This window comes from Kerstersia gyiorum, assembly GCF_004216755.1.
Classification (GTDB): Bacteria; Pseudomonadota; Gammaproteobacteria; order Burkholderiales; family Burkholderiaceae_B; genus Kerstersia; species Kerstersia gyiorum.
Genome location: NZ_SGWZ01000001.1, coordinates 344,059 through 456,105, shown reverse-complemented (window position 1 = coordinate 456,105; position 112,047 = coordinate 344,059). Strand labels below are relative to the sequence as shown.

Sequence of the window (112,047 nt, the reverse complement as noted above, 5' to 3'; positions counted from 1 at the left end):
GAGCGCTACACCACCAAGCGCGCCGCCCACAACGGCATGGAGTCCGTGAAGAAAAATGCGCCCGATGATGGGCGCTACCGCCGGCTTGTGGCCAAAAACGACGCCCCCTACTTCACGCTGGCGGCGGCCAATGGCGAAGTCATCGGCCAAAGCCAGCTCTACAACAGTACGGCGGCGCGCGACAACGGCATCGAATCCGTGAAAAAACACGCCCCCACCGCCGACATCCGCGACGAAACGGATTCCCTGCAAACCTGAACCCAGTGCAGTACCAGGTTCAGGACGCGGCTGCCTGACGGCGGCCGCGATCCATATCCAGGGGCTTCAGGCAGGCCAGCCCGACCACGAACAGCAATGCAGTGGCCAGAATGGCCAGGCGCTGGTTGCCGCCACTGGCCCAGACGATCAGCCCGTACATCATCGGGCCGATGATGCTTGCCAGCCGTACCGCCAGCGTCCACAGACCAAAAAACTCCGCCATGCGCGCCGGCGGCGCCAGCAGCGCAGCCATCGCCCTGCCGGCCGACTGGCTGCTGCCCATGCTCAGCCCGGCCAGCGTGGCTGCCACCCAGAACAGCGGCTTGCCAGTGGCAGCGGCAGCCAGCACGCAGGTCAGCACCCAGCCGCACAGCGTCACCGCCAGGGCCCGCTTGTGCCCCATCCAGTCCTGCGCGTGACCAAAGACCACCGCCCCCAGCGCGGCCGCCAGATTCAAGGCAAAAATCATGATCATGGTTTCCTGCGGCTGAAAACCGATGGCCTGCTCGGCATAGATCGCCGCCAGGGTAATGGCAACGGCAACACCTCCTTGGTAGGCCACGGTGGCCGCCAGCAGCCAGCGGAAATCGCAGTACTCGCGCACGGCCTGCCAGCTGTGGCGCACGCCTGTCAGAAAACCGGGTGCGGCCCCCGACGGGCTGACGCTCGCCTGCGTCCCGGCCCTGCCCGTGGGCCGTTCGCGCAGCAGCAGGAATGTCCCCAGCGACGCCGCCCCGAACATGGCCGCCGTAATCAGCATGGTCACGGGCACGAAATGCGCTGCCGGCAAATCCTGTGACTGCGCCCACAACACATAGGCCAGGCACAGGCCCAGCGTCAGCATGCCGCCCAGATAGCCCAGTGCCCAGCCCCAGCCACTGACTCGCCCCATGGCCTCGGGCCGGGCCAGCTCCGGCAGGAACGCCGCCACCAGCGATTCCCCATAGCAATAGGCAATATTGGAACCCGCCACCAACAGCATCGCCAGCAAAACGCCCTGCCAGCCACTTGCCCCCGGCGTCCAGGCCAATGCCGCCGTGAACCCCACGCAGGCCAGCGTACTCACGGCCAGCATGCGCTTTTTCGTACCGTGCCGGTCGGCCCTGGCCCCCAGGCGCGGGGCCGTCACCATGACCCAGGCCGCCGACAGGCTGAGCGCGGACGTCCAGGCCAGCGTCGCCCAGGCGGCGCCTCCAGCAATGCCGCTGACGAAGTACGCCGCATAGACCGCCGTCAGTACGACGGTTGTATAGCCCGAATTGGCAAAGTCATAGAGCGCCCAGCCCAGCACCTCGCGCCGGCGGACACCAGGTTGCAAGACATCACTTGCGAATCCATTCATGGAACACAACCTTTTGGCAGGCACGGCGTGCCCGGATAACGGAACCGGGAGCCGCCGCCACGCGGCCCAGGCCCCAAGAACGCCGGCGCCGCCGGCCAACACATGCCCTGCGGCGCAGGATACGCTGCGAACCTTACCCGCACATGCCTCAGTGCGCCAGCCCCGCGCTGCCTGCCACTACAATGCCCCCCAATTATCCCGTTTCATCATTGCGCACTATGGAAACCGTCCTCGTCACTATCACCGGCAAAGTCCAGGGTGTCTATTACCGCCACTCCACCGTCCGTGAAGCCCATCACCTCAAGCTGCGCGGCTGGGTGCAGAACATGCCGGACGGCAGCGTGCAGGCCTTGCTGCAGGGAGAGGCCGACCAGATCGACCGCATGCTGGCCTGGATGCGACGCGGGCCGCCAGCGGCCGTCGTCGCCGACGTGCAGCACGAAACCCTGGCCAGCGAAAAGCGCTATGAAGGCTTCCAGCAACTCTGAGCCCTCCGCCTACGCCGAAGGCTTCCCGCCCATCGCCGCCCCCGGTGCACGCATCCTCGTCCTCGGTTCCATGCCCGGGCAACAGTCGCTGCGGGCCCAGGCCTATTATGCGCACCCGCGCAACGCATTCTGGCCCATCATGGGGCAGTTGCTAGGCTTTGCACCAGATGCCCCTTACGCCCAGCGTGCCGCCATGCTGCAACAGCATGGCATCGCACTCTGGGATGTCCTGCAAAGCTGTGTGCGCCCCGGCAGCCTGGACGCCGATATCGACCGGCGCAGCCTGGTATGCAACAACTTCCCTGCATTCCTGGCAACCTACCCGGACATCACCCGCATCTGCTGCAATGGCGCAGCAGCGCATGAGCTGTTCCGCCGCCACGCCCTGCCGGCCCTCGGCCCGGAACACCCATACGAACTGCTGCGCCTGCCTTCCACCAGCCCAGCCCATGCCGGCATGACACAGGCAGCAAAATTGGACGCCTGGCGCGCTGCCCTGGCCTGATCGCAGACCGGCCATACACCGGCTGCACACCGGCCTGCCCCGGGCACACCATTAAAACGATCTGATTCCCATTTCTAAAAAGGGTATGCTTGCACGGCAAGGCCTTATTCCGGCCCCACCGGCCCCGGGCCGCCCGCCCTATTCCGGCGCGCCGCGCCCGCCGCCGCAGGCACTTTCATCATTTCATCCATCCTCCAACCTTGGAAAGCCCCATGACATTCCAATCCAGCAAGAAGCCGTCCCCTGCATTCGCCCCCCGTACTGCCAGCCTGCTGGCCGCCGCCGCCCTGAGCCTGGGCGCCCTGGCCCCCACACTGGCAACCGCCGATACCCCCGCCACTGCCGTTGCCGCCCCCGCCGTGGTGAAGCAGGTCGTGCGCAAGGCGGTTGCGCCCGCCCTCTATGAAGTGGTCTACAGCCCGCGCCAGAACGCCGTTTTCGTCGCGTCGGCCGGCGGCTTCGGCCCGGATGCGCCCGCCAGCCAGATCCTGCGCGTGGACCCGGACACCATGGAAGTCGTGGCCACCATTCCGGTCAAGGACCGGGCTTTCGGCCTGGCGCTGGACGACGCCAACGACACGCTTTACACCGGCAACACCCTGGATGGCTCCATCAACGCCATCGACATCCGCAACAACACCCTGCGCGGCACGCTGCAACTGATCGAACGCGCTCCCAAGGGCGAACGCGCCCCGCTGCACTTGCGTGAACTGCTGGTCGACGCCGACAAGCACCGCCTCTACCTGCCTGCGCTGGGCACCGAAGACAGTACGCTGTTTGTCGTCGACACGCGTGACTTCAAGCTTATCAAGGCAGTTCCCGGCCTGGGCCGTGTTTCCACCGGCGTGGCGCTCGATAGCGGCCGCGAGCGCCTGTACGTGGTGAACTTCGAAGGCAAGCTCGTCACCATCGACACCAATGCGCTGGAAATCGCCAACATTCAGCAAACCACCGTCGAACAGCCCACCAACCTGGCCTATGACGCCGCGGCACGCCGCCTGTACGTAACCGACCAGGGCCAGGAACGCATCACCGAGATGCAGAAAAAATATGCCCCCGGCTTCGAATCGCGCCATCCTGGCGGCCGCGTGGCCGTGGTGAACCCGGACACGGCTGAAGTGGTGGGTGATGCCGACGTCGGCAAGGGCGCACTGGGCATCGTCATCGACGGCCAGAACGCCTACAGCGCCAATCGCATCGCCGGCACCGTCACCGTGGTACGCCGCGCCGATAACGCCATCGTCAGCAGCTATGCCCTGCCTGCGCATCCCAACAGCCTGGCGCTCGACAGCCAGGGCAAGCGCCTGTTCGTGACGGTCAAGAACGGCCAGGACGCCCCCAAGGGTGCTGCCGAGAATCTCGCACGCATCCAGTTGCAGTAAAGCACGCTGCCCCGGCGCGCCGCCTGGCCGCCGGGGCATCCTTTTCCCACGGATTCCGCCGATAATCATCGCTTGCCGCGGTACCTGTTCCCGGCTGCCCTCAGGAATCCGCCCATGACACACCCCACCAAGGAAAACGTCGCGCCCTTGCTGACGGAACAACGCCTGGCCAGCGTGCCGCTGTTCTCGACCCTGCGCATCTACCGGCGCGAATGGCTCAAGGCCGACGCCATGGCCGGGTTGTCCGTCGCGGCCATCCAGATTCCGACGGCCATCGCCTATGCCAACCTGGCGGGCCTGCCGCCACTGGCCGGGCTATATGCCGCCATCCTGCCGCTGGTTGCCTATGCGCTGCTGGGCTCGTCGCGGCAACTGATCGTCGGGCCGGATTCGGCGACCTGCGCCATGATCGCCGCCGCGCTGGCGCCGCTGGCAGTAGCCGGCACCCAGCACTACAACGACATGTCGATGCTGCTGGCCATCATGGTTGGCCTGCTGTCCATCCTGGGTGGCATCATGCGCCTGGGGTTCATCGCCGATTTTCTTTCACGCCCCATCCTGCTTGGCTTCATGAATGGCGTGGCGCTCTCCATCATCGTCGGGCAACTGGGCAAATTGAGCGGTATATCGCTGGATGCCCGCGATCCCTTTCTGGTGATCCTGGAACTGAGCGGCCGCCTGGCGGATGCACACTGGCCCACGCTCACGCTGGGCCTGCTGGCGCTGGCACTGCTCGTCGCCTTTTCCTGGCGCCTGCCACGCCTGCCTGGCCCCCTGCTGATTATCGTGCTGCTCAGCACCGCCACCTGGCTGTTCGGGCTGGATCGTGCCGGCATCCAGGTCGTCGGCGCCGTGGAGGGCGGCCTGCCGACGCTGTCACTGCCCAGCGTCGGCCTGCGCGACGCCCAGGCCATGTTCGGCGAAGCCGTCGCCATCGCCCTGGTCAGCTTTTGCTCAGCCATGCTGCCGGCGCGCAGCTTCGCCGCGAAGAACCGCTACCGTGTCTACCCCAACCAGGACTTGATCGCGCTCGGCACAGCCAACGTCACATCAGGCCTGAGCGGCGGCTTCGTGATCAGCGGCGCCGACTCGCGCACTGCAATCAACGACATGGTCGGCGGCAAAACGTCCATGGTGAACCTTGCCACGGCCATTTTCACGGCCCTGGCCGTCGTGCTGCTGGACGGCGGCCTGGCCTGGATTCCGACGGCAGCCCTGGGCGCGGTGCTGATCATCGCCGCCCTGAAAATGGTGGACATCGCTGCCGTGCGCGCCCTGGCCAAGGTCAGCCCCTTCGAACTGCGCGTCTCGCTGCTGGCCACGCTGGGCGTGCTGACCCTGGGCGTGCTGCCCGGCATCATCCTGGCGGTGCTGCTGTCCCTGGTCAAGCAGCTGCGCCTGGTCGCGCGCCCGCGTGATGCTGTCCTGGGCGAAGTGCCCAACGGCAGCCGCCTGTTCAACGTGGCGCACTATCCGGCGGCCAGCTCTCCCATGGGCGTGCTGGTCTACCGGTTCGACGCATCTTTGCTGTTCTTCAACAGCGACTACTTCCGCGAACGCCTGCGCGTGCTGATCAGCCACAGCGCCCAGCCCCTCAGTGCCGTCGTGCTGGACGCCCAACCCATCGCGACGCTGGACATCACCGGCACTCTGATGCTGGAAGAAGTGCATGCGGAACTGGCCGACCAGGGCATCGTCTTCTGCATTGCCGGCGCCCACGGCCAGTTCCGCGAATTGCTGGAACGCAGTGGGCTGGCGGAAAAAATCGGCGCCAGGCACCTGTTTGCCACATCGCTGGAAGCGGTGAACAGCCTGCGCGCGGAATTCAATGCACGGGCGCAGGCATCGCCCGCACCGGACAGTCTCTGAAACCAATACGGGATGCACCAGGCATCCCGTATTTGAAGAACACCGACCCGGCAATCGCAGCGTCTTCGCCACTCGTCCCGCCAAACCTCGCCACGAGCGGCGAGGCCGGCGCATTGCCAGGGGTCACTCAGGCCGATGACGGGCTGGCATCATTCCACCGTCACGCTCTTGGCCAGGTTGCGCGGCTTGTCCACGTCCGTGCCGCGCGAGCACGCGACGTGGTAGGCCAGCAGCTGCAAGGGAATGGTATGCAGGATGGGCGACAGGCGGCCATAGTGCTCCGGCATGCGGATCACGTGCACGCCTTCCGTGCTGCTGATGTTGGTATCGGCATCGGCAAACACATACAGCTCACCGCCGCGTGCACGCACTTCCTGCATATTGGACTTCAGCTTTTCCAGCAGTTCGTCATTTGGCGCCACCACCACGACCGGCATGGCATCGGTCACCAGGGCCAGCGGGCCATGCTTGAGTTCACCGGCGGGATAGGCCTCTGCGTGGATATAGCTGATTTCCTTGAGCTTCAACGCGCCTTCCAGCGCGATCGGGTAGTGCGAACCCCGGCCCAGGAACAGGGCATTTTCCTTGCTGGCGAATTGCTCCGACCAGGCAATGATCTGCGGCTCCAGCGCCAGCACGGCGCCGATGGCGGCCGGCAGGTGGCGCAATTGGCGGATGTAGTCAGCTTCCTGCTCTGCGGAGAGGCGGCCGCGCACCTGGGCCAGCGCCAGGGTCAGCAGGAAGAGCGCCGTCAGCTGGGTCGTGAACGCCTTGGTGGAGGCCACGCCAATTTCCACGCCGGCACGCGTGATGAACGACAGGGCGCACTCGCGCACCATGGCGCTGGTGGATACGTTGCAGATCGTCAGCGTGTGCTTCATACCCAGCGAACGGGCATGCTTGAGCGCGGCCAGCGTATCGGCCGTCTCACCGGACTGCGACACCGTCACCACCAGGGTACGCGGGTTGGGCACGCTTTCGCGGTAACGGTATTCGCTGGCGATCTCGACGCTGACAGGAATACCCGCCATGGCTTCGATCCAGTACTTGGCCGTCAGGCCGGCGTAGGAGCTGGTGCCGCAGGCCAGAATCAGGACTGAGTCGATTTCCTTGAAGATCTGATAGGCGCCATCGCCGAACTGTTCCGGCGTGATGCTTTCGATATCCTGCAGGGTATCGCTGACGGCGCGCGACTGCTCGAAGATTTCCTTCTGCATGAAGTGGCGATACGGGCCAAGCTCGGCCTCGCCGGTATGCACATGGACAATCTGCGCTTCGCGATCGACACGCTTGCCTTCGGCATCGACGATCCACACGCCCTGCAGTTGCAGGTCGATCACGTCGCCATCTTCCAGATAGATGATGCGGTTCGTGGTACCGGCCAGCGCCAGTGCGTCGGAGGCCAGGAAATTCTCGCCTTCGCCCAGGCCGACGACCAGCGGCGAACCCTGGCGGGCGCCCACGATGCGGTGCGGCTCGTCGCGCGAGAACACGGCGATGGCATAGGCGCCTTCCAGGCGACGCACTGCTTGCTGAACGGCTTCGAACAGGTCGCCCTGGTACAGGTGGTTGACCAGGTGCGCGATGACTTCCGTATCGGTCTGACTTTCGAACACATAGCCCGCAGCGCTCAACTCTTCACGCAGCTGGTCATGGTTTTCAATGATGCCGTTGTGCACCAGCGCAATGCGCGGCTCTTCCTGGCCCTTGGAAGAAAAATGGGGATGGGCGTTCTGCGTCAGCGGCGCGCCGTGGGTGGCCCAACGGGTGTGGGCAATACCGGTGAAGCCATGCAGGTGGTCCTGGCGGACCTGCTCGGCCAGTTCCGACACGCGCTTGGTCGTGCGCGAGCGCTGCAGGCGGCCATCGAGATGCACGGCAATGCCGCAGGAATCATAGCCGCGATATTCCAGCCGTCGCAGGCCTTCAATCAGCACAGGGGTGATGTCACGTTGCGCAACGGCGCCAACAATACCGCACATAGGAAACTTCCTCCGCTGAGCAGATGGCACCGCGTCACCATGACACGCAGCCCTGCCCTATCTCTGTCCACAGCATTCTGCGACAAACTGGAAGAAATTTGATCCCTATTTTTTGTTAAATTTGAAATTAAATTTCCTTACTTATATGTAATGAAATATACGATCATAAAATAACAAAAAAGGAATTTTATGAGCAAATCCGTCGATACTGAGGTCGTGAAAGACCTGGATGAGCTGGACCGCCGCATCCTCAACGCCTTGCAACTGGACAGCAGCCAGACCAACCAGGAACTGGCCACGCGCGTCCATGCCTCGCCGGCGACCTGCCTGAGGCGGGTGCGCCGCCTGCAGGAAGACGGCTACATCACGCGCCAAATGGCCTTGCTGGACCCGGCGCGGCTGGGCCAGGACCTGATCGCGATCGTGGAAATATCGCTGGATATCCAGACCAGCGAAAAAATGACGGAATTCGAGGCGCTGGTCCAGCACGAGCCTGCCGTGCAGCAGTGCTACCGGGTCGCTCCCGGGCCGGATTTCATCCTGCAGCTATTGCTGAGCGATATGCCGGCCTACCATGCGCTGGCACATCGCCTGTTCTCGCAACAGCAGAACATCCGCAACGTCCGGACCTTCTTCTGCACTCACCGTGCGAAGTTCGATCCCGTCATCCCGCTGTGATTACTTCTGGCCGGCGGGCGCGTGTTCGGCCGCCCGCACCAGTGACCAGATGATGACCATCATGAAAAACAGCACCATCACGCCGCTGTTGTGGCTGAGGAAGGTCTGGGACAGGCCGAAATCCATATACGACACGCACAGCACCGCCCCGGCGGCGGCATACGGCTGACGCTGCACCACCCCCTCTCCGAGCATGCGCATGAACATGCGCAACGGCACCAGATAAAGCAGCAGCAGGGAAATCAGCCCGAGCACGCCACGCTTGACGGTGATATCTATGTATTCGTTGTGCAGGTGGGTGAATTCGCTGATGATGGGGTCCACCTTGCCCTGCGCGATCAGCTGGTCGCGGTATTCGATATACCCCTTGCTGCCACGGCCCAGCAGCGGCTGCTCCTGTATCGCATAGACACCCGCCTTCCACATCTCGAAACGCCCGCCCAGCGAGGAATCCGGGTTGTTGTCCTGGACATAGAGATACACATCCTCGAACGCTGAATTCACGCGCTCCTTCACCCCCGTCGCCGGGATGAAATACAGGCAGGATCCCAAGGCCACCACGCCACCCAGCAGGCCCCACAGCTGGCTGGGGCGCAGGCCTTTGCCATAGGCGCGTACCAGCACCAGCAGGATGAACGGCACCCCTATCCAACCGCCACGCGAACCGGAAAAAATCGACCCCATGAAACCGAACGCGACTCCCAGCGCCAGCAGCACGCCCCACCACCAGCGCCGATGCTGCAACTGGCTCCAACCCGCCAGGCCAGTCAGGGAAAGCATGCCCAGCAGCATGGAAATATTGCCGAACTGGATGGTGCTGGTAAAACCTTCGGCCCGCTCCAGGCCCAGCACCAGCTTCTGCCAGCCAGCCCACAGGCCAACGACGATCGCGCCTACCGCCACGCCACCCCAGAAAGCCTTGCCGCTAGGCGGGTAGCGCAGCAGCCAGAACAGCGCGGGAATCGCCAACAGAATGCGCACGGGCTTGTCCAGGCTCGAGCTGGGCTGGCCATCACGCCAGATTTCGAAGACCCACACCGCGAAATAGAACAGGAAAACGGCAATCAGCCATTTGTCCCGGCGTTCCAGTTTGGGCAGGAAGCCAGGCACGCACAAGGCCCCCAGCCCCGCCAAGCTCAACAGCAGGGACACCGAGTAGCCTGACGGCACCACCAGCGATATCGCCCCCGTCAGGAATACAACAATGGAAGAAAACAGAACGGTGTAAAAAGCCCGATTAGGCATCATCAAATCAAACCCATGAGAACGAGATCGCTGCTCGCCGGCCCGATATGCTCCCGCATCAGGCGCCGGGCGGCAAGCCTTTTTTCCAGGCCTTGAAACGGTTGAACACCGGCGCAATCAGCGGATGGCTATGATATCGGAAGCGCTTGCGCAGCCAGCCGGACGGCCGGTTGCTGATGGCGAAACGATAGATATGCAGCGGATCTCCGTGCGGGAGATTACGGCCGAAGGCATGTGTGGTGTAAAGGTGATCAAAGCCGCATTCCCGGGCCACTTCGACATAATCTGCGTCGAAATAGCCTTGCGGCCAGCACAGGTGTGAGGTCGCGCCACCTAGGTAGCGGTCCATGTCGGCACGCGACAACAGCAAGTCCTCGTGCAGGCGCTGGCGCCGTTCTTGGGGCGTCAGGCCCTTTTTGTCCCAGCGGGTGTGGGTGTGGGTATGACTGTGGATCTCGAACGTCCCTGCCGCCACCATGGCCTGCAATTCGCTCCAGCGCGCAATGACGGCATCGCTCTGCCCGGCCTCGATCATGGCTTCGCAGGTATGGTGATCCGGCGTTTCAGGCAAGCTTCCCGCCATGCCCAGGCAAGGACGCACCGGGCCGTCGTGGGTCCAGCCCGTCACCTGGAACAGCACTGCGCGCATGCCATGGCGCTGCAGGATAGGGTGCGCATACACCCAGTTGTCCAGGTAGCCGTCGTCGAAGGTGATCAGCACCGAGCGTTCCGGCACCGGCTGTCCGGCCAGAAATCCGCTGAACTGCGCGGCGCTCAGCGAGGTCCAGCCTTCCCGCGCCAGCCAGGCAAGCTGGTCCTCGAACACGTCCGGCGCCACCGTAATCATCCCCGGCGACGGGGAAACGTGATGGTGCATCAGCACAGGTACAAACTTAGCAGATGTCATAGCCCAGCTCGCTCAACCATTTCGCATAATATTGTTCGATCAATTCCGCCTGGCCCGGCAAGGCAAAACGCTTTTCGCTGCGTATCCAGTTCCAGCCAGCCTGGCCCATGGCCTCACGGCGAGCGCCGTCGGCCACCAGCGTTTCCAGCGCGGACGTCAGCGCTGCCTGATCACCCAGCCGGCATAGCAGAGCATTGTGGTCGCGCACCGCCATTTCAGGCACGCCCCCCACTTCGGTCGCCACGATGGGCAAGCCCGCCGCCGCGGCTTCCAGCAATGCGGTACCGCTGGCTTCCATATGCGTGGCCAGCGCGAAAATATCGAAGCCAAACATCAGTTCGGCGGCATCGGAACGATAACCGAGAAACTGCACGCGATCAGCAACGCCCAGCTCGGCCGCCTGCACCCGCAAGGCACGCTCGACGGCTTCACCGTCGCCGATGATGACCAGCCTCAGCCGTGCATAACGCCCGAACAATGGCGCCATGGCCGCCAGCAGGTCGCGGTGCCCCTTGGCCGGCCGCAGGATGGCCACGCAGCCGACTACCACATCCCCTGGCGCCACGCCCAGCGCCTCGCGGGCGCTGCTGCGCGCCTGGGCGCGGCACAGCGCCAGGTCGGCATCCGCTTCCCAGCGTTCCTCCGGGAACGTCACCGTGGGCGATGCAATGCCGATGCGGTGGCGGGGAATGCCGCGGCGCACCATGTAATCGCGCACAAACTCGCTGACCGTCAGCAGGCGATGCGGCAGCCAGGTGTAGCTCAGCCGCGAATTAATGGGATTCATCAGGTGGCGGGTACGCACCACCAGAGGCACGCCCGCCAGCCGCGCACCCGCAGCGGCGATCAGCGTATCTCGGCGGCTGGTAGTGTGCACGATGTCATAACGCTCGGCCCGCGCCAGCCGGCGCACGGCATGGATACCGCGCAGCCAGCGCCAGAATCCGCCCATTTTCAAGGTATGCACGGAAAAGCCCGCGCTCCGTGCCCACTGCTCCAGCGGTGTGCCGGGCTGGCACAACAGGGACATTTCATGCCCGCGCGCGCGCATCGCCAGCATATGACGGTATGTATAGATTTCCTGTCCGCCCATATGCCTGGCGGAATCGGTATGAAGGATTCGGTATTTTTTCACGGCCCAAAGATGTTGCTGCCCGCGAGCATCTGCCGCCAGCACCTTCGCTGGCTCGGGTCATTGAATTTGATTGTGATCGAGATGACGGCCTGTGCCTTGCACCGGCGCGGCCTAGTCAGACACGCCCCACCCGATCTTATATCCGGCCCGGGGCGGCTCATGCCAAGCTGCCCGATCCAGCAGGCGTTATCATATCGCGGGCCTGGTGATGTCACTCAAAAAAATAAAAGAAATTTCTGAAGCAGCATTTCAACAACAGACCTAGACGGTTGCTGGCACAGGCGCTATCTACCCGAATCAATATAATCAGCGGTTTACATCCGCGTCCCCAACGACATGCGTATCCTGCAGATCAACACTGAAAAAAGCTGGCGCGGCGGCGAGCGCCAGACGCTGCTGAGCATGCAGGCCTTCCGGGCCGCCGGTCACGACGTGGAGCTGCTGGCCCGCGAAGCCGCGCCCCTACTGGAACAAGCACGCAGTGCAGGCTTCACCTGCCACGGCCTGCAGCGCAGCAGCGCGATCGGCACCTTCCTTGCCCGGCATGGCCGCCGCTATGACATCATCCATTGCCAGACTGCCGGTTCACTGACCTGGGCGGTCCTTACCAAATGGATATATCGCCGCCCACTGGTGTTTTCTCGCCGCACCACGATGCCAGTGGAACGCCGCGAGGCCATGACCCGCTTCAAGTGGCTGCGTGCCGACGCCATCGCAACCGTCAGCGGCAGCGCCGCGCTCGAGCCCCGGCGCCTGGGCGCCAGCCCCGTTGTCATCCACAGCGCCGTCGTGCCGCCCCCTGCGGAAAATGCCGCCGTTGCCGACCGGCTGGCGCGTTTTCGCGCCGACTATGCCACGCCGGGCCGGCGGCTCATCGGCACGGCCGCCTCGCTGACCTGGGAAAAAGACCCGGAAACCCTGGTGCGCGCGCTCGCCGCACTCAAGAAAAAACGCCAGGATTTCCTGTTCCTGCATATGGGTACGGGCGGGCCGCTGGCTGCCGCCACCCATGAGTTGGTCATCTCGCTGGGGCTGGGTGACCACTACCGGCATATCGGCTTTCTCGAAAACGTCGAGGATATCTATCCAGCGCTGGACCTGTTCGTCCTGACGTCGGTGCAGGAAGGGCTGAGCACAGCAGTGCTGGACGCCTTCCTGCGCCATGTGCCGGTGGTATCCACCGATGCTGGTGGACAAGCGGAAGGCCTGGCCGACGGGCGCGGCATGCTCTGCCCCGCGCGCGACCCGCAAGCCCTGGCCGATGCCATGGATTTTGTGCTGGATCACCCCGCAGAGCGCGCCGAAATGTGTCGCCGCGCCTATGCCTACGTCACGACTGAACACAGCGTGGAGACGATGGCGCAAAATTACCTGGACCTGTATCAGTCCCTTCTGGACCGCCACTCATGATGCCCAACCCTTCCGCCCCTGTCCGCGCCCGGCTTTCCGTCATTCTCATCACCAAGAACGAAAGCCAGCATATCGGCGCCTGCCTGGCATCCGTCAGCTTCGCCGACGAAATCATCGTGGTGGATTCCGGCAGTACCGACGACACCCGCGAGATCGCTGCCCGCCATGGCGCCCAGGTGCATGAAACCAGTGATTGGCCAGGCTTCGGCCCGCAGAAGAACCGGGCGCTGGACCTGGCGACAGGCGACTGGGTCTTTTCCATAGACGCCGACGAGCGCGTCACGCCCGACATGGCGCAGGAAATCCAGGCGCTGATCCAGTCACAGCCGGCACAAGACGCCTATATGGTCGCGCGCCTGTCCTATTTCTGCGGCCAGGCGATCCGCCACAGCGGCTGGTGGCCCGACCATGTGCTGCGCCTGTTCCGGCGCGGCAGCGCCCGCTTCACCGATGCCAAGGTACACGAAAAGCTGGTCTGCACCACGACATCCACCGGCGTGCTGCGCCAGCACCTGATCCATTATCCGTATGACAGCCTGGAAGCCCTGCTCAACAAGGTCAACCGCTATTCCAGCGATGCGGCTGGCATGATGTACGCTCGCGGCAAGCGCACCACAACACTGGGTGCGCTGGGCCACGGCTTCTGGACTTTCGTCCGCTCGTACATCATCCGGCGCGGGTTTCTCGATGGCCGCGCCGGCCTGATCATTGCCGTTGCCGGGGGCACGGGCAGCTTTTTCCGTTATTCCAAGCTGTTGATGCTGCAACAGCGTAGCCACACACCAGACGACGCCAGCAAACACTGAGGACACCAGCCAAGGGGGTCGAGCCGCCCCTGGCGGCAATCGGTTGCGGCCGGCAACGCCAGGCCAACTGACCGTTCAGGCCTTCCAGCGGTTGTACAGCCGGCCCAGGAAATCCGGCATGGCCAGCCGCAAACGCAGCCCGAACAACAGGCCGCCGCGGTTGCGTACCGAAACGCGCCAGATTGACGCCGTGCCGCTGCCTGCGGTGTTGTAGCCATGGCTCTTGGTGGTGTAGAACACCGAGAACCCTGCCTGACGCGCAACGTCCAGATAATCATCGTCGAAATAGCCCTGCGGCCAGCAAAGCTGCTCCGTCGCGCCGCCCATGTGCGCCTCGAAATACGCGCGCTGGGCGCGCAGGTCCTGCGCCAGGCCAGTGCGTTTTTCTTCCACGCTGCAACAGACCTTATCCCAGCGCGTATGAGTATGCGTGTGGGCATGGAATTCGAAAGTTCCGGCACGGCGCATCTCATCGACTTCGCTTTGCCGCACGATCACGCGATCGGCTTCTCCGCCGGCGATCAGGCGTTTGCACTCTGCGTGCGACCAGCTCTCGAAACTTGCCAGGCGGTCACACCGGATCGCCTCAATGTCCGCGCAGGGGCGAGCCGGCCCTTGCCCGATCCAGTCCGTCACGACAAACATGATGGCGCTAAAGCCGTACTCCTTCAGTACCGGATGCGCATACTGCCAGTTGTCCAGGTAACCATCGTCGAACGTCAGGACCACGGAGCGCCTGGGCACCGGCCGGCCTTCCTCCAGGAAACCACGCAACTGCTCCGCTGTCAGCGTCTGCCAGCCGTGTTTGCGCAGCCAGCGCATCTGGCTGGCGAACAAACGCGGACTGGTGGACAGACCCTGGGTCACCGGTGACACATGGTGGTACATCAACACAGGAACTGCTTGGGAAAAACTCACACCACTACCCTCGTTTGCCGCCCGATCAGATGGCCGGCGCTTTACTGGCTTTACTGTCTACTTGTTCTGCTTGGTCGGACGCTGCCAGCCCGTCACCGTCTTCTGCGGTGCGCGCGACAGGGTCAGGCTGTCCGGCTCGGCGTCGCGCGTCAGGGTCGTGCCTGCGCCCAGCGTCGCACCGCGTCCCACGCGTACCGGCGCAACCAGCTGCGTGTCGGAACCGATGAATGCCCCGTCCTCGATGATGGTCTTGAACTTGTTCGCCCCGTCATAATTGCAGGTAATCGTGCCGGCCCCGACATTCACGTCGGCACCGATCTCGGCGTCGCCGATGTACGACAAGTGGTTGACCTTGCTGCGCGGCCCGACGACACTTTTCTTGATTTCGACAAAATTGCCGACCTTGGCGCCCTGCTCCAGCCGGGTGCCAGGACGCAGGCGCGCATACGGGCCGACATGGGCCGCAGCACCGATCTGCGAATCTTCGATATAGGTATAGGCATCCACATCAGCACCCGCGCCCACGGTAACGTTGCGCAGCACGCAATGCGGGCCGACATGCACGCCATCGGCCAGTTCGACCTCGCCTTCGAAGACGCAACCGACGTCAATGAACACATCGCGGCCGCAACGCAGGCTGCCACGGACATCCAGCCGTGCCGGATCGGCCAGCGTCACGCCGGCTTCCAGCAGGCGGCGCGCCTGCTCACCTTGCCAGACCCGCTCAAGCTGGGCCTGCTGCACGCGGCTGTTGACGCCCAGCGTCTCCCAGCCCGCTGCCGGATGCGCAGCACTGACAGGCACGCCATCAGCCACGGCAAAACCGATGATATCCGTCAGGTAGAACTCGCCCTGGGCATTGTCATTGCGCAGGCGACCCAACCAGTCCTTGAGCTGCGCCGTCGGCGCCGCCAAGATACCGGTGTTGACTTCACGAATGGCGCGTTCTTCCTCGGAGGCATCCTTGTGCTCAACGATACGCTGGACCTGGCCCTCGGCATTGCGCACGATGCGGCCGTAGCCAGTGGGGTCATCCAGAAATTCCGTCAGCACAGCCACACCTTTGCCACGTGCCTGCAATAGGCGTTGCAGGGTTTCGGGCTGGACCAGCGGCACGTCGCCATACAGAACCAGCGTCGTGTCATCAGCTGCCCCATCCAGCAACTCCGGCACAGCCTGCTGCACGGCGTGGCCCGTGCCATGCTGGGGCTGCTGCAAGGCAAAACGCAGACCGGCGCGTTGCTCGAACGCGGCCTTCACCTGATCGGCGCCATGGCCGACCACCACCACCACACGGTCCGGCGCCAAGGCCGCCGCGCTTTGCAGTACGTGATCCAGCATGGGTTTGCCCGCCAGCGTGTGGAGCACCTTGGGAAGATTCGACTGCATGCGCTTGCCCAGACCGGCAGCGAGAATGACGATATTCAGCATGGAAATGGAGTGCGAAAAATGAAAAGGAGCATCGGGGCCGACGCCAGGCCAGTTGGCGCAGCCCCCGATGCCGATGAGTGTGTTTCAGGACTTGCGGGAACGCTGGGCAGGCGCGCTGGTCTGCTTGGCGGGCGCCGCGCGTTTACTGGCCGGCCGTGCGGCCCGTTTCTGCGGTGCAGCCGCAGGCGGCGCGGCAGAGGCAGCCGGTGCCGCCACCGCTTTCACGCTTTCAGCCGCAGCCTGTACTGGCGCCGCCGCAGCCGATGCCGCAGCGGCGAATCCCTGGAACTGCTGTTGCAGCAGTGACCACCAGGCTTGCGCAGCCTGGGCTGCCGGATCCTCGCTGGCTGCCTCGGCATTATCCTGCGCGGCCTGGCCTGCTTGCGGTTTCGGCGGCACATCAGGGCTGGCAGGCCGGGCCGAAGCATCCGCTCCCGGCACCGCTCCACCCAGGAAACTCTGCAAGGTGCTGATGGTGGCGCGCTGGACCTCCATTCCCTGAATCGTGCTGCGCAACAGCGACAGGTTCAGGTTGAGCCAGTTTTCCACCGTACGCAATTCATCAATACGGCGGGCCAGTTCCTGTGCATCCAGTGTCGGCGACAACGGCAAACCCTGGGCCAATTGGCCTGCGCCCGACAATCCACCCCATACCTGGCGCATCAATGCCATGCCCGATAGCATAGGATTGTCCGCAGGTAAATCACCCATTCCCGGGAAAAAAGAGGACGGCGTTGCAGCGGTCATAGCACGGCTCCCTATCGAGGTTTCACTATGAGCGGGATATTAACAGTTCGCCTTTGACGCAACATTAAGGACAGACTCATATTGCGTCTTGTCGCACCATGTTGCAAGCGGAAAAGACCCGTCTCCCTGCGCCTGTCCAAGAGCGCCCGATACCCCCCCCTGATATAACGCCCGATACCCCTCGCAGCCAGCTGGCGGTTTCCCTTGGCCCGGCTACACGGCATTACAATGCGCCCATGCCCATTATCCTGCCTTCCCTCGCCCGTCTTCAAGACTATGCGCAGCGCCTGCACGCAGGCATCACCCAGCCGCCGCCCGCAGGTGCCAAGCCATTGCATATCGCCGGCCAGCGCTGCGGCTGGATCGTGCCGGCAGCCATGGCCGCACTGCAGCCCAAGGGGCTGGCACACGCCGCAGGCGACACCTGGCACATTGGCAGGGAACTGGCGCCCCACAGCGCTGCCCTGGCCGAGGTATGCGATGCCGTCGCCGTGACGCTGCGGGATGCCGGTTGCCTGCACGGATGGCGCAACGAAGCGCTCGATATCTACAGTCTGGCGCCGGAGAGCCCCCCGCTGGGCCGCATCGAACGTACCGCAACGCGCCCCCTGGGCTTGCGTACCCTGGCGGTGCACCTCAATGGCTGGACGCCCGACGGACGCCTGTGGCTGGCGCGGCGCTCGCTGACCAAAAACACTGATCCGGGCATGTGGGACACCCTTGTGGGCGGGCTGGCCAGCAGCGGCGAAAGCCTGGACCTCGCGCTCGTACGCGAAAGCGCCGAGGAAGCCGGCCTCACGCCCGAAGACCTCGCGGCGCGCACCCCACTGCGCACCGTGGTGCAAATCCACCACCACCTGCCCGAAGGCTTCCAGGTCGAGGACATCCTGATCAGCCGCTGTGTGCTGGCAGAACATGTGCAACCCCGCAACCAGGATGGCGAGGTCATGGAAATCCGCGCGTTACCGCCCCTGGAAATCATGGATATGCTGGAAGACGGCATGTTCACCCAGGAAGCAGCCATCGTGCTGGTGGACGACATGCTGCAACTGGCCCGGGAAGCCTGACGCCGCTCAGTCACGGCAATAGCGGGACTGTGCCGGCGACAGACATCGCGCCATCAGGAGCACGCAAAAAATGACGCCGGCTCCAGACCGGCGTCATTCATCTATCGTTTTTCACCCATCCTGCAACCCTCAGCACCTGGGCCGACGGCACCGATGCTCAAGCCGACAGCGCCTTGCGCAGCTTTTTCATCGCAGCGGCTTCAATCTGGCGGATGCGCTCGGCAGACACGCCGAATTCCTGCGCCAGTTCGTGCAGAGTGGCACCGCCATCGTCCTGCAGCCAACGTGCCTCGACAATCCGGCGCGAACGTTCATCCAGCCCGTCCAGGGCCTGGCGCAGGCCTTCGCCCTGCAGCATTTCATGGGCACGGCGCTCCAGTACCTGGCCAGGTTCGGCGTCACCGTCATCCGACAGATAGGCAATCGGCGCGAACGTGTCTTCGTCGTCGTCCTGCGCTTCCAGCGCCACGTCACGGCCAGCCAGGCGAACTTCCATTTCGCTGACATCCTGTTCACGGACATTCAGTGTGCTGGCGATTTCCGACACCTGGTCGGGCGACAGGGTCTGGCCGTCCGGACGCATGCTGCGCAGATTGAAAAACAGCTTGCGCTGCGCCTTGGTCGTGGCGACCTTCACCAGGCGCCAGTTGCGGATGATGAATTCGTGAATCTCGGCCTTGATCCAGTGCACGGCGAAGGACACCAGGCGCACGCCACGCTCGGGATCGAAGCGCTTCACGGCCTTCATCAGGCCCACGTTGCCTTCCTGGATCAGATCAGCCTGCGGCAGGCCATAGCCCATATACTGGCGCGATACCGAAACCACCAGGCGCAAGTGCGACAGCACCAGGTCGCGCGCAGCGTCCAGGTCGCCGTTGTCGCGCAAGCGGCGTGCCAGGTCGGTTTCCTGTTCAGGGGACAGGACGGGCAGGCGGTTCACCGCGCCGATATAGGCATCAAGCGTGCCCAGCGCGCCAGGATTGGCAACAGCCAACGCCAGGGCCTGCGACGTCGCGGCCGCTGCACTTGCAGAAGATTGGGTCAGACTCGTGTTCATTGGGGTCGCTCCTACCGTGCTGCTGGCCACCGGCACCGGCGGCACCGTCTTGCCACAGATTGCGACAGCATGATTCAGAATTTGCGTATTGATGTTAGCACTCTCCATTAGTGAGTGCCAGTTAGAGGCGGCTGACGCACGAAAGTTCCAGCTTCCTTGGTTTATCATACGGGCGCACGCTGTTATTTCCATGACAACGCCGCCCTCCGCCCAGAACAGTCCTAGCGCACGCCTCCATGGCCCGACTTCCCCGCCTGTATGCTCCCGATACGCCTCAGCTGGCCCAGGCCGAGCTGACCAATCCGCTACAGGAAAACGGCGGCGGCCTGGATGCAGCAATGTTCGATACCGTACAGCAATGGGTAGCCGAAGCATCGCAGCAGCACCGGGTCACCCTGCACGGCTGGTGCCTGTTGCCCGACCGCCTGATCTGCCTATGCACCCCCGCCCAGGCAGACAGCCTGGCACGCATGATGCAGGCCCTGGGACGCAAGCTGGCCAGCCGCCAGATGGCGGGCGCCGTCTTCAACGGCCGCTACCGTTGCGCACTGGTGCAGCCCGGCCAATGGATCCTGCCCGTCCTGGCCTGGATGGAAAGCCGGCCCGTCGCCGCCAGGCTGGCCCCGGATGCAGAAGCCTGGCCCTGGTCCTCGGCACGCGCCCATACCGGCTCGCTGATCCCCGCCCCTGCCTGGCTGCACAACCATCCCGACTACTGGCGTTGCGGCAACACGCCTTTCGACCGCCAGGCCGCCTACCGCCAGCTGTTGCATGACGGTTTGAGCCGCGAGCAGGAACAACGCATCGCCACGGCCCTGCAAGGCCAGTGGGCACTGGGCGATGCCGCATTCCTGGAACGCCTGGCCGGCACCGCCAGCCGCCGCGTGCAGCCCGGCAAGCGCGGCCGGCCGCGCAAAACCGCCGCAGCCAGCAGCCGCTGAACCGGGCCTACCGGGGCCTGCACGGCCGCCGCCACGGCCTGGGCACAGGCCCGCCCCACCGCGCAGCAACAAAAAAAATCGCACACCATACCCGCCGCACAGCGCCGGGACACGTTGCGAAGCTACGACGCCCCGAAAAAAAGCAAGGCGCGCCGGCATGCACCATTTTCTGCCATAGCCGCATCAAATTAGTGCATTTGCGCAGGCATCAATACTCACTCTTATTTAGACGCACCACTTTGGTGCATCCGTGCGCCATCACGATAAAATATCTTTGTCCCTAATTTTATCCCCTAGGGAAACCGCATTTAAAATGCAAATCCGTCCCCAATTATTTTTATTGTATGTAGCGGACATCACAAGGTATTTTGTAAATACCGGGGGAAATCTCAAGCAGCCCGGACACTTTTAATGGAATGCCGCCATGACCCACAGCCCTCGCGAGTTCTGTAGCCCCTCGGCGTCCGTAGTCGATGCCACCCGCATCGGCCTGCCGGCGCCCCAGGGCCTATACCGCCCCGATCTTGAACATGACGCCTGTGGCGTCGGTTTCGTTGCCCACATCAAGGGCCGCAAAAGCCACGCCGTCATCCAGCAGGGCCTGAAAATCCTGGAAAACCTGGATCACCGGGGCGCAACGGGCGCGGACAAGCAGATGGGCGACGGCGCCGGCATTCTGATCCAGATTCCCGATGCCTTGTACCGGGCCGACATGGCCCACCACGGTATCATCCTGCCTCCGCCGGGCGAATATGGCGTGGTGATGGTCTTCCTGCCCAAGGAAACTGCCTCGCGCCTGGCCTGCGAACAGGAGCTGGAACGCTCCGTGCGCGCAGAAGGCCAGGTCGTGCTTGGCTGGCGCGATGTGCCAGTCGACCACGAACTGCTGGCATCCCCCACCGTCCGCGCCCACGAACCCGTCATCCGCCAGCTGTTTGTGGGCCGGGGTGACGACGTGATGGTGCCGGACGCGCTGGAACGCAAGCTGTACGTCATCCGCAAGACGGCCAGCCATGCCATCCAGAACATGCATCTGGCCCATGGCAAGGAATATTTCGTGCCGTCGGCCTCAGTGCGCACCATCGTCTACAAGGGCCTGCTGCTGGCCGACCAGGTCGGTTCCTACTACCTGGACCTGGCCGACACGCGTGCCGTGTCCGCGCTCGCGCTGGTGCACCAGCGCTTCTCAACCAACACCTTCCCCGCCTGGCCGCTGGCCCACCCGTATCGCATGATCGCCCACAACGGCGAAATCAACACGGTCAAGGGCAACTTCAACTGGCTGCGTGCACGCGAAGGCGCCATGCAGTCCGCTGTTCTGGGCGACGACCTGCGCAAGCTGTACCCCATCGTCTACGAAGGCCAGTCCGATACCGCCACCTTCGACAACTGCCTGGAATTGCTGGTCATGTCCGGCTATTCGCTGGCCCACGCCATGATGATCATGATCCCGGAAGCCTGGGAACAGCATGCGCACATGGATGAAAGCCTGCGCGCGTTCTACGAATACCACGCCGCGCTGATGGAACCCTGGGATGGCCCGGCCGCCATGGTCTTCACCGATGGACGCCAGATCGGCGCCATGCTGGACCGCAACGGCCTGCGCCCGGCGCGCTACCTGATCACCGACGACGATCTGGTCATCCTGGCCTCCGAAGCGGGCACGCTGTCGGTGCCGGAAAACCGTGTCATCAAGAAGTGGCGCCTGCAGCCGGGCAAAATGTTCCTGATCGACCTGGAACGCGGCCGCATCATCGACGACGCCGACATCAAGACACAAATCGCCAATTCACATCCCTACCGCCAGTGGATCGAACGCCTGCGCGTCAAGCTCGAATCCCTGCCGCGCCCGCAGGTGGCGCAGGAACGCCCTGGCAGCGAGGAAACCTCGTTGCTGGACCGCCAGCAGGCCTTCGGCTGGACCCAGGAAGATCTCAAGTTCATCGTCGGCCCCATGGCCGCCAAGGGCGAGGAAGCCATCGGCTCCATGGGCAATGACTCGCCGCTGGCAGTGCTGTCGCAACGGCCCAAGTCGTTCTACAACTATTTCCGCCAGCTGTTCGCGCAGGTCACCAACCCGCCCATCGACCCCATCCGCGAACAGATGGTCATGTCACTGGTGTCCTTCATCGGACCCAAGCCCAACCTGCTGGACATCAACAACGTCAACCCGCCGCAGCGCCTGGAAATCTCCCAGCCCGTGCTGGATGCCAACGCCATGCGAGTGATCCGCGACATCGGCAACCTGACGCGCAATAAATTCCGCAGTTTCGAGATCGACATCACCTACCCGGTAGCCTGGGGCCGCGAAGGTATCGAAGCACGCGTGGCTGCGCTATGCGCACGCGCCGTCGATGCCGTCCAGAGCGGCTACAACATCCTCATCCTGAGCGACCGCAAGGTAGACGCCCAGCATGTTGCCATCCCGGCGCTGCTGGCCACCTCCGCCATCCACCAGCACTTGATCCGCACCGGCCTGCGCACCCGCACCGGTCTGGTGGTGGAAACCGGCAGCGCCCGCGAAAACCACCATTTCGCACTGCTGGGCGGCTATGGCGCCGAAGCCGTGCACCCGTTCCTGACGCTGCAAACCCTGGCAGCCACCGCCGAACAGCCCGAAAAAGCCGTTGCCAACTACATCAAGGCGGTCGGCAAGGGGCTGAGCAAGACCATGTCGAAGATGGGCATCTCGACCTACATGTCCTACTGCGGCGCCCAGATTTTCGAGTGCATCGGCCTGAGCAGCACCGTGACCGACAAGTACTTCACCGGCACGTTCAGCGCGGTCGAGGGCATGGGCATTTTTGAAATTGCCGAGGAAGCCCTGCGCCAGCATCAGGCGGCCTTCAGCGCCGACCCCGTCCTGGCAGACAACCTGGATGCCGGCGGCGAGTATGCCTTCCGCATCCGTGGCGAAGAGCATATGTGGACCCCGGACGCCATCGCTCGCCTGCAGCACTCCACGCGCTCCAACAACTACCGCACCTACAAGGAATACGCGCAGATCATCAACGACCAGACCCGGCGCCAGATGACGCTGCGCGGCCTGTTCTCGTTCAAGGTCGATCCTGCGCACGCCATTGCGCTGGAAGAAGTCGAACCGGCCAGCGAAATCGTCAAGCGCTTCGCGACCGGCGCGATGTCGCTGGGCTCCATCTCGACCGAAGCCCATGCCGTGCTGGCTGCGGCGATGAACCGCATCGGCGGCAAATCCAATACCGGCGAAGGCGGCGAAGATGCGCTGCGCTACCGCAATGAAATGCGCACCGGCGACAGCGGCATCCGGGAAGGCGATACGCTGGCCTCGGTGCTGGGCGCCGAACGCATCGCCGCGGACGTCCCGCTGCAGGCCGGCGACTCGCTGCGCTCGCGCATCAAACAGGTCGCTTCCGGCCGCTTTGGCGTGTCTGCGGAATACCTGGTCAGCGCCGACCAGATCCAGATCAAGATGGCCCAGGGCGCCAAGCCTGGCGAAGGCGGCCAGCTGCCGGGCGACAAGGTGTCGGACTACATCGCGCAACTGCGTTTCTCGGTGCCCGGCGTGGGCCTGATTTCCCCGCCCCCGCACCACGACATCTATTCCATCGAAGACCTGGCCCAGCTCATCCACGACCTGAAGAACGCCAACCCGCGCGCGTCGATTTCAGTCAAACTGGTGGCCGAAAGCGGCGTGGGCACCATCGCCGCCGGCGTGGCCAAGGCCAAGGCCGACCACATCGTCATTGCCGGCCACGATGGCGGCACCGGCGCATCGCCCCTGTCATCCATCAAGCACGCCGGCTCGCCCTGGGAACTGGGCCTGTCCGAAGCGCAGCAGACGCTGGTGCTCAACCAGTTGCGCGGCCGCGTCCGGGTGCAGGCCGACGGCCAGATGAAAACCGGCCGCGACGTCGTCATCGGCGCCCTGCTGGGTGCGGACGAATTCGGCTTCGCCACCGCGCCGCTGGTGGTCGAGGGCTGCATCATGATGCGCAAATGCCACCTGAATACCTGCCCGGTCGGCGTTGCCACCCAAGACCCGGTCCTGCGCGCCAAGTTCCAGGGCCGCCCCGAACACGTGGTGAACTACTTCTTCTTCATCGCCGAAGAAGTGCGTGAACTCATGGCCCAGCTGGGCGTGCGCCGTTTCGAGGACTTGATAGGACGCACCGACCTGCTCGATATGCGCGCCGCGCTGGATCACTGGAAGGCCCATGGACTGGATTTCGGCCGCATCTTCCACCAGCCTGCGATGGCCGGCGCGCGCCGTCACGTCGAAGAACAGGACCACGGCCTGGAAGGTGCGCTCGACCTGCAGCTCATCGAACGCAGCCGCGCCGCACTGGAACATGGCACGCCCGTGTCCTTCATGACGCCGGTACGCAACCGCAACCGCACCATCGGCGCCATGCTGTCGGGCGAGGTCGCGCGCCGCTACGGTCACGACGGCCTGCCGGACGACACCATCCGCATCCAGTGCAATGGCACCGCCGGCCAGAGCTTCGCTGCTTTCCTGGCACACGGCATCACGCTGGACCTGGTTGGCGAAGCCAATGACTACGTTGGCAAGGGTCTATCCGGCGGCCGCATCATCGTGCGCAGCCCCAACGACTTCAATGGCATGGGCACCGAACACATCATCGCCGGCAACACCGTCCTGTATGGCGCGCTGGCAGGCGAAGCCTACTTCAATGGCGTCGCGGGCGAACGCTTCGCGGTACGCAACTCGGGCGCCGTCACTGTCGTCGAGGGCGTGGGCAACCACGGCTGCGAATACATGACCGGCGGCACCGTGGTCGTCCTGGGGCAGACCGGTCGCAACTTCGCGGCCGGCATGTCCGGCGGCGTAGCCTATGTCTGGGACCCCGAGCAGCAACTGCGCCAGAACTGCAACACCGCCATGGTCGAACTCGAACCCGTGCTGCCCACCCTGGAGCAGGAAGCCATGGGCGGACCCGAAACCTGGGTCTGCATCACCCGCAACGGCGAACGCATGACCGACGACAAACTGCTGCGCCAGCTCATCAGCGCCCATGTCCAGCACACCGGCAGCCAGCGCGGCCGCGACATCCTGGCAGACTGGGACAACGCACTGGGCAAATTCGTCAAAGTCATGCCTATCGAATACCGCCGCGCCCTGCAGACGATGTACCAGGCAGAACCGGCCGAGCCACAGCTGGCCTGAGCCCCGGCGACAAAGGAATCATCATGGGAAAGACCACTGGTTTTCTTGAATACCCCCGCCTCCAGGAGACGATGCAGCCGGCAACCAAGCGCATCCGCCACTGGAAGGAATTCGTCCTGTTCCTCAATGAAGAACAGTCCCGCCAGCAGGCGGCACGCTGCATGGACTGCGGCGTCCCCTTCTGCAACAACGGCTGCCCGGTCAACAACATCATTCCCGACTGGAACGACCTGGTCTACAACGGCAAATGGCGCCAGGCGCTCAGCGTGCTGCATTCGACCAACAACTTCCCGGAAGTGACCGGCCGCATCTGCCCCGCTCCCTGCGAAGCCGCCTGTACGTTGAATATCAATAACGACGCCGTCGGCATCAAGTCCATCGAGCACGCCATCATCGACCGTGGCTGGGAAGAAGGCTGGATTGCCCCGCAAACGCCGCAGCGGCGCACCGGCAAGCACATTGCCGTGGTCGGCTCCGGCCCGGCCGGCCTGGCGTGCGCGCAGCAACTGGCGCGCGCCGGCCATGCTGTGACCGTCTTCGAAAAAAGCGACCGCATCGGCGGGCTGATGCGCTACGGCATCCCCGACTTCAAGCTGGAAAAACACCTGATCGACCGTCGCATCGCACAGATGGAGGCCGAGGGCGTCTCCTTCCGCCCCTCCACCTATGTCGGTTCGCCCGACGCCCCCGCCGCGCAAGGCCTGACGGTACGAACACCCGCCTCCCTGCGCGAGGAATATGATGCCGTCATCATGGCGGGAGGCTCGGAAACCCCGCGCGACCTGCCCATTCCCGGACGCGAACTCGACGGCGTCATGTTCGCGATGGACTTCCTGCGCCAGCAGAACAAGGCCGTCGCTGGCGACCGCCAGCTGGACCAGGTGCTCGCCAGCAACAAACACGTCATCGTCATCGGCGGCGGCGATACCGGTTCGGACTGCGTCGGCACAAGCATCCGCCAGGGCGCGGCCAGCGTCACGCAGATCGAACTGCTGCCGCAACCGCCCGAACACGAAAACAAGGCCCTGACCTGGCCCTACTGGCCCGCCAAGCTGCGCACCTCCACCTCGCACCAGGAAGGTTGCGAACGCGATTGGGCAATCCTGAGCCAATCGTTCGAAGGCGACGAAAACGGCCATGTTCGCAAGCTCATCGCCGTCCGTACCGAATGGACACCCGATCCCATTACCGGCCAGCAGCGCATGCGTGAAATTCCGGACTCGCGCATGGAGCTCCCGGCCGACCTGGTTCTCCTGGCCATGGGCTTCGTCGCGCCAGTGGCGTCGGTGCTGGACGCCTTTGGCGTCGACAGCGACAACCGTGGCAATGCACGCGCCAATACCGAGGACTACCATACCAGCGTCGAAGGCGTCTTCGCTGCCGGCGACATCCGCCGCGGGCAATCCCTGATCGTCTGGGCCATCCGCGAAGGCCGCCAGTGCGCCCGTTCGGTGGACGCCTGGCTGATGGGTAGCAGCCAGTTGCCGCGCTGATCAGCAGCCGTTGCGGCCGGCGTCGGCCGCAACGGCTGTTTTTTTCAATACAGGAATAACTATTATTCTCTCTATCATTTGTTGGCGCTAGAATAGCAGCCTACTGTTGTCTGACACCCCGCCAGGACAGCAGAAGCGCTGGGCACTCCCAGTCTGACCATCGTCGTATCCGCGCCACCCAGGCCCGTGGCGCCCGCGCCGGAACTGCCATGCCCGCCTCCCCGACGCCACCCAACGACCTGAATACCCTGTATATCGAACACCATGGCTGGCTGCGTTCCTGGCTGCGACGACGCCTGGCGTCGCAGGAAGATGCCGCTGATCTGGCGCAGGATACGTTTATCCGCATTCTCTTGCGGCCCCCGGTGCTGGCATGCCTGCGCCAGCCACGCGCCTACCTGGCATCCATTGCACGCGGCCTGGTCATCGACCACTGGCGCCGCCAATCGTTGGAGCAGGCCGTCCTTGAGGCGCTCGCCAGCCTGCCCACGGAATATCTGCCCTCAGAGCAGGAACGCCTGGCAGCCATCGAAACCCTGCAGGAAATAGACCGGCTGCTTTATGACCTATCCCCGGCCATAAGACAGACCTTCGTGCTGTCGCAGCTCGAAGGCCTGGGTTATGACGAAATCGCTAGGCGCCTGGGTATCAGCACTCGCACCGTCAAGCGCCATATGGTCCGTGCCTTTGAAATCTGTCTGGCCCAACTCCTGGCAGAAGGCTGATACAAGCATGGCAACCCGCCCAATAAACACTGATGGCGCGACCCGACCTGATGCCCAGGTTATTCGTGAAGCCGCCCAGTGGATGGCTAGACTCAAGGCACAACCCGCTTCCCCTGACGATATCGAAGCCTGTGCACGCTGGCGCCGGGCGGACCCAAGCCATGAGTACGCCTGGCGCAAGGCAGAATTCCTGTTCGACAAGCTGGGGATGTTGTCGCCTGAGCTGAGTGTCCCGGTACTGACCCGCGACCACGCCATCAAGCGCCGTACCACCATCAAGATCCTCAGCATGGCTGCGCTCGCTGCACCTGCCGTCTGGCTGACACGGGAATCCTTCCTGTGGCAACGCTGGCAAGCCGACTATTCAACCGGAACAGGCCAGCAACGCATCGTGCACCTGGATGACGGCAGTACGGTACTGCTCAATACCGGCACCAGCCTGAATGTGCAGTTTGACCGGACCGAGCGGCGCTTGCGCCTGCTGGCAGGCGAAATCATGGTCACGACGAACTCCCGCCCTTCAGACAGCAGGCCATTCATCGTGGAAACATATCAGGGCACCATGCAGGCGCTGGGAACACGTTTCATGGTGCGAGCTCAGGACAACACCCTGCTGACCGTCCTGGAGCACAGTGTCGCGGTCAAGCCGGCAGATCTCCTCGATATACCGGCCCGCATCATCGAAGCCGGGCAGAAGGTTCGCTTCGGCCGCGACCAGATCTCTCCGGTGCAAGCAGTCACCCCGCAGGACAGTGGATGGACCGAGGGCGTGCTCTACGCAAACGATATGCCGCTGGGCGAATTTCTCGAAGACTTGGCGCGCTACCGTCCAGGCGTCGTACGCTATTCCCCCGCCGCCGGGGCGCTGCGCATCTCCGGTGCCTTCCAGTTACCGGACACCCGCCACATCCTCGACATCATCGCGGGCACCCTACCCATCCAGATCAGATATCGCTCGCAATACTGGGTGCAGGTCGATCTGCGCTGATGTCACTTACAAAAAGATACAAATAACCTGCTAGCCAACTGGCACTTCTGTACCGGCTGTTTCGGCCTGAATAGCGATACCTATTCGCACTTTCATTTCCGAGACAGAAACAATGGCGCATCCTTTCTCACGTCGGCCGTTCAAGGCTGGCAGCCAGCCATCCGCGCGCGGATCCTCCCGGTCCATCCCCGTTTCGGTGTGCTGCCTTGCCCTGCTTCTGGGTCTGGGCGACGGCATGCTGGCCCAACCAGCGCAAGCGCAAGACAGCATGCGCCCCGGCGCCAATGTGCCAGGCAGGATCTACGACATTCCCGCAGGCAGCCTGGGAGAAGTCCTGAGCACCTTTGCAGGCCAATCCGGCATCAATATTTCTTTCCATCCTGAACAGACGGCCGGTCTGCAGGGAGCTGCCATGCGTGGCAGCTATACCGTGGAACAAGGCCTGGCGTTCCTGCTACGCGATACACCGCTGGAAGCAGTGCGCCAGGGCAAGGATGTCTATCACCTGCAACTGCGCCCCCGGCTGGATACCAGCGCGTCTGTCACTGCCTTGGATGCCGTGCAGGTCTATGGCCAGGAAAACGCCAAAGACCTCGCCTACCTCGCGCCGCAATCTGTCAATGTTCTGACCCGAGACGAAATCGAACAATTCCGGGGCACTTCGGTCGGCGATATTTTCCAGGGGATTCCTGGCGTACTGATCGGTGAAAACCGTAACTCTGGCGGGTTGGACGTCAATATCCGCGGCATGCAGGGACAAGGCCGAGTACCGGTGCTTGTTGATGGTGCCAGGCAGGAAACCACCGTATATCGTGGTTACTCCGGCGTAGCATCACGCAGTTATATCGACCCAGACCTGATCGGCGGCATCACCATCGAAAAAGGCCCCAGTATGACCGCCCAAGGTACGGGCGCCGTGGGCGGCCTGGTCATTGCACGGACACTCAGCGCCAGCGACATCGTGAAGGATGGCCAGACCTTCGGCGTGCGCATGCGCGGCAGCGTCATCGGCAACAACAGCGGCTCTCCCGTCGCACCCGGCACCACATCAGGTTACTACCCGGGACGGGAATACCGCATCAATTGCAAGCCAGGCAGCGAAGCACAGTGCTCGGCAGGCTACGATCCTGCCAGCATGGTCGGCCCCTCCGGCGACACCACCCTGGAACGGCCAGCCACGCTGGAGCCCAAAAGCTGGGCGAGCAGTCTGGCCATGGGATTGCAACTGGGCAAAGTCGAACTCGTCGCCGCCTATGCAACCCGCCGCCAGGGCAATTATTACGCTGGCAAACACGGTCCGGCCCCAGTCGTGGACATGTCGAATACCGCGCCGGGCCTGTTCGATCTATGGACCTCGGTCTATCCCGTCATGACCGGTGCCTCACGTTTTCGTGCCGGCGAACTGGTCGTCAACAGCAACTACAAAAGCCAATCATCCCTGCTCAAGGCCAAGGCCCACCTGGCGCCGGATCAAGAACTGGAACTGGGCTGGCTGCGCTACAAAAGCGAATATGGCGAGCTGATGCCCTCGCAACTGATATGGCTGGGCCATATCGCACAGACCAACAACAGTGAGGTCACGGCCAACACCTACACCAGCCGCTACAAGTGGTCCCCTGCAGACAATTCACTGCTGAACGTCAGTGCCAATCTCTGGCATACCGACACAGATACGCTGAACCGCAATTACGGTGCCATCAAACCTGACGCCGGCATGATTTCGGCATTCTCATCGGCAGCAGCGGAAAACTACCGCCGCACAGGGGCGGACCTGAGCAACACCATGCTGTTCGACTTCTGGGGCGAAGCAGAACTGCGCTATGGCGTCGCTGTACAGCGCGAAGACGTCAAGCCCACTGGCGGCGACCCGGACGCATTCAACAATGCACGGGATGCAGAGCGGAAAGAGTACAGCACATTCATCGCGCTCAAGTATCAACCCGTGCCCAGCGTGACCTTGGATGCAGGCTTGCGCTACACCCGCTATCACGCACTGGACCACAAAACCAGCAGTATCTGCGAAACCGAGACCGTCGAATCCGACACTGGCAATGGCGGCCCTGCCAGTGTCAGCAGCAGCACCACCTGCGAAACAGTCATGATAGGCAAGGTACGCCACAGCGGTTCTGCCCCCGTGGCCAGCCTGTCCTGGGAATTCGCACCCGGCTGGCAAGTGTATGGACGCTATGCCGAAGCGCTGCGCATGCCCAGCCTGTTCGAATCCAGCAGCGGTTTTTCCGTCAATACGGTCGTCGGCAGCTATCTGAAGCCGGAACACGCTCGCAACCGGGAAGTCGGCATCAGCCTGCTGCAGGACGGTGTATTCACCAACAGCGATGCGCTGCGCCTGAAGTTTTCCTACTTCCGCAACCACATGTCCGACTATCTGACTCGCACGGTCAGCAATGCCGACGAAAGCGATGGATGGCGCATGCGCAATATCGACAGTGCTCGCTTCAATGGTTTCGAAGTTTCGGGTTCCTATGACGCCGGCATGTTCTTCGCCGAATTCGGCGCCACCCGCTACAACCTGATCGAGATCTGCCACAGCGGCAGCTACCGCCGTCAACGCTGCACCGACTTCGGACTGGCCGTGAGCTACGTCAACAACATGATTCCACCGAACTGGCACGGCAGCGCCCGGCTCGGGCTGCGCCTGCTGGATCGCCGCCTGGTACTGGGCATGCGAGGCACGTTCATGGGCGAACGCAATCGTGTTCCTGAATATGACGATCAGCACGTGAACTCCATTTTTGCCAAGCCGGTGGAGTGGCACAAATACAAAATCTTCGACCTGTTCGCCTCGTACCGCATCAACGATGCCATCAGCGTCGATTTCAACATCGACAACCTGACCGACCGCTACTACCTGGATGCCATCGGCCTGGGCGCAGTACCTGCCCCGGGACGTACGGCCAGGCTCGGCATGACGCTGCAGTTCTGAACCCACTCTCAATTTTCCCTGACCTCGTCGCCATGCAGCGAGAGGGCACTGCAATGAGGACCCACTATGAAACATCAATGGCAAAAATGGCTGGCCAGCCTGGGCGCTGCCTCACTTCTGGCCGCCTGCGGCGGCGGAGGCAGCGACTCCGACAACGGCAGCAGCAATGGCAACAACACTGCCAGCCGTCCTAATGCCGTCTTGCGCGCAGCAGTGGGCAACACCCCGCTTGCTGATGGCGACACGCTTGCCGCGGGCACCAAGATCACGCTGGATGCAAGCGGCAGCAGTACACCAAGCGGCACTTTGGCCTACTCCTGGCGGCTGGCGCAACAACCTGGAGACGACGCCATCGACAATCCACAGGCGGCACGCACCCAGCTCACGCCTACCTTGCCGGGCGATTACCAGATCCGGCTCACCGTCGACAACGGCGATGCCCTAGCCTCCCAGCAATTGTCCTTGTCCGTGACCAGCGACCATCCCGTGGCGATGGTTGAAAGACGTGAACGCAATATGCGGCTCGGCCTGATACAGCTCGATGGCCGCGCCAGCTTGCCGCCATCAGGTGGCGACCCCGCCAAGCTGAAATATTTCTGGCGGCTGGTCGCTGCTCCCCCGGCCAGCAAAATAGCGGGTCTGGACGCGGAGGAAGCCATGCTCGCTCAGCCACGCTTCGATGCTGATGTGCCGGGCAAATACGAGTTCGAGCTGAACGTCTCCTACGAAGGCAAAAGCAGCCTGAAACCCGCCACGCTGGTCGTCAGCGTGCAGGAACCCCTGGCCCTGCCCTCTGCCGTCATCGAACCGCTGAACAGCGCACCCTATGTCAGAGGACAAAAAATCTCTTTCGACGCCAGCAAGAGCACAGCCGGCACGGGGGGTGGCGCGCTGCAGTACCGTTGGAGCCTTACCAAACAGGGCCTGGCGCCGCTGCCCGCCATGGAAGGTGCCAACACCGACCGCATGAGTTTCACGCCCAACGCCGTCGATACCTATACCGTCGGCCTCAGTCTGTTCGACGGCGTGCAATATCACTACGACGAATACCGACTGACGTCCGTATTGCCCGACAATGCTCCCAATACGCCACCTGTCGCCGTCTTCCTGCACAATTACAACGAAAATACTTTTGAAATTGAAAAAGGCGCGCGTACAGGGCTCTACGGCAGGTCGTCTTACGATATAGACGAAACCGGCAACATGCAATTCGAGTACGAATGGACCCTGCTCGAAGAGCCGGCACCTGGCGCCGCAAAACTCGAACTGACCGGGCGCTATTCCTATTTCACCCCCCGGAAATTCGATGGCGAAGGCGTGGAAAAGTACAAATTCCAGCTGCGTGTCAAAGACTCGGCAGGCGCCTGGTCCGAACCGGCTATCGCAACCTTCAGCGTACTCAACGGCGCCAACCATGCCCCGACAGCCGAAGCCGGGCCGGCACGCAGCGATAGCACCAGCTTCATGACCGGCACCCAGCTCGAATTACTAGGCCACGGCTCCGATACTGACAACAATCGCATCACGAAATATGAGTGGCAATTGCTGGATCGCCCTGATCACAGTCAGGCTTCGCTGAGCAGCCTGAACACGGAACGCACCAACATTCTCCTGGATCAGCCCGGCCGCTACATGTTTCAGCTTGCGGTCACTGACAGCCATGGTGCCGTCAGCATTCTGCCCAAAGTTTTTTCAATCTACGCCAAGACCCAGAACTTCGCCCCCGAAGCCCGCCCCTACCAGACCCGCGCCTACGACCGCGAGCAACCTTTGCTGATCCACAAGAACCGGGAGCAATTCAGCCTCTACAACACCACACAGGACTTCTGGAACGAATTCGCATTTGTGGCCAATGCCTATGATCCCGACGGCGACAAGCTGGGCTATCTGTGGAGCCTGACAGGCCTGCCGGCCGGCTACGGCACGCACAACGCGTCAATCACATCGTTCCAGACTTGCTATATCGGTGACAACTGGTCCATGAGTTCCTGGCGGGGAACGGAAACCGCAGCCGAATACATCGCCCGGCAAAACACAGCACGGGAATGGACCTCTTGCGCAGACCTCAGTTTCGCTCCTGCCATGACCGGTACCTATGATCTGACGCTCTGGGTAACGGACGGCGCGGAAAACACCGGGCCCTTCAACTTCAGCGTGAACGCCGCCACACGCGAGGACTATCCGAGCCTGTTGCTGGAAGACCTGCACCTCGTCCACCGCTGGAACAGTACGACCGGCAAACTTGAGCTAGTCAAAGACTGGACCTTGTCCTCCCTGTCATCGAGCCAAGTGTTCTTCCCGACCCAAGAACACTTCGCCATGTTCAAGTTCTCCTCACATTGGTATCCCTACCTTTGCAGCGCCAGGGAAAATCACAATCAGGAGCCCTTTGTCCTTGGCACTTACCAGTTAAGTGCTGGCCAGCAAGACTATACGATTGCAGATCTGACCGCCCAGGATGCTTCCGGCAACGCCACACTTGCTTTCGATGGAATCACCAACGGCGAAACCATCAAGAAGGGAGAAACAGCGACCTTCTCCGTCACCTTGAGGCTCAACGAGGACTCCACATTCTGCCAAGATAGTCAGACTGACGGTGCCCTCATCAACACAAACCCCTTCACCTGGTTCTTCCGCATCAAAGAAAAACCGGAATGGACATTCTCGTACTAAGCACCTCACCCAACCCCGGTTAGCATCCCCCGGCCCTGACCACCATCGCGGCAGACAGGCGCAGTAACATAGCGCCTCTGCTGCCTCGATGGCCCGCCAGGACCTGCCATGACTGCCTGTCACTCTGTGCTCTCCACGACTGTCTTCTTACCCTATGCTCGCCTGATCGCCGGTCTGCTGCTGCCCCTGGGGATGATCCCTATGCCAGCGCACGCCGAATTCAGCCCGCCTGCCGAAGCATTCCAGGGCATGCCGGCCAGTGATGCCATGGCAAACCTGCCCCTGGCCATCGAAATTTTTTCCATCCTGCTTTCGCGGCCTGAGAGCATTTTCAAGGCCAAGGACGCAACAGGCTGCGCGTTCGAACCCGAGGCCGCCAGGCGCGCGGTGCTGGGCCCGCAAACCGTGGCCGCGCTGGAAGAAGAAACGCGTAACCACGGCACCGAGACCGAAACCCTGGCAGGCCAGCTGATCCTGGTAGGCAGCCCCTGCCCCAAGCAGGCGTTGCTGACCGGCCTGACCGAGTACATCTGGACCGATGAAAGCCGCCTGACCATGGGCAACCTGGTCACCCTGCTGCACACGCAACAGCGCGGTACGGCCCGCTATGACGCCCAGGGCAATCCCAGCCGCATCCTGAACGTCATCGAGGCCTCTTACTCCCAACTGTTCGAACGTCAGCCCTCCGGCGAGCTGGTTTCCACGGCGCTGCCCGGCCGGCCGCAAGGCCAGGGCGCCTTCAGCATCACTTACGGCCGAGGTGCTATAGGGCAATCCGACGACGTGCAGGTCACCTTTACGCTGATCGACACCGCGCCGTCGCTGACACCTGCGATGCCGCCGTTGCGCAGCAGTGTTGCGATCACCCGCTACACCCAGGAGGGTGAAGTGCTGGAGCTGTACATGAACAACCGCTTGCACATGCGTTCGCCCATGAACAAGCAACAGCAGGTCCATGGCTGGTACGAGATGTTCGGCGACACCGGCAGCCTTGCCTCACGCCCGCTGCGGCAGTGCTACCAGAACGGCCTGCCCGCCGCAGACTCGGCCTGCGCCGGCCAATAACCGCGTGCACGCCGGTGCCGCCGCCCACGACCGCACCGGCAATGAGGTACGAAAGCAACACCTGGGGACACATTCACACAGGAAAACGTCCCCTCTCCGGAAAAACCCCGATTCCTTGCGAAACATCAAATCCCGCGCTGCGGGAAAAAGGCATGCTGGGAGTGTGGTTTTTATATCGCAATGATCAAATTCTGGAGAAGTCAGATGAGCATCCGCACCCTCAAGCCTATGGCCGCCCTGTTGCTGGGCGCCGGCCTGCTGGCATCGCCCCTGGCCCACGCCTACGAAGAAGGAGATTGGCTGTTGAAAGTCGGCGTCAGCCATGTGCACCCCAAATCGAACAACGGCGACATCCTGGATGGCGCTGCCAAACTGAACGTCGGCAACAGCACCCGCCCCAGCTTCAGCGTCACCTACATGGCCACCCGCAATATTGGCGTCGAACTGCTGGGCGCCATCCCTTTCAGCCACGACATCAATGCTGACGGCGCCGTCAACGGCTACATCGGCAAGACCAAGCACCTGCCGCCCACGCTGAGCCTGCAATGGCACTTCCTGCCGGATTCCACCGTACAGCCGTATGTCGGCGTCGGCCTGAACTACACCACCTTCTTCGACACCAAGGCGCGCGGCGATATCGCCGGCAACAAGCTGCGCCTGAGCGATTCCTGGGGTGTCGCAGCCCAGGTCGGCGTGGACGTGGCGCTCGACAAGAACTGGTTCATCAACGCCGACGTGCGCTACATCGACATCAGCTCGAATGTGAAGCTCAATGGCGAGAAGATCGGCAAGGCCAAGATCGACCCGTGGGTCGGCACCATCGCTGTCGGCTACCGCTTCTAAGGCAGTTCCGGCCCGCTGCCGCCAAACCCCTGGCGGCCGCTCCACCGGCCAGCAGGCGCCGGCGTCCACCAGGACGTCCGGCGCCTTCGTCATTCCGCCTTCGTCTTTGCACCGTTGTCATTCCTTCACGCTCGCCGCCGGCCTGCCACGCTGCCAGGCCGCTACACTGGCATCAGCGGCCGCTGCAGCACCCGCCAGGAACTGTCACGTCACCCTCACGATTGCCTCCTGTTTCTGGTAAAACACAGCAGTATCCTCAAGCGTCACTCCAACGCTTGCACTGTCAACCCGAACCCGCGTGTTCCTCTCCTGCGAGCCACTCCATCCATGTGCACACGAATCGTCTATCACGGTAATCAAGGCCAGGTTTTCACCGCCCGCTCCATGGACTGGAAGTCCGACATGCATACCAACCTGTGGGTACTGCCGCGTGGCATCGAGCGCAGCGGCAATTGCGGCCCCGACAGCCTGAGCTGGACCGCAAAGTACGGCAGTGTCGTCGCCACCGGCTATGACATTTCCACGACGGATGGCGTGAACGAGGCCGGCCTGTCGGTGAACCTGCTGTGGCTGGCTGAATCCCAGTATCCCAGCCCCGACCCCACGCACCCGCTGCTGACGATCGCCGCCTGGGCGCAATACGTGCTGGACCTGTTCGGCAACGTGGCCGAAGCCATCGACGCCCTGGCGCAGCAGCCATTCTCGCTGGTAACTTCCAATATCCCTGGCGAGGCACGCCTCACGACCCTGCACATGTCCTTGTCGGACAGCAGCGGCGACAGCGCCATCGTCGAATACATCGACGGCAAGCAGGTCATCCATCACAACCGCGACTACCAGGTCATGACCAACTCGCCGACCTACGACGAACAACTGGCGCTGAACAAATACTGGGAATCCATCGGCGGCACCATCATGTTGCCGGGCACCAACCGTGCGGCAGACCGCTTCGCCCGCGCGCAGTTCTATATCAATGCAGTAGAAAAACAGGACGACCCGGACATGGCGCTGGCCAGCGTGCTGAGCGTGATCCGCAACGCGTCCGTGCCCTTCGGCCTGAGCACGCCCGACCAGCCCAATATTTCCTCGACACGCTGGCGTACTGTGGTCGACCACAAGCGGCTGCGCTATTACTTCGAATCCGCCACCACGCCGAACGTCTTCTGGGTGGATGTCAGCAAACTGGACTTCTCGCCCACTGGCGCAGGCGTGCGCAAGCTGGAACTGGGCCTGAACCAGCGCAATATTTTCCATGGCGAGGTCAATGAAAACTTCGTGGCGGCGCCGCCCTTCCATTTCCTGGGCATTCCCGCCACGCACTAAGCCCCGCAACCAGGCCCCGGCCTGGGCGCCACGCAAAAAAAGAGCCAGGGCGCACCCTGGCTCTTTTCACGTGGGCAGGCCCGGATCAGCCGACCTGGATCTCCACCTTGCGCGGCTGGGCATGCTCCGCCTTCGGGATGCGCAGCTGCAGCACGCCGGCCTCGAACGAGGCCTGCACCTTGTCGGCATCGAGCTCACGCGACAAGGTAAAGGCGCGGCGGTAGTTCTGCGCGTTCACTTCCACGTGCGTGGCCACCGCCCCTTCGGCCAGCGCCAGCGCAATGTTGCCCTCTATCGTCAGCGTATCGCCATCCACATGCAGGTTCAGGCCTTCCTTGGTCACGCCCGGCAGGTCTGCGTACAGGGTGATGCCACCGGCATCCTCCACTACGTCCACGGCAGGCACCAGATAGTGCTTGTCATTGCGGGCAGCCGGCTCGGCAGCAGCGGGTTTGGTCACATTGGCTTCACTCATGGCATTCTCCTTTTTTCTGTCCGGCTCACTGGATGGCGATACGACGCGGCTGCGCAGCTTCCTTGCGCGGGATATGCAAGCTCAGCACGCCATCGCGATAGCTGGCCTGCACGCCTTGCGCCTCGACATCGTCAGGCAGGCTGACGACACGACGGAAACGTCCGGCAAAACGCTCATCCACATGCAATGTGGCCTGTTCCGGCACCTCGCGCGGTGCGCGCTCACCGGAGATCGTCAGCACCCCTTTTTCAATTTGCACGTCCAGGTCCTTGGCCTCGACGCCGGGGACGAACACATGAATGTCAACGGCCTTCGGACTGGTGGCGATATTCAAGCCCGGATAACCTTTGGCCCCGCCACGGATACTGTGCGAACCATCGAAGGCCTGCTGCATGGCGCGCTGCAGGCGATCCAGTTCCGCGAAAACATCGCAGGGAAACAGCGAACGGTAAGACATGGTCATTCTCCTGTCAGGTCTGCGGGCCATGGCCTGGCCGGCCTGGATGGCGCCGCTTGCCAGCGACCGGCGGGCCGTCTGGCAGACTGCATTCACACCGCGCGGCGAGGCTGGCCGGCACGGTACCGATTAGCAAGCAGCGGTGCCGCCCAAGCCGCACCACAGTGCCTCATGACCGTTATATAGGGTGGCCTTTTCTTAGTTTCAAGGGCTTGATATCAAAGACTTTGCCCCCATAAGAGGGATAACATCATGCATCCTTTCCATGAGGAAGAAATATGGAATACAGGGACTACTACGCCACCCTTGGCGTATCCCGGGACGCAAGCGCAGAAGACATCAAGAAAGCCTTTCGCAAACTGGCGCGCAAATACCATCCGGACGTTTCCAAGGAAGCGGACGCAGCGCAGCGCATGAGCGAGGTCAATGAAGCCTATACGGTGCTCTCCGATCCCGAGAAACGCAGTGCTTACGACCAGCTTGGCCGCAGCCAGGCCGACGGCTCGTTCCGTCCTCCGCCAGGCTGGGGCCAGGGCAGCCATTTCAATTTCAACCAGCAGGGCGATTTCGATGCCTCCGGCTTTTCCGATTTCTTTTCGGAACTGTTCGGGCGCATGGGCGGCGGCGCGGGCGCGTCGGGCTTTCGCCAAACCCGTCGTTCCGGGCGTGGCGAAGACATGCGTGCCCGCGTCGTGCTGGGCATAGAAGACACCTTCACCGGCGCCACCCGCCAGTTGTCGCTGCGTTCCAGTCAAGGCGAACGCACCTTCGAGGTCAAGATTCCGAAAGGCGTTCAGGCCGGCCAGGTGATCCGCCTGGCCGGGCAAGGTGAACCCGGGCCTGCCGGCCCGGGAGACCTGCTGCTGGAAGTATCGTTCCAGCCCCATCCGCGCTATCGCGTGGAAGGCAAGGACATAACCATGACGCTGCCCGTTACCCCCTGGGAAGCAGCCCTGGGCGCCGTCGTGCCCGTGCGCCTGCCCGACCGCACCATCAAGGTACGGATTCCTGCCGGCGCCCAGAACGGCCGCCAGCTGTCGGTCAAGGCGCATGGCATTCCGGGCAAGCCTCCCGGCGACCTGACCCTGGACATCCAGGTCGTGCTGCCGCCCGCGGATACGCCCACGGCCAAGGCCCTGTACGAACAGATGGCCAAGGAGCTGGCTTTCGACCCGCGCAGCGAGGCCTGATTCGGCGGCGACCGCCCCTATCTGGGGCCCTGTCACGCCCTTCTGGCCCCTTCCCGCCCCTTCCCGCCGCCGGCCCGGAGCCACCGCGCCGGCGGCGCCATTTCCATCCTCGGCAGTACAGTTGCTGGGTTGCCAGGCGGTCCGCGCCGGGCGGACGGCATTTGTTTCAAGCCGTCACAAGCATTGCGCCTGACGTGGCAGGCCGCCGCAGAAGCAGCGCCATGCCTGGGCTGCCGGGGCTTGCGGCAAATGCAACAAGCCTGCAATTCCTTCCCGCCCCGCGCCCGCCGCGCGGGCAACAGCCGGGATACAATGCGACTTTTGCCCTTCTTCCCTTTCCCCCATGCCGCACGCCGACACCTTGCCCAAGACTGCCGCGCCTGTCCTGCATTTCGATGATGCAGCGCTGGGCTACGGCGACTTCACCGTGTTGCGCGGTATTTCCATGCAGGTGATGCCCGGTCAAGTCGTCGCCATTATGGGCGGCTCGGGCTCGGGAAAAACCACCCTGCTACGCGCCGCTACCGGACAGCTGCTGGCCCAGCGCGGCACCGTCACGGTCTTCGGCCGCGACATGGGCGCAGTCAGCGACCGCGAACGCGAAACCCTGCGCAAGCGCATGGGCGTGCTGTTCCAGCAGGGCGCGCTGTTCACGGACCTGAACGTCTTCGAAAACGTCGCCTTCCCGCTGCGCGAACACACCAGCCTGAAGGAATCCGAGATCACCGAGAAAGTCCTCGACAAGCTCGACGCCGTCGGCCTGCGTACCGCCGCCCATCTGCGGGTCAACGCCATTTCCGGCGGCATGGCCAGGCGGGTGGCGCTGGCCCGGGCCATCGTCCTCGAGCCTGAACTGATTCTCTACGACGAACCTTTCGCCGGGCTGGACCCTATTTCCCTGGGCGTCACCGCACGCCTGATCCGCGACCTGGCCGACCGGCTGCGTTGCGCGTCCGTGCTGATCACCCACGATGTGCAAGAGTCCTTCGCCATTGCCGACCAGGTTTACCTCGTCGGCCAGGGCGAACTCAAGGCTTCCGGTACGCCGGAAACCCTGGCAGCCTCGGACGACCCCTATGTGTGCCAGTTCCTGACCGGCGCGCCGGATGGCCCGGTGGCCTTCCAGTACCCCAGCACGCCCGCTTTCGAGGCCTGGCTGGCGCAGCAAGGAAAACGCGCATGAATCCCTATCACACCATCGCCGGCCTGGGCGCCTGGATACGCGCGAAAATTACCGGTCTGGGCCTGTTCACCCGCTTTTTCGGCCAGGTGCTGGGCCAAAGCGGCATTGCCGTGCAGCGCCCGCGCCTGGTTGGCCAGCAAGTCCATTTCATCGGCAACCACTCCCTGCTGATCATCGCCGTCTCCGGCCTGTTTGTCGGCTTCGTACTGGGCCTGCAGGGTTTCTACACCCTGAGTATCTATGGCGCGGAAGATGCGCTGGGCCTGCTGGTTGCCCTGTCCCTGACGCGCGAACTCGGCCCGGTTGTCACCGCGCTGCTCTATGCTGGCCGCGCCGGTACGGCGCTGACGGCGGAAATCGGCCTGATGAAGGCTGGCGAACAGCTCGCCGCCATGGAAGTCATGGCCGTCAACCCGATCCGCCGGGTATTGGTGCCGCGTTTCTGGGGCGGCTTCATTTCCATGCCGGTACTGGCGACGATTTTCTCGGCGGTCGGCATCCTCGGCGGCTGGCTGGTTGGTGTCCCCATGATAGGTGTGGACAACGGCACCTATTGGTCACAGATGCAAAACGGGGTCGATATCTGGCAGGATATCGGCAACGGTTTCGTCAAAAGCGTGGTGTTCGGCATCGCCACCACCCTGATCGCGCTGTACCAGGGCTGGCAGGCAAAAGCCACCCCCGAAGGCGTGGCCCAGGCCACCACGCGCACCGTTGTAGTCAGCTCCCTGGTCGTGCTGGGCCTGGATTTCCTGCTGACCGCACTCATGTTTGGCAATTGATACGATACGGATTCCCTCATGTCGCAAGAAAAAAATGATTTCTGGGTCGGCCTGTTTGTGCTGCTGGGCATCCTGGCGCTGGCCTTCCTCGCCCTGCGTGCCGGCAACCTGAGCACGTTCTCGTTCAAGCCCACCTACGAAATCACGGCCAATTTCGACAACATCGGCGGCCTCAAACCCCGTGCGCCCGTCAAAAGCGCGGGCGTGGTGGTGGGCCGGGTGAACAGCATCCACCTGAATCCCAAGACCTACGAAGCCATCGTTTCCATGGATATGCAGGAGGGATTCCGCTTCCCGCTGGATTCCTCCGCCAAGATCCTGACGTCCGGGCTGCTGGGCGAGCAGTACATCGGCCTGGAGGCCGGTGGCGACACCGAAGAAATCCCCAACGGCGGTGAAATCATGTTCACCCAGAGCGCCGTCGTCCTGGAAACCCTGATCAGCAAATTCCTGTACAACACCGCCGACAAGCAAGGCAGCGAAAAATGAATACGCAACAACGCCCTGGCCGTCAATGGCTGCGCCCGACCTTGCTTGCCTCCAGCCTGGTGCTGACCGGCTGTGCCACTGTCACCAACCCCGATCCGCGCGACCCCTTCGAAAGCTTCAACCGCGGCGTCTACCAGTTCAATGACGCCGTCGACACTGTGGTCCTGGAACCGCTGGCGACGCTGTACACCACGATCACGCCGCGTCCGGTACGCAGCTGCATCGGCAATATCTTCAACAACATCAGCGATGTCTGGTCTGCGATCAACAGCCTGGCCCAAGGCCGTGGCCACGATTTCATCAACACGCTGGGCCGCGTAATGTTCAACACCACCGTGGGCGTGGGCGGCTGTTTCGACGTCGCCACCGCCAACGGTGCATACCGCATCCGCAATGACTTCGGCACCACCCTGGGTGTCTGGGGCCTGGGCCATGGCCCGTACATCGTGCTGCCCATCTTCGGCCCGAGCTCGCTGCGCGACGGCACCGGCATGGCTGTGCGCGGCGTGGCCAAGCTGGACATCGCCACGGCGGTTGATAACGTCCGCCTGCGCAACATCGCCTGGGGCCTGGAAGGCCTGGATACCCGCGCTTCACTGCTGGATGCCACGCGCACCGTACAGGCAACCGCGCTCGACCAGTACTCTTTCGTCCGCGACGCCTACTTCCAGAACCGCAATGCACTGCTGCGGCAGAAGCAACGCCCGTTCGGCGCCGACGATGACGAAGACCTGCCAGACTACGAAGACGATCTGCCGGATTATGACGACCCGGGCGAAGAAGCCCTGGTCGATACCACCCCTTGAACCCGCTGCAATAGGTAACCGCCATGACCATGACCGCCACCTGCCATACGGAACACGCCGCTACGCTGGGCCACCGCGCGGCGGCCCTGATCCAGCGCTTCGCACTCTCGTGCGCGCTGCTGCTGGGCGCCGCCGCCACCGCGTCGGCGGCCGATATCAACCGCCAGGCCGAACCCAATGAGTTCGTCGAGCAAGTCGCCCTGCAGGCGCTGGACGTCCTCAAGCAGGACGAAGGCGCCCTGCGCGGCGATATCTCTGCCGTGAACCGCATCGTCGACCAGTACGTACTGCCCTACGTGGACTTCCAGCGCACCACGCGCCTGGCCGCCGGCAAATACTGGCGCGAAGCCACGCCGCAGCAACGTGAAGCGCTGGCCGACGCATTCCGCGGCACGCTCATTCGTACCTACAGCGGCGCGCTCAGCCAGGTGGACAACACCACCAAGGTTGCCATGATGCCCTTCCGCGGCGACGCCACCAAGAATGATGTCGTTGTCCGTTCGCGCATCACCCCGCATCGCGGCGCCGAGCCAGTGCAGGTGGATTACCGCCTGAATCGCGCCGCAGACGGCTGGATCATCTACGACCTCAACGTCGAAGGCATCTGGCTGATCGAGAACTACCGCAACCAGTTCGCCCAGGAAATCGCCAAGAGCGGCATGGACGGCCTGATCCAGGCCCTGCAGCAGCGCAATACCTCATCGGAGTCCTGATCCTTTCCATGTCTGCCGTTCTTATCGACCACGTTTCAAAGATCTACCCGCCGCGCGAAACCTCCTGGCGCGATTGGTTCAGCAAGCGCGAAGCCCGACCGGGCTTCCCCGCGCTGAACGATGTCAGCCTGAGCATCGAACCCGGGGAATTTTTCGGCCTGCTGGGACCGAACGGCGCAGGCAAGACCACACTGATTTCCATTCTGGCCGGCTTGAGCTACGCCACCAGCGGCAAAGCCTCGATCTGCGGCTATGACGTGCGCACCCAGTACCAGGACGCACGCCGCGCCCTGGGCGTCGTGCCGCAGGAACTGGTCTATGACCCTTTTTTCACGGTGCGTGAAACCCTGCGCATCCAGTCGGGCTATTTCGGCCTGCGCAACAATGACGACTGGATCGACGAGATCCTGTTCAACCTGGGCCTGTCCGATAAGGCCGACAGCAACATGCGGGCGCTGTCCGGCGGCATGAAACGCCGCGTGCTGGTGGCCCAGGCACTGGTGCACCGGCCGCCGGTCATCATCCTCGATGAACCCACCGCCGGCGTCGACGTGGACCTGCGCCGCACGCTGTGGGAATTCATTTCGCGGCTGAACCGCGAGGGCCATACCATCCTGCTGACCACGCACTACCTGGAAGAAGCCCAGGAACTGTGCGGCCGCATCGCCATGCTGCGGCGTGGCCGCCTGATGGCCCTGGATACGACGGAAGCGCTGCTGGCCAACGCCGGCGGCGGCGACCTTGAAGACGCTTTCATGCGCATCATGCAGCTTGAAGAGCCGCTGGCTCCCCGCATCGCCATATGACCACCCCGAAAACCGTTATTCCGCAGCCCGCCGGCTCCGGGTTCCCCACCCTGTTGCGCAAGGAAGTCATGCGCTTCGTCAAGGTCGGGTTCCAGACCATCGCCGCACCAGTGCTGACCGCACTGCTGTATCTGGTCGTCTTTGCCCAGGTCCTGCAGAACCGCGTGCATGTCTACGGCGAAATCCCCTACATCACCTTCCTGGTGCCGGGGCTGATGATGATGAGCATGTTGCAGAATGCCTTCGCCAATCCGTCTTCGTCGCTGATCCAGAGCCGCATCACCGGCAACCTGGTGTTCATCCTGCTGCCGCCGATTTCGCACCGGGAAATTTTCTGGGCCTACCTCCTGGCCGCCATCGCGCGCGGCCTGCTGGTGGGCCTGTGCGTCGGCCTGGTCGCTGCAGCCATTGCCGGCCTGCAGGTGCAGCAGCCGCTCTGGGTGCTGGTGTTCGCCGTCCTGGCCTGCGGCATCATGGGCGTGCTGGGCATCATTGCCGGCCTCTGGTCAGAGAAATTCGACCAGCTGGCTGCCTTCCAGAACTTCCTGATCCTGCCCGCCACCTTCCTGTCCGGCGTGTTCTACTCCATACACTCCCTGCCGGCGTTCTGGCAGCAGGTATCGCACTGGAACCCGGTGTTCTATGCGATTGACGGCTTCCGCTACGGCTTTTTCTCGCTGTCTGATGCCTCGCCCTGGCACAGCCTGGCCGTCGTCGGCGGCGTTTTCATCGTTTTGGCGCTCTATGCGCAGTGGCTGCTCGCCCGCGGCTACAAATTGAGGTCTTGATATGTCCCTGCCCACCCCGGAACAGGTCCGGCAATACATCACTGACGGCCTGTCCTGTACGCACATCGAAGTCAGCGGCGATGGCTCGCACTTCGACGCCGTCATCGTCAGCGAAGCCTTCGCAGGCAAGCGCCTGATCGCCCGCCACCAACTCGTCTACGCGGCGCTGGGCACGCGCATGCATGCTGAAATCCACGCACTGTCGATGAGCACACTGACTCCCCAGGAATACGCATCCCGCCAGGCGAACTGACATGGACAAACTCCGAATCACAGGCGGTACCCGGCTGCAGGGCGAAATCACGATTTCCGGCGCGAAGAACGCCGCGCTGCCCATTCTCTGCGCCAGTCTGCTGACGGCAGATACCCTCACGCTGCACAATGTGCCGGCGCTCAATGACATCAGCACCACGCTGAAGCTGCTCAACCGCCTGGGCGTGCGCACCACGCACGATCCAGCCTCCAGTACCGTCACCCTGAACGCCGGTGAAATCACCAGCCTGGAAGCGCCCTATGAACTGGTCAAGACCATGCGCGCCTCCATCCTGGTGCTGGGCCCGCTGCTGACGCGCTTCGGCGAAGCCCGTGTCAGCCTGCCCGGCGGCTGCGCCATCGGCCAGCGGCCAGTGGACCAGCACATCAAGGGGCTGGCCGCGCTGGGCGCAGACATCAGCATCGAAAAAGGTTTCGTGGTCGCCCGCGCCTCGCGCCTGAAGGGCACTACGGTCCGCACCGACATGGTGACGGTCACTGGCACCGAGAACCTGCTGATGGCGGCCGTGCTGGCCGAAGGCCGCACCATTCTGGAAAATGCCGCACGCGAACCTGAAATCGTGGATCTCGCCGAGCTGCTCATCAAAATGGGCGCCCGCATCAGCGGCCACGGCACCGACCGCATCGTCATCGACGGCGTGGAAAAACTGCATGGCGCCACCCACAGCATTTCCCCGGACCGCATCGAGGCCGGCAGCTTCCTGTGCGCCGTCGCCGCCACCGGTGGCGATGTCATGCTGCGCGGCACGGCCGCCGACGCCATGGGCGCCACACTGGACAAACTGACCGAAGCCGGCCTGGCGCTGGAAACCGGCACCGACTGGATCCGTGCCCGCATGGAGCGGCGCCCCACTGCCGTCAGCGTGCGCACCCTGGAATATCCCGGCTTCGCAACCGACATGCAGGCGCAGATCATGGCGCTCAATACGGTTGCCAACGGCACGGCCGTCATCGTTGAGACCATCTTCGAAAACCGCTACATGCACGTGCAGGAGTTGTGCCGCCTGGGTGCCAACATCGACATCGACGGCCATACCGCCGTGGTGCACGGCGTCGAACGCCTCTCGGGCGCCAATGTCATGGCCACCGACCTGCGCGCCTCGGCCGGACTGGTCATCGCCGGCCTGGCCGCCGAAGGCGAAACCATCATCGACCGCATCTACCACCTGGATCGCGGCTACGAGAAAATGGAAAGAAAACTCAGTATGCTGGGCGCCAATATCCAGCGCCTCAGCAGCAAGGAAGCAGCATGACCCAGGCAGCCAACCCGTCCACCGAGACCCTGACACTGGCCCTGTCCAAAGGACGCATTTTCGAGGAAACCCTGCCCCTGCTGGCGGCCGCCGGCGTGGAAGTCACGGAAGACCCCGAAAAATCCCGCAAGCTCATCCTGCCCACCAGCGATCCCGCCCTGCGGCTGCTGATCGTGCGTGCGTCCGATGTCCCGACCTATGTCCAATATGGCGCGGCCGATTTCGGCATCGCCGGCAAGGACGTGCTGTACGAGCACAGCGCCCATGATGAAGGCGGCGGCCTGTACCAGCCCATCGACCTGAACATCGCGCGCTGCAAGCTCTGCGTGGCCGTCCGCCAGGATTTCGACTACGCAGCGGCCATCCACCCTGGCGCCCGCCTGCGCGTGGCCACCAAGTATGTCCAGGCCGCCCGTGAGCACTTTGCCGCCAAGGGCATGCACGTGGACATCATCAAACTCTACGGCTCGATGGAACTCGCGCCGCTGGTCGGCCTGGCCGACGCCATCGTCGACCTGGTATCCACCGGCGGCACGCTGCGTGCCAACAACCTGGTTGCAGTAGAAGACGTCATGCCGATATCCTCGCGCCTGATCGTCAACCGCGCCTCGCTCAAAACCCGGGGCGCCCGGCTGCAACCCCTGCTGGATGCCTTCGCGCACGCCAGCCTGCCGGCCTGAACCCCATCCACGCCTACCGCCCCCGTCCAACGGGACGAGCAGGCGTGGAATACCATCCCAGCTTTCAGCTTTTCGACAGGAAACAACCGTACAGCGTACAATGGGGCCCGTTGCCGGCCGCCTCGGGTTGACATGTAACGGTCATTTACGACTGTTATCTTCTCCTGTCACATGGCCTTGCGTGCCATGTGCCACATGGCCGGCATTCGTCCAGGAGACAGGCGCGCCCAGTATCGGCGCGGCGCCATCGCGCATACCAGGTCTTCTGCCTGTTTCTTTTTTTTCTGCAAGCAGCCTGTGACCGCAACAAATACGACGCCCCTGGCACCCGACGAACCGCTCCCGCACCGCAAGATCATCCGTAGCTGGACGACCCCCTTCGCCAAGCGCTCCACCGCGTTTGCGCTACTTCTTACTGTTTTCGAATTCCTCATCTACGGCCTGGCGATCGCCTCCACGGTGTGGTTCGAAAACCCCATCATGAAGATCGTGATGGGCATGGTGACCGGTTTCATCATCGGCCGCCTGTTCATCCTGGGGCACGACGCCTGCCACCAATCCTTCACTGACCACCGTCGCCTGAACCGCTGGCTGGGACGCCTGCTGTTCCTGCCGTCGCTGACCCCCTACAGCCTGTGGGACGTCGGCCATAACGTGGTGCACCACGGCTATTCCAACCTCAAGGGTTTCGACTTCGTCTGGTGCCCCAAGACAGTCGAGGAATACAAGGCCATGAGCCGCGGCCAGCGCATCCTCGAACGCCTGTACCGCAGCGGCTGGTGCCCGTGGCTCTACTACCTGGTGGAAACCTGGTGGCGCCGCATGTATTTCCCCAGCAGGAAGGAAATGCCGACGCGCCGGCGCGTCTTCATCCTGGACGGCATTCTCGTCACCGTGGCCGCCGCCCTATGGATCGGCGCGCTGGTCTGGGCCGCCATCGCCACCCAGCAATCCGTGTGGCTCACGCTGTTCGCCGGCTTTGTCGTCCCGTTCATCTTCTGGAACGGCATGATCGGCATGGTGATTTACATCCAGCACACCCATCCGGAAATCGAGTGGTACGAAAACAAGGAAGAATGGGCCGCCTCGCAGCCCTTCGTTTCCACCACCGTCCACCTGACCTTCAAGTATTTCGGCCGGCGCCTGCTGCATAACATCATGGTCCATACCGCGCACCACGTGGACATGAGCATCCCGCTGTACCGCCTGCCCGAAGCCCAGAAGCGCCTGGAAGAGATGCTGCCCGGCCGCATTGTCATCCAGTACTTCTCCTGGCGCTGGTACTTCAAGTGCGCACGCCACTGCAAGCTGTACGACTACGCCAACAAACGCTGGCTGGACTTCAAGGGCGCGCCACAACCTGCCTTTGACGCAAAATAAACGCCCAACTTGCTCCCAAGCGCCGCAGCGCCTGCCGCTGCGGCTTATACTCTAGCGGTTGATGTTCACCAACTGCTGTGTCCGATACCGTGATCAATCGCCTAGACTACCGCTCTCCGGACTTCCGGAGCCGCCTGCGCACGCTGCTTGCTTTCGAAGCCTCCCAGGATGCTGCCATCGAAAACACGACCCGGGACATCCTGGAAGACGTGCGCCTGCGCGGTGATGCCGCCCTGCTGGAATATACCCGCCGTTTCGATCGCGTCGCCGCAGACAGCGTTGCCGAACTGGAAATCCCGCGTGCCGACCTGATCGCCGCACGCGACAGCCTGCCGCCCGACCAGCGCGCTGCGCTGGAAGCCGCCGCCGAGCGCATCCGGGTCTACCACGAGAAGCAGCGCGGCGAGAGCTGGTCCTACACCGAGACCGATGGCACCCGCCTGGGCCAGAAGATCACGCCGCTGGACCGCGTCGGCCTGTACGTACCGGGCGGCAAGGCCGCCTACCCGTCATCGGTTCTGATGAACGCCATTCCGGCCAAGGTTGCCGGCGTGCCGGACCTCGTCATCGTCACGCCCACGCCAGACGGCCAGCGCAACCCGCTGGTCCTGGCTGCGGCAGCCATCGCCGATGTCGACCGCGTCTGGGCCATCGGCGGCGCCCAAGCTGTCGCCGCGCTGGCCTACGGTACCGCCGCCATCGCACCCGTGGACAAGATCACCGGACCAGGCAACGCCTATGTCGCCGCCGCCAAGCGCCGGGTCTTCGGCACCGTGGGCATCGACATGATCGCCGGCCCCAGCGAGATCCTGATCATCTGCGACGGCACCACGCCTGCGGACTGGATCGCCATGGACCTGTTCTCGCAAGCCGAGCATGACGAACTGGCGCAAGCCATCCTGCTGTGCCCCAGCGCCGCCTACCTGGATGAAGTCGCCGCCGCCATCGAGCGCCTGCTGCCCACCATGCCGCGCGCCGAGATCATCCGCAAGAGTCTTTCCGGCCGTGGTGCGCTGATCCTCGTGCAGGACCTGGAACAGGCCTGTGCGATCGCCAATGACATCGCCGCCGAGCACCTGGAAATTTCTACCGAAAATCCCGAATTCTGGGCTGACCGCATCCGCCATGCCGGCGCCATGTTCCTGGGCCGCTACAGCTCCGAATCGCTGGGCGACTACTGCGCCGGCCCGAACCACGTACTGCCCACCTCGCGCACGGCCCGGTTCTCGTCGCCGCTGGGTGTCTACGACTTCCAGAAGCGCTCCAGCATCATCCAGGTTTCCCATGCCGGTGCCCAGACCCTGGGGCCGCTGGCTGCCAGCCTGGCCGACGGCGAAGGCCTGCCCGCCCATGCAGGCAGCGCCCGCTACCGCCTGGAGCCCGGCTCCAGTTCTTCCTGATTTCCTGCTTTTGTCCAGCACGAGTGCCATGCGTACCGCCGAAATTACCCGCAACACCAACGAAACCCGCATCCGCGTGGCCGTCAACCTCGATGGCACCGGCAAGGGCAATCTCGATACCGGGGTTCCTTTCTTCGACCACATGCTGGACCAGATCGTCCGCCATGGCCTGATCGACCTTGACATCAAGGCCGACGGCGACCTGCATATCGACGACCACCACACCGTGGAAGACGTCGGCATCACGCTGGGCCAGGCCTTCGCACAAGCCGTCGGCGACAAGAAAGGCATACGCCGCTACGGCCATGCCTATGTCCCGCTGGACGAAGCCCTGTCGCGCGTCGTGGTCGACTTCTCCGGGCGCCCGGGGCTGTTCTACCATGTGCCCTATACCCGCGCCCGCATCGGCAATTTCGACGTCGACCTTGCGCGCGAGTTCTTCCAGGGCCTGGTCAACCATGCCGGCATTACCCTGCACATAGACAATCTGCGCGGCGAAAACGCCCACCACCAGTGCGAAACCGTTTTCAAGGCCTGTGGCCGCGCGCTGCGCATGGCCCTGGAAGCCGATGAACGCAGCGCAGGCGTGATTCCCTCGACCAAGGGCGTCCTGTAAAAAATATGGCGCCGCGCTTGGCGGCGTCAGTACATTCCACTCTCAACCGGCCAACTGACTCGTGAATACGATCGCCATCGTTGATTACGGCATGGGCAATTTCCATTCCGTCGCCCGTGCCTTGCGCCATGCCGCGCCGGACGCGGATATCCAGATATGCAACCAGGCCGCTGCCATCGACGCCGCCGACCGCATCGTCTTTCCCGGCCAGGGTGCCATGCCCGACTGTATGCGCACACTGGAACAATCCGGCCTGCTGGATGCCGTCCTGCGCGCGGCACGCAACAAGCCGCTGCTGGGTGTCTGCGTGGGCGAGCAAATGCTGTTCGAGCACAGCGAAGAAGGCAACACGCCCGGCCTGGGTCTGCTGCCCGGCAAGGTGCGCCGCTTCCAGGGCGCCGGCTTTGCCGCGCCGCTGGACGGCCAGCCCCGCGCACCCCAGGCGCACGATGCCCTGAAAGTCCCGCACATGGGCTGGAACCCGGTGCGCCAGGAGCGCCCGCACCCGCTCTGGGCGGGCATTGCCGACCAGACCGCATTCTATTTCGTCCATAGTTATTACGCAGTACCCGCTGACGCCGCGCTGATCGCGGGCAGCAGCGAATACGGCCTGCGCTTTACCTGCGCCGTCGCCCGTGAGAATCTGTTCGCAGTGCAGTTCCATCCAGAAAAAAGCGCGGCACCGGGCTTGCGTCTTTACCGCAATTTTGTAGACTGGAAACCTTGAACCAAGACGGGCGCAGCGCTCGCGCCCTGCCCACTTCCCTACATTACTTCTGACATCATGCTGCTGATCCCCGCCATCGACCTCAAAGACGGCCAATGCGTCCGCTTGCGCCAAGGCGATCTCGATGACGCCACCGTCTTCTCCACGGAACCCGCCGCCCAGGCACAGCACTGGCTGGATCAGGGCGCACGCCGCCTGCATCTGGTCGACCTGAACGGGGCAGTCGCGGGCAAACCGCGCAACGAAGCCTCCATCCGCGCCATCGTCAAGGCCGTCGGCGACGAGATTCCGGTGCAAATCGGTGGTGGCATCCGCGACCTGGACACCATCGAGCGTTACCTGGACTTCGGTATCCGCTACGTCATCATCGGTACGGCCGCCGTCAAGAATCCCGGCTTCCTGCAAGACGCCTGCAGCGCCTTCCCGGGCAGCGTGATCGTCGGCCTGGACGCCAAGGACGGCAAGGTTGCCACTGACGGCTGGAGCAAGCTTACTGGCCAGAACGTCGTCGATCTTGCACGCAAATTCGAGGATTATGGCTGCGAAGCCATCATCTATACCGATATCGGCCGCGATGGCATGCTCTCCGGCGTGAACATCGAAGCCACGGTACGCCTGGCCAACAGCGTGCGCATCCCCGTCATCGCCTCCGGCGGCGTCACCGACCTGACCGACATCGAAGCGCTGTGCGCCGTCGAGCAGGAAGGCGTCTCCGGCGTGATCCTGGGCCGCAGCATCTATGAAGGCACCCTGGACTTCGCCGCCGCCCAGGACCTGGCCGACGAACTTCAGCCATGAGCGCGGACACCTCCTCCAGCGCCGCCAGCGGCCTGACGCGCCGCATCATCCCCTGCCTGGATGTCACCGCCGGGCGCGTGGTCAAGGGGGTCAACTTCGTCAACCTGGTCGATGCCGGCGACCCCGTCGAAATCGCCCGCCGCTATGACGCCCAAGGCGCTGACGAACTGACCTTCCTCGACATCACCGCCACCAGCGACGGCCGCGACCTGATCCTGCCCATCATCGAGCAGGTCGCATCGCAGGTCTTTATCCCGCTGACGGTTGGCGGCGGCGTGCGCGTGGTTGCCGATATCCAGCGCCTGCTCAATGCCGGCGCCGACAAGGTGTCGATCAACAGCGCCGCCATCACCAACCCCGAACTGGTACGCGATGCCGCCGATTACCACGGCTCGCAATGCATCGTCGTGGCCATAGATGCCCGGCGCGCACCGGATGCGGCGGATGGCACGCCGCGCTGGGAGGTTTACAGCCATGGCGGCCGCAAGGCCACCGGCCTGGATGTCGTCGAATGGGCGCGTCGGATGGCAAGCTACGGCGCCGGTGAAATCCTGCTGACCAGCATGGACCGCGACGGCACCCGTTCCGGCTTCGACCTGGCCCTGACCCGCGCCGTCTCCGATGCTGTGCCGGTCCCCGTCATCGCATCCGGCGGCGTGGGTGGCCTGCAGGATCTGGCCGATGGCCTCACCGAAGGCGGCGCCAGCGCCGTGCTTGCCGCCAGCATTTTCCACTATGGCCAGCATACCGTCGGCGAAGCCAAGGCCTACCTGGCCGAACGCGGCATCCCTGTCCGCCTGGAGGCACGCCCATGAGCACGCAATTACCCGCCTGGCTGGCCCAGGTGGCCTTCGACGAGCAAGGCCTGATCCCTGCCATCGCCCAGGATGCCGCCACTGGCCGTATCCTGATGTTCGCCTGGATGAACCAGGCGTCCCTGAGCGAAACCGTCGCGACCGGGGTCGCCGTATACTGGTCTCGTTCGCGCAACAAGCTGTGGCGCAAGGGAGAATCTTCCGGCCATACCCAGCATGTGCGGGAAATCCGGCTGGATTGCGACAACGACGTCATCCTGCTGCAGGTGGAACAGCATGGTGGCATCGCCTGCCACACCGGCAGGGAAAGCTGCTTCTACCAACGCCTGGAAGGCCAGGACGATCAGGCACGCTGGGTCACGACCGACCCCGTACTGAAAAACCCCGACGACATCTATCACTCATGAACAACGCATCCGAAATCCTGCGCCGCCTGGCAGACACCCTGGAAAGCCGCTTGCCCGCCCACGGTGGCGACCCGGCCAGCTCCTACACTGCCAAGCTGCTCCACAAGGGCCCGGATGCTTTCCTGAAGAAAATCGGCGAAGAAGCCACGGAAGTCGTCATGGCCGCCAAGGACAATGACGCCGAAAAACTGGTCTACGAAACCGCAGACCTTTGGTATCACAGCCTGGTAGCGCTAACATATTATGGCAAGCGTCCGGAAGACGTACTTGCGGAGCTGGCGCGCCGCGAAGGCCTCTCCGGCCTGGAAGAAAAGGCCAGCCGGCCCCTTGAGTCATAATGCTGTCATCCAGTTGGGTAGAATGGTGGCCTTCGAACTCGCAATACATGGGCGACGCCTAGCGTGCCCATCCATCTGACCCGCACGGAGAATCCACATGGGTAGCTTCAGTATCTGGCATTGGTTGATCGTCCTGCTGATCGTCGCTTTGGTGTTCGGCACCAAGAAGCTGCGTAACATCGGCCAGGATCTTGGTGGCGCCGTCAAGGGCTTCAAGGACGGCATGAAGGAAGCCTCCTCGGAAAGCGACGAGAAGATCGACGCCCCGACCCCGCGTGTCAGCCAGGGTGAAACCATCGACGTCCAGGCACGCGAAAAGACTGGCGACAAATAAACGCGGTTTGCTCGCTATTCCTGGCAACGCCTGACAACCTCTATCGCCTGACGTTCAATGTTCGATATCAGTTTCACAGAACTGCTGGTCATCGGTGCCGTGGCGCTGGTCGTGATCGGCCCGGAACGGTTGCCCCGGGTGGCCCGTACCGTCGGCCATCTGCTCGGCCGCGCCCAGCGCTATGTCAGCGACGTCAAATCGGACATCCAGCGCGAAATGGAGCTCGATGAGCTGAAGAAATTCAAAGCTCATATGGATGAAGCCGCCAGCAGCCTGAAAACCTCGCTGCGCGAGGCGGAAAGCAGCATCCGCCAGCCGCTGGACCAGTTCCAGGATGAAGTGTCGAAACTGGCCAGCAACGCCACGGCCATGCCGAAGCAGGATTCCCCATCCTCGCCCGACACCGCACTGCAAGGTCCGGCCGCGCCGGCCGCCACGGCGGAAAATGGCACGCCTGGCGCTGAGGCAGCCGCCCCGGCTTCCGGCAACCCGGTCGCCTCCATCGCGGTGCCGGCTGCTGTCCCGGCAGCGACGCCGGCCCAGGCTCCGACGTCCCCCCCCGTCCAGGCGGAGGCCCAGGCACCTGCACCTGCACCTGCACCTGCACCTGCACCTGCAACCGATGTTGCGCCGCCTGCGGCTGCCGCGCCAGTCATTGCGGACACGGTAGCCGCCACACCAGCACCAGCGGTGGCACCATCCTCCCCTGCCGTTGCAGCCGCTGCGGTTGCCTCCCTGCCTGCTGCGACGCCCGCCGCGGCCCCGGTAAACGCAGCGCAAGCGTCTCAGGATGCCGCCGCACCGTCGTCCGAAGCCAAACCGGCTTCTTCCTCTGCCACGCCCCCCTCATCTCCCCCCGGTAACGCGTCGTGACAGAAGAACAATTGCAGCAAGATAGCTTCATATCGCATTTGGTCGAACTGCGTTCACGCCTGATGAAGGCAGGGGCTGCCGTCCTGGCCTGCTTCCTGGTCCTGTTCATCTGGCCGGGTGCGTCCGCGATCTATGACATCCTGGCGCAACCCATGCTCGACGCACTGCCCCAGGGCACGCGCATGATCGCCACCGGCGTCATCACGCCCTTCATGGTGCCGGTCAAGGTCACCATGCTGCTGGCCCTGGTCATCGCACTGCCCGTGGTGCTCTACCAGGCCTGGGCCTTTGTCGCGCCCGGGCTGTATCGCCATGAAAAACGCCTGGCCCTGCCGCTGATCATCTCCAGCACGCTGCTCTTCCTGTCCGGCATGGCGTTCTGCTATTTCGTCGTCTTCAAGACGGTATTCCAGTTCATCGCCTCGTTCGCTCCGCAGTCCATCACGCCTGCGCCTGATATCGAAGCCTATGTCGGCTTCGTCATGACCATGTTCCTGGCATTCGGCATTACTTTCGAAGTACCGGTCGCAGTCGTGCTGCTGTTGCGCACAGGCCTGACCACGCTCGACAAGCTCAAGCAGGCGCGAGGCTACGTCATTGTCGGCGCCTTCATCATCGCCGCGGTCGTCACCCCGCCGGATGTCGTCAGCCAGTTCATGCTGGCCGTGCCACTGTGCCTGCTCTATGAAGTCGGCCTGTTGCTCGGGCGCTTCATTACCAAGCCCACCAAGGAAGACAACGGCGAACTGATGCCCTGACGCCGCTCCCTGGCGCCATGGCCAACGGCACCGGCTCTTCGCTGCCTATTTATCCGCAATAACATACTCTACAACACCATCACCAACGATGGCGGCGCACTGGGCAGCAGCCTGCTGGCCGCCCTGGCGCTACTGGCCGCCACGGCGCGCCGGTTGCCTGCCCGCCGTGGCCAGGCTGGCGCATAGACCCTCCGGCCAGGCGTGCACCGATTGCCCGACCTGGCAGCCTCGCAGCCGGGAGCCGGAGCAAGGTTATCCAATGGATTTCCACAGCTTACCCAAAGCCTTTTCACAACATAGACACAAGCTTGTACACAGGCTTATCCCTGGACTTATCCACACGCTGGTGCGCCTGCGCCATGCGGGCAAGCGTCCATGGCATGCCCCGCTGCCCAGGTGATTCCCGCCATAGCGCAACCGGCGCCTATCGGCACAGGGACAAATCCAGCACCCCTATCTACTCAACAGTATGCTAATTTAAATAGATCCTATTCTCAGATAATGCCGAATCCGCCGCATGAGCTTTCCACAACGCCTGACCAGCATGATGCGCAGGCGCGGCATACGCAGCCAAAGCCAGTTGGCACGCCTATGCGGCGTCTCCCAGTCGTCCATTCATCGCATGCTGTATCTCGACGGCTATGCGCCGAAACTGGCGACCCTGAAGAGAATCGCCGCGGCACTGGATACCAGCGTGCCCTGGCTGCTGGACGGAGATATCGCCACGGCCTGCCACCCTGCCGCACCAGGCCACCCCATCCTGCATGGCGACGTCTTGCGCATCATGACTTTGCTGCATCCCTTGCCGCAAGCCCGCCAGCAGTACATCTGGCAACGTCTGCACCAGCTGGCTGCAGACGCCTGCCGGGAAGAGCCTGGTCCGGAATGCATCCAACGGGCGGCCAGGCACGGCTGTCAGGGTCAAGAGGAATGATAAGGGGCACACAAGCGCAACCCCTAGCGGCTGCGACCTGGGGCCGCCCCGGTTCACTCCACCGGCGCCACGGCATCGGGCGCCACGGGCCGGGTGCCGATTTCTACCGAGAGCCGGATGCGTTTGCCGTTGCGCAGCAGTTCCCAGACAACTTTGGTGCCCGGCGGCAATTGCGCGATCCGGTTGAGCACCTCCGTGGTCCGCACCACCGGCTTGTCGTCCAGGCTCAGTAGTATGTCGCCCACCTGCATGCCGGCACGATGAGCCGGCCCGTCGCGCAAGACCGCTGCGACGATGACGCCTTCCTGCTTGTCCATGCCGAAGGCCCGCGCCAGGTCTGCGGTCATGTCTTGCGTTTCCAGACCCATCCAGCCGCGCCGCACGATGCCATGCTGAATGATCTCCTGCATGATGGACAAGGCGCTGCTGATGGGAATCGTGAAACCTATCCCCAGCGAACCGCCCGTTTTGGAATAAATGGCAGTGTTGATACCCACCAGCACCCCATTGGAATCGACCAATGCGCCACCAGAATTGCCCGGGTTGATGGCCGCATCCGTCTGGATGAAATTCTCATAGGTATTGATGCCCAGGCCGGTACGCCCCACGGCGGAAACAATCCCCATCGTGGTCGTTTGCCCAAAGCCGAACGGGTTGCCGATAGCCAGCACAATCTCCCCAACCTCCAGCGGCTGCCGCTGAATGGACTCGAAATACGGCAGGTTCTTGCCATCTATCTTGAGCACGGCCAAGTCGGTTTCCGGGTCTGCGCCTATCAGCCGGGCCTTGAAGCGGCGGCCATCGTGCAAGGCAACCTCTATCGAATCCGCAGCGCGCACGACGTGATGATTGGTCAGTACATAGCCGTCCTTGCTGGCCATCACGCCGGACCCCAGGCTGTTGCGCTCCTGTTCTTCGCTGAGTCCGGGCATCATGCCGAACAGCTCGCGCAACACGGGGTCGTCAGGCAGCGGAATCAAGGGCACGTTCACGCGCTGGGTGGTGTAGATATTCACGACCGCAGGCGCTGCACGCTCAACGGCATGGGCGAAGGAGACCGGCGCCCCCCGCCCTTCCTGCGACGCGGCCGATTCGCCGCCTGGCCGCAGCCACTCCGGCTTGAGAATGGACAGGACGAACAGGACTGCCAGGCAGAAAACGACAGTTTGCGAGAAAATCAGCCAAAGACGACGCATGGACATTTAGGAATCACAAACGATGAATCAGATTCAAACACAGGATTTGCTGCAGTGGCTGGACCAGACACTGGAAAGCGCACGATTCAAGGATTATTGCCCCAATGGGCTGCAAGTAGAAGGCCGCCCGGTCATTCGTCGCCTGGTCAGCGGCGTGACCGCCTCCGAAGCCCTGCTGCGCGCAGCCGTGGAACGTGGAGCCGATGGCGTGCTGGTGCACCATGGCTGGTTCTGGCGCAATGAGGATGCGCGCATCAGGGGCATGAAAAAACGCCGCATTGCGCTGGCGATCGAATATGACCTCAATCTGCTGGCCTACCACCTGCCGCTGGACGCGCACCCGGTACTGGGCAATAACGCGCAACTGGCTCACATCCTTGGCCTGGAGCCTGACCGTCACACCGATGGCGCGCCCCAGACCTGTGGGCCTGACAACCTGATCTGGCTGGGCCAGGCACCCGGCATCGACACCATCGCGGCGCTGGAAGCCCGCATCGCCGAGCGGCTGCAACGCCCGCCGGTGATCGCCGGCGACCGCAAGCAGGCGCCCGGCCGGATTGCTTGGTGCACAGGCGGCGCACAAGGTTTCTTCGAAGCAGCGCTGGAAGCCGGCGCGCGCACCTTCATTACCGGTGAAATATCGGAACCCAGCGCCCACATCGCCGCCGAAAATGGCGCAACCTTCATCAGCGCCGGCCATCATGCCACGGAACGCTATGGCGTCCAGGCACTGGGACAGGCCATCGCCGGAAAATTCGGTATTCAGGTGGAATTCATTGATTTACCCAACCCGGCCTGAATGCGATTTCACTCTTGACCAGGACATTAGCCTCGCTCTGGCCCTTGCTCTCCGAATGGCCTAAACCCTGTGAAGAACTTCGGCCTAAAGGCCGAAGCTTCTCCACCACGATATAGGGGCGCCTGCGGCGCCGTATGGATATTGCCTCGCTCGACCCCGGCCTGAAGTCCGGGGCTTGCGCTTAGGCACGTGGTCAAAGCATTATCTGTGCTGAACCGCCACATCCAGCTCGCCCTCCCTAGGCACGCATAGACAGGACCCGCAACATGAACAGCCCCTCGAAAGTTGGATGTAATCCAACTTTCGAGGGGCTGTTCAGACGCGGCGCTGTTTCAGGGATGTCGCCACCAGAAGCGACAACGTCAGGCGAACTTACTTCTTCAGCAGGTCGCGGATCTCGCGCAGCAGCACAACATCATCCGGCGTAGGTGCGGGTTCTTCCGCCACTGCCTCTTCCTTGGCTTCGGCGGTGCGGCGCACGCGGTTGATGGCCTTGACCATCCAGAAAATCACGAAGGCCAGCAGGATGAAGTTGATCAGGATCGTGAGGAAGTTCCCCCACGCCAGCACCACAGCACCGGCCGCCGTCAGGTCGGCGTAGGTCATCGGCCCGGTGTAACCGTCAGGGGCGGACAGCAGCAGGAACTTGTTGGTGAAATCCACCGAACCGCCCAGGATGAAATTCACCAGCGGCATGATCACGTCTTTCACCAAGGAATCGACGATCTTGCCGAATGCGCCGCCGATAATCACACCGACCGCCAGGTCCACGACGCTGCCCTTCAGGGCAAATTCGCGAAACTCTTGCAAAATACCAGTCTTTTGACTCATAAAAATTCCTCGCAGTATCGCCCGGGACGGGACAGGCGCTATGATAGCGTCTGTAGAATCGTCCCGAAGAGTGTGTCTGGCAAAATCACATTTTTTTTGCCGCCTGGCTTGTTCAGCCATATCTCCGGGATGCAAACTGCAGCCTATGCGCGCCTGAGTCAGCACAGACCAAGCGCATGCCTGTTTCCGCAGTTCAAAAGTATAAGGATGGACTCTCCGTTATGATGGTGCTCTATTCCGGGACCACTTGCCCGTTCTCGCAACGTTGCCGCTTCGTGCTGTTCGAAAAGGGCATGGACTTCGAAATCAAGGACATTGACCTCTTCAACAAGCCTGAGGACATCGCTGTCATGAACCCTTACGGCCAGGTGCCCATCCTGGTCGAGCGCGACCTCGTGCTGTACGAATCGAACATCATCAACGAGTACATCGACGAACGCTTCCCCCACCCGCAACTGATGCCCGCGGACCCGCTGATGCGCGCCCGCACCCGCCTGTTCCTCTACAACTTCGAGAAGGAACTGTTCAGCTGCGTCTCCGTGCTGGAAGACCGCACCGGGCGCTTCGATGCCGCACGCCAGGAGCGCGCCCGCAACGACATCCGCGACCGCCTGGCCCAGCTGGCGCCGGTCCTGGTGAAGAACAAGTTCATGCTGGGCGAGGAATTCTCCATGCTCGACGTCGCCATCGCACCGCTGCTCTGGCGCCTGGACCACTACGGCATCGAACTGCCCAAGACCGCCGCTCCGATCCAGAAGTATGCTGAACGCATTTTCTCCCGGCCGGCCTACATCGAAGCGCTGACCCCCTCCGAAAAGGTCATGCGCCGCTAATGACGACAGCCATGCAGGAAACCTCCACCAAGCCCTATCTGTTGCGCGCTCTGCACGAGTGGTGCACGGATAACGGCTATACGCCGCATATCGTCGTCCAGGTCGATGAAAACACGCAAGTCCCGCGTGCCTACATCCGCGACGGCCAGATCACCCTCAACGTCGGCACGCTGGCCACCCATAACCTGCGCATCGACAATGATTGGATTTCCTTCCAGGCGCGCTTCAATGGCGTCACGGAAGACATCTGGGTGCCGGTGGCGGTAGTCACCGCCATCTACGCGCGTGAAACCGGTGCCGGCATGGGCTTCGAAGTACAGGAATACGAAACCGGCCGCGGCGACGCCGCGGCCGAAGGCAGCAAGGCCCCAGCCGATGCCGCCCCGGCCGCAGAAAAGCCGGCGGACGAACCCTCGCCCGCTGGCGGCAAGCGCCGTTCCCACCTGTCAGTCGTCAAATAAGAAGGCCCCAGCCCGGCTGCATTTCCATGCCGGGCTGCTACAATGGCGCCCGCACCGTGCCGGCGTAGCTCAGTTGGTAGAGCAGCTCACTTGTAATGAGAAGGTCGAGGGTTCGATTCCTTTCGCCGGCACCAAATAAGTATTCCCAGCAGTCCATAGCAGCATACAAACCCGCACCAGCCCTGACTCTGCGGGTTTTTTATTGCCTCCTAGTGTCTACAGCAGTGCCTTGCCAGCTACCGTCACATGACGGTATCTTTGGCGGTATGTGGCGGATACCGCCAGCCAATCAGGGAAAAATACCGTCATGCCGCTGACAGATACCGCCTGCCGCCAAGCTAAGCCTACCGACAAAGCCCGCAAGCTAACGGACGGTGACGGCCTCTACTTGCTGGTCAACCAGACCGGCAAGTATTGGCGTATGGACTACCGCTACGGCGGCAAGCGCAAGACGCTGGCGATAGGTGTCTATCCAACAGTCGGGCTGGCAGACGCCCGCGAACGATGCCAGGACGCGCGCAAACTACTGGCCAGTGGGATAGACCCCAGCGAGCAAAAGAAAGCGGACAAGCGCGCCTCCCTGTTAGCCGCTAGTAACTCTTTTGAGGCCGTCGCCCTAGCCTGGATCGCTGAGCGGCAATCGCAAGTCTCGCCCAGCACCCACGACCACACCCTGGCGCGGATGCAAAACGATGTTTTCTCCTGGCTGGGCAAGCGCCCTATTACCGAGATCGACGCGCCGGAAATCCTGGCCGTCCTAAAACGCATGGATGCCCGAGGTGTGCGATTCTCTGCCCACAAGACGCGCAGCGAAATCAGCCGCGTCTTTCGGTTTGGCATCAAAGAGGGCTACTGCAAGAGCGACCCTGCCCGCGACCTGGTGGGTGCAATCCCGCAAGCCAAGCAGCAGCACTTCGCATCCATCACTGACCCGGCCAAGGTAGGCGAGATGCTGCGGGCCTTTGAGGGCTTCTCTGGCACCTTTCCGGTTCTCTGCGCCCTGCGACTGGCCCCTATGCTATTCGTGCGTCCTGGCGAGCTACGCGCGGCTGAATGGGCAGACATTGACCTAGACCGTGCGGAATGGCGCTACCGAGTCACCAAGACCGACACAGACCACCTTGTCCCGCTGCCGCGCCAGGCCGTGGCCGTGCTGCGCGACCTGCACACGCTGACCGGCAACGGACGCTACCTGTTCCCTGGTGGCCGGACGCCTACCCGGCCCATGAGCGGCGCGGCCATCAATGCCGCCCTGCGAAGGATGGGCTACGACACGCGCACCGAGATCACCGGACATGGTTTTCGAGCGATGGCGCGCACCATCTTGCATGAAGAGCTGGGACAGAAACCCGAAGTGATCGAGCATCAACTTGCACACAAGGTGCCGGATGCCCTGGGTGCGGCCTACAACCGGACGAAATTCATCAAGGAACGACGCGCCATGATGCAGGTATGGGCTGACTATCTGGATGCGCTACGCGCGGGCGGCAATGTGGTGCAACTGCATCGCAAGGCGTAATGTAGACCTGACAAAACCTGAAATGATGTACCTGCATTACTGGGCCAGGCAGCACCAACCACAAGACTGTTTATCCGTCCAGTACAATAGATAGCGATATACAACGGTTTACGCCAGCATCTAGACTGATCCCCGAAAAGCCGGAACGTCCACCGGCCTGATGCCGGCACCTATTCAATGGGCGACGTATTGGACGATGCGAACATGCAAATAGACTCCAGCAAATTGGAGGCGTCCCTCCGACCACCGCGAGGAAAAAGAACACCCATAACAGAGGCGGAGGACGCCCTAATGATTGCTCTAGAAGGATTTATTGATCAGCTTGGCCCACGTCTTAAAGAAATGGAGATAGATCCTTACGATTATTTTATGGAGTCATTCTTTCTGCCTAGGTTTGATGATGATGACTTAGACGGGGATAAGGATGTGGACGAATTTACTGCGCTAGTGCAAGCAAAGGACGAAAAAACAATTAATAATTCAATGATTTTCGTGCTTAGTTTTATTTGTACTTTTGTGATGCAAGCAATAAAAGCGCAACGAGTGGAAAAAGGTAGCGCCCTAGCATGGAGTTATGCCGCATCAGCTCAACACTGGGCAGGGATATTTATCTCATCGCCAAAGGGGGAAGGGGCGAATACAGATGCAGCCTCACGCATGGCGCATAAACGCCACGAAGAAAATTATGGGATGCGCGCCGATATAGAACAGTACTGGCGAAAGAACATAGACCCGGCACTATCAGCACAAAAGGCGGCTGACCAAATCATTAAAGACAACGTCGCCCCTTTATCGCACAAAAAAATTGCTGAGATTGTTTCCGCCCTGCGCAAAGCGGAAGCCCTGCGCAAAGCGTGAGTCTTGCGGTTGCGGGTAGTAATTAATGTTATCGGTGCATAGTATGCGTATCACGATAAACTTTCGTGGTATGCAACATGCGACACCAATCAACACCAGTAAAGCCGCGCTTAGTCACGACTGAGCAAACTATCGAAGCGGTGCAACACGCCTACAGCAATCAAGTAGGCGAACGGCTTATCACTGATAAAGAAGTCGCCCACCTGCTTGGAGCATCACGCTCCTGGCCCTGGAAGCTGGCCCAAGACGGCCGGCTACCCGCCCCCATACGCATTACCGAACGCTGCACCCGCTGGCGCTTGTCGGAAATTCGCGCCTGGATGGCTGACCCGCAAGGCTGGCAGGCTGCCAACGCTCCCAAGCTGGAGGGCTGAGGCATGACGACGACCGAGAAAAAGGGCCGCGACTCCTGGCAGAGCGCGACCCCGACGACCAGCCCGCATGATACCGCGCTGATCCTGCAGTCCGTCAAGGACGAACCGCGCATTGACAGCCGCGCGCTTGCCCAGCACCTGGGCAACAAACATCAGAACGTCCGTGAGCTGCTGGCCAATTACTCTGATGATTTCCGCCAGTTCGGAATACTCCGGTTTCAAACCGGAGAAATCGCGGGCCGCGGCCAACCTGAAAAATACGCGCTCCTGAACGAAGACCAGTGCTACCTGCTGCTGACCTATAGCCGCAACACCGCAAAGGTGCGAGCACTCAAAGTTCGGCTGGTGAAGGCCTTCCGAGAAGCCCGCCAGGCGCAAGACCTGACGCGCACCGAGTACCTACCCACGTACCACGCGCTCCACAATGAAATCAGCGCCTTGGCTGGCCAGACGCCGAATGCCCGCTTTGTGCACATGAACGTGAACAAGCTGGTGAATCAGGCCATCGGCATCGAGGCCGGCCAACGTGGCGCCCTGGATCTGCCCCGCCGCTCCCTGATGGTTGCTGCGCAGTTCCTGGCCGGCTCTGCGATGCGTGGCGCCGCCAATCACAAGGAAGCCTACATCAGAGCCAAGGACGCGCTGCAGCGCCTGGGAACGACCTTGCTGGAGGGCGGCCGCCATGCGTAATCAGAAATCCTCCGCCAGCGAGTCGCAGCGCCAGCGAATCATCAAGGCCCTGCTGTTACGCCCGCATACGTCCTATGAGCTGCGCAAACTAGGGTGCTATCAATGCCCTACACGCATCAGTGAACTGCGCCGCCTGGGCTTCAATATCAGCACTGAGCGCGTGAGCATTTGGGATGACGAAGGCTTTCCGCATGACGGCATCGCCCTCTACACATTGAAGAGGTAAGCGATGCGAGGACAAACCATATCACTTACCGCTGAGTCCCTTTGCGCGGGTGAGTACGCTGATCTGCGCACTCACGTCCTCCAGCGTAGCCTGCTGCCGCTGAAGCTGCTCCAGAACCACACGCAAACTCTCCTGACTGTTGCCATCGGGAGCAGCGAAGCTTGCCTCAAGACGAGCAACCAACTCTGCAGTAAGAGTGCGATTGCTCTGTTTTGCCGCCTCCGCCAGCCGATCTCGCAGATCTGCCGGCATACGGAAATTTACTTGGGGATCTGTGCGTGCCATGAGCGCAATGTAAGGCATCACAGTGCTTGACACAATAAAGCACCGTGCTACTATAGCACCGTGCTTTGTACGCACAGCGCGATACAGGAGGACCGATGAAGCGCATCACGTTTATGACTCGCCTTACACCAGCCAATCACCAATGGCTCAGTGCCCAGGCGAAAAAAGAGGACAGGTCCATGACCTGGCTACTGGATCAATTGGTAACGCAGGCTCGCTCATGCGAACCGGCAAAAGAAAACGCCCCGCTGGTAGCAGCCAGCGAGGCGTTGGATCAGTAACCCCCATTGAGCGCAAGGGAAACCGAAATGCACACAAATCATACCACCGACGTAGCAGCTCCTGACGCCGATTTCCAGGCGGGTCGGATCGCTGCCCACACCTGGTACACCCAGACCATGAAATCCGCTGCTGAGTACCGCGATGCGGCTCGTGCCGCGCTGGTGCGCGACATTCAGGACGAAGCCGAAGCGGCTGCAGCAAGCTACTTGTTCAACGAGGGGTTTTCCGAAGGCTTGGCCCGACTGATTGCCGGAGGTGTGCAATGAATATCGCCACCTCCACTTCACAGTCTTCTCCCCAGATTGGCATGCCGCCGGCGCTGATTGACGGCGTTTCGCAGCAAAAAATCAACGCAGCCGTGCGTGAGCATGTTGCCAAGCGCAAGGCAAAGCCTACCGTCCCCCTTGCTGACTATGAGGCGCTGGAAAAGCGTCTGAAGCATACGCAATCCCGGTTGCTCTCCGCCTTGGATCAAATGAAGCTGGCCAAGGATATGTTCCGCCAAAGCGCGATTCTCTTTCAGAACATTCATGACGGACTCAAGCAACAAAGCAGGATACAGGCCGTCCTGCAGAATACGATCGCGGACGCAATGATCCTGGCCGATCTTGGGATTCGAGAGTCCTACTGCTGGCAGACAACGATGGAGTCCGAGCGTAATTGGTTGGCGGAGGAAACGGCATGAGCAACGCCATCACCATGAATGCGCTGACCACCACCAGGCCTATGCGCGTCTTTCTGGACAATCGTCGCTGGCCGTATCAAGTAACACTGCAATCCCCATCACACAAGGCTAATCAGCCCGCCAACGGTTCGCAGCGCCTGCTGTATTGCGTCACTGCAGCCCTGGAAGCTGCACACGAGTGCCTGCAGGTCCACCAATACCAAGCAGCACCCGACGGCACTGGCTACGAGATCGACCGCAACGGCGGCCAGGTCTCTGTAGTCATTGATCCACGGATCATCACACCCGACCGTCTGCGTGCAGTATGGCCCGTCCTGGTGGCGGCAATGAACGACGCGCTTACCCAAAGCCAAATTCTTTTCAAGGAGGCTGCTTGATGAGCGCCACCACTCCAATCCACATCATCCAGCCGGCCTCTGGCATTGCAGGCGCGCCCTGGATCTGGCATGGCGACACCTTTGGAGATCCAGGGCAACCTGCCTTCATCTTGATCGCCAGCAATGCCCGTATCGCCTTCACTGAGGCGCTTAAAGTGCCTGACCGATTCGATATTGCCGCTCAGACAACGCTGCTCGCCAAGGCCGCCGCACACGCGGCCAACGGGCTTCTACATCCCGATGACGCCGCAGCATGGACGCTCTTCTGCAACAGCGGATTTGCGGCCCTGCCCGCGGGCTACCAAGTCGCTGCACGATCCTGGCAGGCCGACTCGCTGGGCCAAGCCGAAGCACAGGAAATGATCCTCACGACAGACGGCGCGCACATCGCCTTTGAGGACGTCTTCAAGCTCTGGGACCGCTTCACGCCCGAGGCACGACAGACCATCGAAGAGCGCGCCCGCGACAGCTTTCAGCAAGGGCTGATGCATCCGAATGACGCCCGCGTATGGCTGGCACACGTGGATGGCGGGGACCGATGAGTGGCCACCCGCAGCAAATTCAAGAAGGAGCGGCGCGACCCTGGCCGCTTCATCCAGGTGCCGCTGTCGGTGCTCGACTCAGTCGCATACAAGACCCTCAGCGCGCACGAGGTCAAGTTGCTGTGGGACATCGCCGCGCAGTACGCCGGAATGAACAACGGTCGGCTACTGGCAGGCTGGAAGTACATGCACGAGTCCAGGGGGTGGAAATCACCGGACACCCTCAACAAGGCTCTGGTTGCACTGATCGACCGCAGCCTGATCTTCCGCACCAGACAGGGGCGAATGCCAAACCTTTCGAGCTGGTACGCATGCTGCTGGTGGCCGTTGGATCACGACGAGGAAATGGACGTAGGGCCGCAGTCTTTGCCACGCGGCGATTACACACGCTGGCACCCCGAGTGAAAACAATTTCATGTGTACGACAGCCGTACATAGGGCCATCACATAGATACGGTGGCCGTACATGGAGCCACCCCATAAGTACGACAGCCGTATCTATGTGCACCAATCCAAGCCATCTCCCATATACGGCCTTCGTACAGTATCTAGATAAGCCATCTGTATGGCCCAGATTGAAGTGCATCTATAGGGGGAAAAGTACACGCGGCCCACCGGTAGCTCATCGCGACAACGCAACTTTTTCCATACCCACACCCTACAGATTCACCCATTGGGCCAGCCCAAGGAGAACCACCATGAAGAAAATGACCTCTGACCAGATTCGCACGCGGCTGGCAGAAATCAAGGCCGAACAGGCCGCCCACGAAGCACGCGACTTCGACGCCGAGCTGCTGGCACTGATGCAGAGCGGCGGCGACGTCGATGCTCTGGAGAACCAGCAACTGGATGCCGAACGCGCCGCACGCCGCCTGCGTGTTGAAAACCAAGCACTCCAGGCCATGCTGCCCGACGTAGTACGCACCGAGGTACGCACAGAAATCGAAGGTTTGGTGCGTGAAGGGAAGCCTGACCAAAAGGCATTGCAAGAGCGCATCGACGAACTGATTGCACTCGATCAGACGCGCCTCGAAATTTACGGTGCTATCGAGATCATCATTGACCGCCAAGAAGCCGCGCTGCGCAAGGCACGATTCTTAACGGGACAGGGTCGCGTCAATCCACACGGCGAAGCGAGTGGCGATGCGCCAATCATCTCAAAAGACTTGGCGGAAGAGCTTATTGGCCTGATGGCTGATTGCTCCCTTGACCTAGAGAAAATTCCCACATCGACTCGCTGGCCGTTGATGCAACACCTCCAGGCTCGCAACCATGAACGCGATCGCTCCCGGTTTATTGCAAGCACCCAAGCAATCGCCCAGACACAAGCCACAACCCTTTGATAGGAATCACCCCTATGAGCACCGCACATTTGAACGTCTCCACGAGCACCGCCCACCCCTACAAGCCCACCGTCAACCAGGACGCCAAGGAGATTGCCGATGGCGTCAGCAGCCGAATCAAGCAAGCCGTTCAGCAGGCACTGCTTGACGCAGCAAGCGTGGCAGACGCCAAGATTCGTCGCTCGCTGCAAGGCCAGTTCGCAGATGAGGTACTTGATGCACTCGCCGGCCCCGCACTGGCGACCTTGAAGCAATCCGGCAAGCAGTCAGCTGACGTCGCGGCCAACTCTGCAACATACCCGCATGCACACCAAGCGGTCACAAACACCCTCTCGGCAGACATTAGCAATCTCCCGAAGGAATAACCACACTCACGGCGACCACTCAATACAGGGTGGCGCCTGTCAGCTCCCTACCCTATGCCAACCAATAAATTACCAGTCGAGAAACTCAAAAGCGGTGCCCCGCGCAGCCGTGGCGGCCGCCCAGCGGGGAGCCTCAACAAGCGCACGATCCTGCGCAAGGCACTGCAGGACGGGTATCCCGATGGTGAGGCTGGCTTCTGGCGGGCGGTCGTGGAGTTGGCTAAGACTGGCGACGCACAGGCCCTCACGATGATTGCCGATCGGCTCATGCCAAAGCTCAAGCCTCAGGGCGAGATCGTCAGCCTGAAGCTGCCAGACAGCGCCACAGCCGCCGATATGGCACGCGCCGTCATGCAGGCCACCGGAGCAGGGAAACTCTCCACAGACGCCGCCAGGGAGCTTCTAGCTGCCATTGCTGACGTGACGAAGATCATAGAGGCCACAGAACTGGAAGAACGCATCACACGGTTGGAAGAGTCTGCTGGTGCAGGCAACACATAACCTAGAGGAACACAGACATGACAGACGGCAATGTGGGCACCATTTGGTACACCGTCGAGGCGCATACACAGAAGCTGCTTGATAGCATTAAACCTGCCGACGACAGCATGGGACGTCTGCAAAAGACGTTCGACCGAACCGACAAGGCGGCAAACGACGCGACCTTCACCCTAACCAAGACGGCTGCTGCCGTTAAGGGGTTGGGCGCAGAAGCCAACGGAGCATCGTCATCGCTCGGCAGTCTTGGTAAGGTGCTGGGTGGCCTGCTAACCATTCAGGGCGTGCGGACACTGATTGACCTGTCCGAAAGCTACGGCGAAATGTCGGAGCGCGTGCGGATGGCGACAGCCAGCGCTGAAGAGTACGACATGGTGCAGCAGCGGCTGCTGGCCAACGCCAACAACACCTACCGAAGCCTGGCGGAATCGTCGGAGGTATATATCCGCACCGCTGACTCACTGCGCGCGATGGGGTACTCCACGGAAACCGCGATGGATGCAGTGGATTCCCTGTCCTACCTGTTCGTGACCAATGCCACGAGTGCGCAGCGGGCCGACAGCGCCATCAGCGCGTTTACCAAGTCGCTGAACAAGGGCAAGGTCGAGGCTGATGGATGGGAAACCATCATGGCGGCCGTGCCCAGCGTGGTGAATGACATCGCCGCATCGAGCGGCAAGACGGCAGAAGAAATTCGCCGCATGGGCACTGCCGGCGAACTGACCGCCCGCATGCTGAGTGATGGCCTGGTGACGTCGCTGGAGAAGAACCGCGACGCGGCCGCCTCTATGGCGACCAATCTCCGCGATGCCTTCCGTTCCTTCACCAACAACCTGAGCGTATTCCTGGGCGAGGCCAATAATGCATCGGGCGCCACGGGCATGCTGTCAGCCGCTATCATCAAGCTGGGCGAGAACATCGACGTGATCGTCAAAACACTGACTGCAGCTGGCGCGGGCGCCATGGCGGCCTACATCACCAAGTCTATTCAGATGGCCTTGGTCAATGGCAGGGCTGCCGCAGAGGCCCTAAAGAAAGCCCAGGCTGCAGCCATCGCAGCAAAAGCAACGGCCGCAGCATCGGTCGCTGCAACATCTAATGCCACAGCTAACACTGCTGAGGCTACGGCGATGGATCGAACCACCGCCGCAACTACCAGGCAAGCCGCCGCCATGGCTGCATTGGAATCAGCAAAGAATCGCGTTACTCGCGCTGGCGCCGGCCTGCTTGCTGCGCTGGGCGGGCCCGCCGGCCTGATTGGCGTGGTGGCTACGGTTGCTGCTGGCTGGCTGGTATTCAAAACGAACGCGGACGATGCGCGCAAGTCTATGGAGGCCTTCGACGTCCCGCTGGATCAAGCCATTGAGAAATTCGAGAAACTGAGCAAAATCCAGCAAGACAAGAAGATGAATGATGCGCTGTCCGAGCAGGCGCGTACCGCCAAAGAGGCAGAGGCAGCCTGGAAGCGGCTGTACAGCGCTGTGCGCAACATCAATGAGTTTTCCACTGACTGGAGCCGTAAGCAGTGGAGCGATTGGCGCGTTGAGCTGCTGAACGCGCGCAACGCTGGCGAGGATCTTTCACCGGTCCTGCAAAAGCTGTATCAGGCCGGCGTCTCACGCGAACAGATTGTGCACCTGGTAGACCTGGCTTCCAAGCTGGACATTGCCAAGACTGAAGCGGCTGACGCAACGGGGCTGGTGGCCGCGTTTGAAGCCACACTGCGACGCGTGGCGGATGCCGCCAACAACGCCGCCGGCGCGCTGGCAAATGCAGGCGCCGCTGCGCAAGCCATCGGGGTCGAGGCCCAGAAGCAAATCGACGCCCTGGAAAAGCAGATCGCCTTGCACGAGAAGGCAGGCACTGCAGCCAGCCTCCTATACGACGTGGAGCAGGCACGCCTGCACCAGAAAGGCCAGTTTGCGGAGCTGAACGCGAAGGAACTGGACGAAATCGAGCGCCTGGCCCAGATCCGCCAGAAGCAAGAAGCGGCGACCAAAAAGGCCGCCAAGACAGAAACAGAGGCCCAGCGCAAAGCCAAGCAGGCCGCCGAAGAACTGAAACGCGCCCAAGAGTCGAACATCCAGACGATTGACCGGATGGCGCAATCGCTGCAATTTGCAGCGCTGAGCGGCGAAGCCCTGGCCAAGGCCCAGGCGGCAGCCAGCCTGAACAGTGTTGCCACACCCGAGCAAGTAGCACAGATCGAAGCCATGGCAGCGGCGCTGTACAAGGTCCAACAGGCAGAGGAAGCCCGCAAAAAGGTCGGAAGCACCGCGCAAGAGGTCGAGCAATACGTGTTCGGTGATGTGCAGCCACTGTCTGGGGGCGCATTCGACGACCAGACCGAACGGTACGACGCCGAAGCCAAAGCAGAGCAGGCCCGGTACGAAGAGCAATTAAAGAGGCTTCAAGAAGCGAAGGCGCTGGAAATCCAGCAACGGCAAGCCTACGACACCATGATCGAAGAATTGCAGGCAGCCCACCTGGAAAGAATGTCGGCCATGGCGCTTGAAAAGGAGCAGGCTAAGACCGAAAGCGACGCGCAGAAACTGGAAGCGGATATCGCTCTGGAGCAGACGCAGTACGAAGATGAGCTGGCCCGGCTGCAGGAGCACCTGGAGAAGAAGTACGGGCTACAGGTTGATTATGGCGAACTGGAAAATAAGCTGGCAGAAGAAAACGCAGCACGGAAGGCCCAGATTGAAAAAGCGAAACAAAACGCTCAGATTCGCAGTCTTGAGTCGGGCCTCGGGACAATGACTGATGGACTGCGGGCTGCGCTCGGTGAGCAAAGCGCAGCATATAAGGCAGCGGCCATTGCCCAGACAATCATTCAGACATATCAGGCAGCTCAAGGCGCCTACACATCCTTGGTTGGCATCCCTGTCGTCGGCCCTGCTTTGGCTACTGCCGCTGCTGCTGCGGCGGTCGCAGGGGGCATGGCGAGAGTTAGCTCCATACGCTCATCAGGTGGCCGTCAGTACGGCGGTCCAGTGTCGCCAGGAAATGGCTATCGCATCAACGAAAACGGCGCACCTGAGATTCTGAATACCGCCAGCGGCAGGCAATATCTGCTGCCAAATAGTCGCGGCGAGGTAGTAAGCAACAAGGACGCGTCAGGAGAGGGCGGCAAGCCGGTCAATATTTCTGTCGTAATCCAAAATGCCCCGCCTGGAACTAGCGCATCACTCAACCAGGTGGCAGATGAAGATTTTGTCCTGAATGTGATGATCAAGGATGCCTCCCAAAACGGTCGATACGCGCAATACGGAGAGGCAAACCTAGGGTGGCGGCGTCGGGGGTATTGACCAAAGCCCTGAGCACAATGCGGAGGGAATTGATACCCCTCCGCTTAAACCAACAAACAAGGAACACCATAATGGCCACAACCATAAAACGCCGCATTGACCACCTGGAAGCGGCGGCGGCACCAAGCCCGGCAAACCATGCCCTGCCGTCCGAAATCTGGCTATCAGCCCCTGGGAGCGATGGAGCCATACTTCTGTGGAGACGCAACCATGAAGGCCATTGAGCGCCGCTTATCCGCCCTGGAAGCCGCCAGACCACCCGTATCTGACACCGAACGCCGCCCCCTTGACGCCTTCTACCGCGACCAGGACAACCCGCAATCAACAGGGGCAATTCAGTTTGCCCTCCTGTACCCGCAAGAGGCAAGCCATGAGCAAAGCCATTGATCGACGCATCCGGGCGCTGGAGGCTGTGCGCCCCCCCGCAGGGCGCCGGAGAGAAGAGCCCGCAATGGCTGGCTGAATGGGAGCGCGACCGTAGCGTGTTTACGCTGATGGATGCCGTGGTGGCATTCGACAACCGCGAGGAATACGGGGATCGCTGCATGAGGGTGCCCAGCGGCAACCAAGCGGACGCAGCCAGGGCGGAACTGCGCGAAAGGTTCGGAGACGTGGCTGATGCGTGGATTGCCGAGTACGCGACTATCTGGCGCGAGCTACAGGACGAGTGCTGATGGCGTCGGTTGCAGGAAGAGCAACCATTTCCAAATCAGCAACCCATCCGCATTTGAAATTTCGATGGCCTACGCGCAACAGCATCGCGCCTGCGAGACCGTCGAAAAAAACACACCTTCCATGCTGCTAGCCCCTGGCCTTGACCTCTTAATCTAGAACCGTTCAACTTCTGGGAGGAGCAGTTCATAAATGGGCGGTTTAGGAGCCTTATTCAAAGTCCATTGCTGCCTGATTTTCCGGATTAAACCAAGCGGAGCAGTATGGTTGCTGCACGTCAATTGGCATGGGCAATCCAGATACGGTGGCAGCGCTCCTTAATCTAGTTACCCTGTTTGCACATTTGGTATCTGATGTAATGAAATGGCTGATCCCGCCAAGGATGCACTGAGACAGAATTTTTGCGTCGTCTTTTACCGATACTCGCTCATCGCCTTGACCCCTGGCAGAGAAAAGATGGTCAAAGACCCTGGCACCCTGAATCGCCTCATCAATATTAAAGGGTTGCACCAGAAAATTTTCTAGCCCAAAATCCGTTATTCTTTGCCTGACTTCGTATTCACAAATTACAATGGTAGACAAATACATTGGTATTCCACGCTGAATAAATTCAGCGTAGTATTTTTTTGCGGTTTGGTGCTCGGGGCGTTCATCATTGCTTAGGCATATCAAAAAGCTACTATCAAGCATTACGGATTGCACTTAGTCATCCCCTCTTGATAAACGTACCCACGCAGCGGGATCACCAATATCTCGCCAAGCCTCGCGCCCCTTTCGGACGGCCTCTTGAAATTTTTCTTCGTCGAACTTTGGCTTGTAATCCACAAATTCGATCAATTCCGGATCGCTCAGTTTCCCCGTGTCTAAGTTCATTTTTGCGCGGATTCTAAGGTGGACTTCTTTGTAAACAAGATTTTCCGATTCGCGCTTAATTAACTCTCGGTCAGTTCTCACGGTGAGGGTTTTCCCATCAGGTAGACGAACATGGGCATTTGACTCTCTGGCGCCACCCAGATCCTGAATTTCTCCCCTGATGTATCTCTCAACCGTAACAAGCCTTGATTGATCAATCTCCCTAAAGGCGGTCGTTTTTGAAATCAAAATCACATTTTTAGACCACGGTGACGCAATACGGACGAAAACATTATCGAATTTGTATGCATGCGATTGCCATTTTCGAATCACTTCACGGCGTTTCTTGCTGGTGATCTTGGAAATGTCCTCCGAAGAGGCCAGCATACGTAAATCGGACACCAAAGAGGGGGAATTTATACCCACAGCGCTGATGGCCAATGATCCTTTTATGATGCCAACATCAACATTGGCAATATCAATGTCATCGCCCGCGCCCCTGATAAAATCGCGCACATCCTTTGAAAAATCAGCAAGAACAGACAACGGAACCCGCTCGGGGCTAATTTCATAGCCGCGAGACCCGTCCCTTAGAGCGATAGTGATGATGTCCGTGTCCATGGCTGAATTTTGACAGGATGGGGAGTGGACGTCTATCTTTTCTGTGCAACACAGTCAAGCTGAACCGCAGACACGCGGCGTCGCTTGAATGCTTCGGAGCTTTGGCGTTTGAAACGCGGAAGGGCAAGCGTCTGCCTGCAGGCAGGAATCCATGACGTGCTTGGTTATGGCTCAGGACCCTGGCCCCAATCTGACAGCCCAACACTGCCCGAGGGTGCTATTTCAAATCGCGCCCCTTCCCTGCGGTGCAGGCGCTCCACCAAGAAACCAGAAGATCGGCGGAAAACTGCCAGCCTGATTTCAACGAGCGCAGTTATGCACCGGTTGCCTAAATGGCGCGGCTCTCCTGGCGCCTTAGTCAGATTTCAAATCTGACTAAGGCGTGAAAGTCCCGGAGGCCAAAGCAAGAATCCCTGCTTAGCCCCAGAGCGTCACCCGTGACAACACCGTGACGCATGCGTGACACGACCGGGAAGCAACGGTGAAGCGGCACCGTATCAACACTGTGCTGGCATGGTGCCGGGTAGCACCTGGGCGTGTGCTGATTGCTGAAGCGGCAACCCATGTAGATTTGAAATCCCGATGGGCCACACAGCCGAGTCCCTCGAAGTGGCGTCTCCGCAAATTTGTGGATACGGTGTGCTGTATCGCCAAGGGCCACTGCAAGATCACGGTATGGTTACGGTAACGGCGCGGTAACGTTCAGCACCCTGCCCGGAGCATGCCCGTAGCAGCCAGGCGCACACCAGGAGCAGCACCTAGCACTGCTAAGGACAGGCAACACGGCCTCACGCGGGCTGCAAAATTCTGCCTCCCACGACACGCCGCACACAGTTATGCAACATTTCCTAATGTTCCCTGACTAAAATGCGCCGACAACATGGAGGCTGCCGTGGGATTCCGTTTTCGCAAGAGCGTCAAAATCGCACCCGGTATCCGGGTGAACTTCAGCAAATCGGGCGTGAGTACATCGGTAGGCCGACGTGGCGCGACGGTGAACTTCAGCAAGCGCGGCACTCGCGTGACCGCCGGCATTCCCGGTACCGGCCTATCAGCGTCCAAGCTTTATAAAGCAGCACCGGCACGCCCCAAAACGCCGCCCACCAAAGACGACGTCATTGTCTCCGTAGTCCTCGGCATGCTGATCTCAGGAGTAGTGGTGTTTGCCGCGTCCGGGGCCGCTAGATTTATCGCAGTCCTTGTTTTCATCGGATGCGTCATCATCTTATGGAGCCAGAGAGCAAAGCGCCCTCCCCCGCCGCCCGTCATCCTCGGCCCGATAGGAACCCAAGCCCCCCGATCTACGTCGCAGGAAACTCCCAGCAGCTCCTGGCAAGAGCGAGCAGACGCAGTTGGTGCCCTGGTCCATCCAGGTCAAAGCACACCGACCGCGCGCGCCACAACAACGCCCGTCACCCTAGGCGAACTACGCATGCAAGCGGGCCTGCAGGCCAATGTAGACGGTGTACCGACCTACAAGCTGGCCAGCCAGAAAGACAGCCTTGAAGTCATGGCAGCCTGCGCTGAGGCCGAAGCAAACACCTATTGGGCCCAGCCTCTGGGCGAGCGGCAATGCGCTGCTCCGTTTTACTTCGAACGCGCCGCCATCCTTTATCGCAAAGCCAAACAGCATGACGACGAAGTGCGGATCTGCGAATCCTGGATCGCCATTGACGAAGACTTTGCCAACCAGACTGCGGCACTGGCAGGCGGAACGCCGTCCATGCCTCGTTCGCAAGCGATCCATGCTCGAATCGGCAAAGCCAGATCATTGCGCGACAAGGCTCGACAATCCGCTGGCAGCGTAGCAACGGCGACCAGCGTAAATGCCCAAGCGGCGGCCGTTACACCGCCATCCTCACCTACTGAGAAAAGTTGATGTCCAGCGACCCTACAAAATCCCCAGCGCAAAACATCTGACGGTATTTTTGACGGTATATTTTCCTAACGAAACAACAAAATATAGCGATAAAGCCACTCACAAGGCACTATTTCATTCCTTTCGCCGCACCATATCAGCATTCCCAGCAGTCCACAGCAGCATACAAACCCGCACCAGCGCTGGCTCTGCGGGTTTTTTTGTCTCCAACAGAGTCTTGCCATACCATCATTGCCACTGGCATTTTTGATGGTATCCGATGAAAAACCATCAACCCAGCCGCAAGATACCATTACCCTAGGCAAGCTACGCATGCAGGCGGGCCTGCAGGCCAATGTCGACGGTGTACCGACCTACAAGCTGGCCAAACAGCACGACGACGAAATGCGGATCTGCGAGTCCTGGATCGCGATTGACGAAGACTTTACCAACCAGACTACGGCACTGGCAGGCGGCACGCCACCTATGCCTCGTTCGCAAGTGATCCATACTCGAATCGGTAAAGCCCGAGTATTGCGCGACAAGGCAACGCTCGCAGCCAGCACCGTGCTAGCGACGCCTAGCGTAAACCCGTCGGATCCGGGCATTACGTCGCCGGCATCACATGCTGAGAAAAACTGATGTCCTGACACCCAGCAGAATCCCCAGCCACCTACCTGTGACGGTACTTTTTAAAATTAAAACCACCAAACATAGAAATTACGTAGCTTTCAAACCACTGTTTCATTCCTTTCGCCCCAAAAGATTCACGCAAAAATAACCCGCATCAGAAAGCTGACGCGGGTTATTTTCTGACGAAAGCCTCCTGCCTCCTTCAGCGGCAGGCCCTTGTGTGTCAGGCCGTCAGCCAGATGAAAAGCCCCATCGTCAGAATTGACAGGATGGTGCTCCAGAACAGCGTCGAGGCCATTTCCTGGGTGCCGCACTTGTATTCCACGGCGAAGATCACGGCGATGGAGGCGGTGGGAATGGCCAGCGTGACGGCGACCAGGCCGCGTTCGACTGGCGGCACGCCTACCGCCAGCATGATGGCCAGGATGATGCCGGGCAGGATCAGGTTCTTGCCGATGACGTTGATGATGACCGGCAAGGAAAGGCTGACCTTCTGCGAGAACAGCACGATACCGACGGCAAACAGCGCGACGCCGCCCGTGGCCTGGCCCAGCAGAGTAAACGAGCCCTTCAGCGAACGCGGCAGTTCCAGGCCGGCCAGCAGCAGGATGAAGGCCAGCACGGGCGCCCAGACCACCGGTTGCCTGATGGCGTTGAGCAGGCTGTCGCCAGCAATGGCCAGGGCGCTTTTCTTGGCTGCGCCGGCTTCCTGTTTGTTGCCGACCAGGAAGATCAGTGCAAGCGGTACCTGTACCAGATTCATCAACAGGCTGCCGGTGGCGATGGCGATATCGGCGTTGTTGGGATAGAGCACGCCCAGCACCGGCGTGCCGATGAAAGGCACGGCCGGGCCGGCGATGGCGATGGCGCGCAGCGCTGCAAGCTGCGCCGTGGACCGGAACACAAGCAGCGATAGCGCAAACACGATGACCAGGCCGCCGACCATGCCGACGGCTGTCCAGACGAACAGCGGCACATTCTGCGTGATGGCAGCCAGCGGCGTACTGAGAATGCCGGCGAACAGCATGAGGGGCAAGGCATACAGCATGACCATGCGGTTGAGCACGGTCGCCTGGTCCTGCGAAAAGCTGCGTTCCCAGCCAGCGAAGTAACCCAGCATCAGGGTGACGACGATGGGCAGCAAGGCGGTGACGATGGTTTCCAACATGACGGTGGATCTCCGTTCGGGAGGGAGGAAGAAGGCACGCGCAAGCCCGGCCTGCCCCCGTCAGGGAAGGCAGGCCGGATGCGTGCCGCCAGGCGCGGCCGGCAGCCTATGCTGCCGGCCTGTGCCCTCAGGCTGCGAGCAGGATCAGAGCAGGGGCGGAATGGTTGGCAGCACCGGCACTTCCAGCACCGTCGGGCCCTTGCGGCTGAATGCCTCGGTGCACACGGCGCGGATTTCATCTGTGGTAGTGGCCCGCACGCCATGGGCGCCATAGCCGTTGGCCAGCGCGACGAAATCCAGGCCAGGCAAGTCCAGGCCGGGCACGCCCGGGGTTTGCTCGAGTTCGGCAAACGACTTGAGGATGCCGTACTGGCCATTACGCGGCACGACGAACAGGATGGGCAGCTCGTGCTGGACCGCCGTCCATAGCCCCTGGATGGAATACTGGAACGAGCCGTCGCCAATAATGGCCAGCACGGGGCGGTTGCGCCCGCTGTCGCGCTCTGCCAGCGCCAGGCCGACACTGGCCGGCAGGTTCCAGCCCAGGCTGCCGCTGGCAAAGGTATAGAACGAATCCGGGCGGTCCACCGGCCAGGCCGTATGCAGTTCACCCAGGTTGGACGGGGACTCCTCCACCAGGACGGTTTCCGCAGGGGTAGCGGCGCGCAGGGCCTGGAACAGCGTCAGCGCCGACAAGGTTTCCCCCTGGCCGGCAGTTTCGGCGCTGGCCGCCGGATGCGGCGCCAGGCCGTGCGGCTGGCGCATGACCGGCGTTGCAGGCGCGGAACGGCCCGCGACCAGCTTTTCCAGGGCCTCCAGGGACAGCACGGCATCGCCCAGCAGGCTGTCGCCCACCGGCGCGCGGCCGGATTCGGACGGGTCGTCGGTAATATGCAGCAGGCGCAGGCCTTCCGGCAGGTAGTCGCCTTCCACATAGGGGTAATAGCGGAATACCGGCGCGCCGATGACGATGGCTAGGTCATGGCCCTTGAGTTTCCTGGACAAAGGCCCGATGGCGAACGGCAGGCCGCCGCTATAAAGCGGATGGGTTTCCGGGAACGGCGGACGTTCAGAGGCTGGTGCGGCATACACATGGGCCTGCAGCTTTTCCGCCAACGCAATCGCCTGTTGCCAGCCATCGCCACGCGCAATGGCAGAACCGTAGATCAGGGCGGGATTACTGGCACGCGACAGGGCCTGTGCAAATTCCGCGATACGGTCGGGATCAGGCGCGATGCGGGTCGTGACTGACCGGACGACAGCCGGACCGGCAGCAGGCTTGTCCCAATCATCCAGCGGAATGGACAGGAACACTGGGCCAGCCGGAGGCTGCATGGCCATCGCATAGGCGCGCATGAACGCGGCCGGTACGTCTTCGGCGCGCACCGGTTCGTAGCTCCACTTGACCCAGGGCTTGGGCAGCAGCGACGGTTCCACGTTGGTCAGCCAGGGCTCCATCAGCAGCATATCGCGCGTCTGGTTGCCGGCCGTGATGATCAGCGGCGTCTTGTTCTGCGATGCCGTCAGGATATTGCTCATCGCATTACTCAATCCGGCCGATGTATGCACGTTCACGATCGCGGGGCGGCGCGTCGCCTGTGCAAAGCCGTCCGCGGCGCCAACCGCAGAAGACTCATGCAGGGTCTGGATGTAGCGGAAGTCTTCGGGGAAATCCTTAAGAAAGGTTTCCTCGGTGGAGCCGGGATTGCCGAACATCGTCGTCAGGCCCAGGTCTCGCAGCAGTTGAAAAGTCACGTCACGGATCGTTTTGTCTGACATTTTAACTCCGACTGTTCCGGATAATAAGGGTGGGAATTTCTGCCAGCCCTTTTTCCTGGCAGGCAGATCAATGCCTAATGTACAGTCAAAAACAAATAGCAGAAATGCGTAATTGCCATGAATTGAAAATATCGCACAACCTGTCGCAATTTTAATAAAAACAGTATTCCAGAAATATTCACAACGACCTGAACGCCGAGATTTCCAGATAAACAAGCGTCAATTCATGACACAAATCAAAAAGGCCGGAAAATATCCGGGAACTTACTGAAACTTCATGAAACGACACTGACACGGCTGCCGTTTCACCAGTGAATCTCAAGCTGCCTTCACCGCACCAACTCACTGCGCCCATGCGGCCGAAACGCAGTTCAAGGCACCTTCCTCAGCCCTGCCTGACGAGATGACAGGCTTTGCCGTCAGTCCTTCTGCCAGACGCGTCACCGGTATACCGACAATGACTGATTCCCGTATCCAGAACAAAATAGCCGGTTCACCAGGCAAGTGAAACCCATTATCTTTTTCAACTCACTGAGATCAGTACAGCCCGAAAGATACCGCTGCCATTTCAACGGCAATTATTTCCGAAGATTTTCGTTCCTCGCCACGCAGGGAATTTCCAGGAATGTATCTCCCAGAAAATGACGACAAGACAGATACGCAGATTGGAAATTGCCAGTTTGGGATCATTATCTTGCCAGCCAGGCAATCATTGATATCGGAATTGATTCCATGGCATGGAAACATGCCGCATGACCGAAGCCATGCAGCGGGTACGCGCAACCTTGCAACAGCTCACCGGCCTGTGCACGGCCTGTCTGGCCTGCGAATCGCGCATCGTTGCCTCTTGCCGGATCGTCCGGCATGCGCCCCTGTCAGGCCAAGCAGCTGATTCATATAACAAAAAGTCAGTACATAACAGTTCTATATTTTCTTATTTCCACTCCGTCTGATTGCAAAAGCTGGCCGTTGATATGATCGGTTCCAGTTCATCCGTGCCCGCCGGCGCAACGTTCACCGCATCAAGCCAGACCTGTCTTTTCCGGTCGTGAAATGGCCCCGGCACGCCGCTTTTACGCTTTCAGGCTTTCCCCATGACTACCTCCCGCGATTCGGCCATGCATTTGGCAGCGTTTGCACTTGCCGGGCCGGTTTCCGGCGTTCATGGCGGCTGGCGCCACCCTGCTGCCGACACCCATCTGCTCTCCGCAAGCTATTACACCCAGCTCGGCCAACTGCTCGAGCAGGGCCGCTTCGACATGCTGTTCCTGGCGGATATCCTGGCAATTCCCCGGCGCCACGGCGGCAGCCTGGAAAGCCAGCTCAAGTTCGGCGCGCTGGGCGCGCTGCGGCTGGACCCGATGACAGTGCTGGCACTCATTGCCGGCAGCACGCGCCACCTAGGCCTGGCCAGCACGATTTCGACCTCCTATTTCGATCCATATACCGTGGCGCGTTCGCTGGCCACGCTGGACCACCTGAGCGCCGGCCGCTCCGCCTGGAATATCGTGACGTCGTTCCAGCAGGCCGAGGCAGCCAACTTCGGCCGCCAGGACCAGCTCAGCCGCGACGAGCGCTATGACCGCGCGGAAGAATTCGTGGAAGTGGCCTGTGAGCTGTGGGACAGCTGGGCGGACGACGCCCTGGTGCTGGACAAGCAAGGGCCGCTGTTTGCCGACCCCGCCAAGGTTCGTTCTATCGACCACCAGGGCAAGTGGTTTTCGGTGCAGGGCCCGCTGAATGTCAGCCGCCCGCCGCAAGGCCGCCCGGTCTTCATTCAGGCCGGCGCCTCCGGCCGTGGCCGCGATTTCGCCGCACGCTGGGCCGATGTGATTTTCGTCACCCATTCCTCGCTGGATTCCGCCCAGGCGTTCTATGCCGAAATGAAGGAACGCGCACGCAGCCATGGCCGCGACCCGGACACGCTGAAGATCCTGCCGGGCATCGTGCCCATCGTCGGCGAGACCGAAACCATCGCCCTGGAACAGGAACGGCTGCTCAAGGACCTGACCGACCCGGATGCCGGGCTCTCCACGCTCTCCTACCACCTGGACATAGACCTGTCCCAGTTCGAACAGGACGCCGTCCTGCCGGAACTGGATGTCCCTGGGGTGCAGGGCCATTACAAGGAAGTGGCGGAGCTCACGCGCCGCAGCGGCATCGGCCTGCGCGAACTGGGCCACCGCTATGGCATCGGCCCGTTGCGCGATTTCGTCGGCGCAGCCGACAAAGTGACGGAGAACCTGCGCCACTGGTACGAGGCCCGCGCCTGCGACGGCTTCATGATCCAGGTGCCCTATCTTCCCGGCGGCCTGGAAAGCTTCGTGCGCCTGGTCATCCCGCAGTTGCAGGACCTGGGCCTGTTCCGCAAGGAATACAAGGGCACGACGCTGCGTGACCATCTCGGGCTGGCTCGCCCGGAACGCCGCTGAACACAGGAAGCACCATGGCAACCATAGACAGCACCAGCCGCCTTTCGGCCCAGGCCGGCCGCTTCCTGCTCAACGCCCGCGACCAGCACCTGGTGGTCGATGCCTCCCCCGGCCGCGGCGGCCAGGGCCAGGCCTGGCAAGCCGCCGAATTACTGCTGGGCGCGTTGCAAACCTGTTCCCACGCCGTCATCGACGACGAGGCACGGCGCCGGGGCTGGCTGCACTACGGGCTGGAAATCCACGCCCAGTGCGAAGCCGATGAAACCCGCCCCGGCCACTACCGCTATATCGAGCTCAAGTACCGCTTCTCCGGCCTGACCCAGGCCCAGGCGGAGGAACTGGTGCAAGTCTTCACCGATGTGTGTCCGATCTACGGTTCGCTTTCCCGGGGCGCCCCCGTTACCTTGCGCGTCCTTGCCTGACCGGGCGCCTGCCCGCCGTTCCCTGCCTTTTCCTTCGGTCCTAGCCATGTCCTACAAATTCCTGCTGCGCGGCCTGCTGGCCACCACCCTCGCCTTCGGCGCTTCTGCCATGGCTGCCGACACCTACCGCATCGGCACGATCCTTTCGACCACCGGCCCCGCCGCCTTCCTGGGCGAAGACATGAAGGCCGGGATGGAAATCGCCATCGAAGAAATCAATGCGGCAGGCGGCATAGACGGCCACCCGGTGCAGTGGGTCTTCTACGACGCCGAGAGCCAGACCAACAAGGCCCTGACGGCCACCCGCCGCCTGCTGTCCCAGGACAAGGTGGACATCATCGTCGGCGGCGGCAACATGAGCGGCATCGCACTGGCGATGGTGCCCTTGAGCGCCCAGGCCAAAACCCCGTTCATTTCCACGGAAGGCGCGCTGTCCATCGTCGATCCGGTGGCGCAACGGCCCTGGGCATTCAAAAGCACGGTGGACGACCGCCAAGTGTTCGAACGCCTGAAGGACTACTTCGACAAGAAAGGCATTACCCGCGTCGCGCTGCTGCATGACACCAGCGGTTTCGGCCAGGCCGCAGCCGAAGAACTCAAGCGCCTGGCCCCCGAACTGGGGCTGACGGTCAGCTTCGAAGCCTTCGCCCCCAGCGATACCGACCTGACGCCGCAACTGACACGCATCAAGAACAGCGATGCCCAGGCCGTCCTGTGCTGGACTGTGACACCCGCCGGCGTCATCTTCAACAAGCAGGCGACGCAGTTGGGCCTGACAGACCGCGAGCTGATCCACAGCTACGGCTTCGTGTCGCAGAAATACATGGAGCTGGCGGGCGATAGCGCCAGCAACGTCCTGCTGGTTTCGGTGAAATTCCCTGTCGGGGCCGACCTGCCGGACAGCGACAGCCAGAAGGCTGCCATCGAGGAATTGACGCGCAAGTTCGAAGCCAGGTACGGCCGCAAGCCCAACCAGTATGTAGCGCAAACCTATGACGCCATCCAACTGGCGCGCCACGCGCTGCAAACCAGCCAGGGCGACAAGGAAAAGACGCGGCAGGCCCTGGAACAGATCCAGGATTTCCATGGCGTGGGCGGCAGCTTCAACTTTTCGCCGGAGCGCCATTCCGGGCTGTCCAAGAGTGACATCGTCCTGATCAACTGGGAAGACGGCGCCTTCCGCCTGCACGACTATCAGTAACCGCGCAGGGCCGCTACCGGCCTTGCCGCCATGCCCCGGCCGGCTGCACGCGGCAGGCCGGGGCATGGCCCCACATGCCAGGATTGCCACCGTGGACAGTTCCACCCTGCAAATCATTCTTTCCGGTCTGGGCACAGGCAGTATCTATGCCCTGATCGCCGTCGGCTTCAACATCATTTTCAAGAGCACCGGCGCGTTGAATTTCGCGCAGGGCGAATGGGTCATGATGGGCGGCCTGCTCGCCGCCTTTTGCTTCAATGATGCCCAGATGCCCGTCTGGCAGGCCTGCCTGCTCGCCGGGCTGGCCGTGGCCGTCATCGGCGGGTTGACCGAACGGCTGCTGATCCGGCCGCTGCTGAACCAGACCCCGTTCGCCATTACCCTGGTTACCGTCGGTATCGCCCTGCTGTCCAAGAGCCTGGTGATGCTGAGCCTGGGCAAGAACCCGGTGGGCTACCCCGGCCTGTCGCAAACAGCCTTCGTGCCGCTCTGGGGCGCCAGCGTTGCCACGCAAACGCTATGGATACTGGGCATCACCCTGGTGTTCATGATCCTGGCGCAGCTGTTCTTCAACCATACCCGCTGGGGCTGCGCCATGCGCGCAGCCGCCGCCAATCCGGCCGCAGCCGCGCTGGTCGGCATCCGCCACCACCGTGTCGTACTCGGCTCCTTCATCATCGCCGCCGCCGTCGGCGGGCTGGCAGGCACCATCATCACGCCGCTCACGCTGATGTCCTACGACAGCGGCGCCATGCTGGGGTTCAAAGGCTTCAGCGCAGCCATGCTAGGCGGCCTGGGCAGCCTGTTCGGCGCCACGCTGGGCGGCCTGCTGCTGGGCCTGCTGGAAGCGCTGGTCAGCGGCTTCATCACCTCACAATTCAAAGATGCCGCCGCCTTCCTGGTGCTGCTGCTGGTCCTGGTACTGCGGCCACAGGGCCTGCTGGGCAAGGCGGAGGTCACCAAGCTATGAACGCCACGCATCTCGGTCACCGCGACCGCACCCCTGCCGTGCTGCTGGTGCTCTGGGCCCTGCTGCTGGCCTGGCCCTGGATCGCGCCCAACGATTATCTGCTCAGCCTGGGCGGCACATTCTTCATCAACCTGCTGCTGATCGCCAGCCTGAACCTGCTGGTGGGCTATACCGGCCTGACCTCGCTGGCCCATGCGGCGTTCTGGGGCATAGGCGCCTATGCCAGCGGCATGCTGGCGGTGCACCTGGCCGTCTCACCCTGGCTGGGCACGTTGGCCGCCATGCTGGCCTGCGGCCTGTTTTCCGTCTTGATAGGCTGGCCCACGCTGCGCCTGTCCGGCCACTACCTGGCCATGGCCACACTGGGTTTCAATGCCATCGTTTCCGTCCTGCTGGTCGGCCTGGTGGCCTGGACCGGCGGGCCCAACGGGCTGATCGGCATCCCGCCCTATATGCTCGGCAGCCTGGATCTCTCCCTGCCGGACAACTTCTACCTGCTGTGCTGGCTGGTCGTGGGCTTGGTCATGCTGAGCCTGTCCTTCCTGCGACGCTCACGCACCGGCCGCGCGCTGCGGGCCATCCGCTCCAGCGATATCGCCGCCGCCTGCATGGGCATTCCCGTATTGCGGCAAAAATTGGCGATCTTCGTGCTGGCCAATATGCTGGCCGGGCTGGCGGGCGCTCTCTATGCCCACCAGAACCTGTTCATCTCGCCAGACTCCTTCTCGTTCTCCACCTCCATTCTGCTGCTGGTCATGGTGGCAGTTGGCGGGTTCGGGCAATATTGGGGAGCATTCTTCGGCGCGCTGATTTTCACTGCCCTGCCTGAACTGGTACGCAGCTTCCACGATACTGAACTGCTGATCCTGGGGGCCGCCATGATTCTGGTAGTGGGCTTTATGCCCGGCGGCATCGCGGGCGGCCTGACAGGCTGGCTGGCGCGGCGGCGGGCCGTCCAGCCTGCCGGCCGGAAAGGAGCCCAGCCATGAGCCCGACCACGAGCTCTGCCACCCGCCAAGCCACCGACCAGGCCGTCCCCGGCGCGCCCCTTCTGGACGTCCGGCAGGTCAGCAAGCATTTCGGCGGCCTGGCCGCCGTCGATGGCGTGTCCCTGCAAGTCCGGCGTGGCGATATCCATGCCCTGATCGGGCCGAACGGCGCAGGCAAATCCACGCTCTTCAACCTCATCACCGGCGTCAATCCCGTCACGGGCGGCAGCATCCGTTTCCTGGACCAGTCCATCGAAACCCTGCCGCCCCATGCGCGTACTCGCCTGGGCATGGCCCGCACTTTCCAGAACCTGCAGATATTCCCGGACATGAGCGTGCTGGAAAACGTCATGGTGGGCCGCCACGTCCGTACCCGCAGCACGCTGTTCGACGCCTTGCGCCACGCCAGGCGCCAGCGCGAGGAAAATGCCGCCGGCGAAGCCCGGGCCATGGCACTGCTGGAGCAACTGGGGCTGGCGGAGAAAGCCTGGCAGCCGGCGCAGTCCCTCAGCTACGGCGAAGGCAAGCTCATGGAAATCGCTCGCGCCATGGCGTCGGAACCCACGCTGGTGCTGCTCGACGAACCGCTGGCAGGCTTGCCCGCCGATGCCATCGAGCGCGCCGAGCAAGCCATCCGCGGGCTCAATCGCCAGGGCGTCACCATCGTGCTCGTGGAACACAATGTGCGGGTCGTCATGCGCCTGTCCGACCATATTTCCGTGCTCAACAACGGCAGGCTCATCAGTGAAGGCTCCCCGGAACAGGTGCGCCATGACCCGGCCGTACTCGACGCCTACCTGGGGGAAGGCAGCCATGCTTGATATCAAGGGTGTATCCACCTGGATAGGCGCAGCACAGATCCTGCACGGCATAGACCTGCACCTGCAGCCTGGAGAAATCGTCTGCCTGCTGGGCGCCAACGGCGCAGGCAAGTCGACCATCATGAATACGCTGGCCGGCCTGCGCCAGCATCGCCAGGGTTCCATCATGCTGGACGGCCAGCCCCTGGACGGTCTGGATGCCGCCCGGCGCGTCCAGCGCGGCCTGGCCCTGTCACCGGAAGGCAGGCAGGTTTTCGCGCCGCTCAGCGTCAAGGAAAACCTGATGATGGGTGCCTACAGCCGCCACGACACGCGGCAAGTCAGGACGGATTTCGCCCAGGTACTGGAACGCTTCCCCAAGCTCGCGCAGCGACTGGCGCAACAGGCGGGCACGCTCTCGGGCGGCGAGCAGCAGATGCTGGCCATCGGCCGTGCCTTGATGAGCCGCCCGCGCCTGCTGCTGCTCGACGAGCCGTCACTGGGACTGGCGCCTAAAATCGTCGCGGAAATCTTCGACGCCATCGCACAGCTGCGCGACCAGGGCGTGGCCGTACTGCTGGCCGAGCAAAACGCCTACATGGCCTTGCGGATTTCCCGCCGCGCCTACGTCTTGAGCGAAGGCCGCATCGTCAGGCAGGGCAACAGCGACGAACTGGCCCGGGACCCGGCGATACAACAGGCCTATCTGGGCATCTAGCGGCCCTAGGCTCGCACAGCAGCATCCGCAAAGCGGCATGCATACCGGCACCGTCAAACCCCCAGGTACGTTTTCCACAAGCTGCGGTCGGCATCCAATTCCGCCGACGTTCCCTGCCAGGCCACGCGGCCACGCTCGAGAATGATATGGCGGTCGGCCAGGCTGAGCAGGCGCTGCACGTATTTGTCCACGACCAGGATCGTCTGCCCGGCCGCACGCAGCATGGCCAGGCAGCGCCAGATATCCTCGCGGATGACCGGCGCCAGCCCTTCGGTGGCTTCATCCAGGATCAGCAACCTCGGGTTGGTCGACAAGGCGCGGCCGATGGCCAGCATCTGCTGCTCGCCGCCCGACAGTTGTCCGCCCAGGTTGCGCGAACGTTCCTTCAGCCTGGGGAACACCTCGTAGATGCGCTCCAGGTTCCAACCGTCGCGCTGACCGCTACGGTTATCGGCAAACGCCAGCAGATGCTCCTCCACTGTCAGGTTGGGAAAGCACATGCGGCCTTCCGGCACCACCGCCACACCCAGCCTGGCAATAGCGTCCGGGCGCATGCGGCCGATCTGCCTGCCCCCGAAACTCAACTCGCCCTGACGCGCCTTGAGCGCACCGATAATGGTTTTGATGGTCGTGCTCTTGCCCATGCCGTTGCGGCCCAGCAAGGTAACGACTTCCTTCTCATGGATGTCCAGGCCGACATCGAACAGCACCTGGCTGGCGCCATAGCCGGCATGGATACCCCGGCAGGACAACAAGGGTTCGCGGCTCATGACACTACCTCCGGCGTTGCGCCCGCTGCCGCTGTCTTCGCGGCAGCCTCTTCGGCTGTTGTTTCCTCATCGCCCAGGTAGACTTCCTGTACGCGTACGTCGGCGCGGATCTGCTCGGCGTTGCCCGAGGTCAGCACCTTGCCATAGACCAGCACGGTGATCCGGTCGGCCAGCTTGAAGACGGCATCCATGTCGTGTTCGATCAGCAGAATGGCTGCCTCCTGGCGCAGCGTCAGGATCATTTCCACCATCTGCATGGAATCCTCCGCCCCCATGCCCGCCATGGGTTCATCGAGCAACAACAGCTTGGGGCGCGAGGCCAGCGCCAGCGCCACGTCCAGACGCCGTTGCGCGCCATGCGACAAAGTACCGGCTACACGGTCCAGCTCATGCCCCAGCCCGACCTGCCGAGCCAGTTCTTCCGCGCGCGCCCACAATTTTTCCTCGTTCTGCCGCAGCGACAGAAAGCGGAAGCTGCTGCCATCGTAAGCCTGCGCCGCCAGCATCAGGTTGTCGCGCACCGTGTCGTTGCGGAAGATATTGGTGATCTGGAAACAGCGCGACAAACCCGCCCGCACCCGCTGATACGGCCTGAGCGCAGTCAGGTCCACACCTTCGAGCACGATGCGGCCTTCGTCGGCGCTCAGCAGGCCGGAAATCAGGTTCACCAGCGTGGATTTACCCGCGCCGTTGGGCCCGATCAGCGCATGGATCTGACCACGCTCGATTTCCAGCGAGACGTGATCGGTCGCCAACAGACCGCCGAAGCGTTTGACCAGGCCTTCAGTATGGAACAGGCTCATGCCGCGCTCCTTTTGCAGCGCAGCCGGGCGGCAATGCCTTCCGGTGCGTAGAACACGATGATCAGCAACAGGATGCCCAGCGGCCAGTGCCAGTATTCGGTGAACATGCGCAGGCCCTCCTGCAGCGACAGCCACAGCCCGGCGCCGATGACGCCGCCCCAGCGGTTGCCGACGCCACCAATGACAACCATGACGATCAGGATGGCGGACTGGGTCCAATCCATCAGCGAAGGGCTGACGAAGCCGTCATGGGTGGCCAGCATGGCGCCAGCAAGCCCCGCCACGGCGCCCGCCCCGACAAAGGCTGCCAGGCGGATGAAAAAAACCGGGTAACCCATGGCGGCCATGCGCACTTCATTGTCCCGAGCCCCCTTGAGCGCGTGGCCGAAACGCGAACCGGATATCCGGCTCATCAACGCGAACAACAATGCCGCGCAGGCCAGCACAACCCAGTACAGGCCATACTCCATGCCATCGAACACGGCACCGAGGCTGAGCGGCGAATAGATGCTATAGCCGTCGTCACCGCCATACGTACGCACGGATACCGCGACGTAGTGCAGCATCTCGGCAAATGCCAGGGTAATCATGATGAAGTAGACGCCCCGGGTGCGCAGCGCCACCAGCCCGATCAGCGCGGAAAAGACCGCTGCCGCGATGATGGCCGTGGCCCATATCAGCCAGGCGGAATCATGGCCGGCCTCGACCATGACTGCCACGGCATACGCTCCCACGCCGATGAAACCGGCATGGCCCAGCGCCACCATGCCGCCATAGCCCAGGATGAAATTGAGGCTGGACGCAGCAATCATCATGATGAGCAGGCGCTCGACGAAACCCACGTAATATTCCAGCTGCAACAGCGGCGCGACCCAGGGAAAGACGGCCAGCGCCAGCAGGAGCACCCATGGCGTCCATGGCCCGGCTGACTGGCGCGGCTGCGCGGCAACGGCTTGTCCGGTGAAAGCAGAAGTTGTCATATCGCCCTCACGCGCGTGCAGAAAAAAGACCGGCGGGCTTGATGGCAAGCACGACCGCCATAAAGACGTATACCGCGACACCGGCCAGCGCCGCCCCCAGGTCGGCCGCGACGGCAGGCGGCATGACCAGCTTGAAGGCGGGCGCCAGGAATGCGCGCCCGGCGGTGTCGATGAAACCCACGATCAGGGCCGCGATGAAGGCGCCGCGTATCGAACCGATGCCGCCGATGACGACCACAACCAGCGACGGGATCAGGATGCTTTCCCCCATGCCGATCTGCACCGCGCTGATCGGGCCCATCAAGGCACCGGCCAGGGCCGCCAGCGCGGCGCCCAGCGCGAACACGAAAGAGAACACATGGCTGACGCGCACCCCCATAAATTCCGCCATGATGCGGTTGGAAGCGCCAGCGCGCACCAGCATGCCCATGCGGGTCCGGTTCACCAGCAAGTACAGGCCCAGCGCCACCAACAGGCCTGCCACCAGCAACAGCAGGCGATAGGCCGGATAGGGCAGCCCGGGCATGAGCGTAACCGGGCCGGCCAGCGAGGCCGGCATGGACGCCATGATGGGCGCCGCCCCCCAGATCGCCTTCACGGCATCGTCGGCGATCAGGATGATGCCGAAGGTTGCGATCACCTGCGCCAGGTGATCACGCCGGTACAGACGCCGAATGATCGCCAGCTCCAGCAACGCCGCCAGCACAACAGTCGCCGCCACGCCGGCCACCACGCCGGTCAGGAAGGAGCCGCTGACGGCATGGACCCGTGCTGCCACGTAGGCCCCCACCATGAACATGGAGCCGTGCGCCAGGTTCATGGTGTCCATGATGCCGAATATCAGCGTCAGGCCTGCCGCAATCAGGAAAAGCATGAGCCCATAGCCCAGGCCGTTGAGCAACTGCTCGATGATGAAGATGCCATCCATGTGCCGCCTCCGTCCTGCTTACAGCTTGCACTCGGAGACGTAGGCGTCCTGATGGTTTTCCAGCACGGTTTCAACCAGGCGGTTCACGTACTTGCCATCCGCATCCTTATCCACCACGCGCAGGTAGAAATTCTGCACTGGGAAATGGTTGGCGCCGTAGCTGAAGGGGCCCTTGATGGAATCGAAGGATGCCTGTTCCAGCGCCTTGACCAGCGCTTCGCGGTCGTCGACCTTGCCTGCGGTTTCGCGCACGGCCGCATCCATGGCCAGGATGCTGTCGTAAGCCATGGCGGCATAGGCCGAGGGGTAGCGGCCGTTGTACTTCTGGCGGAAGGCTTCGACAAAGGCCTGGTTGGCCGGCACCGGCAGATCGTGCACCCATTGCGAGGTATTCAGGATGCCCAGCGCGTCGTCACCCACAGCAGGAATGATGTCCAGGTCAACGGTGTTGGGCGCCACCAGCGGCACGTCCTTCAGGCCGCCGGCCACATACTGCTTGATGAAGTTGATCCCCATGCTGCCCGGCAGGAAGAAGTACACCGCATCCGGCTTGGCGCTGCGGATCTGCGCGATTTCCGCCGAATAATCGAGCTGCCCGACCTTGGTATAGATTTCATCCAGGACTTCGCCGCTGTAGGTGCGCTTGAAACCTGCCATGTGATCCTTGCCGGCCGGATAGTTCGGCGCCAGGATCACCACTTTCTTGAACTGCTTGGCGTCGGCCAGGCTGCCTGCCGCCTCGTCGAAATTATCGTTCTGGTACTGCGCGAAGAAGTACGGACTGCATTGCTTGCCAGCCAACTGGCTGGGCCCGGGATTACTGGAAATGAACGGAACCTTGTCCTTGGCCAGCAAAGGCATGACAGCCAATGCCGAGTTCGAGGCGATCGGCCCGGTGAAGAAGTCGATCTTGTCCCGTTGCAAGTAGCGCCTGACCAATTGCGTGGCCTGCTCCGGGCTGCCGGCAAAGTCGGTTTTGATGAATTCCGCCGGCTGACCGCCGAGTTTTCCGTCCAATTGTTCGATCGCCAGATCAAAGCCATCGCGTGCCTCTGCGCCCAATGCGGCAAAAGGCCCGGAGATATCCAGCGCAATACCGACTTTGACTGGCTCGGCGGCATTGGCAATGGCACAGCACCCTGCCATTGCGCCTGTTGCCAGCAAACGGCCCAAGGAAATACTGGAAAAGAAATTCCGCTTCATGATTGCCCCCGGTTCACATCATTCAGATTGAAAAGACCCATTGAAAATACCGTTACACCGCCTGAGCGGCGATGCGCCATTCAGGAAACCGCTGCACATGCCTGGAAACCTTGCACGTTCCTGAAAAATCAAAGGTCTGCAAGCTGAATGTAGCCAACCGCGCAAGCCCTGGATAATCATTTTTTGACCGCCAGCTATAAGCGCCTGGAATACCTTTTCTTCTACCGCACCAAATTGATGCAACGCAATAATTCACTTGTTTTTCTACGGTGCATTTCGTTTGTTTACGCCTTGTAATTCGGCAATTGAACATCTTCGCGCCCTGTTATGGCGCATTTGTGCTGCATTGCAAAATCCATTACCTGACGACTCAGCATTTACCCTTAGATTGATTCCGGAAGACTAATAAAAAACCCCTTGCGATCGTCGCCAAGACGATTGCAAGGGGAAATCTGGGAAACTGAATTGATGGTTGTTAATGGGCCGCGCCACAGTACCGGGAAAGCCGGCACCAGCCCAGCCCGGTATTACAGCCCGAAAAATTCAACGGCATTCGCGCCCAGGATGCGGTCGCGCTGCGGCGCCGACAAAAAGCCCGCGCCGCGCACCAGGGCACCGACCTCCTGCTCGCCCAGCGGGAAGGGCTGGTCCGAGCCCAGCATGACATGACCCACGCCCATCACGTCAACCAGCAGCTTGAGCGCCCCCTCGTCGAACACGGCGCTATCCACATAAAGCCGCCGGGCATACTCTGATGGCGGCCGTGGGCAGTCCTGGCGCACGATATCGCGGTGGCGCCAGGCGTTATCCACCCGACCCAGGGTATAGGCAAAGCTGCCGCCGCCGTGGGCAAAGCAGATTTTCAAGGATTCGGGAATGCGTTCCAGTGCTCCGGACAGTATCAGCGACAGCATGCCAAGCTGTGTTTCCGCCGGCATGGCGACCAGCCAAGGCAGCATCCACTGTCGCATGCGCTCCTTGCCGCCCATCATGTCCCAGGGATGCACAAACACCGGTATGCCTTCATTGGCGCAATGGATCAGGAAATCGACCATGTCGGGATGATCCAGGTCGCGGTCGCCGGCGTGGTTGCCGATCTGCACGCCGATACAGCCTGCCTTCTGCGCCCGCGATGCTTCCGCGCAGGCCAGCTTCACGTCTTGCAGGGGCACTTGCGAGAGCACCTTCAAGCGGCGCGGGTCGGCGGCGGCAAAGGCCAGCGCTTCCTCGTTCATCCGTGCCGCCCAGTCTGCCGCCAGCTGCGCATCCCAGGCATAGCCGAACATGATGGGCGTGGCGCAGTTCACCTGGATGTCGATACCATGCTGATCCATTTCCTGCAGGCGGAACTGCGGGTCCCAGAGCGAACGGTAGACCGGCCGGAACGGCTTGTCGCCCACCATGATCTGGCCGATTTCGCCGTCGTCATCTATGCGCAGCCAGGGCGCACGCCCGGGATTGGCTGCCTCCGCAGTGGCTGCGCTGATGCAAGGGAAAAAGTGCGAGTGGATATCAATCATGGCAGCTCACTGCTCGGGAAAGTGTTGATTCAGGGTCCGGTGCCAGGCCTCGAAATCCCGGCCCGGATGCACTTCGCCGCAGGACTGGCAGGTGCGCTCGGCGTCGGCGGTGGCATAGAACTGTTCATAAACGGGTGGCAGGTCGGCCACGATGCTTTCGAGCTGCATCTCGTAGCGCCGGACCAGGCTGCCGCAACGCGCGCAGCACCATTGCAAGGCGTCCTTGCTGCCCAGGGGCCGCTGGCGCTCTATCACCAGGCAAAGGCTGCCGGCCTCCGGGCGCTGGGGCGAGTGCTTGACGTGAGGCGCCTGCAGGAACATGTCGCCTTCCTTGAGATGCACGCGCTCATACTGGCCACGGTCCCAGATCAGCAGATAGGCGTTGCCCTTGAACTGGTAGAAGAACTCCTCCACCGGGTCATCGTGGAAATCGGAGCGCTGGTTGGGCCCACCCACCACCGTCACCATGAAGTCGCCATCGGCCCAGATCTGCTGGTTGCCGACCGGCGGCTTGAGCAGGTGTTCGTGTTCACCGAGCCACTTCTGGAAATTCAACGGATAGCCGTACTTGAAGTTCATCATGGTCCTACTCCTGGGAGGTTGGCAGGGGCTTGTAGGCCACCGCGCGGATCTCGATCAACAGATGGGGGTGCGGCAACTGATGCACCGCCACCGTGGTGCGTGTGGGGCCATTCTCATCGAAGAATTCGGCCCAGACTTCATTGAAGCCGCCAAAGTCGTTCATGCTGACGAGGAATACCTGCGCCTCGACCATATCCTCCAGGCCTGCGCCGGCATGCGCCAGGATGTCGGCGATATTGCGGATCACCGCGCGCGACTGCGCGCGGATATCCAGCGTCGTCACGCCCATGGCGTCGGCCTGCGCCCCTTCGAAGGTATTGTCCGGGCGGCGCGAACTCGTGCCAGACACGAAGATGAAATCACCGGCACGCCGGTAATGCGGGAAGCGGCCGCGCGGCACGGCCTTGCCCTGGATAACGCCTGCCTTGTGGTCAGCCATGCTGATGCCCTCCAGTAAAGAATTCGACCTTGCCCAGGCCGTTGATCTGCCCCTGCACATGCTGGCCCGGCGCCAAGGCCGCAGCGGCAGTTGCCGCGCCAGCCATGATCAGGGACCCGGCGGGTAGGCTCAGTTCCGCCGCAGCCACCAGGCGGGCCGCCTGAACCACCGCCCTCAGGGGATGTCCCAGGATCGCCGCCGTGGAACCCGTCAGCGTGATGCGGCCGTCCTGTGCCACCAGCACGCCGGCATTGCCCAAGGCGGCGAAATCACGCGACCAGCCTCCCACCACCACGCCCGCCGACGAGCAGTTGTCGGCCACCACGTCCTCCAGGCTGAAACGGAAATCCTGATAGCGCGAATCTATGATTTCCAGCGCCGGCGCCACGGCTTCCAGGTAGTCCACTGCCTCCAGCGCATTGAGCGGGCGGTCGATGGCGCGACGCGTCAGGAAACAGACCTCGGGTTCCACCCGGGGATGGATGTATTTGCCCAGATCAACGGTAGCGGCTTCTTCCTCGCGCATCTCACGGGTCAGCCAGCCCCAGATCAGGTCATCGACCCCCATTTGCACCATCTTGGCCCGACTGGTGAAACCCAGCTTGATACCGCATACCGTATCGCCACGGGCCTGCCGGCATGCCACGGAAGCACGCTGGATGTCATAAGCCTGCGCCAGCGTGAAACTGCCCGGCGCGAATTGCGGCACGGCCTGGCGGTGCAAAGCCGCGCCGTCAAGCTGCGCAGCAATGGACTGGATATCCACACTCATCGTTGACTTCTCCCTGCCAGCCCCTCTGCTCATGGCCCGGCCTTGTTCCATTTCCGGCAGCTGCGCCCTGGCGCGCCGCCCCTTGTTCAACTGGCGGCGAACACCGCCGCGACACTGCCCAGCCCTTCGATGGCGGCACTGATCACATCCCCTGGCCGCACGCTGGCCATCGGGCCGAGCGCGCCGGTCAGCACGACATCGCCCGCCCTCAGCGGTGAGCCCAGCCGCACCATCGTGTCAGCCAGCCAGACGGCGGCATTCAGGGGGTTGCCCAGGCAGGCCGCACCGGCCCCGACCGACACCTGGTCGCCCCGGCATTCCATCACCATGCCGCAGCGCACCAGGTCCAGCGCGGCCAGCCGCACCGGACGCGAACCCAGCACGAACAACCCCGACGACGCGTTGTCCGCCACGGTATCGACCAGGCGGATATCCCAATTGGCAATGCGGCTGCCAACAACTTCTATGGCCGGCAAGGCATAGGCTGTCGCCGAGATGACATCGGCAAAGGTATGGCGCTCGTGCGGCAGGTCGCGTTCGAGCACCAGCGCGATTTCCGCTTCGGCCTTGGGCTGCATGGTGCGCGCCCAGGGAATTTCCTCGCCATCGCCAAATGCCATGTCGGCAAACAACGCGCCGAAATCCGGCGCCGCCACGCCCAGCTGCTGCTGCACCGCGCGCGAGGTCAGGCCTATCTTGCGGCCTATCCGACGCGCCCCGCGCTGCTGCTGGCGCTCGGCCAGCAGCGCCTGCACGGCATAGGCCAGCGCCAGCGCATCGCCGTCATGCCCCGCCAGGCGCGCGATCTCATCGCGCACCGGCGTGGTCGGCTGCCCGCTTTGCTGGGCTGCCCAGAGCCGGTCTGCCAAGGCCTGCAGTGAATCGTTCATGCTTTCCCCATTGCTGTCGTTTGTCTGTCCCGCAGGGCTCATACCTTGACGCAAACGTTGGTCGTTTCCGAATAGAAATCGAGCGAATAACGCCCCCCTTCGCGGCCGATGCCGGACAGCTTGCCGCCGCCGAAGGGCGTGCGCAGGTCACGCGAGAACCAGGTATTGACCCAGACGATGCCGACATGGATCTTCGGGCTGACGCGATGCGCGCGCGACAGGTTGGTGGTCCAGATGCTGGCGGCCAGCCCATAGGCGCTGTCGTTGACCCGGCGCAGCACTTCTTCTTCGCTGTCGAAGGGGGCAATGTGGCATACCGGGCCGAAGACTTCTTCGCGCATGCAGCGCGCATCGTCCGGCAGGCCGGTCCAGATGGTGGGCAGCACGTAGGCGCCGTTGTCGCGCTCGTCGCCGAACACCGGCACCGTGCCGCCAGTCACGACCGTCGCCCCTTCCTGCACGGCCAGGTCGAAGTAGGACAGCACTTTCTCGCGATGTTCGCGCGAGATCAGCGAACCCATGAATACGCCCTCGTCATCGGGCCAGCTCACCTTCAGCGCCTCGGTCCTGGCTTTGAGCGCCGCCACGAAACGATCGAAGATGGAACGTTCGACATAGACCCGCTCGGAGCACAGGCACACCTGGCCGGCATTGGTGAAGCTGGAGCGCACGATGCCCTCGACCGCCGCTTCGAAATCCGCATCGGCAAAGACCACTGCCGCATTCTTGCCGCCCAGTTCGAAAGACACTTCCTTGACACCCTCGGCCGCGGCTTTCATGATCGCCGTGCCAGTGCGGGACTCCCCGGTGAAGGTAATGGCGTCGATATCCGGATGCGTACTCAGGAACTCACCGGCCGACCCTGGGCCGAAGCCGTGAATGACATTGAACACGCCCGCCGGCACGCCGGCCTCGTCGAAGGCCTCGGCGACCAGCGTGGCGCTCGAAGGCGTTTCCTCGGACGGCTTGCAGACCACCGCGTTGCCACAGATCAGCGCAGGCGCAGCCTTCCAGGTCAGCGACAGGATGGGCAGGTTCCACGGCGAAATGCTGGCTACCACGCCCAGCGGCTTGCGCGTGACGTAGTTGATCAGTCTGGTGCCGTCGCCCAGCCGGGTTTCGAAGAAATCGGTATTGGCCACCTTGGCCAGATCGGCAAAGGTGCGGAAGTTGTGGATGCCGCGATAGATATCCAGCTGGCGCGCCTGGCTCAACGGCCTGCCGGTATCGGCGACTTCGGCGGCCAGGAACGCTTCGAAGCGCCGTTCGATGATGTCCGCCACCCGATACAGGTACCTGGCACGTTCGGCGGCATCCGCCTGGCCCCATTCGCCCTCCACGGCGCGGCGCGCCGCAGCCACGGCACGGTCCACCAGCGCCTTGTCCGCCTCATGGACATCCGCCAGCACGGCGCCGTCCACCGGACAGATGTTATGGAAAGTCTTGGCCGTGGCAACGAACTCGCCATCGACATAATTGCGCGTCTGCCGCAGCGACGCAGGAAGCTGAAACCTGGACAAGTCGAACTCCTTGGAAACCGCCCGATAACCGGAACATGCCTGGGCAAAGCCTGGCGCTGCGCCGGAAACACGGCAGCCGCCACCAGGATTACCTGACCCTGATGGCACTCTATCCAAGGGGTTGTGACTTGAATAATGAAATTTTCGACCCGCGCTATAAGCATCTGGAATAGCACCGGCCGACGCGCCTAGACCGTCACGTCGTGCAGCATCATCAACAGGCGCTGCGCCGCTGGCGTCACGCCACGGTCCTTGGCCAGGGTGTAGCCTACCTCGCCAAACGGCATATCCACGCCTATCGGCAGGATGGTGATGAGGCCCAGGTTGACGAAACGGCGCGCCACCTTGAACGGCATCAACGCCACCATATCGGACTCCACCAGCAAGCCCAGGTTGGTCATGATGGAGACCGACTCCACGATCTGTTTGGGCCTGGGCATGCCCAGCTTCTCGAAAAAAACGTCGATGGCGTGAAAGGCCTCGGAATCCGACGTCGGAAGAATCCAGTCCAGCCCCGCCAGTTGCTCCGTCTTCACGCCGACGCTGGTCGCCAGCCAGTGCTGCCGGCCCACCACTGCACAGAGTTTCTCGGTATAAAGCGGCACATGGGTGAATTCGCCGCTGCCCTCGTGCGCGGGGATCAGGCCGACCACCACATCCAGTTCGCCGCGCAGCAGCTCGGGAAACATTTTCTCGTTGACCCCAACCTTGACCTGTACCACGACATTGGGCGCCATCTCGCGCAAGCGCACGATGGCCGCCGGCAGCAGCTGCGCCGAGGCCGCCAGCAGGCACCCCACCATGACCTTGCCCGATACCCCTTCGTTCCACGCGTTGAGGTCATCCGCCAGAACACGCAAATCCGCCATGACGGACTGCGCATGCCCCTTGAGCATCAGGCCGAAATTGGTGGGTGTCACCCCTCGGCTGGAACGCACCAGCAGCGGCTGGCCGAAATGTTCTTCCAGTTCCTGGATGGCCTTGCTGATGGCGGGCTGCGTCATGTGCAGCTCGCGCGCGGCCGCCAGCAGCGAGCCACAGGCGAGCACCTTCTCGAATATTGCCAGCTGATTGAACTTGAGCCGTCTGGCCAAGGTCACCTTCGAGAATTTCATGATGCCGTCCTCCTGTACACCTGCATGCGGGCGTACACGATACTGCATCGGGCGCCGCACAGGCCCGGCCCATGCGGCGCTCTACGGGATGTTCCCTATGCGCCGCCCGCCGACGCGGCCGCACGCGCGCGGCTGCGCATGCCCTCTGCCGCCAGGCAGCACAGGATGGCCAGCCCGCCGCAGATGGCGACGGTGGCGGGCAGGGACAGCAGCGGCGTCCCGGCAAAACTGACGACATAGCCAACCACGGCAGACAGCAGGTATTGCAGCATGCCCATCAGCGCCGAAGCCAGTCCGGCCTGCGGGCCGGCATGTGCCATGGTGAGCGCGGTCAGGTTGCCGAATACCAGGCCCAGAGAGCCTATCGCCAGCGCCAGCAACGCAGCGTACCCCCACAACGGCAATGCCAGGCTGCCGGCTGCCAGCCACAGGCCGGCGCCCGCCAGGGTGTGCAGCACCAGGCCGATATACATGCCGCGCTGCTCGGATGCACCGCGCTTGAGCATGGCATTGGCGGCGGCGCCGAACAACACCAGACACACCGCGTTCGAAGCGAACAGATAGCTGAACTGCTGCGGGTCCAGCCCGTAATGCTGCGTGAAAACGAAAGGCGCGCCGCTGATGTAGGTGAACAGCGCCCCCAGCACGAAGCCGCCCGCCAGCACATAGGCCATGAATACCGGCGCGACCAATTGCCGGCCATAGGCACTGAAAATGGCCCTGAGGCGCAAAGGCGCGCGGGACGCCGCCGGCAGCGTTTCCGGCAGGCTGCGCAGGCCCCAAAGCACCCCGATCATGCCCAGCGCGGCCAGCGCCCAGAAAATGCTGCGCCAGCCGCCATGCTGCAACAGATAGCCGCCCAGCACCGGGGCCAGGATAGGCGCCAGCATCATGACCTGCATCAGCACCGAGAAAATGCGAGCCGACTCGTTGACGTTGCAACGATCCGCCACAATGGCGCGCGGCGCCACCAGGCCTGCCGCCGCGCCCAGCGCCTGCAGGAAACGTGCCGCCATCAGCCATTCAATGGATGGCGCCAGCGCCGCAACGATAGAACCAAGCACGAACAGCAGCACCCCGGCCAGCAGCGGCACACGGCGGCCATAGCTATCGAGCAATGGCCCATACAGGCCCTGCCCGAACGCCAGGCCGATCAGGAAAATGGCCAGCGTCTGCTGGACTTCACCGGCAGAAATGTCGAACTCCAGGCCTATCGCCGGCATACCCGGCAGATACATGTCGATCGCCATGGCGTCGAGTGCCGTCAGCATGGCCAGCAGGACGACCAGCGCCATGCCTATCGAAACGCCCTGCGGCGCATGTTTGGAACTACGCATGATGAACTCCGCCTACTGCCGCTGCGGCACAGCCTGCCGCAGCGCATTTTCGAGAATATGTTTCATGGCCTGCCAGCGGGCATTGAACTTGCTGCCACCGGCATAGACCAGCTTGACGTGCAGGCTGTCGACAATGCCCAGGTAAGCCTGCCCATAAAGACGCACGCTCTCCGGCGCCAGCGGATGCCCTCCCGCCCAGGCCTGCAGGCGCTGCCTGAAGCCGTCTAGCAGCAGGCCCAGGTAGCCTTCATAGTTTTCGTCCATGAGCTGTTGCAAATGCCGTGGCGGCAGGTAGGCTGCCTTCAGCAGGAAGCGCAAGTGCGGCGACTGCCCGTAACGCCGCGCCAGGCCGGCGCAGTAACGCGCGCCTGGCAGTTCGCTGGCACGTTCGCCCGCCAGGCAGCGCGAGACATACCCGCTTTCCACATGGATGGCATCGTTGAAGGCGGCCAGGTACAACTCGTCCTTGCCGGAGAAATGCGAGTACAGCGAGGCCTTGCGTATCGCCACCGATTCAGCGATGTCGTTCAAAGACGCCGCGTCATAGCCTCGCTCGGCAAAATGCGCCACGGCGGCCAGACAAATCCGGTCTGCTGCGGGTGTCCGTTCGGACATGGATGGGCTCCTGATGCACAGCAAAAGGCTGCGACGCGAATACTACCTACCGATAGGTAGGTAGTCAATAAAAAACGGCCGACAACAAGCGGATGCGCAACACAGGCCTGCCCTCTGGAGGACGGCGCGGGCGGCTGAACGGAACTGCCGGCAGCCCCAGGCAGCAGGCATGAAAAAAGCCTTGCTCGCGCAAGGCTTCGCATCACGTTCTGCCACCGTCCCGGGCCAAGCAGCAGCGGCTGCCCGCGCGGTTCCCGCCGGCTCAGGCCCGGCGTTGTCGCCGCTGTCAGGGCTTGTCGATTTCCGCGGCTTCCGGAAAATCGCGGCGATACAACTCCCACTCATCCACGCGGCTGCCATCCGGCAGCAGACAGACGCCAGCCTGCCCTTCGGGCCTGGACTCTATCGTCACCTTGCCGCCGCGCTCCTCGCAGTGCACCGCCGCCGGATTGGGCATGCTGACGGCCGCAGGCTCGGCGGCCCCGCTGCCAGACACGCCGGTGCCGCCGCAGCCCGCCAGCAACACGGCAAACAAAGCGGCGCAAGCGCCTCGGCCGGTCAATGCATATCCCGTCATATTCCTCTCCATGAACCGACGGCCCGATGACGCCGCCCCCTACCCGCGCATTATCGTGGAAGTCCAGGCGACCGGCGCCAACCGGGCACTGCGGACATGGCAATCGCGTGAATTTTTGATGACACCCGCGTGTCAGGCCGCTGTTTCCCAGGCATCTCCCAGCAGCGCCATGAATGCAAAATATCATTGATATCAATGATCACCCCCCGCACCTCGACATCCGCCCGGCCGCCCGGCTTATGTCTGATATCGGAAAAAACGATTTCACCAGCCTCGCCGGATCTGCTGAGATGAGCGTCATTGTTCAATTCAGCCTGGAAATGACATGGCCCGCTACCAATCCCCCCGCACCGTCGAATGCGTGATCCTCGACTGGGCGGGCACGACCGTCGACTTTGGTTCCTTCGCCCCTACCCAGGTGTTCGTCGAGGCCTTCGAGGAATTCGGCGTTCCACTGACACTGGAAGAAGCCCGCGGACCGATGGGGCGCGGCAAGTGGGACCATATCCGCGCGCTCTGCGATGAGCCGGCCATTGCCGCACGTTTCGAGCAACGCCATGGCCATGAGCCCGGCGACGACGATGTCACTCGTATCTACGAACGCTTCATGCCCTTGCAGATCGAGAAAGTCGGCAGATATTCCGCGCTCATCCCCGGCGCGCTGGAAGTCATCGCCGGCCTGCGCGCACGCGGCATTGCGATCGGCTCCGGCTCCGGCTACCCGAGGGTGGTCATGGACCGAGTCGTCGACAGCGCCCGCACCAGCGGATATGTGGCCGACCATGTCGTCGCCGCCGATGAAGTGCCGCGCGGCCGGCCGTACCCGTCGCAGGCGCTGGCCAATGCGGTGGCGTTGGGCGCCAGCGATGTCGCCGCCTGCGTCAAGGTGGACGATACGGCGCCTGGCATCGTCGAAGGCCGCGCGGCCGGCATGTGGAGTGTGGCGCTGCTGCTGTCCGGCAATGCCCTGGGTCTCACGCACGAGCAATACCTGGCCCTGTCCGATGCCGAACGCCAGGCGGCACGCGCGCGTATCGGTGCGGAATTCGCCAGCGCCCGTCCGCATTACCAGATAGACACCATCGCCGACCTGCCCGCCGTCATCGCCGACATCGAGCGCCGCCTGCAGGCCGGGAAAATGCCACAGGCGTGCGCCTGACGCGATGTCATCGCGCCGGCCCGGCGCTCAGGCCGACGTCCGGACCTGCCTGACCGTCTCGAAGAAGGCGCGGATGATGCGGCGATTCTCGTGCTCGCGCAGCGTCACCAGGTACTCGGGCATGAGTCGGTTGCAATCGCGGATGGCAATGGCACACAGCCGCGTATCGCCCCCGAGTTCCGCCGCCGAAACAATGCCCACGCCGACACCGGCCGCCACCAGTTCACTGACAGCTTCACGGCCTTCGACCTCGATCGCCTGGGTCATCGACAAGCCCGCCCGCTCCATTTCTTCTTCCAGCACCTGGCGGGTATGCGAACCCTGCTCGCGCAGAATCAGCGGCAGGCCGGCCAGTTCCGCCAATGACAGCTGCTGCCGCGCCGCCCAGCGGTGCCCTGCGGCGGCAAAGGCCACGATGGGATGCTCAGCCAATTGCATGCAGGCCAGCCGGCTGTCCTCCGGGCAGAAACCAACCACGGCCAGGTCTGCCTGGTAATCGAACAGGCGCGCCAGCGACTGCCTGGAGTTGCCCGCCGCCAGTTTGAGCCGGACGCCCGGGTAGGTGCGGCTGAAATGCGCCAGCGCCGGCAGCAGATGCACAGCCGAATCCACGCTCAGCGCCAGGCTGCCGCGCTGCAGTGCGCCATGGCTGGCCAGCAGTTCATCGGCCTCGGCTTCGGCGGCGAACATGCGCTGGGTAATCGCCAGCAGCTCCCGCCCCGGCTCGGTCAGTTGCACCTGGCGGCGGTTGCGATGGAACAGGGCAACCTCAAAATGCGCCTCCAGCCTGCGCACCTGGTCAGAAATGGCGGGCTGGGACAGGCAAAGCTTCTCGGCCGCGCGGCTGAATCCCCCATGGATCGCCACCGCATGGAAGGCCTTGAGCTGGGAATAGGATACGGACATAGAGATACGGACCGGTCGGCGAAAAAACGGGCATCCGGCATCATGCCGCCCACCCCTGGAACACGCAGCACCGAAACGTCCGGCCAGGCGGCCCGAGACCTTGCGCAGTGCTGAGAAATGTCAATCTCTTACCTAGCCAAACAAGCCCTTGATAGGAGAACTGTAGTATAAATTTCAGGATAATCTGAAGGCTGGCGCAACTCACGCTGTGCGGCCAGTTTCACAGCACGACGGCACCGCCCGCGGGCACTGTCCTTCCCGTATGAACCCGACTCCTGACGCAAGGCGCTCATGGCTGTTTCCTTTTCCCGGCTGGCTGTCCTGGCCTGCCTCCTGCTGACTGGATGCGGCGGACAGCAGGCTCCCTACATCGTCCTCTTCGAGTCTTACTTTCCCTCCTGGATCGCCTGCGCGACCTTCGGCTGCCTGTCCGCCGTGGTCCTGCGTTTCGGCCTGATCCGCATGGGCATAGACGAGCACCTGCCATTGCGCTTCCTGACCTACCTGGCTTTTGCGCTGGCCGTCATGTTCATTTCCTCCCTCCTGGTTTTCTCCCGCTGACATGTCGAACGCCAAACCTGCTCCCGCCACGCGGCGCTTGCCCGCGGTACTCGTTACCATCGCTTTCCTGGTACTGGCAGGCGTTACCGGCTGGGCCTATTTCCAGCGCCTGGCCGCGCAACCACTGTCCGAAGATGCGGTGATCACGGCCGAGATCGCGCGTATCGCGCCGTCGGTCCCGGGCCGGGTGGTGCAACTCAACGTCAAGGAAAACGGCAAGGTGGAAAAAGGCGAGCTGCTGTTCGCGCTCGACCCGGAGATCTACCGCCTGCAAGTCGAGCAGGCGCGCGCTGCGGTGCAAGTCGCCGAAGCCGGCATGGATACCCGCAACCGCGCCACCTCGGCCGAGCAGTCCAATGCCGTCATCGCCGCGGAACAGGTACAGCGTGCCCGCATCAACCTGGCGCAAACCACGCAGACCCTCAAGCGCCTGCAATCCCTGCTGCCGCAGGGCTACGTCACGGCGCAGCAGGTCGATGATGCCAGCACGCTCAAGCGCAACGCGGAAACCAGCCTGAGGGAAGCCCTGGCGCAACAGGCGGCAGCCGAAGCGCTAGTAGGCAACAACGATGCAGCCACTGCGCTGATCGTGCAGAGCCGTGCGGCACTGGCCATGGCCGAACGCCAGCTGCGCGACACCGAAGTCTATGCACCCAATGACGGCTGGGTGGCCGGGCTGAGCATCGCCCAGGGCGATTACCTGCTGCCGGCACAATCCGCTTTCTCGCTGATAGATTCCACCCACTGGTATGCATCGGCCACATTTCTGGAAACCGAACTGGACGCCATCAAGCCTGGCGACTGCGCCACGGTCTATGTCGCCGCAGACCGCTCGCGGCCCTTGCACGGCGTGGTGGAGTCCATCGGCTGGGGCGTGATCTCCGAAGACCTCATCAATCTGCCGCGCAACCTGCCCTACGTACCCAAGGCCCTGAACTGGGTCCGCGTGGGCCAGCGGTTCCCGGTACGTATCCTGCTGGACTCCCCACCTGAAGACTTGATGCGCGTCGGCGCTTCCGCTTCCGTCATCGTCAACCATGGCAAACAGTGCTGAGCTCTCGCGACAGCGTTTCTGGCGGCAGCTAAAGGACGACCTGGCGCCCTTCCCCGGCCGCCTGGCGCAAACCTGGCGCATGGCGCTGGTCTGCGCGCTGACCTGCATGATGTCTATGGTATACGGCATCCCGGAAGCCGCCATCAGCTGCTATCTGGTGTTCTTCGTCATGAAGCCGGATGCTGCGGAAAGCCTGCTGCTGGCCTTGTCCATGTGCTTCCTGACCGTGGGCGTCATCCTTCTGCTATTCCTGTTGACGCGCTGGACCATCCAGGTACCGCCCCTGCGCATTCTGGCCATTGCGGTCACGTCGCTGGTCTTCCTGTTCTTCGCCTCGGCCAGCAAGCTGGGTGCGCTGGGCGGCATCATTGCGCTGATCCTCGCCTTCGGGCTGACGCTGCTCAGCGACGTGCCCTTCGGCGAACTGGCCACGCGTGGCATCCTGTTCGCCTGGCTCATGGGCGTCATGCCCATGCTGTGGATCGCGCTGGTGTCCTTTACCATCGGCCGCAAGCCCGTTCCCCTGCTGCGCCAGACCGTCGCCGAGCGGCTGGAAATCATTGCCGACTGGCTGGAGCAGGCCAGCCCTGAAAACCGCGCCCGCCTGCGCGACCAGATATGGGAAGGCCAGGAAGACCACATGAAGCGCTGGGGCATCACCCGGCTGTTCGCCCTGGCACGGCGCGATGAAGCTCGCCGCCTGGGCGTGGCGCTGCAGGACAGCTACCGGCTGGCCTTCCTGATGCTGGCGCAAGACCCTGACGGCCACCCGCAAGCACGCGCCGTCGTGGCCCGGCAGGCACGCGCCGCAGCGCGAGCCCTGGCCGCTGGCACAGCCGTGCCAGCGCCTGAGGAAACACTGCCTGCCGACGCCCCGCCGCCCCTGGTTCAAGGCTGGCAGGCGCTGTTGGCCATGGTGGGTACGCCCGACCACCCGCAGGCCACCGCACCTGCCGAGTCGTTCATGCGGCCGGATGCCTTCAGCAATCCGGAACACATACGCTACGCTATCAAGACCACAGCAGCAGCCATCACCTGCTACCTCACCTATACCGCACTGGATTGGCAGGGCATCCATACCGCGATGATCACCTGCTACGTGATCGCGCTGGGGTCTGTGGCCGAAACCACGCACAAGCTCATCCTGCGTATCACCGGCTGTCTGATCGGGGCGGCGCTGGGGGTCGCCTCCATCCTGTTCCTGATCCCGCACATGACGTCCATCGGTGCATTGATGCTACTGGTCTTCGCCGGCACTTTCATCGCCGCCTGGGTGGCCGTGGGCAGCGACCGGGTGTCCTACGCCGGCGTGCAGATCGCGCTGGCCTTCCTGCTGACGGTACTGAGCGGCTATGGCCCCAGCACCGACATGAGCGCCGCGCTGGACCGCATCATCGGGGTACTGCTGGGTAACTTCGTGGTGTATTTCATGTTCACTCAGTTCTGGCCCGTCAGCGTCGCGCAACGGGTCTGGGACAACACCAGCCGGGCGTTGGGCGGGCTGGCACGCATGGCGCGCATGCCACGCCCGGGCCAACCGCAGGAACAGGAACACAGTGCCATGCTGGCCGAAGCCGCCAGCATGGCCAGCAAAGTGGCCGACACCCGTTATTCGCTGGAACTGGCCGGCTACGAACCGCGCACGATGCGCCTGTCCGGCGCGGAAGTCCGCCGGCTGGCCAGAACTTCGCAAGCCATGCGGGACGCCTGCCTGGACATGCTGCTGCAACCCAGCGCCGACCCCGCGCTGGCCCAGCGCCTGGAAGCGCTGTCGCAACAGGCTGCCGTTATCGCAGCGCAGCGTCCAGGTCCGGCACCGAACCAACCCGGCGCGCAACCTGCCGCCCGCACCCTGGATGGCAACGTGCAAAGATTGGAGACCTTGATCAATGGCCGCTAACCATGCGCCCGCATCCCCTCGCCGCCGCTTGCGGCTGGCCCTGCTGGCCAGCGCCGCGCTGCTGGGCGCCTGCGCCAATACATCCGACCATGCCCCACCCAGCGCCGATCAGGCCTGGACCATGCCGCAGCCCGATCCCGCCTGGCGTGAACTGGCCGAGCAAGGCCCACTTCCTGCCGTTCCGGACACGCCGGCAGAACAGGCTGGCAACAGCACTGCCGGCACACTGCCGGCACGCATCCTGCCCGACCCCGCGCATATCTACGACCTGCCGGAATTAGTCGATCTCGCCCAGCGCAACAACCCCGCCACGCGCCTGGCCTGGAACCAGGCGAGGCAGGCTGCCAATGCCATCGGCATGGCCGATGCCACATTCCTGCCCATGATTACCGCCTATGTCGTGGGCGGCTATCAATCGACGCGCCAGCGCCTACCGGACATCCTCAACCAGACCTTCCACCTGGACACCAGCGCCCACGGCGTCGTACCGCTGGTTGCTCTGGAATGGCTGCTTTTCGACTTCGGTGAACGCAGTGCGGCGCGTGACGCGGCACGCAACCTGGCCACCGGCAGCAACTTCCTGTTCAACAGCGTGCACCAGGCCATCATTTTCGAAACCATGAGCGCGTACTACCAGTACGGTACCGCCCAGGAACGCAACGCCATCGCCCGCGAATCGCTGGACAACAGCCTGGCCGTTGAAAAAGCCGTACAGGCCAAGCGCAAGGCGGGGTTGGCCACGTCAGTCGAAGAAGCCCAGGCGCGCCAGCAGGTTGCCCAGGCACGACTGGCCGTCGTCAGCACCGGCGGCGCCGTGCGCAATGCCCGGCAAGCGCTGATGAGCGTGCTGAACCTCGAACCCGATACCCCGCTGCAAGTCAGTGACAGCGTCAGGCTTGCGCTGCCCGCCCCCCAGGAACTGCCCGATGGCGCCGTCCTGCGCCGCGCCCTGGCAAACCGGCCGGACATCATGGCCAGCATCGCCTCGCTGAAGGCGGCCGAAAGCGCCGTCGACGGCGCGCGAGCAGCATTCATGCCCAAGGTATTCCTGGCGGCTGCCTATGCCAACGGACATGGCGACCTGGACATCGGCAACCTGCCTGCACTCAGCCGCCAGGGCCCCACGCGCGGCGTGCTGGTGGGGGTATCCATCCCACTGTACGACGGCGGTATGCGCAGCTCGCGCCTGCGCCAGGCCCATGATGGCGTACAGGCCGCCCAGGCCGCCCTGGAAAAGCTGCGCAATACTTCCATGAAGGAAATCGCCCTGGCTGCCAATGCACTGGACACGGCATTGCAGTCCCATGAAGCCGCAGCGACCCTGGTAGAGACCGCCGGCATCACCTATAACGCCACGCTGGAAGCGTACAAGGTCGGCATGGGTACCGTCACTGCGGCCACTGAAGCCGCCAATGGGCTGCTGATCGCGCGCAGCGCACGTGCCGATGCACAAGCCGCAGCGCAGATTGCCGCCGCCTCGCTGGCATTCGCGCTGGGACAGCTCAACAGCGCGGAAATTCGCCTGCAGCCGCCCTACGCCGTCCCCGAGGCTCGCCTGCCAGCAGCCGCGCCGAATGCCGCCAGCCATACCAGCACAACGCCCTAGACTGGCCTGGGCCGCCCGCCATGGCGGGCCGACACACTGGCCACTGGCGTAGTCACCGGCCCCAAGCGGGGCCGGTGACGCTTTTTCACCCGGGAACAAGGAGCCTCTCCCCATGAGCGAAATTCGCGATTTTTTTCAACTCGTCAGCCTCGGGCTCGTGCTATTGCTGCCGATCGCCAACCCACTGACGTCGATGTCCCTGTTGCTGGCACTGGGCAAACGCCTGTCCTACCAGGACCGCATGCGTGAGATCCGGCGCGCCACGATCTACGTCATCGCCATCCTGGGCGTTTCCTACTATGCGGGCTCGCTGATCATGCATTCCTTCGGCATTTCCGTGCCGGGCATGCGCATCGCGGGCGGCCTCATCATCACCTTCCTGGGCTTCACGATGCTATTCCCGTCCAGTTCCGTGACGGATATCCCTGAAGCCGACAAGACGCGGGAAGAACAGCGCCAGGCCAACCAGCCCAGCATTGCCTTCGTCCCGCTGGCCATGCCCGGCACTGCCGGCCCCGGCGCCATCGCCGTGGTCATCAGCCTGGCGGCGCGCATCCATGGCAGCACCGAATACCCCGCCTGGGCCATTCACACGGCGCCTATCGTCGTGGCCCTGCTGATCGGCCTGCTGTTCTGGCTTTGCCTGCGTTTTTCCAGCAAGCTCTTTACGCTGATCGGCGGCAGCGGCGTGGATGCCATCTCTCGCATCATGGGCTTCCTGATGGTCTGCATGGGCGTGCAATTCGTCATCGACGGTGTGCTGGCAGTCATTGCCGCACATGCCGCAGGCTGAACCCGCAGCCCGGCTGCCCCGTTTGTCCAGTCTGTGGCAGCCATCCCTGGCGGCCACAGACTGGGTAGCGCGACTGAAATAGCGCGCTACCCTCAGATACCGATCAGCAGGACGATGACCATGCCCCACAAGGTCAGCAGGGTATTGCTGACCGCATAGGGCACGGTATAGCCCAGCATCGGCACATTGCTCTTGGCCACTTCGGCCACCATGGCCACCGACGCCGTACTGGTTCGGGCACCGCCGCAGCAACCCAGATTGATGGCCGGATCGAAACGGAAGATGTACTTGCCGATCAAGGGCGCCAGAATCATGGGCACCCCGGTGGCGAAGAGGCCCCACAGGAACATTTCCACGCCGATCTGCTGCAGGCCGGCAATGAAAGTCGGGCCTGCGGAGATACCAACCACGGCAATGAAAACGTTCAGGCCGACGGAATTCATGAACCAGACCGTCGCGCTGGGCACGCTGCCCAGCTTGGGAGTAAAGCTGCGCAGCCAGCCGAAGATCAGGCCTGAGATCAGCGCACCGCCGGAGGTAGACAGCGTGATGGGCACACCGCCCACCGGGATCACGATCGCCCCGATCAGGCCGCCCAGCACGATACCGGAACCCAGCAGCACCATATCCGTAACGCTGGTGGGACGATCCGCATAACCGACTGCCACAGCCACGGCCTGCACATGCTTCTTGCCGCCGCTGATGGTGACGATATCGCCACGTTGCAGCTTGGTCTGGGCCTGCACCGGAATATCCACTCCCATGGAGCCCCGGCGGATACGGTGCACGTAGACACCACGTGCAAAGCGTTCCTTGGAAAGCTCGATCAGCGTGCGCCCGTCGACGTTCTTTTGCGTGACGATGACATCCACACGCTCCATGGGAATGTTCAGCAGGTCTTTATCCGCCACTTCTTCCGCATGGTTGGACCAGGCGATCAACGCCTCATGCGGGCCGGATACCACCAGGACATCGCCCACTTCCAGCATCGTGTTGTCGTCGAAATCTATGGTTTTGCCATTGCGCTGCAGGCGCTCCAGCACCAACCGCTCGGCCGAACCGTATTCACCCTGTGCAACACCGACGGTCTTCCCGGCGATGATGCCGGCCTGGTGCAGGCGGAAGGCGCGCATGGCGAACTGGTGCCAGGCCGACTCTATCCCTTCGTCGGGCTCGCCCACGGCCATTTCTTTTTCATAGCGCTGGCACTCGGCCTGGATATTGATGCCCAGCAGCTTGGGGCCCAGGAACGCAATGATCCAGCCGGTGCCGACCGTCCCGAACAGGTAGGTCACCGCATAGGCGACCGGGATCTGGTCCAGTTCGGCCTGTATCACCGCCGCCGATTCCCCCATCCGGTTGAGCGCATCCGTTGCCAGCCCGATGGATGCGGAGATGGTCTGCGAACCGGCCAGCAGCCCTGTGGCCAGGCCGGGGCCATAGCCCGCCAGCAGCGATGCCACATACACCGACAGCAGGCACAGGCAGGAAATCACCACGGCAAACACCGCCTGCGGCAAACCATCGCTGGCCACCCCGCGCACAAACTGCGGGCCGACCCCGAAGCCGACGGCAAACAGGAACATGATGAAGAAAATGGACTTGATCTGCGGCGATATATCTATCCCCAACTGGCCGATCACTACCCCGGCCAGCAAGGTCCCGGTAACCGCCCCCAGGCTGAATCCTCCCAGTTTCCATGAGCCTATCCAGAAACCCAGCGCCAGCGCCAGGAAGATGGCCAGTTCCGGGTAAGACCGCAAAGTATCCGCAATCCATGTCCACAGCATCATGTTCATGATTCCTTTTGTGTCCTTCGAGTAAAACGGCATCACCCTGGCCTGCGGATGCAGGCCAGGGTGATGCACATCAAAAGCAGGACGGAGGCAGACTTTAGTGGTGGAAGCCGCCGGAGTCGTCCTGCTCGCCCGGTACCGAGACCGGATGCTTGGCGAAGTAATCCAGGCAGCGGCGGAAATCCTCAAGCAGCAACGCGGCCAAGTCACGGCTCACGCCATGGCGGACCAGGATACGCTGCACCACGAGGTCTTCACGGTTGGCAGGCATGGAATATGCCGGCACCTGCCAACCACGGGAACGCAGGCGGTCGGCCAGATCATAAAGGTTATAGCCGAGATTCTGCTGGCCTTCCTTCAATTTCCAGCACAGGGCCGGAATACCGTTTTGCGGGTTGCCGTCGAAAATGATTTCGAACGGGCCCATCTTGCCGATTTCGGCCGCCAGGTACTGCGCCGTGTCGTAGCAGGCGCTCTGCACCTTGGTGTAGCCTTCACGGCCCAGGCGCAGGAAGTTGTAGTACTGCGCCACGATCTGGCCGCCGGGACGTGAGAAGTTCAGCGCAAAGGTGGGCATGTTGCCGCCCAGGTAGTTCACGTTGAAAATCAGTTCCTCGGGCAGGTGCGCGGCATCGCGCCACACGACCCAGCCCACGCCCAGCGGTGCCAGACCGAACTTGTGGCCGGAAGTATTGATGGAAACGACGCGCGGCAGGCGGAAGTCCCATTCCAGGTCGGGTGCGCAGAACGGTGCCAGGAAGCCGCCGCTGGCACCGTCGACGTGGATGGGGATATCCAGGCCGGTATCCTTCTGCAGCTTGTCGAGCGCGTCATGCACGGCCTTGACCGGCTCGTAGTCGCAGGTGAAGGTTACGCCCAGCGTGGGCACTACGCCGATGGTGTTTTCATCGACGCGCTTGAGGACTTCCTCGGGCGACATGATGAGGCGGCCGTTTTCCATCGGGATCTC

The 112,047-nt window shown here is 62.4% G+C and carries 114 protein-coding genes, 1 tRNA gene and 2 pseudogenes (2 of these 117 cut by a window edge); 81 read left to right on the top strand and 36 right to left on the bottom strand.

From position 1 onward, the window contains the following. Positions 1-258 carry the 3' portion of a YegP family protein gene (locus EV679_RS02010; protein ID WP_130486417.1) on the top strand. 87 nt of this gene lie to the left of the window's left edge, so the window shows 258 of its 345 coding nt (coding positions 88-345); the start codon falls outside the window, past its left edge; it ends in the stop codon at positions 256-258. A 19-nt stretch (positions 259-277) separates the two neighbouring features. On the opposite strand, the gene EV679_RS02005 is transcribed toward EV679_RS02010, so the two are convergent. Next, entirely contained in the window at positions 278-1,600 is a 1,323-nt protein-coding gene (locus EV679_RS02005; RefSeq protein WP_130486416.1) for an MFS transporter, read from the bottom strand. A gap of 218 nt (positions 1,601-1,818) precedes the next feature. Here EV679_RS02005 and EV679_RS02000 point away from each other — a divergent pair, with 218 nt between their 5' ends. From EV679_RS02000 to EV679_RS01985, 4 genes are all read left to right on the top strand, one after another. Next, positions 1,819-2,088 carry an acylphosphatase gene (locus EV679_RS02000; protein WP_165389933.1) on the top strand — a complete coding sequence of 90 codons (270 nt, stop codon included), beginning with the start codon at positions 1,819-1,821 and terminating at the stop codon, positions 2,086-2,088. Beyond that, positions 2,066-2,593, top strand: a complete 528-nt coding sequence (locus EV679_RS01995; protein ID WP_130486415.1) for a DNA-deoxyinosine glycosylase — start codon at positions 2,066-2,068, stop codon at positions 2,591-2,593. Before EV679_RS02000 ends, EV679_RS01995 begins: the two co-directional genes overlap by 23 nt. Before the next feature lie 212 nt (positions 2,594-2,805). Next, positions 2,806-3,975, top strand: a complete 1,170-nt coding sequence (locus EV679_RS01990) for a YncE family protein (protein WP_130486414.1) — start codon at positions 2,806-2,808, stop codon at positions 3,973-3,975. Positions 3,976-4,089: 114 nt separating this feature from the next. Further along, positions 4,090-5,844 (top strand): SulP family inorganic anion transporter, encoded by a 1,755-nt coding sequence (locus EV679_RS01985; protein WP_130486413.1) that lies wholly within the window; start codon positions 4,090-4,092, stop codon positions 5,842-5,844. Positions 5,845-5,993: 149 nt separating this feature from the next. Here EV679_RS01985 and glmS read toward each other — a convergent pair whose 3' ends face one another. Beyond that, on the bottom strand, positions 5,994-7,826 hold the full coding sequence (gene glmS / locus EV679_RS01980) for a glutamine--fructose-6-phosphate transaminase (isomerizing) (RefSeq protein WP_130486412.1): 1,833 nt from the start codon (positions 7,824-7,826) through the stop codon (positions 5,994-5,996). 189 nt (positions 7,827-8,015) lie between these two features. Here glmS and EV679_RS01975 point away from each other — a divergent pair, with 189 nt between their 5' ends. Further along, complete coding sequence (locus EV679_RS01975) at positions 8,016-8,504, top strand: Lrp/AsnC family transcriptional regulator (RefSeq protein ID WP_068373075.1); 489 nt, start codon at positions 8,016-8,018, stop codon at positions 8,502-8,504. On the opposite strand, the gene EV679_RS01970 is transcribed toward EV679_RS01975, so the two are convergent. The 3 genes from EV679_RS01970 to EV679_RS01960 are packed head-to-tail and all read right to left on the bottom strand — an operon-like array spanning position 8,505 to position 11,749. Then, positions 8,505-9,752, bottom strand: coding sequence for an O-antigen ligase family protein (locus EV679_RS01970; RefSeq protein WP_083969681.1), 1,248 nt, complete (start codon positions 9,750-9,752; stop codon positions 8,505-8,507). Between the two features lie 55 nt (positions 9,753-9,807). Then, complete coding sequence (locus tag EV679_RS01965; protein ID WP_127775375.1) at positions 9,808-10,656, bottom strand: polysaccharide deacetylase family protein; 849 nt, start codon at positions 10,654-10,656, stop codon at positions 9,808-9,810. Continuing rightward, the gene (locus tag EV679_RS01960) at positions 10,643-11,749 is read right to left on the bottom strand and encodes a glycosyltransferase family 4 protein (protein WP_068373081.1); all 1,107 of its coding nucleotides are present in this window, start codon (positions 11,747-11,749) and stop codon (positions 10,643-10,645) included. Before EV679_RS01960 ends, EV679_RS01965 begins: the two co-directional genes overlap by 14 nt. 378 nt (positions 11,750-12,127) lie before the next feature. Here EV679_RS01960 and EV679_RS01955 point away from each other — a divergent pair, with 378 nt between their 5' ends. Beyond that, a complete protein-coding gene (locus EV679_RS01955) occupies positions 12,128-13,201 on the top strand; it encodes a glycosyltransferase family 4 protein (protein ID WP_068373085.1) in 1,074 nt (357 codons plus the stop codon). Next, positions 13,198-14,007 (top strand): glycosyltransferase family 2 protein, encoded by an 810-nt coding sequence (locus tag EV679_RS01950; RefSeq protein WP_238591413.1) that lies wholly within the window; start codon positions 13,198-13,200, stop codon positions 14,005-14,007. Before EV679_RS01955 ends, EV679_RS01950 begins: the two co-directional genes overlap by 4 nt. Positions 14,008-14,082: 75 nt before the next feature. Here EV679_RS01950 and EV679_RS01945 read toward each other — a convergent pair whose 3' ends face one another. The 3 genes from EV679_RS01945 to EV679_RS01935 form a co-directional block, all read right to left on the bottom strand. Beyond that, positions 14,083-14,925, bottom strand: coding sequence for a polysaccharide deacetylase family protein (locus EV679_RS01945; protein WP_130486411.1), 843 nt, complete (start codon positions 14,923-14,925; stop codon positions 14,083-14,085). 57 nt (positions 14,926-14,982) lie between these two features. Further along, positions 14,983-16,356: a bifunctional UDP-N-acetylglucosamine diphosphorylase/glucosamine-1-phosphate N-acetyltransferase GlmU gene (gene glmU / locus EV679_RS01940; protein ID WP_068373092.1), complete on the bottom strand. Its 1,374-nt coding sequence runs from the start codon at positions 16,354-16,356 to the stop codon at positions 14,983-14,985. An 84-nt stretch (positions 16,357-16,440) separates the two neighbouring features. Continuing rightward, entirely contained in the window at positions 16,441-17,040 is a 600-nt protein-coding gene (locus tag EV679_RS01935) for a PhaM family polyhydroxyalkanoate granule multifunctional regulatory protein (RefSeq protein WP_341272958.1), read from the bottom strand. 299 nt (positions 17,041-17,339) lie between these two features. Here EV679_RS01935 and EV679_RS01930 point away from each other — a divergent pair, with 299 nt between their 5' ends. Further along, positions 17,340-18,170 (top strand): NUDIX hydrolase, encoded by an 831-nt coding sequence (locus EV679_RS01930; RefSeq protein WP_130486409.1) that lies wholly within the window; start codon positions 17,340-17,342, stop codon positions 18,168-18,170. A gap of 157 nt (positions 18,171-18,327) precedes the next feature. On the opposite strand, the gene rpoH is transcribed toward EV679_RS01930, so the two are convergent. Continuing rightward, positions 18,328-19,227: an RNA polymerase sigma factor RpoH gene (gene rpoH / locus EV679_RS01925; RefSeq protein WP_130486408.1), complete on the bottom strand. Its 900-nt coding sequence runs from the start codon at positions 19,225-19,227 to the stop codon at positions 18,328-18,330. 236 nt (positions 19,228-19,463) lie between these two features. Here rpoH and EV679_RS01920 point away from each other — a divergent pair, with 236 nt between their 5' ends. From EV679_RS01920 to EV679_RS01875, 10 genes are all read left to right on the top strand, one after another. Then, positions 19,464-20,168: a hypothetical protein gene (locus tag EV679_RS01920; RefSeq protein WP_068373101.1), complete on the top strand. Its 705-nt coding sequence runs from the start codon at positions 19,464-19,466 to the stop codon at positions 20,166-20,168. A gap of 424 nt (positions 20,169-20,592) precedes the next feature. Beyond that, the gene (locus EV679_RS01915) at positions 20,593-25,332 is read left to right on the top strand and encodes a glutamate synthase-related protein (protein WP_130486407.1); all 4,740 of its coding nucleotides are present in this window, start codon (positions 20,593-20,595) and stop codon (positions 25,330-25,332) included. Positions 25,333-25,355: 23 nt separating this feature from the next. Continuing rightward, complete coding sequence (locus EV679_RS01910) at positions 25,356-26,825, top strand: glutamate synthase subunit beta (protein WP_130486406.1); 1,470 nt, start codon at positions 25,356-25,358, stop codon at positions 26,823-26,825. A 209-nt stretch (positions 26,826-27,034) separates the two neighbouring features. Continuing rightward, positions 27,035-27,550 (top strand): sigma-70 family RNA polymerase sigma factor, encoded by a 516-nt coding sequence (locus EV679_RS01905; protein ID WP_068373110.1) that lies wholly within the window; start codon positions 27,035-27,037, stop codon positions 27,548-27,550. A gap of 7 nt (positions 27,551-27,557) precedes the next feature. After that, a complete protein-coding gene (locus EV679_RS01900) occupies positions 27,558-28,538 on the top strand; it encodes a FecR domain-containing protein (protein WP_165389932.1) in 981 nt (326 codons plus the stop codon). Positions 28,539-28,773: 235 nt separating this feature from the next. Then, entirely contained in the window at positions 28,774-31,482 is a 2,709-nt protein-coding gene (locus EV679_RS01895; RefSeq protein ID WP_165389931.1) for a TonB-dependent receptor, read from the top strand. Positions 31,483-31,548: 66 nt separating this feature from the next. Then, a complete protein-coding gene (locus EV679_RS01890; RefSeq protein ID WP_068373116.1) occupies positions 31,549-34,155 on the top strand; it encodes a PKD domain-containing protein in 2,607 nt (868 codons plus the stop codon). Positions 34,156-34,263: 108 nt separating this feature from the next. Continuing rightward, positions 34,264-35,220: a hypothetical protein gene (locus EV679_RS01885; RefSeq protein ID WP_130486403.1), complete on the top strand. Its 957-nt coding sequence runs from the start codon at positions 34,264-34,266 to the stop codon at positions 35,218-35,220. Positions 35,221-35,424: 204 nt separating this feature from the next. Beyond that, on the top strand, positions 35,425-36,063 hold the full coding sequence (locus EV679_RS01880) for an OmpW/AlkL family protein (protein ID WP_068373122.1): 639 nt from the start codon (positions 35,425-35,427) through the stop codon (positions 36,061-36,063). A gap of 327 nt (positions 36,064-36,390) precedes the next feature. Continuing rightward, a complete protein-coding gene (locus EV679_RS01875) occupies positions 36,391-37,386 on the top strand; it encodes a linear amide C-N hydrolase (protein WP_130486402.1) in 996 nt (331 codons plus the stop codon). An 85-nt stretch (positions 37,387-37,471) separates the two neighbouring features. Here EV679_RS01875 and EV679_RS01870 read toward each other — a convergent pair whose 3' ends face one another. Both EV679_RS01870 and EV679_RS01865 read right to left on the bottom strand, forming a co-directional pair. Next, a complete protein-coding gene (locus tag EV679_RS01870; RefSeq protein ID WP_127775388.1) occupies positions 37,472-37,861 on the bottom strand; it encodes an Hsp20/alpha crystallin family protein in 390 nt (129 codons plus the stop codon). Between the two features lie 25 nt (positions 37,862-37,886). After that, entirely contained in the window at positions 37,887-38,318 is a 432-nt protein-coding gene (locus EV679_RS01865; RefSeq protein ID WP_130486401.1) for an Hsp20/alpha crystallin family protein, read from the bottom strand. Positions 38,319-38,596: 278 nt separating this feature from the next. Here EV679_RS01865 and EV679_RS01860 point away from each other — a divergent pair, with 278 nt between their 5' ends. The 23 genes and pseudogenes from EV679_RS01860 to EV679_RS01750 all read left to right on the top strand — a co-directional run bounded on the left by EV679_RS01860 (position 38,597) and on the right by EV679_RS01750 (position 56,661). After that, entirely contained in the window at positions 38,597-39,508 is a 912-nt protein-coding gene (locus tag EV679_RS01860; protein ID WP_068373132.1) for a DnaJ C-terminal domain-containing protein, read from the top strand. 343 nt (positions 39,509-39,851) lie between these two features. After that, the gene (locus tag EV679_RS01855; protein WP_068373135.1) at positions 39,852-40,691 is read left to right on the top strand and encodes an ABC transporter ATP-binding protein; all 840 of its coding nucleotides are present in this window, start codon (positions 39,852-39,854) and stop codon (positions 40,689-40,691) included. Continuing rightward, complete coding sequence (gene mlaE / locus EV679_RS01850) at positions 40,688-41,473, top strand: lipid asymmetry maintenance ABC transporter permease subunit MlaE (RefSeq protein WP_068373138.1); 786 nt, start codon at positions 40,688-40,690, stop codon at positions 41,471-41,473. The genes EV679_RS01855 and mlaE overlap by 4 nt, the downstream gene beginning before the upstream one ends. 18 nt (positions 41,474-41,491) lie before the next feature. Further along, a complete protein-coding gene (gene mlaD, locus EV679_RS01845) occupies positions 41,492-41,962 on the top strand; it encodes an outer membrane lipid asymmetry maintenance protein MlaD (RefSeq protein WP_068373141.1) in 471 nt (156 codons plus the stop codon). Continuing rightward, positions 41,959-42,768: an MlaA family lipoprotein gene (locus tag EV679_RS01840; protein WP_068373144.1), complete on the top strand. Its 810-nt coding sequence runs from the start codon at positions 41,959-41,961 to the stop codon at positions 42,766-42,768. The genes mlaD and EV679_RS01840 overlap by 4 nt, the downstream gene beginning before the upstream one ends. A 29-nt stretch (positions 42,769-42,797) precedes the next feature. Beyond that, positions 42,798-43,481 carry an MlaC/ttg2D family ABC transporter substrate-binding protein gene (locus EV679_RS01835; protein WP_127775714.1) on the top strand — a complete coding sequence of 228 codons (684 nt, stop codon included), beginning with the start codon at positions 42,798-42,800 and terminating at the stop codon, positions 43,479-43,481. 8 nt (positions 43,482-43,489) lie between these two features. Further along, entirely contained in the window at positions 43,490-44,287 is a 798-nt protein-coding gene (locus tag EV679_RS01830) for an ABC transporter ATP-binding protein (RefSeq protein WP_068373147.1), read from the top strand. Continuing rightward, positions 44,284-45,075, top strand: coding sequence for an ABC transporter permease (locus tag EV679_RS01825; RefSeq protein WP_068373150.1), 792 nt, complete (start codon positions 44,284-44,286; stop codon positions 45,073-45,075). Before EV679_RS01830 ends, EV679_RS01825 begins: the two co-directional genes overlap by 4 nt. Before the next feature lies 1 nt (position 45,076). After that, complete coding sequence (locus EV679_RS01820) at positions 45,077-45,328, top strand: BolA family protein (RefSeq protein WP_068373153.1); 252 nt, start codon at positions 45,077-45,079, stop codon at positions 45,326-45,328. Between the two features lies 1 nt (position 45,329). Continuing rightward, positions 45,330-46,601, top strand: a complete 1,272-nt coding sequence (murA, locus tag EV679_RS01815) for a UDP-N-acetylglucosamine 1-carboxyvinyltransferase (protein ID WP_130486400.1) — start codon at positions 45,330-45,332, stop codon at positions 46,599-46,601. Further along, entirely contained in the window at positions 46,598-47,281 is a 684-nt protein-coding gene (hisG, locus tag EV679_RS01810; protein ID WP_068373159.1) for an ATP phosphoribosyltransferase, read from the top strand. The genes murA and hisG overlap by 4 nt, the downstream gene beginning before the upstream one ends. Positions 47,282-47,578: 297 nt before the next feature. Next, positions 47,579-48,661, top strand: a complete 1,083-nt coding sequence (locus tag EV679_RS01805; protein WP_238591414.1) for a fatty acid desaturase — start codon at positions 47,579-47,581, stop codon at positions 48,659-48,661. Between the two features lie 89 nt (positions 48,662-48,750). Then, positions 48,751-50,061, top strand: coding sequence for a histidinol dehydrogenase (gene hisD, locus EV679_RS01800; protein WP_068373414.1), 1,311 nt, complete (start codon positions 48,751-48,753; stop codon positions 50,059-50,061). A gap of 28 nt (positions 50,062-50,089) precedes the next feature. Next, complete coding sequence (gene hisB, locus EV679_RS01795) at positions 50,090-50,677, top strand: imidazoleglycerol-phosphate dehydratase HisB (RefSeq protein WP_068373162.1); 588 nt, start codon at positions 50,090-50,092, stop codon at positions 50,675-50,677. A 61-nt stretch (positions 50,678-50,738) separates the two neighbouring features. Further along, complete coding sequence (gene hisH, locus EV679_RS01790; RefSeq protein WP_068373164.1) at positions 50,739-51,404, top strand: imidazole glycerol phosphate synthase subunit HisH; 666 nt, start codon at positions 50,739-50,741, stop codon at positions 51,402-51,404. 57 nt (positions 51,405-51,461) lie between these two features. Then, on the top strand, positions 51,462-52,202 hold the full coding sequence (hisA, locus tag EV679_RS01785; RefSeq protein WP_068373167.1) for a 1-(5-phosphoribosyl)-5-[(5-phosphoribosylamino)methylideneamino]imidazole-4-carboxamide isomerase: 741 nt from the start codon (positions 51,462-51,464) through the stop codon (positions 52,200-52,202). Continuing rightward, positions 52,199-53,017, top strand: coding sequence for an imidazole glycerol phosphate synthase subunit HisF (gene hisF / locus EV679_RS01780; RefSeq protein WP_068373170.1), 819 nt, complete (start codon positions 52,199-52,201; stop codon positions 53,015-53,017). Before hisA ends, hisF begins: the two co-directional genes overlap by 4 nt. After that, entirely contained in the window at positions 53,014-53,424 is a 411-nt protein-coding gene (gene hisI / locus EV679_RS01775) for a phosphoribosyl-AMP cyclohydrolase (RefSeq protein ID WP_068373173.1), read from the top strand. The genes hisF and hisI overlap by 4 nt, the downstream gene beginning before the upstream one ends. Beyond that, positions 53,421-53,762: a phosphoribosyl-ATP diphosphatase gene (locus tag EV679_RS01770; RefSeq protein ID WP_068373176.1), complete on the top strand. Its 342-nt coding sequence runs from the start codon at positions 53,421-53,423 to the stop codon at positions 53,760-53,762. Before hisI ends, EV679_RS01770 begins: the two co-directional genes overlap by 4 nt. A gap of 97 nt (positions 53,763-53,859) precedes the next feature. After that, positions 53,860-54,096, top strand: a complete 237-nt coding sequence (gene tatA, locus EV679_RS01765) for a Sec-independent protein translocase subunit TatA (protein WP_068373179.1) — start codon at positions 53,860-53,862, stop codon at positions 54,094-54,096. 57 nt (positions 54,097-54,153) lie between these two features. Further along, positions 54,154-54,400 (top strand): annotated as a pseudogene (gene tatB / locus EV679_RS17790) (Sec-independent protein translocase protein TatB); the annotation flags it as partial. A gap of 565 nt (positions 54,401-54,965) precedes the next feature. Continuing rightward, positions 54,966-55,727, top strand: coding sequence for a twin-arginine translocase subunit TatC (gene tatC, locus EV679_RS01755; protein WP_068373185.1), 762 nt, complete (start codon positions 54,966-54,968; stop codon positions 55,725-55,727). A 517-nt stretch (positions 55,728-56,244) separates the two neighbouring features. Next, positions 56,245-56,661, top strand: coding sequence for a helix-turn-helix domain-containing protein (locus tag EV679_RS01750; RefSeq protein ID WP_130486397.1), 417 nt, complete (start codon positions 56,245-56,247; stop codon positions 56,659-56,661). Positions 56,662-56,714: 53 nt separating this feature from the next. On the opposite strand, the gene EV679_RS01745 is transcribed toward EV679_RS01750, so the two are convergent. Continuing rightward, complete coding sequence (locus EV679_RS01745; RefSeq protein WP_068373416.1) at positions 56,715-57,857, bottom strand: trypsin-like peptidase domain-containing protein; 1,143 nt, start codon at positions 57,855-57,857, stop codon at positions 56,715-56,717. A 22-nt stretch (positions 57,858-57,879) separates the two neighbouring features. On the opposite strand from EV679_RS01745, the gene EV679_RS01740 reads away from it, so the two are divergent. Then, positions 57,880-58,656 carry a Nif3-like dinuclear metal center hexameric protein gene (locus EV679_RS01740; protein ID WP_130486396.1) on the top strand — a complete coding sequence of 259 codons (777 nt, stop codon included), beginning with the start codon at positions 57,880-57,882 and terminating at the stop codon, positions 58,654-58,656. A 372-nt stretch (positions 58,657-59,028) separates the two neighbouring features. Here EV679_RS01740 and mscL read toward each other — a convergent pair whose 3' ends face one another. Next, on the bottom strand, positions 59,029-59,487 hold the full coding sequence (mscL, locus tag EV679_RS01735; RefSeq protein WP_068373194.1) for a large conductance mechanosensitive channel protein MscL: 459 nt from the start codon (positions 59,485-59,487) through the stop codon (positions 59,029-59,031). Between the two features lie 221 nt (positions 59,488-59,708). Here mscL and EV679_RS01730 point away from each other — a divergent pair, with 221 nt between their 5' ends. The 8 genes from EV679_RS01730 to EV679_RS01695 all read left to right on the top strand — a co-directional run bounded on the left by EV679_RS01730 (position 59,709) and on the right by EV679_RS01695 (position 64,448). Further along, positions 59,709-60,320 carry a glutathione S-transferase N-terminal domain-containing protein gene (locus EV679_RS01730; RefSeq protein WP_068373197.1) on the top strand — a complete coding sequence of 204 codons (612 nt, stop codon included), beginning with the start codon at positions 59,709-59,711 and terminating at the stop codon, positions 60,318-60,320. 11 nt (positions 60,321-60,331) lie between these two features. After that, positions 60,332-60,781: a ClpXP protease specificity-enhancing factor gene (locus tag EV679_RS01725; protein WP_127775716.1), complete on the top strand. Its 450-nt coding sequence runs from the start codon at positions 60,332-60,334 to the stop codon at positions 60,779-60,781. A gap of 58 nt (positions 60,782-60,839) precedes the next feature. Then, a tRNA-Thr gene (locus EV679_RS01720) sits at positions 60,840-60,915 on the top strand. Positions 60,916-61,088: 173 nt separating this feature from the next. Next, positions 61,089-62,300: a tyrosine-type recombinase/integrase gene (locus tag EV679_RS01715; protein ID WP_130486395.1), complete on the top strand. Its 1,212-nt coding sequence runs from the start codon at positions 61,089-61,091 to the stop codon at positions 62,298-62,300. Positions 62,301-62,591: 291 nt separating this feature from the next. After that, complete coding sequence (locus EV679_RS01710; protein WP_130486394.1) at positions 62,592-63,158, top strand: hypothetical protein; 567 nt, start codon at positions 62,592-62,594, stop codon at positions 63,156-63,158. 77 nt (positions 63,159-63,235) lie between these two features. Next, complete coding sequence (locus EV679_RS01705; protein WP_130486393.1) at positions 63,236-63,532, top strand: helix-turn-helix transcriptional regulator; 297 nt, start codon at positions 63,236-63,238, stop codon at positions 63,530-63,532. A 3-nt stretch (positions 63,533-63,535) separates the two neighbouring features. Next, on the top strand, positions 63,536-64,222 hold the full coding sequence (locus EV679_RS01700) for a Rha family transcriptional regulator (RefSeq protein ID WP_130486392.1): 687 nt from the start codon (positions 63,536-63,538) through the stop codon (positions 64,220-64,222). Continuing rightward, positions 64,215-64,448 (top strand): helix-turn-helix domain-containing protein, encoded by a 234-nt coding sequence (locus tag EV679_RS01695; RefSeq protein WP_130486391.1) that lies wholly within the window; start codon positions 64,215-64,217, stop codon positions 64,446-64,448. The genes EV679_RS01700 and EV679_RS01695 overlap by 8 nt, the downstream gene beginning before the upstream one ends. Before the next feature lie 21 nt (positions 64,449-64,469). Here EV679_RS01695 and EV679_RS01690 read toward each other — a convergent pair whose 3' ends face one another. Continuing rightward, positions 64,470-64,733, bottom strand: coding sequence for an Arc family DNA-binding protein (locus tag EV679_RS01690; RefSeq protein ID WP_130486390.1), 264 nt, complete (start codon positions 64,731-64,733; stop codon positions 64,470-64,472). A 95-nt stretch (positions 64,734-64,828) separates the two neighbouring features. Between EV679_RS01690 and EV679_RS01685 the strand changes: the two genes are divergently transcribed. The 12 genes from EV679_RS01685 to EV679_RS01640 all read left to right on the top strand — a co-directional run bounded on the left by EV679_RS01685 (position 64,829) and on the right by EV679_RS01640 (position 72,810). Then, a complete protein-coding gene (locus EV679_RS01685; protein WP_130486389.1) occupies positions 64,829-65,014 on the top strand; it encodes a hypothetical protein in 186 nt (61 codons plus the stop codon). A gap of 27 nt (positions 65,015-65,041) precedes the next feature. Then, the gene (locus EV679_RS01680) at positions 65,042-65,281 is read left to right on the top strand and encodes a hypothetical protein (RefSeq protein WP_130486388.1); all 240 of its coding nucleotides are present in this window, start codon (positions 65,042-65,044) and stop codon (positions 65,279-65,281) included. Continuing rightward, positions 65,278-65,700 (top strand): hypothetical protein, encoded by a 423-nt coding sequence (locus EV679_RS01675; protein WP_130486387.1) that lies wholly within the window; start codon positions 65,278-65,280, stop codon positions 65,698-65,700. Before EV679_RS01680 ends, EV679_RS01675 begins: the two co-directional genes overlap by 4 nt. Further along, complete coding sequence (locus EV679_RS01670) at positions 65,697-66,077, top strand: hypothetical protein (protein WP_130486386.1); 381 nt, start codon at positions 65,697-65,699, stop codon at positions 66,075-66,077. The genes EV679_RS01675 and EV679_RS01670 overlap by 4 nt, the downstream gene beginning before the upstream one ends. Next, positions 66,077-66,619, top strand: a complete 543-nt coding sequence (locus EV679_RS01665) for a hypothetical protein (protein ID WP_130486385.1) — start codon at positions 66,077-66,079, stop codon at positions 66,617-66,619. The genes EV679_RS01670 and EV679_RS01665 overlap by 1 nt, the downstream gene beginning before the upstream one ends. Then, on the top strand, positions 66,620-67,024 hold the full coding sequence (locus tag EV679_RS01660) for a hypothetical protein (protein ID WP_207224883.1): 405 nt from the start codon (positions 66,620-66,622) through the stop codon (positions 67,022-67,024). A gap of 293 nt (positions 67,025-67,317) precedes the next feature. Then, entirely contained in the window at positions 67,318-67,962 is a 645-nt protein-coding gene (locus EV679_RS17560; protein WP_165389914.1) for a hypothetical protein, read from the top strand. A 14-nt stretch (positions 67,963-67,976) separates the two neighbouring features. Next, positions 67,977-68,327 (top strand): hypothetical protein, encoded by a 351-nt coding sequence (locus EV679_RS01655; RefSeq protein ID WP_130486384.1) that lies wholly within the window; start codon positions 67,977-67,979, stop codon positions 68,325-68,327. Positions 68,328-68,381: 54 nt separating this feature from the next. Next, entirely contained in the window at positions 68,382-68,828 is a 447-nt protein-coding gene (locus EV679_RS01650) for a hypothetical protein (protein WP_130486383.1), read from the top strand. Positions 68,829-68,845: 17 nt separating this feature from the next. Then, positions 68,846-72,136, top strand: a complete 3,291-nt coding sequence (locus tag EV679_RS01645; protein WP_130486382.1) for a tape measure protein — start codon at positions 68,846-68,848, stop codon at positions 72,134-72,136. Between the two features lie 210 nt (positions 72,137-72,346). Continuing rightward, entirely contained in the window at positions 72,347-72,523 is a 177-nt protein-coding gene (locus EV679_RS17555; RefSeq protein WP_165389929.1) for a hypothetical protein, read from the top strand. Continuing rightward, the gene (locus tag EV679_RS01640; RefSeq protein ID WP_130486381.1) at positions 72,520-72,810 is read left to right on the top strand and encodes a hypothetical protein; all 291 of its coding nucleotides are present in this window, start codon (positions 72,520-72,522) and stop codon (positions 72,808-72,810) included. Before EV679_RS17555 ends, EV679_RS01640 begins: the two co-directional genes overlap by 4 nt. 208 nt (positions 72,811-73,018) lie before the next feature. Here the strand turns inward: EV679_RS01640 and EV679_RS01635 are convergent, their stop codons facing one another. Both EV679_RS01635 and EV679_RS01630 read right to left on the bottom strand, forming a co-directional pair. Next, complete coding sequence (locus tag EV679_RS01635) at positions 73,019-73,498, bottom strand: type II toxin-antitoxin system VapC family toxin (RefSeq protein ID WP_130486380.1); 480 nt, start codon at positions 73,496-73,498, stop codon at positions 73,019-73,021. A gap of 12 nt (positions 73,499-73,510) precedes the next feature. Further along, positions 73,511-74,281 (bottom strand): hypothetical protein, encoded by a 771-nt coding sequence (locus tag EV679_RS01630; RefSeq protein WP_130486379.1) that lies wholly within the window; start codon positions 74,279-74,281, stop codon positions 73,511-73,513. A gap of 880 nt (positions 74,282-75,161) precedes the next feature. Here EV679_RS01630 and EV679_RS17785 point away from each other — a divergent pair. The 3 genes and pseudogenes from EV679_RS17785 to EV679_RS01620 form a co-directional block, all read left to right on the top strand. After that, a pseudogene (locus EV679_RS17785) lies at positions 75,162-75,323 on the top strand (DUF4236 domain-containing protein); the annotation flags it as partial. A gap of 390 nt (positions 75,324-75,713) precedes the next feature. Continuing rightward, positions 75,714-76,160, top strand: coding sequence for a hypothetical protein (locus EV679_RS17780; RefSeq protein WP_242611439.1), 447 nt, complete (start codon positions 75,714-75,716; stop codon positions 76,158-76,160). A 249-nt stretch (positions 76,161-76,409) separates the two neighbouring features. Continuing rightward, positions 76,410-76,781, top strand: coding sequence for a hypothetical protein (locus EV679_RS01620; RefSeq protein WP_068373200.1), 372 nt, complete (start codon positions 76,410-76,412; stop codon positions 76,779-76,781). 214 nt (positions 76,782-76,995) lie between these two features. On the opposite strand, the gene EV679_RS01615 is transcribed toward EV679_RS01620, so the two are convergent. Both EV679_RS01615 and mdlC read right to left on the bottom strand, forming a co-directional pair. Continuing rightward, positions 76,996-77,940, bottom strand: coding sequence for an AEC family transporter (locus tag EV679_RS01615; protein ID WP_127775419.1), 945 nt, complete (start codon positions 77,938-77,940; stop codon positions 76,996-76,998). 144 nt (positions 77,941-78,084) lie between these two features. Then, a complete protein-coding gene (gene mdlC, locus EV679_RS01610) occupies positions 78,085-79,719 on the bottom strand; it encodes a benzoylformate decarboxylase (RefSeq protein ID WP_130486377.1) in 1,635 nt (544 codons plus the stop codon). A 752-nt stretch (positions 79,720-80,471) separates the two neighbouring features. On the opposite strand from mdlC, the gene EV679_RS01605 reads away from it, so the two are divergent. The 8 genes from EV679_RS01605 (at position 80,472) to EV679_RS01570 (ending at position 87,251) form a co-directional block, all read left to right on the top strand. Then, on the top strand, positions 80,472-80,672 hold the full coding sequence (locus EV679_RS01605; protein ID WP_130486376.1) for a hypothetical protein: 201 nt from the start codon (positions 80,472-80,474) through the stop codon (positions 80,670-80,672). A 141-nt stretch (positions 80,673-80,813) separates the two neighbouring features. Further along, complete coding sequence (locus EV679_RS01600) at positions 80,814-82,151, top strand: LLM class flavin-dependent oxidoreductase (RefSeq protein WP_240733268.1); 1,338 nt, start codon at positions 80,814-80,816, stop codon at positions 82,149-82,151. 14 nt (positions 82,152-82,165) lie between these two features. Further along, positions 82,166-82,573 carry an OsmC family protein gene (locus EV679_RS01595; protein WP_127775421.1) on the top strand — a complete coding sequence of 136 codons (408 nt, stop codon included), beginning with the start codon at positions 82,166-82,168 and terminating at the stop codon, positions 82,571-82,573. 46 nt (positions 82,574-82,619) lie between these two features. Next, positions 82,620-83,774 carry an ABC transporter substrate-binding protein gene (locus EV679_RS01590; protein WP_165389928.1) on the top strand — a complete coding sequence of 385 codons (1,155 nt, stop codon included), beginning with the start codon at positions 82,620-82,622 and terminating at the stop codon, positions 83,772-83,774. Positions 83,775-83,865: 91 nt separating this feature from the next. Next, entirely contained in the window at positions 83,866-84,744 is an 879-nt protein-coding gene (locus EV679_RS01585) for a branched-chain amino acid ABC transporter permease (protein ID WP_238591417.1), read from the top strand. Beyond that, a complete protein-coding gene (locus EV679_RS01580) occupies positions 84,741-85,733 on the top strand; it encodes a branched-chain amino acid ABC transporter permease (RefSeq protein WP_130486375.1) in 993 nt (330 codons plus the stop codon). Before EV679_RS01585 ends, EV679_RS01580 begins: the two co-directional genes overlap by 4 nt. After that, positions 85,730-86,554: an ABC transporter ATP-binding protein gene (locus EV679_RS01575; RefSeq protein WP_130486374.1), complete on the top strand. Its 825-nt coding sequence runs from the start codon at positions 85,730-85,732 to the stop codon at positions 86,552-86,554. The genes EV679_RS01580 and EV679_RS01575 overlap by 4 nt, the downstream gene beginning before the upstream one ends. Beyond that, positions 86,547-87,251, top strand: a complete 705-nt coding sequence (locus EV679_RS01570; protein ID WP_068373221.1) for an ABC transporter ATP-binding protein — start codon at positions 86,547-86,549, stop codon at positions 87,249-87,251. Before EV679_RS01575 ends, EV679_RS01570 begins: the two co-directional genes overlap by 8 nt. Before the next feature lie 53 nt (positions 87,252-87,304). On the opposite strand, the gene EV679_RS01565 is transcribed toward EV679_RS01570, so the two are convergent. The 15 genes from EV679_RS01565 to EV679_RS01495 all read right to left on the bottom strand — a co-directional run bounded on the left by EV679_RS01565 (position 87,305) and on the right by EV679_RS01495 (position 101,302). Then, positions 87,305-88,021, bottom strand: coding sequence for an ABC transporter ATP-binding protein (locus EV679_RS01565; RefSeq protein ID WP_068373224.1), 717 nt, complete (start codon positions 88,019-88,021; stop codon positions 87,305-87,307). Beyond that, positions 88,018-88,824 carry an ABC transporter ATP-binding protein gene (locus EV679_RS01560; protein ID WP_130486373.1) on the bottom strand — a complete coding sequence of 269 codons (807 nt, stop codon included), beginning with the start codon at positions 88,822-88,824 and terminating at the stop codon, positions 88,018-88,020. The genes EV679_RS01565 and EV679_RS01560 overlap by 4 nt, the downstream gene beginning before the upstream one ends. Next, positions 88,821-89,804 carry a branched-chain amino acid ABC transporter permease gene (locus EV679_RS01555; protein ID WP_127775427.1) on the bottom strand — a complete coding sequence of 328 codons (984 nt, stop codon included), beginning with the start codon at positions 89,802-89,804 and terminating at the stop codon, positions 88,821-88,823. The genes EV679_RS01560 and EV679_RS01555 overlap by 4 nt, the downstream gene beginning before the upstream one ends. 7 nt (positions 89,805-89,811) lie before the next feature. After that, the gene (locus tag EV679_RS01550) at positions 89,812-90,732 is read right to left on the bottom strand and encodes a branched-chain amino acid ABC transporter permease (RefSeq protein WP_068373233.1); all 921 of its coding nucleotides are present in this window, start codon (positions 90,730-90,732) and stop codon (positions 89,812-89,814) included. Positions 90,733-90,750: 18 nt separating this feature from the next. Beyond that, entirely contained in the window at positions 90,751-91,935 is a 1,185-nt protein-coding gene (locus EV679_RS01545; RefSeq protein WP_415777461.1) for an ABC transporter substrate-binding protein, read from the bottom strand. 527 nt (positions 91,936-92,462) lie between these two features. After that, positions 92,463-93,455 (bottom strand): amidohydrolase family protein, encoded by a 993-nt coding sequence (locus tag EV679_RS01540; RefSeq protein WP_068373236.1) that lies wholly within the window; start codon positions 93,453-93,455, stop codon positions 92,463-92,465. Positions 93,456-93,461: 6 nt separating this feature from the next. Beyond that, positions 93,462-94,037: a 3-hydroxyanthranilate 3,4-dioxygenase gene (locus EV679_RS01535; protein ID WP_068373239.1), complete on the bottom strand. Its 576-nt coding sequence runs from the start codon at positions 94,035-94,037 to the stop codon at positions 93,462-93,464. Between the two features lie 4 nt (positions 94,038-94,041). Beyond that, complete coding sequence (locus tag EV679_RS01530) at positions 94,042-94,476, bottom strand: RidA family protein (RefSeq protein WP_068373243.1); 435 nt, start codon at positions 94,474-94,476, stop codon at positions 94,042-94,044. Then, positions 94,469-95,248 (bottom strand): 2-keto-4-pentenoate hydratase, encoded by a 780-nt coding sequence (locus EV679_RS01525; RefSeq protein WP_127775429.1) that lies wholly within the window; start codon positions 95,246-95,248, stop codon positions 94,469-94,471. Before EV679_RS01525 ends, EV679_RS01530 begins: the two co-directional genes overlap by 8 nt. 86 nt (positions 95,249-95,334) lie before the next feature. Beyond that, positions 95,335-96,138, bottom strand: a complete 804-nt coding sequence (locus EV679_RS01520; protein ID WP_068373249.1) for a 2-keto-4-pentenoate hydratase — start codon at positions 96,136-96,138, stop codon at positions 95,335-95,337. Between the two features lie 38 nt (positions 96,139-96,176). Continuing rightward, positions 96,177-97,658, bottom strand: coding sequence for a 2-hydroxymuconic semialdehyde dehydrogenase (locus EV679_RS01515; RefSeq protein WP_068373253.1), 1,482 nt, complete (start codon positions 97,656-97,658; stop codon positions 96,177-96,179). A gap of 188 nt (positions 97,659-97,846) precedes the next feature. Continuing rightward, positions 97,847-98,773 carry a LysR substrate-binding domain-containing protein gene (locus EV679_RS01510; RefSeq protein WP_068373427.1) on the bottom strand — a complete coding sequence of 309 codons (927 nt, stop codon included), beginning with the start codon at positions 98,771-98,773 and terminating at the stop codon, positions 97,847-97,849. Between the two features lie 95 nt (positions 98,774-98,868). Beyond that, a complete protein-coding gene (locus EV679_RS01505; protein ID WP_242611410.1) occupies positions 98,869-100,110 on the bottom strand; it encodes a multidrug effflux MFS transporter in 1,242 nt (413 codons plus the stop codon). A 12-nt stretch (positions 100,111-100,122) separates the two neighbouring features. Beyond that, on the bottom strand, positions 100,123-100,725 hold the full coding sequence (locus tag EV679_RS01500; RefSeq protein ID WP_068373259.1) for a TetR/AcrR family transcriptional regulator: 603 nt from the start codon (positions 100,723-100,725) through the stop codon (positions 100,123-100,125). A gap of 286 nt (positions 100,726-101,011) precedes the next feature. Beyond that, positions 101,012-101,302, bottom strand: coding sequence for a putative hemolysin (locus EV679_RS01495; RefSeq protein ID WP_130486372.1), 291 nt, complete (start codon positions 101,300-101,302; stop codon positions 101,012-101,014). A 173-nt stretch (positions 101,303-101,475) separates the two neighbouring features. Between EV679_RS01495 and EV679_RS01490 the strand changes: the two genes are divergently transcribed. Then, a complete protein-coding gene (locus EV679_RS01490) occupies positions 101,476-101,667 on the top strand; it encodes a hypothetical protein (protein ID WP_130486371.1) in 192 nt (63 codons plus the stop codon). Beyond that, positions 101,628-102,461, top strand: coding sequence for a phosphonoacetaldehyde hydrolase (gene phnX / locus EV679_RS01485; protein ID WP_130486370.1), 834 nt, complete (start codon positions 101,628-101,630; stop codon positions 102,459-102,461). The genes EV679_RS01490 and phnX overlap by 40 nt, the downstream gene beginning before the upstream one ends. A 27-nt stretch (positions 102,462-102,488) precedes the next feature. Here the strand turns inward: phnX and EV679_RS01480 are convergent, their stop codons facing one another. Further along, on the bottom strand, positions 102,489-103,367 hold the full coding sequence (locus EV679_RS01480) for a LysR substrate-binding domain-containing protein (RefSeq protein ID WP_130486369.1): 879 nt from the start codon (positions 103,365-103,367) through the stop codon (positions 102,489-102,491). A gap of 291 nt (positions 103,368-103,658) precedes the next feature. Here EV679_RS01480 and EV679_RS01475 point away from each other — a divergent pair, with 291 nt between their 5' ends. The 5 genes from EV679_RS01475 (at position 103,659) to EV679_RS01455 (ending at position 109,281) form a co-directional block, all read left to right on the top strand. Then, positions 103,659-103,928 (top strand): hypothetical protein, encoded by a 270-nt coding sequence (locus EV679_RS01475; protein WP_068373271.1) that lies wholly within the window; start codon positions 103,659-103,661, stop codon positions 103,926-103,928. A gap of 1 nt (position 103,929) precedes the next feature. Beyond that, positions 103,930-104,982, top strand: a complete 1,053-nt coding sequence (gene mdtN / locus EV679_RS01470; RefSeq protein ID WP_068373274.1) for a multidrug transporter subunit MdtN — start codon at positions 103,930-103,932, stop codon at positions 104,980-104,982. Beyond that, entirely contained in the window at positions 104,966-106,882 is a 1,917-nt protein-coding gene (locus EV679_RS01465) for an FUSC family protein (protein WP_127775437.1), read from the top strand. The genes mdtN and EV679_RS01465 overlap by 17 nt, the downstream gene beginning before the upstream one ends. Beyond that, positions 106,872-108,488 carry a TolC family protein gene (locus EV679_RS01460; protein ID WP_127775438.1) on the top strand — a complete coding sequence of 539 codons (1,617 nt, stop codon included), beginning with the start codon at positions 106,872-106,874 and terminating at the stop codon, positions 108,486-108,488. The genes EV679_RS01465 and EV679_RS01460 overlap by 11 nt, the downstream gene beginning before the upstream one ends. Positions 108,489-108,600: 112 nt before the next feature. After that, positions 108,601-109,281, top strand: a complete 681-nt coding sequence (locus tag EV679_RS01455; RefSeq protein WP_068373282.1) for a MarC family NAAT transporter — start codon at positions 108,601-108,603, stop codon at positions 109,279-109,281. 92 nt (positions 109,282-109,373) lie between these two features. On the opposite strand, the gene aspT is transcribed toward EV679_RS01455, so the two are convergent. Both aspT and gad read right to left on the bottom strand, forming a co-directional pair. Then, positions 109,374-111,074, bottom strand: coding sequence for an aspartate-alanine antiporter (gene aspT, locus EV679_RS01450; protein ID WP_068373430.1), 1,701 nt, complete (start codon positions 111,072-111,074; stop codon positions 109,374-109,376). Positions 111,075-111,174: 100 nt separating this feature from the next. After that, positions 111,175-112,047, bottom strand: the 3' portion of a protein-coding gene (gene gad / locus EV679_RS01445) for a glutamate decarboxylase (RefSeq protein WP_130486368.1). 528 nt of this gene lie beyond the right edge of the window; only the last 873 of its 1,401 coding nucleotides appear in the window; the start codon falls outside the window, past its right edge; it ends in the stop codon at positions 111,175-111,177.

What these genes read in the sequence shown, in the direction of transcription:
- EV679_RS02005 (WP_130486416.1), bottom strand. Translation starts at nt 1,600, where the DNA reads ATGAATGGATTCGCAAGTGATGTCTTGCAACCTGGTGTCCGCCGGCGC.
- EV679_RS02000 (WP_165389933.1), top strand. Translation starts at nt 1,819, where the DNA reads ATGGAAACCGTCCTCGTCACTATCACCGGCAAAGTCCAGGGTGTCTAT.
- EV679_RS01995 (WP_130486415.1), top strand. Translation starts at nt 2,066, where the DNA reads ATGAAGGCTTCCAGCAACTCTGAGCCCTCCGCCTACGCCGAAGGCTTC.
- EV679_RS01990 (WP_130486414.1), top strand. Translation starts at nt 2,806, where the DNA reads ATGACATTCCAATCCAGCAAGAAGCCGTCCCCTGCATTCGCCCCCCGT.
- EV679_RS01985 (WP_130486413.1), top strand. Translation starts at nt 4,090, where the DNA reads ATGACACACCCCACCAAGGAAAACGTCGCGCCCTTGCTGACGGAACAA.
- glmS (WP_130486412.1), bottom strand. Translation starts at nt 7,826, where the DNA reads ATGTGCGGTATTGTTGGCGCCGTTGCGCAACGTGACATCACCCCTGTG.
- EV679_RS01975 (WP_068373075.1), top strand. Translation starts at nt 8,016, where the DNA reads ATGAGCAAATCCGTCGATACTGAGGTCGTGAAAGACCTGGATGAGCTG.
- EV679_RS01970 (WP_083969681.1), bottom strand. Translation starts at nt 9,752, where the DNA reads ATGATGCCTAATCGGGCTTTTTACACCGTTCTGTTTTCTTCCATTGTT.
- EV679_RS01965 (WP_127775375.1), bottom strand. Translation starts at nt 10,656, where the DNA reads ATGACATCTGCTAAGTTTGTACCTGTGCTGATGCACCATCACGTTTCC.
- EV679_RS01960 (WP_068373081.1), bottom strand. Translation starts at nt 11,749, where the DNA reads ATGGGCGGACAGGAAATCTATACATACCGTCATATGCTGGCGATGCGC.
- EV679_RS01955 (WP_068373085.1), top strand. Translation starts at nt 12,128, where the DNA reads ATGCGTATCCTGCAGATCAACACTGAAAAAAGCTGGCGCGGCGGCGAG.
- EV679_RS01950 (WP_238591413.1), top strand. Translation starts at nt 13,198, where the DNA reads ATGATGCCCAACCCTTCCGCCCCTGTCCGCGCCCGGCTTTCCGTCATT.
- glmU (WP_068373092.1), bottom strand. Translation starts at nt 16,356, where the DNA reads ATGCTGAATATCGTCATTCTCGCTGCCGGTCTGGGCAAGCGCATGCAG.
- EV679_RS01935 (WP_341272958.1), bottom strand. Translation starts at nt 17,040, where the DNA reads ATGCTATCGGGCATGGCATTGATGCGCCAGGTATGGGGTGGATTGTCG.
- EV679_RS01930 (WP_130486409.1), top strand. Translation starts at nt 17,340, where the DNA reads ATGCCCATTATCCTGCCTTCCCTCGCCCGTCTTCAAGACTATGCGCAG.
- rpoH (WP_130486408.1), bottom strand. Translation starts at nt 19,227, where the DNA reads ATGAACACGAGTCTGACCCAATCTTCTGCAAGTGCAGCGGCCGCGACG.
- EV679_RS01920 (WP_068373101.1), top strand. Translation starts at nt 19,464, where the DNA reads ATGGCCCGACTTCCCCGCCTGTATGCTCCCGATACGCCTCAGCTGGCC.
- EV679_RS01915 (WP_130486407.1), top strand. Translation starts at nt 20,593, where the DNA reads ATGACCCACAGCCCTCGCGAGTTCTGTAGCCCCTCGGCGTCCGTAGTC.
- EV679_RS01910 (WP_130486406.1), top strand. Translation starts at nt 25,356, where the DNA reads ATGGGAAAGACCACTGGTTTTCTTGAATACCCCCGCCTCCAGGAGACG.
- EV679_RS01905 (WP_068373110.1), top strand. Translation starts at nt 27,035, where the DNA reads ATGCCCGCCTCCCCGACGCCACCCAACGACCTGAATACCCTGTATATC.
- EV679_RS01900 (WP_165389932.1), top strand. Translation starts at nt 27,558, where the DNA reads ATGGCAACCCGCCCAATAAACACTGATGGCGCGACCCGACCTGATGCC.
- EV679_RS01895 (WP_165389931.1), top strand. Translation starts at nt 28,774, where the DNA reads ATGCTGGCCCAACCAGCGCAAGCGCAAGACAGCATGCGCCCCGGCGCC.
- EV679_RS01890 (WP_068373116.1), top strand. Translation starts at nt 31,549, where the DNA reads ATGAAACATCAATGGCAAAAATGGCTGGCCAGCCTGGGCGCTGCCTCA.
- EV679_RS01885 (WP_130486403.1), top strand. Translation starts at nt 34,264, where the DNA reads ATGACTGCCTGTCACTCTGTGCTCTCCACGACTGTCTTCTTACCCTAT.
- EV679_RS01880 (WP_068373122.1), top strand. Translation starts at nt 35,425, where the DNA reads ATGAGCATCCGCACCCTCAAGCCTATGGCCGCCCTGTTGCTGGGCGCC.
- EV679_RS01875 (WP_130486402.1), top strand. Translation starts at nt 36,391, where the DNA reads ATGTGCACACGAATCGTCTATCACGGTAATCAAGGCCAGGTTTTCACC.
- EV679_RS01870 (WP_127775388.1), bottom strand. Translation starts at nt 37,861, where the DNA reads ATGAGTGAAGCCAATGTGACCAAACCCGCTGCTGCCGAGCCGGCTGCC.
- EV679_RS01865 (WP_130486401.1), bottom strand. Translation starts at nt 38,318, where the DNA reads ATGTCTTACCGTTCGCTGTTTCCCTGCGATGTTTTCGCGGAACTGGAT.
- EV679_RS01860 (WP_068373132.1), top strand. Translation starts at nt 38,597, where the DNA reads ATGGAATACAGGGACTACTACGCCACCCTTGGCGTATCCCGGGACGCA.
- EV679_RS01855 (WP_068373135.1), top strand. Translation starts at nt 39,852, where the DNA reads ATGCCGCACGCCGACACCTTGCCCAAGACTGCCGCGCCTGTCCTGCAT.
- mlaE (WP_068373138.1), top strand. Translation starts at nt 40,688, where the DNA reads ATGAATCCCTATCACACCATCGCCGGCCTGGGCGCCTGGATACGCGCG.
- mlaD (WP_068373141.1), top strand. Translation starts at nt 41,492, where the DNA reads ATGTCGCAAGAAAAAAATGATTTCTGGGTCGGCCTGTTTGTGCTGCTG.
- EV679_RS01840 (WP_068373144.1), top strand. Translation starts at nt 41,959, where the DNA reads ATGAATACGCAACAACGCCCTGGCCGTCAATGGCTGCGCCCGACCTTG.
- EV679_RS01835 (WP_127775714.1), top strand. Translation starts at nt 42,798, where the DNA reads ATGACCGCCACCTGCCATACGGAACACGCCGCTACGCTGGGCCACCGC.
- EV679_RS01830 (WP_068373147.1), top strand. Translation starts at nt 43,490, where the DNA reads ATGTCTGCCGTTCTTATCGACCACGTTTCAAAGATCTACCCGCCGCGC.
- EV679_RS01825 (WP_068373150.1), top strand. Translation starts at nt 44,284, where the DNA reads ATGACCACCCCGAAAACCGTTATTCCGCAGCCCGCCGGCTCCGGGTTC.
- EV679_RS01820 (WP_068373153.1), top strand. Translation starts at nt 45,077, where the DNA reads ATGTCCCTGCCCACCCCGGAACAGGTCCGGCAATACATCACTGACGGC.
- murA (WP_130486400.1), top strand. Translation starts at nt 45,330, where the DNA reads ATGGACAAACTCCGAATCACAGGCGGTACCCGGCTGCAGGGCGAAATC.
- hisG (WP_068373159.1), top strand. Translation starts at nt 46,598, where the DNA reads ATGACCCAGGCAGCCAACCCGTCCACCGAGACCCTGACACTGGCCCTG.
- hisB (WP_068373162.1), top strand. Translation starts at nt 50,090, where the DNA reads ATGCGTACCGCCGAAATTACCCGCAACACCAACGAAACCCGCATCCGC.
- hisA (WP_068373167.1), top strand. Translation starts at nt 51,462, where the DNA reads ATGCTGCTGATCCCCGCCATCGACCTCAAAGACGGCCAATGCGTCCGC.
- hisF (WP_068373170.1), top strand. Translation starts at nt 52,199, where the DNA reads ATGAGCGCGGACACCTCCTCCAGCGCCGCCAGCGGCCTGACGCGCCGC.
- hisI (WP_068373173.1), top strand. Translation starts at nt 53,014, where the DNA reads ATGAGCACGCAATTACCCGCCTGGCTGGCCCAGGTGGCCTTCGACGAG.
- EV679_RS01770 (WP_068373176.1), top strand. Translation starts at nt 53,421, where the DNA reads ATGAACAACGCATCCGAAATCCTGCGCCGCCTGGCAGACACCCTGGAA.
- tatA (WP_068373179.1), top strand. Translation starts at nt 53,860, where the DNA reads ATGGGTAGCTTCAGTATCTGGCATTGGTTGATCGTCCTGCTGATCGTC.
- EV679_RS01750 (WP_130486397.1), top strand. Translation starts at nt 56,245, where the DNA reads ATGAGCTTTCCACAACGCCTGACCAGCATGATGCGCAGGCGCGGCATA.
- EV679_RS01745 (WP_068373416.1), bottom strand. Translation starts at nt 57,857, where the DNA reads ATGCGTCGTCTTTGGCTGATTTTCTCGCAAACTGTCGTTTTCTGCCTG.
- EV679_RS01740 (WP_130486396.1), top strand. Translation starts at nt 57,880, where the DNA reads ATGAATCAGATTCAAACACAGGATTTGCTGCAGTGGCTGGACCAGACA.
- mscL (WP_068373194.1), bottom strand. Translation starts at nt 59,487, where the DNA reads ATGAGTCAAAAGACTGGTATTTTGCAAGAGTTTCGCGAATTTGCCCTG.
- EV679_RS01730 (WP_068373197.1), top strand. Translation starts at nt 59,709, where the DNA reads ATGATGGTGCTCTATTCCGGGACCACTTGCCCGTTCTCGCAACGTTGC.
- EV679_RS01725 (WP_127775716.1), top strand. Translation starts at nt 60,332, where the DNA reads ATGCAGGAAACCTCCACCAAGCCCTATCTGTTGCGCGCTCTGCACGAG.
- EV679_RS01715 (WP_130486395.1), top strand. Translation starts at nt 61,089, where the DNA reads ATGCCGCTGACAGATACCGCCTGCCGCCAAGCTAAGCCTACCGACAAA.
- EV679_RS01710 (WP_130486394.1), top strand. Translation starts at nt 62,592, where the DNA reads ATGATTGCTCTAGAAGGATTTATTGATCAGCTTGGCCCACGTCTTAAA.
- EV679_RS01705 (WP_130486393.1), top strand. Translation starts at nt 63,236, where the DNA reads ATGCGACACCAATCAACACCAGTAAAGCCGCGCTTAGTCACGACTGAG.
- EV679_RS01700 (WP_130486392.1), top strand. Translation starts at nt 63,536, where the DNA reads ATGACGACGACCGAGAAAAAGGGCCGCGACTCCTGGCAGAGCGCGACC.
- EV679_RS01695 (WP_130486391.1), top strand. Translation starts at nt 64,215, where the DNA reads ATGCGTAATCAGAAATCCTCCGCCAGCGAGTCGCAGCGCCAGCGAATC.
- EV679_RS01690 (WP_130486390.1), bottom strand. Translation starts at nt 64,733, where the DNA reads ATGGCACGCACAGATCCCCAAGTAAATTTCCGTATGCCGGCAGATCTG.
- EV679_RS01685 (WP_130486389.1), top strand. Translation starts at nt 64,829, where the DNA reads ATGAAGCGCATCACGTTTATGACTCGCCTTACACCAGCCAATCACCAA.
- EV679_RS01680 (WP_130486388.1), top strand. Translation starts at nt 65,042, where the DNA reads ATGCACACAAATCATACCACCGACGTAGCAGCTCCTGACGCCGATTTC.
- EV679_RS01675 (WP_130486387.1), top strand. Translation starts at nt 65,278, where the DNA reads ATGAATATCGCCACCTCCACTTCACAGTCTTCTCCCCAGATTGGCATG.
- EV679_RS01670 (WP_130486386.1), top strand. Translation starts at nt 65,697, where the DNA reads ATGAGCAACGCCATCACCATGAATGCGCTGACCACCACCAGGCCTATG.
- EV679_RS01665 (WP_130486385.1), top strand. Translation starts at nt 66,077, where the DNA reads ATGAGCGCCACCACTCCAATCCACATCATCCAGCCGGCCTCTGGCATT.
- EV679_RS17560 (WP_165389914.1), top strand. Translation starts at nt 67,318, where the DNA reads ATGAAGAAAATGACCTCTGACCAGATTCGCACGCGGCTGGCAGAAATC.
- EV679_RS01655 (WP_130486384.1), top strand. Translation starts at nt 67,977, where the DNA reads ATGAGCACCGCACATTTGAACGTCTCCACGAGCACCGCCCACCCCTAC.
- EV679_RS01650 (WP_130486383.1), top strand. Translation starts at nt 68,382, where the DNA reads ATGCCAACCAATAAATTACCAGTCGAGAAACTCAAAAGCGGTGCCCCG.
- EV679_RS01645 (WP_130486382.1), top strand. Translation starts at nt 68,846, where the DNA reads ATGACAGACGGCAATGTGGGCACCATTTGGTACACCGTCGAGGCGCAT.
- EV679_RS17555 (WP_165389929.1), top strand. Translation starts at nt 72,347, where the DNA reads ATGAAGGCCATTGAGCGCCGCTTATCCGCCCTGGAAGCCGCCAGACCA.
- EV679_RS01635 (WP_130486380.1), bottom strand. Translation starts at nt 73,498, where the DNA reads ATGCTTGATAGTAGCTTTTTGATATGCCTAAGCAATGATGAACGCCCC.
- EV679_RS01630 (WP_130486379.1), bottom strand. Translation starts at nt 74,281, where the DNA reads ATGGACACGGACATCATCACTATCGCTCTAAGGGACGGGTCTCGCGGC.
- EV679_RS17780 (WP_242611439.1), top strand. Translation starts at nt 75,714, where the DNA reads ATGCAAGCGGGCCTGCAGGCCAATGTAGACGGTGTACCGACCTACAAG.
- EV679_RS01620 (WP_068373200.1), top strand. Translation starts at nt 76,410, where the DNA reads ATGGTATCCGATGAAAAACCATCAACCCAGCCGCAAGATACCATTACC.
- EV679_RS01615 (WP_127775419.1), bottom strand. Translation starts at nt 77,940, where the DNA reads ATGTTGGAAACCATCGTCACCGCCTTGCTGCCCATCGTCGTCACCCTG.
- mdlC (WP_130486377.1), bottom strand. Translation starts at nt 79,719, where the DNA reads ATGTCAGACAAAACGATCCGTGACGTGACTTTTCAACTGCTGCGAGAC.
- EV679_RS01605 (WP_130486376.1), top strand. Translation starts at nt 80,472, where the DNA reads ATGACCGAAGCCATGCAGCGGGTACGCGCAACCTTGCAACAGCTCACC.
- EV679_RS01600 (WP_240733268.1), top strand. Translation starts at nt 80,814, where the DNA reads ATGACTACCTCCCGCGATTCGGCCATGCATTTGGCAGCGTTTGCACTT.
- EV679_RS01595 (WP_127775421.1), top strand. Translation starts at nt 82,166, where the DNA reads ATGGCAACCATAGACAGCACCAGCCGCCTTTCGGCCCAGGCCGGCCGC.
- EV679_RS01590 (WP_165389928.1), top strand. Translation starts at nt 82,620, where the DNA reads ATGTCCTACAAATTCCTGCTGCGCGGCCTGCTGGCCACCACCCTCGCC.
- EV679_RS01580 (WP_130486375.1), top strand. Translation starts at nt 84,741, where the DNA reads ATGAACGCCACGCATCTCGGTCACCGCGACCGCACCCCTGCCGTGCTG.
- EV679_RS01575 (WP_130486374.1), top strand. Translation starts at nt 85,730, where the DNA reads ATGAGCCCGACCACGAGCTCTGCCACCCGCCAAGCCACCGACCAGGCC.
- EV679_RS01570 (WP_068373221.1), top strand. Translation starts at nt 86,547, where the DNA reads ATGCTTGATATCAAGGGTGTATCCACCTGGATAGGCGCAGCACAGATC.
- EV679_RS01565 (WP_068373224.1), bottom strand. Translation starts at nt 88,021, where the DNA reads ATGAGCCGCGAACCCTTGTTGTCCTGCCGGGGTATCCATGCCGGCTAT.
- EV679_RS01560 (WP_130486373.1), bottom strand. Translation starts at nt 88,824, where the DNA reads ATGAGCCTGTTCCATACTGAAGGCCTGGTCAAACGCTTCGGCGGTCTG.
- EV679_RS01555 (WP_127775427.1), bottom strand. Translation starts at nt 89,804, where the DNA reads ATGACAACTTCTGCTTTCACCGGACAAGCCGTTGCCGCGCAGCCGCGC.
- EV679_RS01550 (WP_068373233.1), bottom strand. Translation starts at nt 90,732, where the DNA reads ATGGATGGCATCTTCATCATCGAGCAGTTGCTCAACGGCCTGGGCTAT.
- EV679_RS01545 (WP_415777461.1), bottom strand. Translation starts at nt 91,935, where the DNA reads ATGAAGCGGAATTTCTTTTCCAGTATTTCCTTGGGCCGTTTGCTGGCA.
- EV679_RS01540 (WP_068373236.1), bottom strand. Translation starts at nt 93,455, where the DNA reads ATGATTGATATCCACTCGCACTTTTTCCCTTGCATCAGCGCAGCCACT.
- EV679_RS01535 (WP_068373239.1), bottom strand. Translation starts at nt 94,037, where the DNA reads ATGATGAACTTCAAGTACGGCTATCCGTTGAATTTCCAGAAGTGGCTC.
- EV679_RS01530 (WP_068373243.1), bottom strand. Translation starts at nt 94,476, where the DNA reads ATGGCTGACCACAAGGCAGGCGTTATCCAGGGCAAGGCCGTGCCGCGC.
- EV679_RS01525 (WP_127775429.1), bottom strand. Translation starts at nt 95,248, where the DNA reads ATGAGTGTGGATATCCAGTCCATTGCTGCGCAGCTTGACGGCGCGGCT.
- EV679_RS01520 (WP_068373249.1), bottom strand. Translation starts at nt 96,138, where the DNA reads ATGAACGATTCACTGCAGGCCTTGGCAGACCGGCTCTGGGCAGCCCAG.
- EV679_RS01510 (WP_068373427.1), bottom strand. Translation starts at nt 98,773, where the DNA reads ATGAAATTCTCGAAGGTGACCTTGGCCAGACGGCTCAAGTTCAATCAG.
- EV679_RS01505 (WP_242611410.1), bottom strand. Translation starts at nt 100,110, where the DNA reads ATGCGTAGTTCCAAACATGCGCCGCAGGGCGTTTCGATAGGCATGGCG.
- EV679_RS01500 (WP_068373259.1), bottom strand. Translation starts at nt 100,725, where the DNA reads ATGTCCGAACGGACACCCGCAGCAGACCGGATTTGTCTGGCCGCCGTG.
- EV679_RS01495 (WP_130486372.1), bottom strand. Translation starts at nt 101,302, where the DNA reads ATGACGGGATATGCATTGACCGGCCGAGGCGCTTGCGCCGCTTTGTTT.
- EV679_RS01490 (WP_130486371.1), top strand. Translation starts at nt 101,476, where the DNA reads ATGCAAAATATCATTGATATCAATGATCACCCCCCGCACCTCGACATC.
- phnX (WP_130486370.1), top strand. Translation starts at nt 101,628, where the DNA reads ATGGCCCGCTACCAATCCCCCCGCACCGTCGAATGCGTGATCCTCGAC.
- EV679_RS01480 (WP_130486369.1), bottom strand. Translation starts at nt 103,367, where the DNA reads ATGTCCGTATCCTATTCCCAGCTCAAGGCCTTCCATGCGGTGGCGATC.
- EV679_RS01475 (WP_068373271.1), top strand. Translation starts at nt 103,659, where the DNA reads ATGGCTGTTTCCTTTTCCCGGCTGGCTGTCCTGGCCTGCCTCCTGCTG.
- mdtN (WP_068373274.1), top strand. Translation starts at nt 103,930, where the DNA reads ATGTCGAACGCCAAACCTGCTCCCGCCACGCGGCGCTTGCCCGCGGTA.
- EV679_RS01465 (WP_127775437.1), top strand. Translation starts at nt 104,966, where the DNA reads ATGGCAAACAGTGCTGAGCTCTCGCGACAGCGTTTCTGGCGGCAGCTA.
- EV679_RS01460 (WP_127775438.1), top strand. Translation starts at nt 106,872, where the DNA reads ATGGCCGCTAACCATGCGCCCGCATCCCCTCGCCGCCGCTTGCGGCTG.
- EV679_RS01455 (WP_068373282.1), top strand. Translation starts at nt 108,601, where the DNA reads ATGAGCGAAATTCGCGATTTTTTTCAACTCGTCAGCCTCGGGCTCGTG.
- aspT (WP_068373430.1), bottom strand. Translation starts at nt 111,074, where the DNA reads ATGATGCTGTGGACATGGATTGCGGATACTTTGCGGTCTTACCCGGAA.